Here is a 114,770-nt window from a genome sequence, read left to right as displayed (position 1 = left end):
GGCGGAGCTGCTCGAGCGCGACGTCAGCGTCGCGCACGTGTTCACGCCCGCGCTCGTCGCGGTCTACAAGGAGGTCTACGAGGATGCCGCGGGCCACTGGGATGTCTACGAGGCCTGCGAGGAGCTCGTGGACCTCGAGGACAACTTCCAGCTGTGGCGCTTCCGGCACCTCAAGACCGTCGCGCGGACCATCGGGTTCAAGACGGGGACGGGCGGCTCCTCCGGCGTCGGCTTCCTGCAGCGGGCCCTGGAGCTCACGTTCTTCCCCGAACTGTTCGCCGTCCGCACGGAGATCGGACGCTGATCCGCCGCGGGAACACGGCGCGCCGGACTGGTAACTTTGGACGGTGCTGATCTCCGACCGCGACATCCGAGCAGAACTGGCAGCCCAGCGGATCGTCCTCGAACCGCTCGATCCGGCCATGGTGCAGCCCTCCAGCGTGGACGTCCGTATCGACCGGTACTTCCGGCTCTTCGACAACCACAAGTACGCGCACATCGACCCCGCCGAGGACCAGCCGGAGCTCACGCGCCTGGTCGAGGTGGCGCCGGACGAGCCGTTCATCCTGCACCCCGGCGAGTTCGTCCTCGGCTCCACCTACGAGACGGTCACGCTGCCCGACGACATCGCCGCGCGCCTCGAGGGCAAGTCCTCGCTCGGCCGGCTGGGGCTGCTCACCCACTCCACCGCCGGGTTCATCGACCCCGGCTTCTCCGGTCACGTGACCCTCGAGCTGTCCAACATGGCCACGCTGCCGATCAAGCTGTGGCCGGGCTCGAAGATCGGCCAGCTGTGCTTCTTCCGGCTCACGTCCCCGGCCGAGCACCCCTACGGCTCGGGCGAGTACGGCAACCGCTACCAGGGACAGCGAGGCCCGACGGCGTCGCGCAGCCACCTGAACTTCCACCGCACCAGCATCTGACCGGCGGTATCAGGCCTCCGTGCTCAGGCCTCCGGCACGACGGCGCGCGTCACCTGCGCCGGCGGCCTGACCGGGAGCAGGAGCAGCAGCCCAGCGAGGAGGACCACGAGGATGCCGATCACGCCGTAGAGCTGTGAGCCGAAGAGTCCGATGCACAGGGCGAACAGCGCCGGCGCCAGGAAGCTGACGGCCCGCCCCGTCGTCGCGTAGAGGCCGAACAGTTCCCCCTCGTCGCCCACGGGTGCGAGGCGGGCGAGGTAGCCGCGGGAGGATGATTGCGCCGGGCCGACGAAGAGCGTCAGCAGCAGGCCGAACACCCAGAACGTCGTATCCGCGGTCCAGTTTATGCCGAAGAAGGAATACGATCCGGTGCCCAGGACGAGGATCGCCGTCCCGGCTACGAGCAGCCCGACCAGAGCGCCGATGATGACCCGCTTGGGCCCGATGCGGTCGTCGAGGAACCCGCCGAGAACCGCCCCGATCGCGGCGATGACGTTCGCGGCGATGGCGAAGACGATCACCATGCTCGTCGAGAACCCGAAGGTCCCCGCCGCGAGGATGCCGCCGAACGTGAACACCGCCGCGAGCCCGTCCCGGAAGACGGCGCTGGCGAGCAGGAAGTAGATGGTGTGCGGGCTCTGGCGGTAGATCGCCTTCACGCGGCGCACGAGCAGGCCGTAGGAGGCGAAGAAGGCCACCCGGGCCGCCGCGGCCTTCCGGGGGACCTCGGGCACGGTGAACATCACGGGCAGGGCGAACGCCGCGAACCACAGGGCGGAGAAGACGGCGACGAGGCGGATGTTCAGTCCGTTCTCGCTGGAGCCCCCCGGCCAGGGGACGATCGGCTCGATGAAGACCACGAGGACCACCACGAGGGCGACGATCCCGCCGACGTAGCCCATGGCCCAGCCGAACCCGCTGACGCGCCCGATCGTCGCCGGTGTGGAGACCTGGGTCAGCATGGCGTTGTAGTTGACGCCCGCGAACTCGAAGAAGATGTTCGCCGCCGCGATGAGGGCGACACCGAGGATCAGCATCTCCGGGCTGGGGAAGACGAAGAAGCACAGGGCTGTCAGGACGGCGACGATCGCGCTGTTCACCCCGAGCCACAGCTTCCGGCGGCCCCCGGAGTCCGACCGCTGCCCGATGACGGGGGCGAGCAGTGCGATGAGCAGTCCCGCCGCCGCGAGGCCCCAGCCGAGGACCTGGGACGCGCGCGCCTCGCCGCCGAACGCGTCCGACGTGAGGTACACCGTGAACACGAAGGTGGTCATCACGGCGTTGAAGGCGGCAGACCCCCAGTCCCACGACGCCCACGCCATCACGGGCCGGCTGAAGATGCGGCCGGAGCCGGCGCGGGCGGGAGCCGGCGCTTCCGCCGGGGAGGGAAGCGGCTCGTGGGTACTCATAGCGTGAATGCTAGCGCCGTATGATCCCTGTCACTCCGCGCCGCACGGACGCGGCGGCAGAAGGCGGGCCCCGGGTAACAGTGAAAGGTTGAAGCATCCGCGACGGTAGACTGGGAGGAGCCCGACCGTCCCCCCCAGCGGAAGATCGAGACTTCATGCTCCCCGTGCTCATCGCGATGTTCGCGCTGGCACTCGTGGCGCCCTTGCTCTTCTCCCGCTTCGGCCGATCGGCCTTCTTCGTCCTCGCTGCTGCGCCCGCCGCCGGCTTCGTCTGGCTCCTGACCGAGCTCCCGCGGGTCCTGGCATCCGACCAGGCCGCGCCGAACGGCAGCCCGGACGCCCCGCCGTCGCTGACCATCCCCTGGATCCCCAGCCTGCAGGTCGAGCTGACCTTCCGGCTCGATGCCCTCGCGGCGGTCCTGTGCGTCCTGATCCTCGGCGTCGGCGCCCTCGTCCTCTTCTACTGCGCCCGCTATTTCAAGAACGACGACCCCGACGTCGGCGCGTTCGGCGCCCAGCTGCTCGCCTTCGCCGCCGCGATGTTCGGGCTGGTCACTGCCGATGACCTGATCCTGATGTTCATCTTCTGGGAACTGACCACCATCCTGTCCTACCTGCTGATCGGGTACTCGCGGCAGCGGCTCTCCGCCCGGCGCTCCGCCCTGCAGGCGCTGATCGTGACGACGTTCGGCGGCTTGGCGATGCTGGTGGGCGTGGTCATCCTGGGGCAGGAGGCCGGGACCTACCGCATCTCCGAGATCCTGGCCGACGCCGGCACCCTCGCCGCCGGCGGCCTGCTGATCGACGTCGCGATCGGCCTCGTGCTGGTCGGTGCCATCACGAAGTCGGCGCTCGTCCCCTTCCACTTCTGGCTGCCCGGGGCCATGGCCGCGCCCACGCCCGTCAGCGCCTACCTGCATGCGGCGGCGATGGTGAAGGCCGGCGTCTTCCTGGTGGCGCGGTTCGCCCCTGGGTTCACGGAGACCGCGTTCTGGTACCCCGTGATCTTCGGCCTCGGGATGGCCACCATGCTGCTCGGCGGCTGGCGCGCGCTGCGCCAGTTCGATCTCAAGCTCGTGCTGGCCTACGGGACGGTGAGCCAGCTCGGCTTCCTGATCATGGTGGTGGGTCTCGGGGGGCGCGACGGTGCCCTCGCCGGCCTCGGGCTGCTGCTCGCACACGGGTTCTTCAAGGCCACGCTCTTCCTGGTGGTCGGCATCATCGACCACCAGTCCGGCACCCGGGACCTGCGGGTCCTGTCCGGGGTGGGCGCCACCTCGCCCGCCCTGTTCGCCGTCGCGCTCGTCGCCGCCGCGTCGATGGCCGGGGTGCCGCCGCTGCTGGGTTTCGTGGCGAAGGAATCGGTCCTCGAGGCGTTCGTCCACCGCGCGGAGGACGGAGCCGCCGGCATGCTCCTGCTCGGCGGGATCGTCCTCGGGTCCATCCTCACCTTCGCCTACAGCGCCCGCTTCGTGTGGGGCGCCTTCGCGCTGAAGCACGGCCGGCCCCAGACCCCGTTCACGCCGGTCCGCACGTCCTTCCTGCTGGCGCCCGCCGTGCTGGCCGTCGCCTCCGTGGTGTTCGGGCTCTGGCCCGCCCCGCTGGACGCCCTGATCCAGCCCTACCTGACCCTGTTCCCGGCCGACGGCGAGACGCCCTACCTGGCCCTGTGGCACGGCGTGAACCTCCCGCTGCTGCTCTCGATCGTCACGATCGCGGTCGGGACCGCGCTGTATCTGCTCCGCGCGCCGTTCGAACGGTTCCAGGGGCGCGTCCCGGCGGTCCGGGAGGCGGAGGTGGTCTATCGCGGGCTGATCGGCGTCCTCGACGACGTCGCCGTGTGGGTCACGGGGCGCACCCAGCGCGGCTCGCTGTCCTTCTACCTCTTCGTCATCCTGACGACCGCCGTCGTCACCCCCCTCGCCGCGCTCGTCCTGTTCGACGCGCCCCTGCCCACGGATGTCATCATCGCCGAATCACCCGCGCAGGTCGTCGCGGCGCTGGTCATCATCGTGGGCATCATCGCCGCGCTCCGGTCCACCAAGCGGTTCATGGCCGTCCTGATGGTCGGCATCACCGGGTACGGGATGGCGGCGATCTTCGCGCTGCAGGGCGCCCCCGATCTCGCCCTCACCCAGATGCTCGTCGAGACGATCGTGCTGGTCGCCTTCGTGCTCGCGCTGCGCTCCCTGCCGGCCCGGCTCTGGAACCGTGCAGGGAGCCGGCACCGTGCCCTGCGCGCCGGGCTCGGCCTGGCCTTCGGCGGCATCATGGCCGTGATCGCGATGTCCGCGATGGCCTCGCGCACTGCCGCGCCCATCTCCCTCGCCTACCCGGGGCTGGCCTACGAGGAGGGCGGCGGCGCCAACGCCGTCAACGTCCTCCTCGTCGACATCCGCGCCTGGGACACCTTCGGGGAGATCACGGTCCTCGCGATCGCCGCGACCGGGATCGCGAGCCTCATCTTCGTCCGCGGCCGCGGCGACACGCGGCGCAGGGCATCCGACGTCGAGGACGGCTCGGTGGACCGGGGCCAGGAGCCCCTCGGCGCGCGCGGACGCGCCGGGGCAGCCCGCGAGCTCGCGGCGCGGTTCACCGACGTCCCCCGCGACCCCTGGCTCGTGGCCGGGCGCACCCTCGCGCCCGAGCGCCGGTCGATCATCTTCGAGGTCATCACCCGGCTGCTCTTCCACACCATCATCGTGCTGTCCCTCTACCTGCTCGTCGCCGGTCACAACCTGCCCGGCGGGGGCTTCGCCGGCGGGCTCATGGCGGGGCTCGCCCTCGCCATCCGCTACCTGGCGGGCGGCCGGTTCGAACTGGCCGAAGCCAGCCCGGTCAGCGCCGGTGCGCTGCTCGGCATCGGGCTCGCGATCGTCTCCCTCACCGCGGCCGCCCCCCTGCTCGTGGGAGGCTCGGTCCTGGAGAGCTACATCCTCGAGTTCTGGCTGCCGGTCTTCGGCGACGTGAAGTTCGTGACCTCCACCATCTTCGACATCGGGGTCTACATCATCGTCGTCGGCCTCGTCCTGGATGTGCTGCGCAGCCTGGGCTCGGAGATCGACGAGCACAGCGATGGGGAGCGCCCCGTGGAGGAGGACCCCCGGTCCGATGCGCTCGTCCCGCCCGCCGTCGAAGGAGTCCAGCCGTGACCGTCAACCTCACGCTGATCGTCCTCTTGGCGGCGTTCTTCGCCGCCGGCATCTACCTGCTGCTCGAACGGAGCCTGACCCGCGTGCTGCTCGGCCTGATCCTCCTCGGCAACGGGGCGAACATCCTGATGCTCGCCATGAGCGGGGGCAGCGGGAGATCACCGCTCTACATTCCGGGCACCCCCGCGGAGGACTACGCGGACAGCCTGCCGCAGGCCCTGATCCTGACGGCGATCGTCATCACGTTCGCGGTCACGGCCTTCATGCTCGGCATCATCTACCGCTCATGGGTCCTCGGTCGCGAGGACGACGTCCAGGACGATCCCGAGGACCGTCGCGTCGCGGACCAGGACAGCTACGACTGGGAGGACGACGCCGACGTCGTCGCCGAGACCTCCGAGTTCTTCGACGAGGACGCCCCCGCCGAGCGCACCGGCGCGACCGCCTACGACGGCGCGGCCACGCGCGAGGTGCGGACCGCCCGAGGCGACGACGATGCCGCAGCCGGGTCCCGCAGGCAGGGGGACGCCCTGTGATCGCCGCCGACCTCGCCCCCCTCGCCATCGTCCTGCCGTTCCTCGGGGCGGCCGTCACGTTCCTGCTCATCCGCCATTCGCGGGCGCAGCGGGCCGTCAGCATCTCGACCCTCAGCGTGACCCTGATCATCGAGGTGGTGATGCTGCTCGCCGCCCCGTCCACCGGGACCCACGCCGTCAGGCTCGGCGGGTGGGAGCCACCGTTCGGGATCGTGCTCGTGGTGGACCAGTTCTCGGCCCTGATGCTCGTGGTGTCCTCCGCCATCAGCCTCGCCGTGCTGATCTACGCCGCCGGCCAGGGCATGGCCGACGGGGACGAGGACGGCCCCGTGTCGATCTTCCACCCCACCTACCTGATCCTCGTGGCCGGGGTGTCCAACGCCTTCCTGACGGGCGACCTGTTCAACCTGTACGTCGGCTTCGAGATCCTGCTGACCGCGAGCTACGTGCTCATGACGCTGGGCGGCACCGCGCCGCGCATCCGCGCCGGGGTGACGTACGTCGTCGTCAGCGTGGTGTCCTCCATGCTGTTCCTGATCAGCATCGCGATGATCTACGGAGCCACCGGCACGGTGAACATGGCGGACCTCGCGGTGAAGCTGGAGACGCTGGACCCGGCGACGCAGCTGGTGCTCCACCTCATGCTGCTCGTCGCCTTCGGGATCAAGGCCGCGGTCTTCCCCCTCTCCTTCTGGCTCCCGGACTCGTACCCCACCGCGCCCGCCCCGGTGACCGCGGTGTTCGCCGGCCTGCTGACCAAGGTGGGCGTCTATGCGATGGTCCGGGTCGAGACACTGCTCTTCCCCGGCGACCGCATCAACTCCCTCCTCATGGTCGTCGCCCTGCTCACCATGGTGGTGGGCATCCTCGGGGCGCTCGCGCAGTCCGACATCAAGCGGCTCCTGTCCTTCACCCTCGTCAGCCACATCGGGTACATGGTCTTCGGGCTGGCCATCTCCTCGCGGATCGGGCTCGGCGCCGCGGTCTACTACGTGGCCCACCACATCACCGTCCAGACGAGCCTGTTCCTCGTCACGGGGCTGATCGAGCGCCGGGGCGGGACGGCGAACGTCGACCGCCTCGGCGGACTGGCGAAGCTCTCACCGCTGCTCGGCGTCCTGTTCTTCGTGCCCGCCATGAACCTCGCCGGGATCCCCCCGTTCTCGGGCTTCCTCGGCAAGCTCGGACTCATCCAGGCGGGCGTGGAGCTCGGGACGCCGCTCGCGTTCGTGCTGGTCGCCGGGGGAGTGCTGACGAGCCTGCTGACGCTCCTGGTCATGGCCCGGGTCTGGAACCGCGCCTTCTGGCGCAGCCCCGCCGACGCCGAGGACCCGGACCCCATCCTCCTCGCGAGCAAGGCCGACGGCTCCAGCGTGGGCACCTCCCGGCACGTCACGGGCGAGGACTCCGGGCGCTTCGCCGGCAAGGACCCCGTGACGCTCCTGCCGCGCACCATGACGGGCCCGACGATCGGCCTCGTCGGCCTCGGACTCGCCCTCACGCTCCTCGCCGGGCCGCTGTTCGCGCTGAGCGACGACGCCGCGCAGGAGATGCTCGACCGCACCCCCTACATCGAGGCCGTCCTCGGGCCGGGGGCCGGCGCATGAGCCGCCAGCACATCCCCCTCGTCACCGAGCTGCCGCTCGTCATCTGGCTCGTCCTCGTCTGGGGTGCCCTGTGGCAGGACTTCAGCCCCGGCACCCTCGTGTTCGGGGCAGTCATCGCCTACGCCGTCGTGAACTTCTTCTACCTGCCGCCCCTCGAGCTGACCGGCCGGTTCAACGTGCTGTGGGTGATCCCCTTCGTGGGTCGGTTCCTCTACCAGCTGGTGATCGCCAGTGCCGAGGTGTTCTGGCTCGCCCTGTCGAAGGGTCCGTCCCTCCGGAGCGCCGTGGTGGCCGTACCGCTCCGCAGCTCCTCCGACTTCCTCGTCACGGCCACGGGCCACGCCATCTCGCTGATCCCGGGATCCCTCGTCCTGGAGGTGGACCGCTCCACCTCGACCCTGTACCTCCACTGCCTCCACATCGACTCCGAGGAGGACGCCGAGGCCATCCGGCGGGACGTCCGCGCCACGGAGGTCTGGCTGATCCGGATCATGGGCAGCCGGGCGGACCTCCGTACTCTGCAGACCCGGGAGGCCCGCCGATGATCGCCGTCGTATATGTCACAGGAGGAATACTTTCCGTCGCCGTCCTGCTGGCGCTCTACCGCGCCGTCCGCGGGCCCTCGATCCTCGACCGCGTCCTGGCACTCGACGTCGTCCTCGCCGTCATCGGCGCGGGACTGGTCCTCAACATGGTGCTGGGACGCCACCTCGACAACCTCGTGCTGCTCGTCGCGATCTCGCTCATCGGCTTCATCGGGTCCGTCACCGTCGCGCGCTTCGTCACGGACAGGAAGTAGCGCGATGATCAACGACGTGATCGTCTCGATCCTCCTCATCGGTGGTGCGCTCATGTCCCTCGCCGCGGGCATCGGCCTGGTGCGCTTCCCGGATCTGCTCTCCCGGATGCACGCCGCGACCAAGCCGCAGGTCCTCGGGCTGCTGCTGTTCCTGCTCGCGCTCGCCGTGGAGACCGGGAGCTGGGCGCTCGTCCCGCTGCTGGTGCTCTGCTGGATCTTCCAGCTGCTCACCAGCCCCGTGTCGGCGCACATGGTGGGCAGGGCCGGCTACCGCACACGACACCTCCGTCGGGACCTGCTCACCCTCGACGAGCTCGACGACGTCGTGGCGCGGGCCGCGGCGACGGACCCCGGACGTGCCGACCGGGCCGGGGAGACACGCCCGGAGGCGGGCGACGGCCCGACCTGACCGGCACCGCCGCGTTCCGCCCAGGGACGGGACCGGCCCGGCCTGTCAACCACCGAGCGGAGAGCACCCTCCCACCGGACCGCCACCGGAAACGGTAAGGTGACTGATGATCGTGGTGCACCGGGACGGAGGGAGGTCGGCAATGGAGACACTGCAGCGCAGCGCGGTGGTCATCGAGGACGACGCCGACATCCGCCGGTTGCTCGCCATCGTGCTGTCCGGGCGCGGGTTCGCCGTGCACGAGGCCGGCACCGGGGCGGAGGGGGAGCGCCTCGTCGACGCCGTCCGCCCCGAGCTCATCACCCTGGACCTCAACCTGCCGGACATGGACGGCCTCGAGCTCTGCCCGAGGCTGCGTGCCCATTCGGACGCGCACCTCCTCACGATCTCCGCGCGGCCGCCGGACCTCACCGCGGAGCAGTGCCTCGCGGCAGGCTCCGACCAGTTCATGGCGAAGCCCTTCAGCCCCCGCGCGCTCCGCGCCTATCTCGACGCCGTCCTCCCCGGGGACGTCCTCGACGCCGCATAGCAGTACACCTGGCACGCGGCCCGGCTCGGACGACTACCGGGCCTTGACCACCGGCAGTTCCGACCACTTCGTCGTGTAGTGGGGTGAGAGCATGTCCCGTTTCATGGTCCAGTCGGATCCCGACCTCAGCCCGGCGTGCCCGAGGCCGATGGCCGAGCGACCGAAGCGCCGCCCCACGTCCTGCAGGAGGGGCCCGGTGTCCTTGAATGCCGGGCCGTCGGCGGGCAGCAGGGTGTCCTGGGTGCCGGCGGGCCGGAGATCGGTGACGATGACGCCCGCGCGGATGTAGGGCACGCCCTCCTCGATGAGGGGGAGGAGGGTGTCCGCGGCACGCAAGAGTTCGAGGGGGTCCGCCGTGTGCGCGGGCAAGGGGACGCAGATCGTGGGTGAGCTCGTGCGTCCTGCGCTGAACGGCGAGGTGGCGGCGAAGGCCGTGAGGACCCGCCCCTGCAGGTGCTTCCGGGCGAGGCGGGACGCGGCGCCCTGCGCGTAGACGCTGAGGGCCTGGTGCATCGCCGCCCGGGTGGCCACCGGCGTCCCGAAGGACCGGGAGTAGAGGACCTGCTCGTTGCCGGTGGATTCGCGTCCCGCGATGCAGGGCGTGCCCTGCAGCTCCAGGACCGTGCGCATCAGCACCACCGAGAAGCGCTTGCGGATGGCCACGGGATCCGCGGCAGCGAGGTCCCAGGCGGAGTCGATCCCCATCGCGGCCAGCCGCTGGGCGTTCTTCGTCCCGACGCCCCAGACGTCCGAGGCCGCGAGCCGCCGGAGCAGGGACCGCCGGTTCGCCTCGGGGACGAGGCCCCAGTGGCACACGCCGTCGAACTCGGGATTCCCCTTGGCCCAGCGGTTGGCGAGCTTCGCGAGGGTCTTGGTCGGCGCGATCCCCACGCAGACGGGCAGCCCGACATTGCGGCGGACGGTGGCCCGGATCTCGGTGCCGGTGCGCCGCTGGGCGTCCAGGGGTCCGGAGAGGGTCAGGAAGGCCTCGTCGATGCTGTAGATCTCGAGGTTCCCGGTGTGCCGGCCGAGCAGCTCCATGACGCGGGCGCTCAGGTCGCCGTAGAGCTCGTAGTTGCTCGAGCGCACCTGCAGCCCCCAGCCGGACGCCTGGCCGGCGATCCTGAACCAGGGCGTGCCCATCGTGATCCCGAGGGCCTTCGCCTCCGGGCTCCGCGTGATGACGCAGCCGTCGTTGTTCGAGAGCACCACGAGGGGCCGGTCCTCGAGCGACGGGTCGAAGGCACGCTCCGCGGACACGTAGAAATTGTTGACGTCCACGAGCGCGATGCTGCTGCCGTGCTCAGACACGGTGCAGGCACCGGGTGGCGACGCCCCAGATCACCAGGGACCCGGATCGGGGACGGGGATGGGCGGGTGGTCCGCGCTCGCAGCGACGAGCGCCACCCCGGAGGACGCGATGCGGATCCTCCGGAGAACGAGTTCGCCGTCGAGCACGGCGATGACGACCGAGCCGTCCCGCGGGCGCAGGGCGCGGTCGACGATCAGCTCGTCGCCGTCGGAGATGCCGGCGCCGTCCATGGCGTGCCCGGAGACGCGGACGATGTACGTGCTCGTGATGTCCCGGATGAGGTGGCGGTTGAGGTCGATCCGGTCCTCGAACCAGTCCTGGGCGGGCGAGGCGTACCCCGATGGCATCAGCGAGCCGTCCTCGGCGGCCCCGACCGGTCGGCCCAGCGCCATCCCGGGTGCACCGGAAGCATCCATCGGTCTGCTCCTTCCCGGCCCCGCCCGGCATCGGCCCGCGCGTCATCGGCCGGTCGTGATCGTGCCGGCCTTCGAAGCCTAGACGCTGCCACCGACGCCGCTGCTCCGGAGCATGTGGAGGTGCCGCACGGCCCATGCGAACACGACGACGACGAGCAGATTGCGGACCGTGAGCAGGAGTGCGACGCCGGGGTGCAGCGCTTCGTGCAGCTGGGTGTAGAGAATCGGGTAGACGAGCGTGGTGAGGACGGCGATCACGACCATCAGGGCGCTCGGCACGATCCACCGGCGTCCGTTCAGGGCGGCGCCCACCGGGATCACGGCGCCCAGCCAGATCATGAACTGGGGAGAGCCCACCTTGTTGAAGACGATCAGCGCCCCGACGAGAGCCAGGGTCCCGGTGACGAGGAGCTGGGTGCGGTCGGCATCGTTCCGCAGCGCAGCCACCATGAGCAGGGCGATCAACGCCACGGCGACGCACAGGAGCGTGTTCATCGCCGCGGCCAGGGGGGCCGTGAAGGAGCCGCGGAGTTCCATGGTGTGGAGCTCGGCGTCGAACTCGACGGTGGTCGCGCCCCCGAGAACGGCCTGCCACAGGCCGGGCGTCGCGAGCGGTGCCTCGAGTTGCATCCCACGGCGGTCCTGCGCCGACAGGAAGCCGAGGACGTTCGCGAGCCCGCCCCTGGCTGCTGCGACGCCGACGATCACCCCGGACACCAGGAGGCCCGCCAGGACAACCCGCACCCGTGCCCTGGCCGCGATGAGCAACGCCAGCACGGCGGCCGCCGGCCAGACCTTGATCCAGGTCGCGAGCGACAGGACGGAGGACGCGAGCATCGGGGACGCGGCAGCGACGACGAGTCCGACGACGACGAGAGGGCCCGTGATCCCGTCCACCCGGGAGAAGGCGACCGGCGCGAGGATCGCGGTGAAGGACAGCCAGAGACAGGCCGCCTGCCACCCGTAGCGCACGGCGCTGCTGTTCAGCAGGGCCAGGACGGCCGCGAGATCGAGCACCACGCACAGCAGGAACCACGCGAGCAGGTAGGCCGGCCGCCCGAAGAGGCCGGCCACGATCATCGGGAGCATCGCACCGGCCGGGTACACCCAGGTGTCGTCGACCCCCAGCCAGATGCCCCTGCTGAAACCGTGGAACGCCCAGTGGCGGTACAGGCCGACGTCGCCATAGGTCTCCCCGGCCATGATGCGGGGCAGCAGCAGGGCGAGGGAGAACGCATGGACGGCCGCGAACGCCACGAACACCGAGGACGTCCGGGCCAGCCGTCCGGTCGGTCCCGGGCGCGCGGTCATGAGGGGCTTCCCTCTGCCCGTCACCGGGCCGCCCGACGAGCGCCGCCGCACCGCCCGGCACCGGTCACGGTCGTCCCTCCGTCCCGCCGCGATGCCCGGCGGACGCGGGGTGCTGCGCGGCCCGGAAGGCCGCCACCGCGTCGGACGGCGGTGACGCGGCGGCCACGAAGCCGTCCGGCCGCACGAGGTAGAGGGTGCCGGGGCGCAGGGGTGTGGAGCCGGTGGAGGCGAAGGTGCGCAGCGGAAGCCCGAGCCCGACGGCGGCGGCCTCGGCGCTGCGCGCCGTCGCGGCGTCGGGGGCGTACAGGTGCAGCTGCCAGGACGCGGAGCGCAGCGCGTCGAAGTTCTCCCCGGTCCACGCCAGCCGGCGGCCGACCACGGCGTCACGGCGACCGCGCCGTCCCGACGGGGGACCGTCCATCCAGTAGTGGATCCGGAGCTGACCGAGGTAGCCGGCCGCCCTCCGCCCGATCGGCAGGTGGGACACGAGCGCGATCCCGACCGGCAGCACGACCCTGGGCGCATACCGGCGCACGAGGGTCGCGGCCCGCGAGCGCGACGTGACCGCGCGGAACACGCGGTCGGTGGACCGGATCAGACGCAGGGCCACGGGGCGGCGTTCCGCCTCATAGCGGTCCAGGTGGGTGTCGGGCACCCGTCCGGCGAGGACGTCGGCGAGCTTGAACGCGAGATTGTGGGCGTCCTGGAGGCCGGTGTTCATGCCCTGCGCGCCCACCGGTGAGTGGACGTGCGCGGCGTCGCCCGCGAGGAGGACCGACCGGTCACGGAACCGTGCGGCGACCCGGTGGTGCACGCGGTACGTGGAGAACCAGTGGGAGTGTTCGTACGTGACGCCGAAGACCTCCGCGAGGCGCTGCTGCGCGTAGCCCTCCGTCACCGCGGTGGCTCCGTCGTCGGCGATCCCGATGAGCCGCTGCCTCTGCCGCGCCGCGCCGTCGGGCTTCATGGGGAACGCGAGGAGGAACTCGGCGGTGCCCTGCCGGACGTTCACCGTGGCGGGTGCCAGCCCGCGCACGCCCACCGCGTCGACGAGGAAGAAGGTCTGCCGGTTCGTCGTGCCCTCGAACGGGATGCCGCACAGGGACCGCACCGTCGAGGAGGCGCCGTCGCACCCGACGGCGAAACGGGCCCTGATGATCTCCTGCCCGTCGGGCCCCTCCACCCGGGCCACGACGCCGTCGTCGTCCTGTTCCAGGCCGCTCAGGCGGTGCCGCCAGCGGACGCCACCACCGAGCTCGGCGAGGTGCCCGGCGAGGATCCTCTCGTTGGCGCTCTGCTCCAGTACGAAGATGCCGGGATAGGGGGTCAGGCCCCGTCCGAGCCCGGCCAGGCGGACGGGAGCGAACGCCTTCCGGCCGAATCCCTGCCGCACGGAATCCGCGTGCTCGGCCTCGGCCAGGACACGGTCGACGACGCCGAGCTGGTCGTAGATCTCCAGTGACCGCGACTGCACGCCGAGCGCCCGGGACTCGAGGGTGGGGCCGTCCCTGCCGTCCACCACGATGGTGTGGACCCCGAGCCTCGTCAGCCAGTTCGCCAGCATCAGGCCCGTGGGGCCCGCACCCACCACGAGGACCTCGATGTCCTCCTGTGCTGCGCTCTCGTGCGTCATGGTCCTCCCCGCAGTCCGTTCAGCGCTCCAGGATCGTGCAGACGCAGGCGCGGTTCCCCTCGGCGTCCGCGAGGACGGTGAACGACGGCGCCTGGGTGTCGTCGACCACCGTGCCGCCCGCGGCCACGGCGGCGGCGATCCGCGCCTCCGCGGCGTCGTGCGGCACCCACAGGTCGAGATGGAAGCGCTGCCGCGGGGTCTCGTGCGCGTCGGTGTGCTGGAACCACAGGAGGGGGACGCGCCCTCCCGGGTCCGCGACGTCGTCGCCGTCCACCGCCGTCGCGTCGCCCGTGAGGAGGGCGGCCCAGAACGGGCCGAGGGCGGCGACGTCGGCCGTGTCGAGGGCGAGCTCCACGACGGCGGGCGCCGCGGGATCCGCCGCGATGCCCCGCTCGCCCGCGACCGCGCTGATCCGGCGCGCGAGGTCGATGTCACGCTCCGTCACGCCTGAGGCATCATGGCTGAGGAGCGTGACGTCGACGTGCGGGTACGTCAACACGACGTCGGGGTGGTGGCCGGCCTGCTCCGCGAGCTCGCCGATCGCCGTCACGAGGGCGAGCCCCGTGGCGAAGTCGCCCGTCAGGAAGCGGGCGTGCAGCGCCCGGGCCAGTTTGCGCCAGTCAGCCAGGCCGGCGTCGAGGATCTGCTGCGTGGTGAGAAGGGTCATGCCGCCAGTATGCAAGGAGACGGCCCCCGGGAGAAGGACTCCAAGGTTCGGCTGCCATACTGCGGGGATGCCCACACTGAAGATCCACCCGGGCTTCGGCGTCCTCGCCGCCCGCTTCGACGGCGATCTCAGGGACCGGTTGCGGGCCGCGGTGATCAACCCGCAACTCCTCCTGGCGGCCAAGGCCGCCCTGGCCGCGGCGCTCGCCTGGACGATCGCCCTCGCCATCCCCGGGACGCCGTCCGAGTACCCGTACTACGCCCCGCTGGGCGCGCTGCTGGCCATCTACCCGACGGTGGCGGGCACCATCAAGCTCGGCCTCCAGACCGTCGTCGGGCTCACCATCGGCATCCTCCTGGCCTACATCGCGGTGTGGGCGGGGGACCCGGACTGGGTGACCATCGCGTTCGTCGTCGGGGTCGGCGTGCTCCTCGGCGGCGTGCTCAAGCGGACGGCCGGCGGCGGCTCGGGCATCGCGTCGGCCGGCCTGTTCGTGCTCGTCATCGGGAACGAGAACCTGGGCTACTCGCTGGGCTACCTGGTCCAGACCGTCGTGGGCGTCGGCGTGGGACTCGCGGTCAGCGCGCTGATCCTGCCCCCGCTCCACCTCAACGACGCGGTGGGCCGGATGAGCGGCCTCCGGCGGACGGCGGCGCGCCAGCTCCAGGAGATGGGCGAGGCGCTCGAGGAGGACTGGGCGGAGGACGACCCGCGCTGGACCGAGCGCCGCGACGCCCTGACGGCGTCGGTCCGGAACGCCCGGAGCGCCCTCCAGTACGCGGCCGAGAGCCGGAAGGGCAACGTCCGGCGGCGCTTCCACCCGCGGGACATCCGCCGCGACTACCGGCACGTCGAGGTCCTGGAGATCGTGGCCTCGCACACCCTGAACATCACCAACATGCTGCAGGACGGGCTCCACGGGACGGCGACCGAGCACCCCCTGCCCGAGGCGGTCCGCCCGCCCCTGCAGGAGGCGTTCACCGCCGTGGGGAACGTCCTGGACCTCTGGACGGTCGAGGAGGACAGCACCGAGATGGTGCGCGACGCCGAACGGGCCCTGAAGGTGCTCGAGACGGCGGCCTACGAGTCGACGTCCGTCACGGTGCCCTTCGGTTCGGCGGCGGCGATCGGCATGAACCTGCACCGGATCGTGCAGGCCGTCAAACCCGAGCTGGACGTCGAGGAGGAGTCCTGACCCACGGGACAGGGGCGCCCCGCGGGGCGCCCCTCGTCCGATCCGGCCGGCCTCAGGTGAGGTCGCGGCTCTTCGAGTAGCGGGCGATCGCCTTCTGCGTCGACCGGTTGGTCAGGACCTGGATGGTGGTGCTGACCGCACCCGAGATGATGGCGAACACGAGCGCGGAGCGCAGTGTGTTCTCCAGCCCGTCCTTGCTCTTGGGCGGCGCCTCGCCGGTGATCTTCTCCCACAGGAAGTCGACGAGCTTCGTCCCGACGAAGCCGGCACCTGCAGCCATCCCCACACCCAACAGCTTGAACACGACGTTCATGGTTTCTCCTTCTAATCCAGTGATCCTGCGCCTAGCCTAGCCGGGCTGCCCGCCCCACCGCAGGCCGAGGGCAGGTGTAGGATCGGGAGCGCTTCACCAATACACGACAGGGGAGCGCCGATCCGCAGCATGCTGCCGGAGCGAGCGCTGAGAGTGCGGACTGCCGCAGACCCTCGAACCTGATCCGGCTAGTACCGGCGAAGGGAGTCGAGTTCTCGGGGTGCGCACCCGTGCACCCTCCCCTCCTGCATCCCAGGAGGAATCAGCATGGCATCATCGACGGCCCTCGAGGGCCTCTCTCCCAGCACCCGCCAGTGGCGCGTCGTCGACATCGTGGTGGCCTCGGTCATCGCCGTCGCCGTCGGCGTCCTGTTCTTCGTCTGGTCCGCGGGCTACTCGGGCATCAGCGTGCTCACCGCCGGCTTCCCGCCGCTCGCGGGCCTGTACTCCGGCGGGTGGCTCGTCGCCGGGGTGCTCGGCGGGCTGATCATCCGGAAGCCGGGCGCCGCGATCTACTGCGAGGTCCTCGCGGCCGCGGTGTCCGCCCTGATCGGCACCCAGTGGGGCGTCAGCGTCCTCATCTCCGGAGCCATCCAGGGGGCGGGGGCCGAACTCGTGTTCCTGCTCTTCCTCTACCGGAAGTGGAACCTGCCGGTCGCCCTCCTCGCCGGCCTCGGCGCGGGCCTGGCACTGGCGATCAGTGAGAACATCCTCTACAACGCGCTGTGGAGCTTCGAGTACAAGCTCCTGTACACCGTGTTCGCCTCCCTCTCCGGCGTCGTCATCGCGGGCCTGCTCTCCTGGGTGGCGATGCGCGGACTCGCGAGGACGGGCGTGCTGTCCTCCTTCGCAGCCGGCCGCACGGCGGACGTGTGACACCAGTACCTGCGCCGTCCCCGGGAGCTGCGTCCGTCAGCGCCCGGGGATGGGGCTGGCGCCACGCCGGACGGCGGGCCTTCGCCGCCCGGCACCTCGACCTCGAGATCCGGCCCGGCGAGCGCGTCCTGCTCCTCGGGGCCTCCGGGGCGGGCAAGTCCACCGTGCTGCACGGGCTGGCGGGACTGCTCGGCAGCCAGGACGAAGGGGAGCAGGAGGGTGAGCTGCTGCTCGACGGCGTCCGCCCCGCCGACGCCCGCGGCCGCGCGGGCCTCGTGCTGCAGGACCCCGAGACGCAGGTGGTCCTCGCGCGCGTCGGCGACGAGGTGGCCTTCGCCGCCGAGAACCTCGCGGTCCCGCGGGAGCAGATCTGGCAGCGGGTGCACCGCGCGCTCGACGACGTCGGGCTCGACCTCCCGCTCGACCACCCCACCGGCGCGCTCTCGGGCGGCCAGAAGCAGCGCCTCGCCCTCGCCGCGGTGCTCGCCATGGAGCCGGGGCTGCTCCTGCTCGACGAGCCGACCGCGAATCTCGACCCCGACGGCGTGCTGGAGGTCCGCGACGCCGTCGTCCGCGTGCTCGACCGCACCGGGGCGACGCTCGTCGTCGTCGAACACCGCGTCGCCGTGTGGGCGGACGTCGTGGACCGCGTGATCGTCCTCGACGCCGCCGGCGGTGTCCTCGCCGACGGCGCCCCGGGGGTGGTCCTGGTCCAGGAGGGCACGCGCGCCCGGCTCGCGGACGCGGGAGTGTGGATCCCGGGCCGGCAGCCCTTCGTCGGAGGCCCCGTGCCCGACGGCGGCGGGGACGTGCTGCTGTCCGCGCAGGCCCTCGCGGTGGCCCGGACGAAGCGGGGTCCGGCCGCCGTCGAGGACCTCGCCGTCGACGTCCGCGCCGGGCAGGCGCTGAGCATCACCGGGCCCAACGGGGCCGGGAAGTCGACGGCCGCCCTCACGCTCGGCTGCCTGCTGCGCCCCCGGGCGGGACGGCTCGACGCGCTGCCGGGCCTTGCGGGCGCCGCGGGGTCGGACCCCTTCCGCTGGCGCTCCCCGCAACTCGTGCAGCGCATCGGCACCGTGTTCCAGGAACCCGAGCACCAGTTCCTCACCCCCAGCGTGGCCGAGGAGCTCGAGTTCGGGCCCCGGCGGGTCGGCGGCACCGCAGACCCCCGGCGCACCGGGGAGCTCGCCGAACGGCTGCGCCTCACCCACCTGCTGCGAGCCAACCCGTTCACGCTCTCGGGCGGGGAGAAGCGGCGCCTGTCCGTGGCGACGATGCTCGCCACGGCGCCGCGCATCCTCATCCTCGACGAGCCGACGTTCGGCCAGGACGCCCTGACCTGGGCGGAACTCGTGACCCTCCTGCGCGAACTGATCGACGCCGGCGTCGCCGTCGTCTCCGTGACCCATGACGCCGATTTCATCGCGGCGCTCGGCGGGGCGACCCTGCACGTCTCCGGCGGCGCCGGACGGCTGGTGGCCTCGTGAGCGGCGACTACCTGACGCCGGCCCTCACGGGGGCCACGCTGCTGCGGGCCAACCCGGTGTCCAAGCTCTTCGCCGCCGTCGTCATCACCCTCGCACTCCTGGCGAGCATCGACTGGGTCAGCGCCGCGGTGGTCCTCGCCTGCGAGCTCGTCCTCCTACCGCTGCTGGGCATCAGCGTGCTCGGGCTCGCCCGGCGGATCTGGCCCCTGCTGGTGGCCGCGCTGCTCGGCGCCTACGGGACCGCCCTGCTCGCGGAGAAGACGGGCGGCGTGCTGCTCGACGTCGGGCCGTTCCTGTTCACGGAGGGCTCCGTCGCGGCGGGGATCGCCGTCGGGCTGCGCGGCCTGGCCCTCGCCCTGCCGGGGATCTACATCCTGCTCACCACGGACCCCACGGATCTCGCCGACGCCCTCGCACAGAAGCTGCACCTCCCGCACCGCTTCGTCCTCGGCGCGCTGGCGTCGCTGCGGCTCGTGGGCCTGCTGGTGGAGCAGTGGGAGATGCTCGGACTCGCCCGCCACGCCCGCGGCATCGGCTCGGACGGCTCGCCCGTCGCCCGGGTGCGGAACCTGCTCGGGCAGTCGTTCGGCCTGATCGTGCAGGCCATCCGGCGTGCCACCCGGCTCGCCACGGCGATGGAGGCACGCGGTTTCGGCGGCGGGACGCGCACCTGGGCGAGGACGAGCACGTTCTCGGCGCTCGACGTCGGCGTGGCCGGCGTCGGACTGGTCATCGCGTCGGGCGCGACGACGGCGGCCGTCCTCGCCGGGACCTGGAACTTCATCCTGTCCTGACCCGCGACCCGGGGCTGGTCCCGGGACCCGGATGCGCGGGCCCCGGGACGGGCTAGAGCACGTCCGAGAGGAAGGACCTCAGGCGGGGGGTCTGGGCGTCGTCGAAGATCGCCGCCGGAGGCCCGGACTCCACGACGACGCCGCCGTCCATGAACGTCACGGTGTCGGAGACGTTGCGGGAGAAGCCCATCTCGTGGGTGACCACGACCATGGTCATGCCCGCCGCCGCGAGGTCCGCCATGAGCGCCAGGACGCCCTTGACGAGCTCCGGGTCCAGGGCGGAGGTGGCCTCGTCGAAGAACATCACCTCCGGGTCCATGGCCAGCGCGCGGGCGATCGCGACGCGCTGCTGCTGGCCGCCCGAGAGGTTGCCGGGACGGACGTCGGCCTTGTGCCTCAGGCCCACGAGGTCCAGCTGGGCGAGGGCCTTGCTCCGGGCCTCGTCCGCGGACATCTTCCGGAGCTTGCGCAGGGCCAGCGAGACGTTGTCCAGCACGGTCTTGTGCGGGAACAGGTTGAACTGCTGGAACACCATGCCGATGCGCCGGCGCAGCTCGTCCGGGTTGTCCTTCAGGACGGACCGGCCGTCCAGCAGGATGTCCCCCTGGTCCGGTTCGATCAGCCGGTTCAGGACGCGCAGGAGGGTGGACTTGCCGGACCCGGAGGGCCCGATGACCGACGCCGTCGTGCCCCGCTCCACATGCAGGTCGATACCGCGCAGCACGTGGTTGGACCCGAAGGACAGGTGCAGGTTCCGGCCCGTCAGGGTCCCTGAGTCGATCGTCTTCACGCCTTCGCTCCTTCGCCGATCGGTGCGGCCAGTTCGTCCGGTTCGGGCTTCTGCTGCCTGCCCACGCGGAGCCGGGTGTCGATGAAGTTGACCAGGTGCGTGAGCGGGATGGTCAGGCACAGGTAGAGCACGCCGGCGGCGATGAGCGGCGACAGGTTGCCGGTGTTGCTCGCGGCGTCGTTGCCCACCCGGAAGAGCTCGCGTTCACTGGCGACGAGGCCGATGAAGTAGATGAGCGAGGACTCCTTGATGAGCGAGATGAACTGGTTCACCAGGGCGGGCAGCACGCGCCGCACGCCCTGCGGGATCACGACCAGCTGCATCGACGCGTTGTAGCTGAAGCCCAGTGCGCGTGAGGCCTCCAGCTGGCCCTTCTCCACGCTCTGGATGCCGGAGCGGAAGATCTCCCCGATATAGGCCGAGGCGATCAGCGAGAGGGCGAGGATGCCGAGGGGGTACGGGCTGGTGCTGCCGGTGATCTCCCGGAGGATCGGGCCGAGCCCGAGGCCGATGAGCAGGATGATCACGACGGCCGGCAGCCCGCGGAAGATGTCCGTGTAGACGCGGGCGATCCACCGCAGCACGCGGTTGCGGGAGATCCCCATGACGGCGAGGATCATCCCGACAACTGTCCCGATGATCCCCGAGGCGAGGGCGAGCAGAAGCGTGTTCGGCAGTCCGACGGTCAGGAGGTCCGGCAGGACGGCCGCCATCGCCTCCCAGTCGAAGAAGGTCTTTCCGAGCTGTTCGAGGGCATCCATGCAGGGACCGCTACTTTACGTCCACGGCTTTGCTGCCGGGCTTCCAGTCGGAGGGCATCTCGCGCTCGGGGTACCACTCCTCGGTGAGCTCGGTCCACGTGCCGTCGGCGACGACGGCGTCGAGGCCCGCGTTCAGGGCGTCGATGAGCGGCTGGTTGTCGCTGTTCACGGCGTACGCGGTGAAGTTCTCGGTGTTGATGATGGTCTCGGCGATGGTGGTGCCGTCGCCCTCCTTCACCTGGCCGGTGGCCTGCTGCGACGGTGCCACCCAGGCGTCCACCTGGCCGTTCTTCACGTTCGCGTAGACGGTGTTGTAGTCGGGGAAGCGCACCGGCTGGAGGCCGAGGGTGTTGGAGACGTAGTCGTCCTGGACCGTGCCCTGGACCACGCCGATCCGGGTGCTCTCGGAGAGGGAGTCGAAGCCCGTGACGGACGAGCCGTCCTTCGTGACGACCGCCATGTAACCGAAGTCGTAGCCGTTGGTGAAGCCGACGTTCTCGCGGCGCTCGGCCGTGGTGGAGATCGAGGAGGATCCGACGTCGAACTGCTTGTTCTGCACCTGCGCGAGGAGCGCGGAGAAGTCCGTGGACGCGAACTCCACCTCGAGGCCCAGCTTGTCGCCGATGGCGCGCAGCAGTTCGTTGTCGTAGCCGGTGAAGACGCCGTCCTCGAGGAAGATGTTCGGCGGGGCGTCCGAGAGCGTGCCGACGCGCAGCGTGCCGTCGGTGATGAGGTCGAGTTCCGCGGTGTCGATCTCGTCGAGCGGCGTGGTGGTGTCGGTCGTGTACTGGTCGAGCGACTGCTGGTCGCTGCCGGCCAGGGCGTCGGTGGTCTCGGTGGGTTCGCTGCTGCCGCTGCCGCACGAGACGGTCAGGGCGAGGAAGGGGACGGCGAATGCCGCCAGGACCTTGCGGGAGATGTTCATGGTGTCCTTCGGGGTACCGGCCCGGAGCGGGGCACGGGAAACGGGGGTGGTGCGGGGGTGCCGGGTCGCGGCGGGGGACGGGCTGCTGGGTGACACGCTCACTGTTCTGGGGTGTGCGCGGGTGCGGGGGGGCAGGCCGCACGACGCCGTACTTGCCAACCGGGGGACTTGTCCCGGCGGCCGAATCTTCACCTGGAGCACCCCACTACGGGAGAGGGTTGCTGTCCAGCCGGCCAGGGCCGATGGCTGGAACTCTTGATTGCAGGCAAAACGCTAGGGCAGCACGGAGTGCCGGGTCAAAACGGGAAGGCCCGAAATCGACGCTTGACGTAGCAGAAGGCGGGTTTTGTGGCGGAGATTACACGAAGCGGTCCACGAGGTCGCTGAGTTCGGCCGTCAGGGCACTCGAGGTGCGGAGCTCCTGGCCGTCCAGGGAGAGTACCGGCGCGAGGAGCCGGATGCTGGAGATCAGCCACACGGCGTCGGCCTCGAGGAGGTCACGCGGTTCCAGCGGCCCGTAACCGAGCTCCCACCCCTGCTCCTTCGCCGCGGCGAACAGCGCGCTCTGCGAGGTCCCGGCCAGGATCCCGCTCTCGAGCTGCGGCGTGAGGAGGGTCTTCCGGCCGTCGCGGTCGTAGGCCAGGAGCACCGTCGACGTCGGGCCCTCCAGGACCTTGCCGTCGGAGGAGGTGAAGATGACGTCGTCGGCCCCGTGCGCCTTCGCGTACCGCACGGCGGCCATGTTCACGGCGTAGGAGAGTGTCTTGGCGCCCATGAGCAGCCAGGGCGCGCGCTGGGCGACCGTGCTGTCGTACCCGCGCTCGAGGAAGAGGACCTTCAGGCCGGTCTCGCGCTGCCGGAGGGTGGCGTCCGGGACGCGGGCTACCTGGACCCAGGCCGTGGCCCGCCCGGCGCCCTCCACGCCGCGCGTGGCGATCAGCTTCACGACGGCGTGTCCCTGGTCGGGTTCCGCCGCCGCGAACTCGCGCAGGCCCGTGCGGATCGCGCGGCTCCAGGCCGCGGCGTCCGGCACGGTGAGGTCCAGGGCGGCGGCGGACGACGCGAGGCGGTCCAGGTGCGCCCGTTCCTTCCGGGGCGCCCCGTCGACGGCGAGCAGGGATTCGAAGAGGCCGTCCCCGCGGGTGGCGCCGAGGTCGGTGGCCATCAACTGCGGCTGGGAGGCGTCGACGACCCTGCCGTCGTCGTGGGCCGGGTCCAGGAACACGAGAACAGTCATGGGGCCCAGCGTATCGGTCGGGGACACCGGCGGAGCGGCGCTCAGGCGTGCCGCGCCATCCGGTACCTGAGGTTGTCCCGCACCATCGGCCACTCGTGGGCGAGGACGGAGTAGACGACGGTGTCCCGCAGCTCGCCGTCCCGCGTGCGGCTGTGGCTGCGCAGCACGCCGTCCTGCTTCGCGCCGAGGCGCTCGATCGCCGCCCGCGACTGGTGGTTGATCCAGTGCGTCCGGAACTCGACCGCCGGGCAGCCGAGCTCCTCGAAGGCGTGGCGCAGCAGCAGGTACTTCGACTCCGTGTTGGTGCCGGTGCGCTGCGCGGAGGCGGCGTTCCACGTGGATCCGATCTCCACCCGTGGGGTGTCCCGGTCGATGTTCATGTAGGTGGTCATGCCGATGATCGGCCCGGCCTCGCCGGTGCCGGGATCGACGCGGCGCGTGGTGAACGGCAGCATCGAGCCGCTCTCCTGCAGGGCGAGGCGGCGGTCGATCTCCCGGCGCATCCCCTCCGGCGCGGGCACCGAGGTGTACCAGAGGGTCCACAGGGCGCCGTCGCGGGCGGCCGCCACGAGCCCGTCGTGGTGCTCCCGGGCGAGGGGCTCGAGGAGGACGCGCGTCCCGCGCAGGGTCGTGGGGTGGAGGGCCGTCATGCCCCGACCCTAACGCCTCCGGGAACAGTGCCGAGAAGGCAGGACCGCCCGCCGAAGGGCCTCCGGTATGGTCACGTCCGCCCTCTCGGGAGGAAAGGGTCGGCCGGGAAGTCGGAGCCCAGGGCGGAGAGGACCCCGCGCGTCTTCGTCCGCACCTCCGCCCATTCCTCGGCCGGGTCGGAGTCGGCGGTGATCGCCCCGCCGACGCCGAGGGTGAGGCGCGTGGCGTCGGCGTCCTCCTCCAGTACGAGGGTGCGGATGACGACGGCGAGATCCGTGGCGCCGGTCAGGCTGAAGTACCCGGCGGCGCCCGAGTAGGGGCCGCGCGGGGCCTGCTCAAGGCGGTCGAGGATGGCCATGGTGCTGATCTTCGGCGCGCCCGTCATCGAGCCGGCCGGGAACGCGGACCCGACCACCCCGGCGCGCGCGCTGCCCTGCTGCAGGCGGGCGTCGATGGTGCTGACCATCTGGTGCACGGTGGCGTAGGACTCGATGGCGCACAGCCGGCTGACGGTGACCGAGCCCGGCACCGCGTGGTGCGAGAGGTCGTTGCGGAGCAGGTCCACGATCATGATGTTCTCCGCGCGGTCCTTCGCCGAGCTCCGGAGGTCCTCGACCAGGGCGGCGTCCTCCGCCGGGTCCGCCGACCGTCCGCGGGTGCCCTTGATCGGTTCCGCGCGCATGCGGCCGTCCTGCGTGAGCCGCAGGAAGCGTTCGGGGGAGGTGCTGGCCACGGCGAAGCCGGGGAAGCGGAGGTAGTGCGCGAAGGGCGCCGGGCTCGCGGCGCGGAGGCGGAGATACGTCGTCAGCGGATCGAGGCGTTCCACCCGGGCCGAGAGCGACGTCGTCAGGCACACCTCGTACGTGGTGCCGTCGGCGATCTCCGCCTGCGCGCGCCGGACCTTCGTGAGGTACTCCTCGCGGGAGTCCCGGGCCGTGAACCGGGGCGCCCGGTGACGCGGGACACGGGACGGCGGGTCGGGCGGGGGCAGAGGGGCGGTGGCCGTGACGGCGCGGCGGGCGTCCGTCAGCCAGGCCTCGCGGTCCGGGTCGCGGCGCCCGTCCGTGAGCGTGAGCAGGAAGACGGACTGCTCGGCGTGGTCCACGACGACGGCGCGGCCCGCGAAGATCAGCGCGGCGTCCGGGAGGGCGTCGGCCGGCATGGGCACGGACGCGCCGCCGGTCTCCCGCTTGAGCTCGTAGCCGAGGTAGCCCAGCCAGCCCAGGCCGAACCCGCAGGCGAAGTCCTCCGGGGTGCGGACCGCCCGGCGCCCCCAGACGTCGTCGAGCCAGCGGAAGAAGGGCTCACGGATGCGCGTGGTCACCGGGCCCGCCGTGATCTCCGTGGTGCCGACCCGGTGCAGGGCCTGCTGCCCGAAGGCACCGGAGGCGTCGGCCAGGACGCTGAAGCGGTTGCGCCCCTCCGGCAGGGCCGCCGTGGTCCCGGCGTCGGAACTGTCCAGCCAGACGGCGGCGGGGGACGCCCCGTACAGGGCGGCGAACAGCGCGGCGGTGTCCGGTGTCGCGTCGATGCGCTCGCAGTCCAGCCGGAGCCCCCGGCGGCCCGCGCGCTCCGGCCCGAGCAGGGTGGCGCACGCCGGCAGCCCCGTGAGCGCCAGGCGGACGGCGTGCGGCGACGGGGGCCCGCGGTGGCCCTGCACGACGACATCGGCGGCCGCGCCGGGATCGTCGCCCGCCAGCCAGGCGTCCTCCTGGTCCGCCCAGCGGCGCCAGAAGGGCGCGTACGCCGCGCCGTCGCGCTCGATCGCTGTCCGGTGCCGCACCCCGGCGTCCGCCTCGATCCAGATCACCGCGTCGAGGTGGGGCCGCGCGACGGCCGCCGCGGCGCCCACCCCCTCGAGGAGCACGATCTCGGCCGCCGCCGTGGTCCGCTCGGGGCCGTCCTGCCCGCGGTCCCAGTCCCAGGCGTTCCAGTGCGCGGGGCGCCCGGCCCGCAGGGGGAGGAGGACGCGCTCCACGTAGCGGCCGATGCCGTCGTCGAGCCCGTCCCAGCCCGGGTAGAGGTCCTCGAGGTGGAAGAGGCTGACGCTGTGGTGTTCACGGAGGAGGGCGGCGAGTTCGACGGCGAGGGTGGTCTTGCCCGCCCCGGACCGGCCGTCGACGGCGATGAGCAGGGGTGCGTCGGAGGGCACGGGTCAGGCCACGGCGAGCAGGGCGCCGACGCCCACGAAGAGCGAACCGAAGACGCGGTTGAGGACGACCTGCCCGCGGTCGTCCTGCGTGAAGCGCCGGAACGAACGGGCGGCGCCGGCATAGAAGAACCACATGACGAGCACGTCGATGACCACGACGGTCACGGCCAGGACGGCGTACTGGCCGAGCAGCGGGCGGTCCGGGCGGATGAACTGCGGGATCAGGGCGAGGAAGAACACGATGGCCTTCGGGTTGAGCAGGTTCACCCAGAGGCCGCGGCGGACCATCGAGAGCGCGCCCTCGTCGGACTGTTGGGCGCGGACCTCGCTGTGCTCGGGCTGCTGGAGGAACTTCCGCACGCCCAGATAGACGAGGTACGCGGCACCGGTGTACCGGATGAGGTTGAACGCGAGCGGCGAATTGGCGACGAGCAGTCCAACGCCCGCCGCGGCGATGCCGATGTGCACGAGGAGGGCCGCCTGCTGGCCGAGGATGCCCCAGATGGAACGGCGGAACCCGACCGTCAGGGCGTTGCTCATGGTGTTCACGGCACCCGCCCCGGGCATGAAGCTGATCAGGATCTGGGCGCCGAGCAACGCCAGCCAGAGGGAGGGATTCACCCGTTCATGGTAAGCGTCACCGATCGCCGGGGAGGACCATCAGGCGTCGAGTTCGTGGCGGACGAACCGAACGACGCCCTCCACCGCCCCGTGGACCATCCGCCAGGTGGCCTCGAAATCGCTGGCGTCGCCGTACCACGGGTCGTAGATCCCGAGGTCCTCGAGGTCGGCGTCCGTCGTCGCCGGATCGAATTCGCGCAGGAGGTGGATGCGGTCCCGTGCCTCGCCGTCCGGTGCGTCCCGGCGCAGCTCACGGTAATGGTCCAGGTCCAGGGCGAGGATGAGGTCCCGCTCGCTGTACCAGGCGGCCTCGAAGCGTCGGGCGCGGTGCAGGTGGCTCGCGATGCCGAGGTCCGCCAGCTTCGCCGCCGCCCGCTCGTCGATGGGCTTCCCGACCTCCCAGTCGGTGGTCCCCGCGGAATCGACGGCGACGTACTGCTGCATCCCCGCCTGCGCGAAGGCGTGCGCGAGCATGAGCTCCGCCATGGGGGAGCGGCAGATGTTGCCCGTGCAGACGGTGACGATGCGGTACATCCCGCCAGCCTATCGGCGGCGGGCTCAGGCGCGGGCGAGAATCTCGACGCTCGGCATGAGGAACACGGCGTCCTCCGCGCGCCCCCACCGGCGCCACCCCTCGGCCAGCCGCTGCAGGGTCTGCCGGTCGGTGAGGCCCCGCTCGATGGTCTGCTCCGCGAAGGCCGAGTGCTGCACGCGCTCGGCCCAGGACTCCGCGTGCGCGCGCCGGTCCTCGGGGGTGGCGTACACCCACGTCGACGACGACACCTCGACCTCCGCGAAACCGGCCGCGGCGGCCCATCCCGGCAGGCGCCGGCCGGCGTCGGGCTCGCCGCCGTTCCCGCGCGCCAGCGCCCCGTAGAGCTCCCGCCATTCGTCGAGCTCACCGACCGCGGGGTACCAGGTCATCGCGCCGAAGTCCGCCTCGCGGACGGCGACGATCCCTCCCGGCCGCACCACGCGCCGCATCTCCCGGAGCGCGGCCACCGGGTCCGCGAGGTGCTGCAGCACCTGGTGGGCGTGCACGACGTCGAACGACTCGTCGGGCTCGTCGAGGTCGTACACGTTGCCCTCGCGGAACTCCACGTTGGCGACGTCCGCATAGGCGGCCGAGGCCTGCGCGACGACGTCGGCCGACCGGTCGACGCCGGTCACCGAGCCGGGGGCCACGAGATCCGCGAACCCGGCGGTGATGCTGCCCGGACCGCACCCGAGGTCCAGCAGGTCCATGCCGGTCTCGAGGAGGGGTTCGAGGTAGGCGGCCGAGGACGCGACGGTGCGCATCGCGTGGGCGGCCGTCACGCTCGGGTGGTGTCCATGGGAGTAGATCTCGTCGTTCATGCCCGACACGCTAACCGGCGGACGGCTCGTCGGCGGGATCGTCGCCGTCCCGCGCGTCGCCCTTCGCCGCGACCGTGGCGTCGGTGATCCTCTGCATCATGTCGCGCAGCAGCATCAGTTGCTCCTCCGTGTACTGGTCGAAGACGCCGTTGATGTGCCGGGCGAGCGGGGCGAACAGCATGGCGCCGGTGCTCCGGGCCTTCTCGGTCAGCTGGAGGTGGACCTGCCGCCGGTCCACCTCGCTGCGTCGCCGCGTCACATGGCCGGCGGAATCGAGGCGGTCCACCAGCGCCGTGGTGGCCGGCGAGCTCAGGTTGAGCTCCTCGCGCAGCATGCCGGGCGTCACGGTGAGGCCCGCCCGGGCAGCGCCCATCATGATGCTCAGGGCATGGAGATCCGTGCGGTACAGGCTGTCGCGCTCACTGGCGACCTCCACGTAGCGCTCGGTCTCGACCGTGAACTGCCGCATGAGTGCCATGAGTTCGTCCCTCGTGGACATCGTCCTCGCCTCCTGTCGGTCCCAGCTTAGGCCGCTTCGCATTATCTCCACCATAGATATACTTTGCTGCAGAGAGAATCCGAGAGAGGCGTGGAGTGCGATGAAGAACAAATGGCTGAGGGTGTTGCTGCCCGTCGTGGTGGTCCTGATCTGGCTGGTCGGCGCGGCGGTGGGTGGCCCCACCTTCGGGCGCCTCGAGGAGGTCTCGAGCAACGACCAGGCGTCCTTCCTGTCCGCCAGCGCCGAGTCGACGGAAGCCGGGGAACTGCAGCAGCAATTCAGTGACTCCGATGCCATCCCCGCGGTGATCGTCGCCGAGTCGGACACCGCGATCGACCCGCGGGACCTCGGCCCCTACGAGGAGCTCGCCGTGACGCTCGGGGAGGTCGAGGGGCTCGAGCCCCCGGCCGAGGGGGCGCCGGCGGTCGCCGGGCCCATCCCGTCGGAGGACGGCTTCGCCGTCCAGTACGTCGCCTTCGTCTCCTCCGACGCCGAACTGGCCGAGGTGGTCGGCGAGCTGCGCACCGTCCTGGACGAGGACCTGCCCGACGGCGTCACCGGCTACGTGACCGGCCCGGCCGGCTTCACCAACGACCTCGTCGAGGCCTTCGGCGGGATCGACGGCATCCTGCTCGCCGTCGCGCTCGGGGCGGTGTTCCTCATCCTCCTCGTCGTCTACCGGTCCATCGTGCTGCCGTTCCTCGTCCTGCTCACCTCGGTGTTCGCGCTGGCGACCTCGATCCTGCTGATCTTCGGCCTCGCGAAGCTCGACATCATCCAGCTCAGCGGCCAGAGCCAGGGCATCCTCTCCATCCTCGTGATCGGTGCGGCCACGGACTACGCGCTGCTGCTCGTCGCCCGGTTCCGGGAGGCGCTCGCGGAACACGAGACGAAGTGGGAGGCCATGCGGGTCGCCTACCGCGGCTCGTTCGAGCCGATCCTCGCCTCCGGCGCCACCGTGATCCTCGGCCTGCTGTGCCTGCTCTTCTCGGACCTCAACTCGAACCGGAGCCTCGGCCCGATCGCCGCCATCGGCATCGCGTTCTCCCTCGGCGCGGCGCTCACCCTCCTTCCCGCGTTCCTCCTCCTGTTCGGGCGGGCAGCCTTCTGGCCCCTGCTCCCGCGCTACAACCCTGCGGCAACCGCCGTCGTCTCCCCGCACCACGGCCGGCATGCCGCGGCGACCGGCGCCGGACCCGAGACCGGCCTCGAACGGCTGACGGGTCTCTGGCGGCGGGTGGCCCTGCTCGTCGGCCGCCGGCCGCGCGTGCTGTGGATCGCGTCGGTGCTGATCCTCGGTGCGGGCGCCCTCGGGCTCACCCAGCTGCAGGCGAACGGCGTCCCGCAGTCCGCCCTGATCCTGACGCCGTCCAACGCCGTCGACGGCCAGGAGGCCCTCGGCCGCCACTTCGACGCCGGCTCCGGGAGCCCCGTCTACGTCGTCGCCCCCGAGGCGGACCAGGAGGCCGCGCTCGATGCCGTCTCTGCGCAGGAGGGCATCTCCGACGCCGCCCTGACCGCGGACCGGAGCGGCGAGGCGGTCGTCCAGGACGGCCGGGTCCTCATCAGCGGGACGCTCGAGTACCAGGCCGATTCCGAGCAGGCCGAGGACGTGGTGCGTGAGTTGCGGACCGCGCTCGACGGCGTCGGCGGAGGAGACGCGCTGGTCGGCGGTGTCACGGCGGTCGCGATCGACACGAACGACACCGCGCTCGCGGACCTCGTCAAGATCATCCCGATCGTGCTGGGCGTCATCCTCGTCGTGCTGATCGTCCTGCTCCGGTCCGTGCTCGCACCGGTGCTCCTCGTCGCCAGCGTGGCGCTCTCCTACGCCACGGCCCTCGGTGTCTCGGCGGTCGTGTTCAACACCGTCCTCGGGTTCGAGGGGGCGGACGCCTCGGTGCCGCTGTTCGGCTTCGTGTTCCTCGTGGCCCTGGGCGTGGACTACAACATCTTCCTGATGACCCGGGTCCGGGAGGAGTCCCTCCGGATCGGCACCCGCCCCGGCATCCTGCGCGGCCTCGGCGTGACGGGCGGGGTCATCACCTCGGCCGGCGTGGTCCTGGCGGCGACCTTCGCCGCCCTGGGCGTGATCCCGATCCTGTTCCTCGCGCAGATCGCGTTCATCGTGGCCTTCGGCGTGCTCCTCGACACCATCCTGGTGCGCTCGCTGCTGATCCCGGCCCTGGCGTACGACATCGGCCCGAAGATCTGGTGGCCGTCCAAACTCGGTACGGTGCCCTCCCCGAGGTAGGCCCGGGCGCCGAGTGCGCACGCGGGGTCGGTGGTCCACGGAACAACCCACCCCACGTGCGCAACGGGCGGGGTGGAGGCTCCGCACAGCCGCGGCACAGGTCCGGGACAGCCCCGTGCAAGGTCCTTCCCGCAGGCTGGAGGAACACCGTGCGGGATACTGGACCGCAACGCTTGCCCGCGCCGTCCAGGCCGCGGCCGGGACCGAGGACCACACATGGCCGACGCCACGCACCACTCCATGACCGACAACCTCCCGCGCCTCGCGCACCCGGACGGCAGCCCCATCCGGGCCCTCGTGGTCGACGACGAGGCGAGCCTCGCGGACCTCGTCAGCATGGGTCTGCGGATGGTGGGCTGGAGCGTGACGACGGCGAACGACGGCCGCGCCGCGGTCGCCGCCGCGCGGGATTTCCGCCCCGACGTCCTCGTGCTGGACGTCATGATGCCCGGACTGGACGGCATCGAGGCGCTGCAGAAGATCCGCGCGTTCGCCCCCGGCGTCCCGGCGCTGTTCCTCACCGCGAAGGACGCCGTGCAGGACCGCATCTCCGGGCTCTCCGCGGGCGGCGACGACTACGTCACCAAGCCCTTCAGCATGGAGGAGCTCATGCTCCGCCTGCACCGGCTCGTGCAGCGCTCGGGCGTCGCGGCGTCGGACTCCGCCGAGTTGGTGGTCGGCGACCTCGTGATGAACGTCGACACCCGCGAGGTCACCCGCAACGGCGAGGACATCACGCTGACGTCCACGCAGTGGGAGCTCCTGCGGTATCTCATGGAGAATCCCCGCCGCGTGGTCAGCAAGGCCCAGATCCTCGACAACGTCTGGAAGTACGACTTCGGGGGCCAGGCGAACATCGTGGAGCTGTACATCTCCTACCTGCGCAAGAAGATCGACGCCGGCCGTCCGCCCATGATCCACACGGTGCGCGGCGCGGGGTACGTCCTGAAGCCCGCGGCCCCGTGACCGTTCGCCGTGATGGCCCCCGATCGGGGCCGGCCGGCCGCCCGCTGCACCTGCGGACGAAGCTGATCCTGGTGACCCTCGGCCTGCTCGCCGCCATCTGCGTGGGCATCGGCGTCCTCAGCCACCTCGCCATGAGCGACTATCTGACCGGCCAGCTCGACGACGCCCTCGAGCCCGCCGCCGGACGGGCGGGCTTCCCGGGGGGCCGGTCGCCCGGGGACGACGACCGGCCGTCGCGCGGCGTCGACCCGGGGAACGCGGCGGGCCAGCGGCCGGGCACGCTCAATGCCGTTTTCGACGACGGCGAGGCGCAGGTCTCCGCGCTCGTGCTGGACGACGGCAGCACGGAACCGCTCACGCCGGCGGACCTGGACCTGCTGGCCCGGCTCGATCCGGCCGACGGACCGGACGAGCTGGACCTCAGCACCGGCCAGTACCGCGTGGACGCGTTCGGGATCTCCCCGACGCCCGGCTCCGACGACGTCCTGGTCACCGGCCTGTCCACCGCCGAGCGCGACAGCACCCTCGCCTCCCTCGGCGTCACGGTCGCGGGCCTGTCGCTGGCGGGGCTGGCCCTGGCCGGTATCGCCGGGACGGCGGTGATCCGCCGGTCGCTCCGGCCCCTGGAAGAGCTGTCCGCCGTCGCGACGTCCGTCTCGCAGCTTCCGCTGTCCTCGGGCGAGGTCGCGATCCCCGTGCGCGTCCCACCCGCCGCGGCGCAGCCCGGCACGGAGGTCGGCACCGTGGGACTGGCGCTCAACGGGATGATCGACCACGTGACGGGTGCCCTCCAGGACCGGCAGGCGAGCGAGATGAAGGTCCGCCGGTTCGTGGCCGACGCCAGCCACGAACTGCGCACACCCCTGACGTCCATCCGCGGCTACACGGAGCTGGTCCTGATGAGCGAGGCGGTGAGCCCGTCCGCGCGCTCGGCGCTGGAGCGTGTGGACAGCGAGTCACGGCGCATGTCCTCCCTGGTGGAGGATCTCCTGCTGCTCGCCCGCCTGGACGAGGGCCAGCGCGCCGAGGCGTCCGACGTCGACCTCACCGAGCTCGTCATCGAGACGACGAGCGACGCACAGGCGTCCGCGCCCGGCTACACCTGGGAGCTCGCCCTGCCGGAGGAGCCCGTCGTGGTGCGGGCCGTGGAGGCCGAGATCCGCCAGGTGCTCATCAACCTGCTCTCCAACGCCCACAGGCACACCCCACTGGGAACCGTGGTGACCACCGCGGTCACGGTCGAGGCGGGCCGCGCCGGCGTCGCCGTGACGGACACCGGCCCCGGTATCGACCCCGCCTTCCTCGACACCATCTTCACGCGCTTCAGCAGGGCGGACACCGCACGGTCCGGGAACGCCGGCAGCACCGGGCTGGGGCTCGCGATCGTCCGGGCCCTCGTCGAGGCGAACGGCGGTACGATCAGCGTGAGCAGCGAGCCCGGGCGGACGTGCTTCCGCGTCGACCTGCCCGCCTCACAGCCCGGGCACATCCCGGATCGAGACCGTTCCGAGGATCCGTCCGTATAACGGAAGCATGACTCTCTCCGCGCTCCCCGCCAGCAGGTCCTCCAGCCGTCCGGCGCGTCGCATGGTCATCGCGCTGGTGGGCATCGACGGCGCGGGCAAGACGACGGCGGCCGCCGCGCTCGGTCGGCTCCTCGGAACGACGATCCCCACGATGGTCCTCGCGAACCCGGCGGGGCGGCGCACCATGACGGCGTGGACCGCGCAGCTCGGCGTCGCCGTCCCGCCACGGGTCCTGGATCTCATCGAATCGGTGGTCCGGGTCACCAACGTCCTCGCCAACCATGTGCGCGCCCGCCGGTTCGGCGGCGTCGTCATCCTGGACCGGCACCTGCACTGCCAGCAGGCGCTGCGTGCCGCCCGCGGCCTGCCGCACGGGAGGCTGCTCGCCGTGCTGGCCCGCATGCTGCCGGCCCCGGACGTCGTCGTGTTCCTCGATGTCAGCCCGGAGGAGGCTGTCCGCCGGATCACCGCGCGGGGCGTCGACTCCGAGCGCGTCGAGGACCTCAGGGCCTACCGCGACGGCTACCTCGGGCTTCCCGGCGTCGCCGGTTTCCGGCGGGTGGAGGCCGACGGGCCGCTGCTCGGAGTCCTCGACGAGCTCGAGGACATCGTCGCGGGATGGCGGGCGCGTCCCGTTCCTCCTCCGCGCGCAATCGGCCGGTTCCGCCAGCTCGCCGCGCAGCGGTGAAGCGCAGGGGTCGTACCGGGGAATGTCCTGCACCAGCGCAAGCTTTGCGCAAGAACTCCGTGTGCGTGCACGCTGCCCATCCGCCCTCGCTAGGCTTGGATCGTGCCCCTACCTTCAACGTCGTCAGGCCCCGAGCAGTATCAGGGCCGGTACCCGGTGGACGGCGCGGCACGCGTCCCGGACGATGCCGCGGCGCCCCTCGTCGATCCCGCGGTCCTCGCGGACATGACGCGCGACTTCTCCGACCCCGTCATCGTGCACCGGTTCGCCCAGGACTTCTCCGCGACGCTCGAGGGCAAGCTCGACCGGCTGGAGCTGAGGCTTGCAGCCGGCGACGCCACGGGCGCGGAGGATGCCGTCCTCAGTGTGACGACGTCGGCCAGGATGGTGGGCGCGATGCGTCTGGACCGGGCTGCGCGCGCGATCCACGGGATGATCACCGCCGACGACCTCCACGGCGCCCGGGGCGGACTGGTGATGCTCCGCGTCTGCGCGACGGACACCATCGGGGAGCTCCGGGCAGCTTATCCGGAGAACCCCGAACCGACGACGGTCCCGAGCTAGTCCGTGCTCCGGGGGACGACGCGGAACCCCACGCCGCGCACCGTGGTGATGAGATCCGGGGCGCCCTCGACGCGCGCCAGTTTCTGCCGGAGATTCGCGATGTGCACCTCGATGGCGCGCTCGTCCGTGCGGCTGACGAAGTTGTACCCCCGGTAGTCCGCGCCCCGGGACACCCGGACCAGTTCCTCCTTCGTCCGGACGGCGCCGTTGCCCCGCATCAGCTCGTACAGCAGGTTGAACTCGGTCTTCGTGAGCGGCAGTTCGACGCCGGCATGGCTGGCGATGCGCGCGTCACCGTCCACCGTGATCCCGCTGTTCCGCAGGACGTTCGCCGGCGTCACCGGGACGTCGACGGGCGGGGCGGGGGCAGCGGGCGCCGTGGGGGCTGCCGGCCGGGCCGGCGGATGCAGCGCGTTCTGCCCGATGCGGGGCCGGCGCAGCATCGCGTCGATGCGCGCGCGCAGTTCGCGGGGCCGGAACGGCTTCAGGATGTAGTCGTCGGCTCCCGCCTGCAGGGCGGAGAGGATGTCCAGCTCGTCGCTGTGGCCGCTGAGGACGATCACGTAGCAGTCGGTGGTGTTGCGGATCCGGCGCAGGACCTCGTAGCCGTCGATGTCGGGGAGCCCGATGTCCAGGGTCACCACCATCGGATGCTCCTGGCGGACCACATCGACGCCCTCGCGCCCGGTGGTGGCCCCGCTGACAGCGAAACCGCCCTGCTCGAGGACGGCGGACACCAGGTTGCGGATGTCGAGATCGTCCTCGATGACGACGGCGGCCCGGCGATCGGATGATGCTGCGCTACTCATGGGGCGCTGTCCCGGGACGGACCTGCAGCGCGGCCGGCGCCGGCCGGCAGGCGGGGGTGGGAACTGACGGGACGTGTCGTGTCCGAGGCATACTCCGTGGACCTGTTCTCTTCGGCGGCCCGGCTGACCTCGAGGGTCCCGTGGCTTTGCGTCCCCGGCTCGCACCGGGTTTGCCTTTGTCGACGAGCGGGTGCTCGCCCGATGATCGTAGCAACCCTCACCGACGCCTTCGTGAACGACTCGGGAACGAGATCCGACCGTAACGCCGGCGGCGCTCGTGCCGGGTGTCCGGCGTCGGTCAGTTCCTCCGCGCCGGTGGCCGGAGGAACTGTGCCGCGGCCTGCAGCACGGCCTCGCCGACAGCAGCAAGCGCCGCCGAACCGTGGCGCCATTGCTGCCAGTACAGCGGGACGTCCACGTGGCCCTCCGGGTCGAGCGCGACGAGATCCCGCGGGTCGGACTGCAGCTCCAGATCGGACACGAGGCCCCACCCCATACCGAGGCGGACGGCCCCCGCGAATTCCTGCGCGGCAGGTACGTAGTGGCGCGGCGGGTCGGGGGCCGCACCGGTACGCGAGCGCAGATATCGGTCCTGGAGGTCGTCCTTCCGGTCGAAGAGGACCACCGGGGCGAGGGAGAGCCGTTCCGGCGTCGCACCGGCCGGGAACCAGGTGTCGCGGTATCCCGGGGAGCAGACGGGCACGTAGCGCATGATGCCCAGTGGCTGCGAGGAACACCCCGGTACGGCGGAGGCCACGGAGGTGATCGCGGCCGACGCTGCCCCGCTGCGCAGTAGTTCGAGGGAGTACTCCTCGTCCTCCCGCAGGATCTCCAGCTGCAGGGTGTCCGCGACCCGCGCGAGGGCCGGCAACGCCCAGGTGTGCAGGGAGTCGCCGTTGACCACGATCGTGAGGCGCCGTCGCGGGCCGTCGCGGGTCGCGTCGAGCTCGGCGGCGAGGTCTGCTGCCAGCAGGTCGAACTGTCGCGCGAAGCGGATGATCGCCTGGCCCGCGTCCGTGGGGCGCAGGGGTCGGGTCCGGGTGACGACCGGACGGCCGACCGCCACCTCGAGGGCCCGGATCCGCTGGCTGATCGCGGAGGGTGAGACGGACAGTGCGGAAGCCGCGGCCTCGAAACTGCCCCGGTCGATGATCACCGCGAGAGCTTCGGCCTGGTCGGGATCGACAAACTTCATGAGCAATACTTACCATAGTGCACAATCATTAGCTGGCCTGAAGTTCACTGCCCGACCTACCGTGGATCATGATCTCCACTGCGACCACCGGCCTTGCCGCCGGCCTGACCCTGATCGTGGCCATCGGCTCGCAGAATGCCTTCGTCCTGCGCCAGGGGCTGCGGCGTTCCCATGTGGCGCTGGTCGTAACGGTGTGCGCCGTCTCGGATCTCGTGCTGATCGTCCTCGGCGTCGGCGGACTGGGGGCGGCGATCGAGCGGGCCCCCGTGGTCCTGGAGGTGGTGCGGTGGGCCGGGGCGGCCTTCCTCGCGGGGTACGCGGGGCTCGCGGCCTGGCGCGCAGTCCGGGGTGAGCGCCTCGACGTCGACGGCGGACCCGCCGCGATGTCCTGGCGTGCCGCGCTCGGAACCTGCCTCGCCCTGACCTGGCTCAATCCGCACGTGTACCTCGATACCGTGCTGCTGCTCGGCTCCCTCGCTAACACGCACGGCACACCGGGCCGGTGGTGGTTCGCGGCGGGCGCCGCCCTCGGCAGCGTACTGTGGTTCACGGCGCTCGGCGTGGGGGCCCGCTTCCTCGCACCCGTCTTCGCCCGTCCGTGGGCGTGGCGCATCCTGGACGCGGTGATCGCCGTCGTCATGCTCCTGCTGGCCGTGCTGCTCGTCCTCCGGTGACCCGGGCGCCGTCGATCACCGCGCCACCCGGAGCTACTCCTCGTTGGCGCGCTCCTCGATCCAGTCCGTCGCCGCATCGGAGAGGAAGAGGCCGTCGGGGCCGCGTTCGCCCATCCACCAGGAGTCGGAGGCCACCTGGCCGCCGGCAGCGCTGATCTCGGCGACCACCTCGGGCGGAAGGGCCTCGCCGTTGTGGGCGATCAGCCAGTCGCGTATCCGGGGCGTGACGTCGTTCCACCACTGTTCGAGATCCATGCCCGACAGTATGGCACCCGTGCGTGCTCCAATAGACTTGCCGGCACTGCTACACCGACCGGTCGGACCGCCTGCCGGAGGGGACCACAGGAGGCACCATGCCCAGCGTCGAATCGGCTCTTCTGAAGGCGCTCGACGAAGCGAGGGTCAGTGCCAAGGGGCGTTCGGCCGCGATCCTCGTCCATGACGGGCCCCTGCGTCAGACCGTCATCGGGCTCAGGTCCGGGCAGGTCCTCGCCGAACACAATTCCCCGCCTGCTGCGAGCCTGTACGTCCTGCGGGGCCGGGTACGGGTCACCGGGCAGGACCAGTCGGACGTGTCTGCCGGGGAGATCGTGGCGTTGACCCACGTGCGGCACGGTGTCGAGGCGCTGGAGGACTCCGTGTTCCTGCTGACGACCGTGACGAGCCAGGCCGGTGACAGCCACGGTGGCGGCCCTCAGGAACGACCCCACGAGTAGATCCCTGGTCGGTCCGCCGCCGTGCGAAGAGCATGGGCGGACCCGCCGGGCCTCCGGCGCTGGATCGTCGAGACCGAGGTATCCGTCTCTTCTAATACTGTGTGACGCACACTATAGTTCTTGATATGGCCGATGATGACGACCTGATTGCCGGGCACCTGCAGGAATTGCGGCGGGGGACGGTCGTCCTTGCCTGCCTGACCCGGCTGCGCATTCCCGACTACGGGTACGCGCTTCTCGAGGCCCTCGACGCTCTCGGCATCCAGGTCGATGCGAACACCCTGTACCCCCTGCTCCGGCGTCTCGAGAAGCAGGGCCTCCTGACGAGCGAGTGGAACACCGCCGAGTCCCGTCCGCGCAAGTTCTACCGGACGAGCCCGACCGGCGACGCCCTTGCCGCCACCCTCAGTGCCGACTGGGATCGGCTGACTGCATCGCTGCACCGCATCTCCGAAGGGGAACTGCCATGACCACACTGACCGACCGCTATGTCTGGGCCGCGGTGCGGACCGTCCCGGAGCCGCAGCGCTCCGGCCTCGAGCCCGAGATCCGGGAATTGATCGAGGAGAGCGTCCGTGCGCGGATCGACGCCGGCGACCCCGTACCGGCCGCCGAATCCCGGGCGCTCACCGAACTGGGCGATCCGGAGCGGCTCGCCGCGGCCTACGTCGACCGACCGCTGACCCTGATCGGGCCGCGCTACTACCTCGACTGGTGGCGGCTGCTCAGGACCGTCGCGCTGATCGTCGTGCCGATCTCCACCGCCGCGGTCCTGGTGGCGCAGCTACTGGTGAGCAATGATCTCGGGGGTGCCATCGCCGGAGCCGTCTCGACGGCGCTCGGCGTGACCGTGCACCTCGCCTTCTGGATCACGCTCGTGTTCGTCATCATCGAGCGCACCGGCACCCCGGGACCCGGTGCGGCATGGTCGCCCGACGCCCTGCCGGACGTGCCCGACCTCTCCCGCCGCAGCCGTCTGCCGGACCTGATCGCGTCCCTCGTCTTCCTCGTACTCCTCGCGGGCGTGCTTCTCTGGCAGCAGTTCGTTCCGGGCGTCCGGGATGCCGCAGGCGGTGCCGTCCCGGTCCTCGATCCAAAGCTGTGGTCCTTCTGGATCCCGTGGTTCCTCGGTCTGCTCGCCGCCGAAGCGGTGTTCGCCGTCGTGGTGTACCTGAGGGGGTGGTCCTGGTCGCTCGCGGTGATGAATCTCGGGCTGAATCTCGCCTTCGCCGTCCCGGCGGTGGTCCTGTGGATCGACGGCCGGCTGCTCAATCCAGGGTTCCCGGCCGCCGTCGGATGGGATCAGGGGGCGCCGGAGGCGGGAGGGGTGATCGGCGCGGGCATCGTGGCGACGGTCCTGGTCATCGTGACCTGGGATGTGGTGGACGGGTTCCTGAACGCGCGGCGTGCGTCGGGCGCCCCCGTCCGGCGGCCGGCGCTCCACAACCGTTGATCCTCGGCGATCCACAGGGAGCGCGCGTACCGTGGCGTCATGGCAGCCACCGAGTCCCGTCAGCAGCACATCGTCAGCACGCTCGTGGAGGCCCACCAGGATCTCATGGGTGTAGATCCCCTCGCCTTCCGCGCCCGGTTCCGGAAGATGGCGGCGGATCCGTATGCCTTCTACCGGGGGAGTGCGGCCCTGTTCTACACCGACATGGCAGGGCTCGACGACGCCTGGGCGGACGAGCGCACCAGCCGCGTGTGGATCCACGGCGACCTCCACGCGGAGAACTTCGGCACCTACATGAGCAACGAGGGCCGGCTCACCTTCGACGTCAACGACTTCGACGAGGCCTACGTGGGCCACTTCTCGTGGGACCTGCGCCGCTTCGTCGCGTCGCTGACTCTCCTGTGCTGGCAGAAGGCGCTGCCGTCGCAGGCGGTCCGCGACCTCTCGCGCACCTATCTGGAGGCCTACCTCGGCCGGGTCGGGGACTACGTGGACGACGAGCAGTCCACCTTCGCCTTCGGACTCGACAACACGGACGGACCCGTCTACCGGGTCCTGCAGCAGGCCCGGGCGGCGCGCCGGACGCGGCTCCTCGATGCCCTCACGCTCATCGAGGACTACGAGCGCCAGTTCCGCGACGACGGGTCCATCCGGGTGCTCGAGGACCACGAGCGGCAGGAGGTGGCGGAGGCGTTCGACCGCTACCTCGCCACCATCCCGGACAGCGAGCGGTCGCGGCGGCGGGTGTTCTATCGCGTGAAGGGCATCGTGGGCAAGAAGGGGTTCGGGATCGGCAGTGCCGGCCTGCCCACCTACAACGTGCTGATCGAGGGCTTCGACGAGGCCCAGGAGAACGACATCATCCTCACCATGAAGCAGTCGAACATCGCCGCGCCCAGCCGGATCGTCGACGACGAGCGGGTCCGCGGCTACTTCGAGGACGACGGGCACCGCGCCGTCATCAGCCAGCGGTCCCTGCAGACCCACACCGACCCGTTCCTCGGCTATACGACCATCCGCGGCGTCTCCTATGTGGTGTCGGAGCTCTCGCCGTACAAGCGGGATCTCTCCTGGGAGGACCTCACGGAGCCGGAGGACATGGTGCCGGTGCTCGAGGCCCTGGGACAGGCGACGGCGAAGATCCACTGCTCGACCGACGAGGACAGCGACCACGACCTCGTGCCCTTCCGGACGGAGACCGCCATCATGGCCGTCGTGGACCGCTCGCGTGAGGACTTCCTCGACGACATCGTCGGGTTCGGGGAGGCCTACGCCGCGACGGTGCGCGAGGACCACGCGCTGTTCGTCGACGCCTTCCGGGAAGGACTCATCACTGCCGTGCCGGCGACCTGAGCCGGGAAGTTGAGTCGATCGGACTCAACTCCATTTTGTTCTCCGATGGGACGCCCGTATAGTTGAGTGCAGAACGCTCAATCTACGCGCCCGGCGGATGAGCGCCTCGCAAATCCCGGGCAGTCGAAAGGAACTTGCATGTCACGTGCAGTAGGTATTGACCTCGGAACCACCAACTCGGTCGTCTCGGTTCTCGAAGGTGGCGAGCCCACCGTCATCGCGAACGCCGAGGGCGCCCGCACCACGCCGTCGATCGTCGCATTCTCCAAGTCCGGCGAGGTCCTGGTCGGCGAGATCGCCAAGCGCCAGGCCGTCAACAACATCGACCGCACCATCGCCTCGGTCAAGCGCCACATGGGCACCGACTGGAACGTCGCCATCGACGACAAGAAGTACACGCCGCAGGAGATCTCCGCGCGCATCCTCCAGAAGCTCAAGACCGACGCCGAGAGCTACCTCGGCGAGAAGGTCACCGACGCCGTGATCACCGTGCCGGCGTACTTCAACGACGCCGAGCGCCAGGCCACGAAGGAGGCCGGCGAGGTCGCGGGGCTGAAGGTGCTGCGCATCGTCAACGAGCCCACCGCCGCGGCGCTCGCGTACGGCCTCGACAAGGGCAAGGAGGACGAGCTGATCCTCGTGTTCGACCTCGGCGGCGGAACGTTCGACGTCTCCCTGCTGGAGGTCGGCAAGGACGAGGACGCCTTCTCCACCATCCAGGTCCGCTCCACCGCCGGCGACAACCGCCTCGGCGGCGACGACTGGGACCAGCGGGTCGTGGACTACCTGCTCTCGCAGGCCAAGGCCAAGGGCGCCGACCTGTCCAAGGACAAGATCGCGCTGCAGCGGCTGAAGGAGGCCGCCGAGCAGGCCAAGAAGGAGCTGTCCTCGGCGACGTCCACCAACATCTCCCTGCAGTACCTCTCGGTGACGCCGGACGGACCCGTCCACCTCGACGAGCACCTCTCCCGCGCCAAGTTCCAGGACCTCACCAAGGACCTGCTGGACCGCACGAAGAAGCCGTTCCACGACGTCATCACCGAGGCCGGCATCAAGGTGGCCGACATCGACCACATCGTCCTCGTCGGCGGGTCCACCCGGATGCCCGCGGTCAGCGAGCTCGTCAAGGAGCTCGCCGGCGGCAAGGAGCCCAACAAGGGCGTCAACCCGGACGAGGTCGTGGCCGTCGGTGCCGCACTGCAGGCCGGTGTCCTCAAGGGTGAGCGCAAGGACGTCCTCCTCATCGACGTCACCCCGCTGTCCCTGGGCATCGAGACCAAGGGCGGCATGATGACCAAGCTCATCGAGCGCAACACGGCCATCCCCACCAAGCGCAGCGAGACCTTCACCACGGCGGACGACAACCAGCCGTCCGTGGCCATCCAGGTGTTCCAGGGCGAGCGCGAGTTCACCCGCGACAACAAGCCGCTGGGCACGTTCGAGCTGACCGGCATCGCGCCGGCTCCGCGCGGCGTCCCGCAGGTCGAGGTCACCTTCGACATCGACGCCAACGGCATCGTGCACGTGTCCGCCAAGGACAAGGGCACCGGCACCGAGCAGTCGATGACCATCACCGGTGGTTCCTCCCTCTCCAAGGAGGACATCGACCGCATGGTGCGCGAGGCCGAGGAGCACGCCGCGGAGGACAAGAAGCGCCGCGAGGCCGCCGACGTCCGCAACGGCGCCGAGCAGCTCGCTTACTCGGTGGACAAGCTGATCGCCGACAACGCGGACAAGCTGCCGGAGGAGGTCAAGACGGAGGTCCAGGCCGACGTCGACGCCCTCAAGAAGGCGCTCGAGACGCAGGACAACGACGACGAGGTCAAGGCGGCCTACGAGAAGCTGCAGGCCTCGCAGTCCAAGCTGGGCGAAGCGATCTACGCCTCCGCCCAGCAGGACGCCGGTCAGCCCGGTGCTGCGCCCACCGACGACCAGCCGGCCTCCGGCGGCTCCGACGAGGACATCGTCGACGCCGAAGAAGTGGTCGACGAAGACACCAGCGAGAAGAAGTAGTCATGCCGCACCACGGAAATGAAGAAGAGCACCAGTCGGAGCCGGTGACCTCGTCCGACAGCCAGCAGGTCGATTCCGAGACGGGCGACGTCCGTGGGCAGCAGCAGGATGCCGGTGAGCCGGTCGCGGAGGATTCCGCGGCCGGAGCGCAGGCGCCCGCAGGCGACGCCTCCGAGGGGGACGCCCTGGCGCAGGCCGAGGCCATCCTGAACGAGGCGGGCGCCGAGGGCGGGTCCAACCCGGCGGTCGACGTCGTCGCGGAACTCCGCAACGATCTGCTCCGCCTCCAGGCGGAGTACGTCAACTACCGGCGCCGCGTCGAGCGCGACCGGGACGTCGCCCGTGACCAGGCGGTCATCGGCGTCCTGAACTCGCTGATGCCGGTTCTCGACGACATCGACGCCGCACGCCAGCACGGCGACCTCGCGGACGGCCCCTTCGCGGCGATCGCGGGGAAGCTCGAGAACGTCCTGAAGACGTACGAGCTGACCCGGATCGACGAGGTGGGTGTCGCGTTCGACCCGAACGTCCACGAGGCGCTCATGCAGCAGCCGAGTGCCGACGTCCAGGCCGACAGCGTCAGCCAGATCCTCCGCGCGGGCTACCGCAAGGGGGAGCGCGTCCTCCGGGCCGCCCAGGTGATCGTGGCAGTACCGGAGTAAGCGGTGCCCCGGGCGCCGGGGCAGCTTCCGAACGGCGGCAACGAAATTCCTGCGGGCCTTGGCGGCCCTTGGAATATTAAAGCCGCCTTCCTCGGAAACTGCCCCGGCGCACGCCCGTTCACTCACCTCACTGATTTGAAGTACAACGGAAGGAGACGCCAATTGGCCAGTCAGGATTGGGTCGACAAGGATTTCTACAAGATCCTGGGCGTCTCCAAGGATGCGTCCGGTGACGAGATCAAGAAGGCGTACCGGAAGCTCGCCCGCAAGCACCACCCCGACCAGAACCAGGGGGCTGCGGCGTCGGAGCGGACGTTCAAGGACGTCTCGGAGGCCTACTCCGTGCTGTCCGACCCCGAGGAGCGCCAGCAGTACGATGCCATCCGCGCGATGGGCGGCGGCGCCCGCTTCTCCGCGGGCGGAGCGGGCGGCGGCCCCGGGAGCAGCTCCGGCTTCGAGGACGTCTTCGGCAACCTCTTCGGCCAGGGCGCAGGCACCCGCCAGCGCACCGGTTTCTCCAACGGGAATCTGCCTCCCGAGTTCGCCGACCTGTTCGGCGGCGGCGGCATGGGTGGCGGCGGCTTCCCCGGCGGCTTCCAGTCCACCCGCCCGCAGAAGGGCGCGGACCGCACGGCGACCACGTCCATCTCCTTCGCCGGCGCCATCAACGGCACGACCATCGGGCTGCGCGAGCCTTCCGGGGAACAGATCGACGTCCGCATCCCGGCCGGCATCCGCGACGGCCAGAAGGTCCGGGTCAAGGGCAAGGGCCAGCCGGGACAGGCCGGCCCCGGCGACCTCATGGTCAGCGTCAGCGTGAAGGAGCACCCGCTCTTCAAGCGCGACGGCGACAACATCCGCGTCCACGTACCCGTCAGCTTCCCGGAGGCGGCGCTCGGCGCCGAGATCCAGGTGCCCACGCTCACCGGCGAGATGGTCACGATGCGCGTGCCCGCCGGGACGCCGTCGGGCAGGACGCTCCGGCTCAAGGGCCGGGGCGTGAAGACCTCGAAGGCCACCGGCGACCTGCTGGTGACGGTCGACGTCGTCGTCCCGCAGAATCTGTCCAAGGAGGCGCAGGCCGCCGTGGAGACGTTCCGCGCCGCCACGAAGGACGCCGATCCACGGGCGGGTCTGGCCGCCAAGGCGCGCCTGTAGGCGGCACGTCCGAGCGGCAGTCAGAGCAGTATCCGGGAGAATCGGCAACGGAAGGAGGCCCGTCATGGACCACACCTTGCCCATCTACGTCATCTCGGTGGCCGCTGAGCTCGCCGACATGCACCCGCAGACGCTCCGGCAGTACGACCGCCTCGGCCTCGTGACGCCGAGCCGTGCGCCGGGCCGGGCACGGCGGTACTCGCAGAAGGATGTCGGCACCCTGCGCGAGATCCAGCGGCTGTCCCAGGAGGGCGTGTCGCTGGAGGGTATCCGGCGGATCCTCGAACTGGAGAACCAGGTCGCGGCCCTGCAGTCACGCGTCGCGGAACTGTCTTCCGAGCTGGCGGCCCGCCGGGTCCACGCCGAATCGAGCAGGGTGTTCGCCGCAGGCCTGGCCGGGGACGTCGTCACGCTCGTCCGCGGCCAGCGTCCCCGCCCCCGCAGCCAGGCGCTCATGGTGTGGCGCCCTGAGCCCGCGCGCACCCCGAACCAGGCACGCCGCTAGGCATTCCCCGAGGCGTGGCGCGCACCCCGCTCCGACCCGGCCCCGCTAGGCCCCGGACGGCTCGGGGCCGGTCCGCACCGCAGGGCCGGCCCCCGTGGAGCCACGGACCACCAGGTCCGCCTGGAACAGGATCTCGGTCCGCGTCGCGCGCTCGCCGTCCAGTTCGGTGACCAGGGCGTGGACGGCCGCCGCGGCCATCGCCGCCACGTTCTGCCGCAGAGTGGTCAGCGGCGGATCGGTGAAGGCCATGAGCGGGGAGTCGTCGAACCCGACCACCGAGATGTCCTCCGGCACCCTCAGGCCCCGGGTCTGCGCTGCGCGGACGGCGCCGAGGGCCATGACGTCGGAGGCGCAGACGATCGCCGTGTGCCCCGAGTCGATGAGCTCGTTCGCGGCGCTCTGCCCGCCCTCGATGGTGAACATGCTCGTCGCGACGTGCGGCTCGGCGTCGTCCTCGCCGAGGAACTGGACGAGCCCGGCGCGGAATCCCTCGAGCTTGCGCCGGCTCGGGATGAACCGGTCGGGGCCGGTCGCGAAGCCGACGCGCTGATGGCCCTGCGCCACGAGGTGCCGGACGGCCGTGCGGATGGCGGTGGCGTCGTCGTTCGAGACGGACGGCGCGTCGATCTCGGGCCGGGCCCCGTTGACCAGGACGAACGGCACGCGCCCGCGCAGGCGCCGGTACCGCTCCATGCTCGCGCGGCCGTCGGAGTGCGCGGCGCAGACGAAGATGATCCCGCTGACGCCCTGGTCCAGCAGGAGGGCCACGTACTCGTCCTCGGTGATGCCTCCGCCGGGAAGCGTGCACAGGGCGGGGATGTAGTCGTTGGGCGCCAGCAGGGCCGCGATGGCCCCGGCGAAGGCCGGGAAGATCGGGTTCACGAGGTCCGGGACCACCACGCCGATCTGCCCCTTGGACCGCCCGGCCGCGCGGGAGGGCGGCTCGTAGCCCAGGCTGTCCATCGCGGCGAGGACGGCCTGCCGGGTTGTCGGCGACGCGCCGCCCTTGCCGTTCAGGACGCGCGACACGGTGGGGACGCTGACGCCGGCGGTCCGGGCGACGTCGTCGAGGCGCGGCCGCTCGGTCCGCTTGCCGGGAGTCATGGCCCCAATGTAGCGCAGGCCCCATACCCTACCGAAAGATTGCGTGAAACTTTTGCAAATCCCTGTCGCTTGCCGCTCTGCGTCCCTAGGATCGAGGTACCCACCCCCAGTCCGGCCCTGCAGCGACGCACGGTCGGGGAAGGACCACCATGACCCCGAACATCACGGCCACCGGCCCGACCAGCGGGAGGCCGGCCCTGCGGCGCAGGTCCCGGCTGGCCGCCGTCGTCCTGACCGCCCCGCTCCTCGCGACCCTCATGCCCGCACCCGCGCTGGCCGATCACACCACCCCGCCCGGAACGGTGGCCCTCGTGGGCTCCCTGCAGGCGGAACTCGGCTGCCCCGACGACTGGCAGCCGGAGTGCGCCGCCACCCGACTCGTCCCCGTGGACGGCTCGCCGGACACCTGGTCGGCGACCTTCGACGTCCCCGCCGGAGCCTACGAGTACAAGGTGGCGCTGAACGGGTCCTGGGGTGAGAACTACGGCGCCGACGGCGCGGCCGGTGGCGCGAACCTGGCACTGCAGGCTCCGGGCGGCCCCGTGACCTTCACCTACAACCACCGCACGCACGTCGTCACCAGCGATGCCCCCGGTGCGCCGACGGGCTCGACGGCGGCGCACTGGCTCACCGCCGACACCCTCGCCTGGGGTGCGGACGTGCCCGCCGACGCCCGCTTCCGCCTCTACTCAGCCCCGGAGGGCGGACTCGTCGCCGGCGACGACGCCGTCACCGGGGGTACCTACATCGACCTCGCGCGCGGCGCCGACGCCCTGCCCGCCGATCTCGCCGCCCGCTACCCCCATCTGGCCGACCTGCCCACCGTGACGCTCGGCAAGAAGGATGCGCGGAAGGCCGGGGACCTGCTGAAGGGGCAGCTGCTCCTCGCCGCCGTCTCACCGGAGGGAGAACTCCTGGCGACTACGGGCGTCCAGGTGCCCGGCGTCCTCGACGACCTGTACGCGGGGGCCGCACGCGAGGAGCTCGGCCTCAGCTGGAAGGGCAAGAAGCCCCACCTGCAGCTCTGGGCACCCACGGCGCGCAGCGTGTCCGTGCAGGTCTTCCGCGACGGTTCCGGCGGGGCTCCGATCGCCACGCGCCCGGCGCGCGCGGACAAGGACGGCGTCTGGAGCATCGACGGCGGGAAGGACTGGAACGGCGCGTACTACCTCTACGACGTCGAGGTCTTCGTCCCCGAGACCGGCGCCGTGGAACACAACCTCGTCACCGACCCCTACAGCGTCGGGCTGTCCACGAACTCGGAGCGGTCCCTCATCGTGGACCTCGCGGATCCCTCGCTCATGCCGTCGTCGTGGTCGCGCCTGCCCAAGCCGGCCCTCGAGCGGCCCGAGAAGCTGTCCGTCTACGAACTCCACGTCCGCGACTTCTCGATCACCGACACCACCGTGCCCGAGGCCGAACGCGGCACCTACGCCGCGTTCAGCAGGCCGGACAGCGCCGGCATGCAGCGGCTCTCGGAGCTGGCCGACAACGGGCTCAACGCCGTCCACCTCCTGCCCGTGAACGACATCGGCACCATCGAGGAGGACCGCGCCCGGCAGGCCGAACCCGCCTGCGATCTCGAGGCCTTCGCCCCCGACAGCACCGAACAGCAGCAGTGCGTCAGCGACGTCGCGGGCCGGGACGGCTTCAACTGGGGCTACGACCCGCTGCACTACACCACACCGGAGGGCTCCTACTCGACGAACCCCGCGGACGCCACGCGCATCCGCGAGTTCCGCGGCATGGTCGCCTCGCTCAACGAGTCCGGCCTGCGGGTCGTCCAGGACGTCGTCTACAACCACACCGCGGGCGCCGGCCAGTCCTCGGACAACAACCTCGACCGGATCGTCCCCGGCTACTACCACCGGCTCGACCCGGAGTCGGGCGCCGTCGAGACCTCGACCTGCTGCCCGAACACGGCCACCGAGCACACCATGATGGGCAAGCTGATGATCGACTCGATCGTGACGCTCGCCCGCACCTACAAGCTCGACGGCTTCCGGTTCGACCTCATGGGGCACCACTCCAGGCAGAACATCCTCGACGTCCGTGCCGCCCTCGACAAGCTGACGCTCGAGCGCGACGGCGTGGACGGCAAGTCCATCTACCTCTACGGCGAGGGCTGGAACTTCGGGGAGGTCGCGGACAACGCCCGGTTCGTCCAGGCCACGCAGGCGAACATGGCCGGCACCGGCATCGGCACGTTCAACGACCGCCTCCGCGACGCCGTCCGCGGCGGCGGCCCGTTCGACGACGACCCGCGGATCCAGGGCTTCGCCTCCGGGCTGCTGACCGACCCGAACGGGGTCGCGGGCAACGGCACCGAGGCCGACCAGCGCGCCGAGCTGCTCCTGTCGCAGGACCAGATCCGGGTGGGGCTGACCGGCAACCTGAAGGACTACATGTTCACGGACCGCACCGGCAACCAGGTCACGGGCGCCGACGTCGACTACAACGGCTCGCCCACCGGGTACACCGCGGACCCGCAGGAGAGCATCACCTACGTCGAGGCGCACGACAACGAGACCCTCTTCGACGCGCTCACGTTCAAGCTGCCCACCGACACCCCGATGGCCGACCGCATCAGGATGCAGACCCTCGCGCTCTCCACCACGGCCTTCGGCCAGGGCGTCTCCTTCTGGCACGCCGGCGGCGAGGCGCTGCGCAGCAAGTCGCTGGACCGCAACAGCTACGACTCCGGCGACTGGTTCAACATCCTCGACCACACGGGCACGGACAACGGCTTCGGCCGGGGCCTGCCCCCGCGGGCGGACAACGAGGGCAAGTACGCGTTCATGCAGCCGCTGCTCGCCGACCCGGCGCTCAAGCCGTCCCCGGCGGACATCGAGGCCGCGAGGGAGCAGGCGCAGGAACTGCTGCAGATCCGGCAGGGCAGCCCGCTGTTCAGCCTCGGCACGGCCGGGCTCGTCCAGCAGAAGCTCTCCTTCCCCGGTAGCGGCCCCGACCAGACGCCCGGCGTGATCGTGATGCACCTGGACGACACCGTCGGCCCCGACGTCGACTCCGCGCGGAAGGGCATCGTGGTGGTCTTCAACGCCTCCGACGAGCCCACCACCCAGCGCGTCCCGGCCGCCGGGGGCTTCGCGCTGCACGGCGTCCAGGCGACGGGCGGCGATGACGTCGTCCGCCGGGCCACGGCCGCCACGGACGGGACGTTCACGGTCCCGGCCCGCACCGTGGCGGTGTTCGAGGCACGGTAGCTGTACTGCTAGACCGCTGGTCCAAGGGCCCGGCATCCCCACGGGGTGCCGGGCCCTCCTGTGTTCCGGGCCGTGTGCGTTCCCGGCCGGGGGCTGAATGTTCCCGGGAGCTGTACGGGTCAGGCGGGAGCCTCCGGGAGCTGTACGGGTCGGGCGGGCGGCGCGGCGGTGCTCGAGCGGACGATCAGCGCGGTCCGGGCGGCGTGGTTCATGGGGCGGTAGGCGTCGGGGTCCTGCAGGATCTGCAGCAGGCGCTCGACGGCCCGCCGGCCCTGCTGCTGCGGGAACTGGGCCACCGTGGTCAGGCCGAGCGCCTCACCGAGTTCGTGCCCGTCGATGCCGATCACCGAGATGTCCTCGGGGACGCGGAAACCCAGCTCCCGGGCGGCGAGGATCGCGCCGATGGCCATCTCGTCCGAGGCGCAGAACACGGCGGTCGGGGTGTCCCGCGGGTAGCCGAGGAGCTGCTTGGCCTGGCTGCGCGCGCCCTGGATGGTGAAGTCTGCGTCCACCCGCCAGGAGTCGAGGATCTCCAGGCCGGCCGCGGCCATGGCCGCCTCGTAGCCCTGGCGTCGCGTGCCGGAGATCCGGAAGTCGTTCTCGAAGGCGTCCGACCCGCCGATGTGGGCGATGCGTCGGTGCCCGAGCGTTATGAGGTGCTCGGTGGCGAGTTCGGCGATCTCGCGGTCGTTGACGCTGTAGGTCTCCGCGCCGGGCAGCGGGCCGCCGATCCCGACCACGGGCTTGCCGACGGCGAGGAGCTGCCCCAGTTCGTCCCGGCTCAGTTCGAGGGAGACCGCGATGACGCCGTCGCAGCGCTGGCGCAGCAGGAACTCGGAGAGGACGCGGTCGCGGATCGCGGCGTCCTCGTTCAGGTTGTACAGCGTGAGGTCGTAACCGGCGGTGAGGAGCGACGCCGCGAGACTGTCGACGATCTGGGAGTAGTACCAGCGGGCCACGGACGGCACGACGACGCCGATGTTGCGGTGCCGCCCGGACGCCAGGGAGGAGGCCGTCGAGCTGACGACGAAGTCGAGCTCCCGCGCCGCCTGCAGGACACGGGCACGGGAACGCTCGGAGACCCGTCCGTTGCCGCTGAGGGCCCGGGAGACCGTGGCAGTGGACACCCCGGCCAGCTGGGCGACGTCCTTGATGCCGGCCATGATCCCCTTTCCTGCGACGTCGGCGCTGACTGCCGAGATGGCAGCGACGGGGACACCCCAGCAGTGTGTCCCCGTCCGATCATTGCCGATCCCGCGCGGATCTCCTACCCGGCGGCCAGCAGCCAGACGCAGGCGTCCGGGGCGAGCATGCCGCCGGCGGCCGAGCCGGGCGTGCTGACGGCGATCACGGTGCCCTCGGGCAGCGGAGCGGCGAACTCGCCCATGTTCAGCATCACCAGCACCTCGCCGTTGCGGAACGCGACGACGTCGGAACTCTCGAACTCCCTCGACCAGCTCAGGGACCCGGCGCCCAGGCGCAGGTCCCGGCGGAGCTGCAGGGCCGTCCGGTACAGGGAGAGGGTGGAGTCGGGATCGGTGGACTGCACGTCGCGGGCGTAGTCGTCCCAGCCCTCGGGCTGCGGCAGCCACGGTGCTACCGGGGCCTCGGCGTCCGCGAACCCGACCGACGGCGCCCCGGCCTCCCAGGGGAGGGGGACCCGGCAGCCGTCGCGGCCGATTCTCTCGCCGGCGGTGCGGACGAAGGTGGGGTCCTGCCGTGCGTCGTCGGGCATGGCCGTGTGGTCCGGCAGGCCGAGCTCCTCGCCCTGGTAGAGGTAGATCCCGCCCGGCAGCGCGAACATCGCGAGCGACGCGGCACGGGCGCGGGCGAGGCCGGTCGCGGTGTCGGGCTGCGCGTCCGCGCGGCCGATGCCGTCGCCGCCCCGCGGGGCGCCGTCCGTCAGTCCGAAGCGGCTGGCATGCCGGACGACGTCGTGGTTGCTGAGCACCCAGGTGGTGGGCGCGTCCACGGCGTCGAACGCGGTGAGGGAGGAGGAGATGACGTGCCGGAGACCGTGGGCGTCCCACGGCTGGTGGAGGTAGGCGAAGTTGAACGCCTGGTGCATCTGGTCGGAGCGGACCCAGTTCGTGAGCCGCGGCAGGGGATCGATGGAGGCCTCCGCGCAGAGGATGCGCTCGCCGTCGTACTCGGCGAGGATGGCCCGCCACTGACGGTAGATGTCGTGGATCTCCTTCTGGCCGAACATGGGTGCCTCGTGGCCGGGGAAGCCCTCGGAGGACCCGCCGTCGGCGCGTCCGCCCCAGTCCGGCAGTCCCTCGGCCTTGATGAGGGCGTGCGCCACGTCGACGCGGAAGCCGCCGACGCCGCGGTCGAGCCAGAAGCGCAGGACCCGCTCGAACTCTGCCCGCACGGCGGGGTTGTCCCAGTTGAAGTCGGGCTGGGAGGAGTCGAACAGGTGCAGGTACCACTGGTCCGGCGTGCCGTCCGCGTTGATGACGCGCGTCCAGGCCGGGCCGCCGAAGTGCGACTGCCAGTTGTTGGGCGGCTCGCTGCCGTCGGGGCCGCGGCCGTCGCGGAAGATGAACATCGCGCGCTCGGCGGAGCCCGCCGGTGCCTCGAGGGCGGCCCGGAAGAGGACGTGCTCGTCGGAGCAGTGGTTGGGTACGAGGTCCACGATCACGCGGATGTCCAGGCTGTCGGCGCGGGCCACGAGCGCGTCGAAGTCGGCGAGCGTGCCGAACAGGGGGTCGACGTCGCAGTAGTCGGCGACGTCGTAGCCGCCGTCGCGCTGGGGCGAGGTGAAGAACGGCGAGAGCCAGAGGGCGTCGATGCTGAGCTCGGCGAGGTGGGCCAGTTCGGCCGTGATGCCCGGGAGGTCGCCCATGCCGTCCCCGTTCGAATCACGGAACGAGCGCGGGTACACCTGGTAGATGACGGACGAGCGCCACCACTCGTCGCCCGCGGACGGGACGTGGAGCGGTGCATGGAAGGCATCGGGGGAGGACAGGTCCTCGCCGTGCAGGAGGGGGGCAATCTCAGACATGCGGATCATCCTAGACCGCTTCGGACGCGATTATGGAAGCGTGTTCAGTAGAAAGAGCCTTGTTTCTGCGTCTTTCCTCCGATACCGGCGCGCCGCATGTCCGATATTGGGTAAATGTGATGCAAGCGTTTACAGTTGTGACTCGGGTCACCGTCGCCTCCGAGAAGGGAGCGGCTGAGACACCTCCATCTCCCGGCCCGCGGAGCCCCGTGCTCCGGGAGATCGACAGAAGCCGCTCATGAAAGGTTCACCAATGAAGGTGCGATCCCCCCAGCCGACCCGTCGGCACGCTCTGCTCACCGGCGTCATGTCGGTGGCCGTCCTGGCCCTCACGGCCTGCGGCGGAGGAGCCTCCGATTCCTCCTCGGCCAGCTCCAGCTCCGCCGCCCCGAATCTCGCCGACGGCGGCGCCACCACCCTCACCATGTGGGTCGACGCCGAGCGCGCCCCGGCCCTCGAGGAGATCACCAAGTCCTTCAAGGAGGACACCGGCATCGAGGTCAAGCTCGCGGTCAAGGACTTCGCCGCGGTCCGCGACGACTTCATCACCCAGGTGCCCACCGGCAAGGGACCCGACCTGATCGTGGGCCCCCACGACTGGCTGGGGACGTTCGTGCAGAACGGCGTCGTCGCCCCCGTGGAGCTCGGCGACAAGGCCTCCGAGTTCCAGGAGTCCGCCATCCAGGCCATGACCTATGACGGCAGCGTCTACGGCGTCCCCTACGCGCTGGAGAACATCGCCCTGCTGCGCAACACGGAGCTCGTCCCCGAGGCAGCCGCCACGTTCGACGAGGTCATCGCCAACGGCGAGGCCGCCGTCGCCGACGGGAAGGCGACCTACCCGTTCCTGGTGGGCATGGACCCCAAGCAGGGTGACCCCTACCACCTGTACCCGCTGCAGACCTCGATGGGCGTGCCGGTGTTCGGCCAGAACGAGGACGGCAGCTACAACGCCGACGAACTGCTGCTCGGCGAGCCGAACGGCGTGGAATTCGCCAAGAAGCTCGTGGAGTGGGGCGACACCGGCTCGAAGGTCATCAACTCGAACATCACCGGTGACATCGCCAAGGAGAAGTTCAACGCGGGCGAGTCGCCCTACTTCCTGACCGGCCCGTGGAACGTCCCCGACGCGCAGAAAGCCGGCCTGGAGCTGGCCGTCGACAAGCTCCCCACCGTCGGCGACGAGGATGCCCAGCCCTTCATCGGCGTCAACGGCTTCTTCATCTCCTCGAAGAGCGCCAACGCCCTCGCAGCGAACGAGTTCGCCGTGAACTACCTGAGCACCGAAGCCGCCCAGGATGCCATGTACGACGTCGGAGGACGCCCGCCCGCCCTGAAGGCCAGCTTCGACAAGGCAGCGTCCGACCCCATCGTCGCCGCGTTCGGTGAGATCGGCGCCAACGGCGTCCCGATGCCCGCGCTGCCCGAGATGCAGGCCGTCTGGGCCGACTGGGGAGGCACCGAGCTCGCGCTGATCAAGGGCGACGGCGACCCCGCCGAAGCCTGGACCACCATGGTGAGCAACATCGAGGCGAAGATCGCCGCCCAGTAGTACAGCACCACCCGCGTCACCCGCAGTACCCTGGCGCCCGTCGCTCCGGCGACGGGCGCCACCCTTCTCATCGCCACCCCTTCGAGGTGGCGGCACCACAGCAGCGGCCTTCCGCGCCGAACACCGAAAGCCTCCGCCATGCTCACAACGGCCCCTCCCGGCCCGGCCGCCACGCGCCCTCCCAAGAAGACAGCCGTCCGCTCCGACTCGACCCTCGGCCTGCTCGCGAAGATCGTGCTGCTCGGCCTGGTGGACGCCTTCGCGGTCTACGTCCTCATCACGCTCTTCCTGCAGGAGAAGTGGGTGATCCTCCTCGTCGGCGCGGCCGTGACGGTCCTCGTCAACTGGATCTACCTGCGCAGGGGCGGCCTGCCGGCGAAGTACCTGGCACCCGGCATCTTCTTCCTGGTGATCTTCCAGGTGTTCGTCATGCTCTACAGCGGCTACGTCGCCTTCACCAACTACGGTGACGGCCACAACAGCACCAAGGACGACGCCGTGAACGCCATCCAGCTCTCCGCGCAGCAGCGGGTCCCGGATTCCCCCGCCTACCGGGTCTCCGTCCTCGAGGCCGACGGCGAGTTCTCCCTCCTCGCCACCGACCCCGACGGCGGCGTGTCCGTGGGCACCACCGGGGTCCCGCTCGAGGAGGCCGACGACGCCGTCCTGGACGGCACCGGCAAGGCAGTGGAACTCGAGGGCTACCGCACACTGCAGTTCGGGGAGGTCCTCGCGAACCAGGAGGACATCCTGGCGATCACCGTCCCGTTCTCCGACGACCCCGAGGACGGCAGCCTCAAGACCAGCGACGGCTCGAACGCCTACGTCTACCGCCCGTCCCTGAGTTACGACGAGACCACGAGCACCTTCACCGACCTCGAGACCGGGACCACCTACTCCGACACGGGGGAGGGCTCCTTCCGGTCCGCGGACGGCGAGCAGCTCAGCACCGGCTGGAAGATCAACGTCGGTTTCGACAACTTCGTGAAGGCGTTCTCCGATCCGAACATCCGCGGCCCGCTGCTGCAGGTGGTCCTGTGGACCTTCACCTTCGCGATCGTCTCCGTCCTGTCCACGTTCGCGCTCGGCCTGTTCCTCGCGAACGCCTTCAACCTCCCGGACCTGCGTGGCAAGCGGATCTACCGCATCCTGATGATCCTGCCCTACGCCTTCCCGGCCTTCCTCGCCGGCCTCGTGTGGTCCGGCCTGCTGAACCCCGAGTTCGGCTTCATCAACAACACCTTCTTCGGGGGTGCCGACATCCCGTGGCTGACGGACCCGCTGCTCGCGAAGATCAGCGTCCTCGTCGTGAATCTGTGGCTGGGCTTCCCCTACATGTTCCTCGTCTGCACGGGGGCCCTGCAGTCCCTGCCGGAGGAGGTCGACGAGGCCGCCCGCATGGACGGCGCCACCGGCTGGCGCATTTTCACGGCCATCAAGCTGCCCCTGCTGCTGGTCTCGGTCGCGCCGCTGCTGATCGCGAGCTTCGCGTTCAACTTCAACAACTTCAACGTCATCTACATGCTGACCGACGGAGGCCCCCGCTTCTCGGGCACGACGGCGAACATCGGCCACACCGACATCCTGATCACGATGGTCTACGAGATCGCGTTCGGCACCGGTGTGGGCCGCGACTACGGCCTGGCCAGCGCCCTGTCCATCATCATCTTCATCATCGTCGCCGTGATCTCCGCCATCAGCTTCCGGCAGACCAAGGCTCTGGAGGACATCAACTGATGACCACGTTCACCGATCCCCAGGCAGCAGCCCCCGCCGAGGCCCCGACGGGGTCCCACCGGGTCCCGGAGCAGCGCCGGCGCACGTTCGGCCAGTGGTTCAGGCACAAGGGCTGGCGCCACGTCGTCGGCGTGGTGACCACGCTCTTCGCCGTTTTCCCGCTGCTCTACGTGCTCTCCGCCGCCCTGAACTCCAACGGCACCATGGCCGGCTCCAACGTCCTGTTCAGCAGGTTCGACACCGGCAACTTCGAGGCCCTGTTCACCAACCCGAGCCGGCCCTTCGGGAAGTGGTTCGTGAACACCATGATCATCGGCGTGGTGACCTCCGCGGCCACCGTGTTCCTCGGCGCCCTCGCGGCCTACGCGTTCAGCCGCATGCGCTTCAAGGGCCGCCGGGTCAGCCTGCTCTCGCTGCTGATCCTGCAGATGTTCCCGCAGCTGCTCGCCGTCGTCGCCATCTTCCTGCTCCTGAACGCCATCACCGACGTGGTCCCGTGGCTGGGCCTCGGCAGCCAGCTCGGCCTGATCATGGTGTACCTGGGCGGGGCGCTGGGCGTGAACACGTACCTCATGTACGGGTTCTTCAACACGGTCCCGAAGTCCCTCGACGAGGCCGCGCGGATCGACGGCGCCAGCCACGTGCAGGTGTTCTTCACGATCATCCTGCCGCTCGTCACGCCCATCCTCGCGGTCGTGGGGCTCCTCGCGTTCATCGGCCTGAGCAGCGAGTTCGTGATCGCCAGCGTGGTGCTGACGGACCCCGACTCGCAGACCCTCGCCGTCGGCCTGTACTCCTACGTGGCGCAGCAGCGGTCCGAGAACTGGGGCGTCTTCGCCGCCGGCGCCGTCCTCGCGGCCGTGCCGGTCATGGCCCTGTTCCTCTTCCTGCAGAAGTACATCACCACCGGCCTCGTCTCCGGTTCCGTCAAGGGCTGACCCGTGCAGGAGGCGTTCCTCGCACCCCACCACGACGGCTCGCCCCTGTACGTGCCCGGGCAGTCGCCGGGCGTGGGGGACACCCTGGCGGTGCGGGTGCGGGTCCCCGCCCGGTGGGGGACGCCCGGCCGGGTGTTCGTCCGGTCCCTCCGCGACGGCGAGGGGCACTACGACGAGGCGCGGCTCCTCCCCGGGGAGGAGCACGACGGCGGATGGGCGTGCTGGGAGGCGCACGTCACCGCCGTCAACCCGACGCTGCGCTACCGGTTCCTGTTCGAGCTCCCGGGCACCTCCGGGCCGGACCTCCGCTGGCTCAACGCCGTCGGCACGTCCCGCCGGGACACCGCCGACCGCGACGACTTCCGGATCGACTGCCGTCCGGCGCCCGCACCGTGGGCGCGCGACGCCGTGATCTACCAGGTCTTCCCCGACCGGTACGCGCGGTCGTCCGCCGCAGCGCCCCTCGACACCCTCCCGGACTGGGCCGTCGGCTGCACCTGGGACGACCCGGTGCAGCCGCGGGGCGAGCTGACGCCCCGGCAGGTGTACGGGGGAGACCTCGACGGCATCACCGCGCGCCTCGACCACATCCAGGCGCTGGGCGCGACGGTCCTGTACCTGACGCCCTTCTTCCCCGCACGGTCCAACCACCGGTACGACGCCTCGACGTTCGACGAGGTGGATCCGCTCCTGGGCGGGAACGCCGCCCTCGTCCGGCTCGTCGAGGCCGCCCACGCCCGCGGCATCGCCGTCCTCGGGGACCTCACCGTCAACCACACCGGCGACGCCCACGACTGGTTCCGGAAGGCGTGCGCCGATCCGACCTGCGAGGAGGCCGGCTTCTACTACTTCAGCGAGGACGGCACGGAGTACGCCAGCTGGTTCGGCGTCCCGAGCCTGCCGAAGCTCGACTGGTCCTCCGCGGAACTGCGCCGGCGCTTCGTCGAGGGCCCGGAGTCGGTGGTGGCCACCTGGCTGCTCCCGCCCTACAACCTCGACGGCTGGCGGATCGACGTCGCGAACATGACCGGGCGGCACGGGCCGGTGGACCTCAACCGGGACGTGGCGGCCCTCGTCCGCGCGACCATGGACGCCGTCCGGCCCGGACTGATGCTGCTCGCCGAATCCACGGGCGACGCCACCGGGGACCTGTCCGGGCGGACCTGGGACGGCGGCATGACCTACTCGAACTTCACCCGCCCGCTCTGGCAGTGGCTGGCGCGCGAGGACCAGGCGACCGCGGGCATCAACTTCTTCGGCACGCCCGCGCCCGGCGTGCCCAGGATCGACGGCGCCGACCTCGTCGCCACGCACATCGCGCTGTCCTCCGGGTTCTCCTGGCGGGTCCGCTCGCAGAACATGACGGCACTGAACACCCACGACACCGCCCGCGCGGCGACGGTGATGGTCGACGGCGGCGCCGCCCTGGGGCTCGCCCTCGCCTTCCTGCTGCCCGGGCTGCCCACACTCTTCGCCGGCGACGAGTTCGGACTGCGGGGTACGAACGGCGAGGACTCGCGCACGCCCATGCCGTGGGACCGCCCCGAGCGCCGGCCGGCCGATACCCGCGCGCTGATCGCGGGCCTCGCGGCACTCCGCCGCGCCTCGCCGTCGCTGCGGGACGGCGCGGTGCGCTGGCTGGCCGCGACGCCCGACGTCGTCGTGTTCATCCGGGAGCACGCGGAGGAATGCCTCCTGGTCGCGGCCGCCCGGAGCGACTACGACGGCGTCCGGGTGCCGCTCGACCTGCTGCCCGTCCCGTGGGCCGACGCCCGGCCGATCGACCTCGGGCTGCAGGGGGCCTCGGCCGAGGAGTCCAGGGACGCGCTCGTCCTCTCGGGGCGTGGCCCGGGAGTCCAGGCGTGGCGTCTTCCAGGCATCCCTGACCCCGCCCGCAACGGATGGCGGGGCCGCTGATGGGTGGAATTTGTCAGGGGAGGCGGGCAGACTGGATGGATGAACCACATCCCGGGAGACCGTCATGCTTGAGGAGCTCGTCGAAGCGTTCGCCGTCGGGCTGGGGGTACTCCTCGCCATCGGCGCCGGGACCGGCGTCGCCGGCTGGTTCACGGTCCGGAAGGTCAGGAGTTCGCGCATCATCGAGCGGGCCAGGGATCGCAGCATGCTCGCCGCCCGCGCCTATTCCCCGGATCCGCTGACCCGCGAACCGGCACGGCTCATCGGCAACCTCGCGCGGTCCTCGCGCGCCACGCACCTCGCCCTGTCCGAGGCGAAGGACCAGGGCCGTCCGGTCGGCGACCTGCCGCGTGCCGCCGCGGAGATCGACCAGGCGGCCGCCTCCCTCGAGAATCTGCTCCGGGCCGCGGACCGGGAACCGAATCGTGCGCTGAAGCAGGAGTGGACCAGGGACCTCTCCGCCCAGGCGCAGGCCCTCGACGAACTCTCCGCCGACCTGCGCCGCAGCCTCCTGCAGACCTCGCGGTCCATCGACACGCTCCAGCTCGAGCGCGCCACCACCCGCCTGCGCACCGAGATCTCGGCCATGGGGGCCTGGCGGGACACCTACGGGAACCGGCAGACGTGGTGAGAGGTTTCAGAAGGTAGCCACACCACAACCAGCCGGGGGTCCGAGCAATGTCGATCAAACGCCGCATCACGCGCATCGTGCAGGCCAACCGGAACGCGGCCGTGGAAGCGAAGCAGGACCCCAGGGTCCAGGCGCAGAACGCCCAGGTCTCGCAGTACTCGCTGCTGGACCAGGCACGGCGCGGGGCCGCCGACGTCGCGGCGCACCATCACCGGGTGGGCCTGGCCGCCAATGAGGCCGCCGCCTACCTGAACCGGGTCGAGGCCGCAGCCTCCGCGGCCGTCCGGCGCGGGGACGACGACGCCGCCCGCGCGGCGATCCGGGAGTCGATGACGGCGCGGCGCCGCCTCGAGACACTCACCCGGCAGCTCCGCGAGGCGGAGGAGCAGTCCCGCCGGCTGCAGCAGGACGTCCGGCGGCTCGAACAGCGCGTGCAGCAGAACGCCATGGAGTACGACGCCATGCTCGCGCGGCGCGCTGCGGCGCAGGCCGCCATCGGCGTGCACGACGCCCTCGCCTCGTCCTCGCGGGAGGCGGCGGCGATCGACGCCGCCCGCCGCAACGCCGAACTCGAGGTGCGGCGCTTCGAGGCCCAGGCGCAGGCGCGCGAGGAACTCTCGTGGACGGACCCGTCCTCCCTCCGCCTGCAGCAGGCCTTCGAGGAACTCGAGGCCGAGGTCGCCACCCAGCAGGAGCTCGAGGACCTCAAACGGAGGAATGCCCGACGCTACCCTCCGGCCGGGCCCTGACCCCGTGGGCGGAGAGCCGGCGTTGCTAGACTCTGGCCATGACTGAGCTGAGCGGTTCCCACGTCCTCGTCGTCGGCGCCACCGGAGTCCTCGGGGCGGAACTGTCCCGGCAGCTCGCAGCCCAGGGCGCCACGCTGACGCTGTCGGGCCGCTCCGGGGAGAAGCTCGCAACCCTCGCCGCCGAGCTCGGGGACGCCGTCGTCGGGACCGTCGCTGCGGATCTCGGCAGGCCCTCGGGACCCGCCGACATCGCCGCCGAGGTCTACGGCCGGGAGCTCGACGGCGTCGTGTTCGCCGCCGGCGTCGTCGCCTTCGGCCCGGCCCTGGAGGTCGACGACGACACCCTCGACGAACTCGTGCTCGTGAACCTCCTCGGCTGGATGCGGCTCATGCGCGACGTGGGCCCGAGGCTCGGCAGGAACTCCTTCGTGGCGCAGATCAGCGCCGTCGTCGCCGAGAGCCCGACGGCGGGCATGGCCGCGTACTCGGCGACGAAGGCCGGCCTCAGCGCCTACGGGAAGGCCCTGACCCTGGAGCTGCGCCGCCAGGGCGTCCGCGTCCTGGACGCGCGCCCGCCGCACACCGAGACCGGCCTGGCCACGCGGCCGATCGCCGGCGAGGCACCGAAACTGCCGCAGGGCAAGGACCCGGTGGCCGTCGCCGGGCGCATCGTCACGGCGATCCGCGAGGGCGAGCGGGACCTGGCCTCGTCCGCGTTCTGAGGCCGGCAGCCCCGCGTTGATCGCCCTGACCTAGCGCACCCGTGCGGTGCCGGCCGTCGTCGGGACGGCGACGACGGCGCTGGCGGCGCACGCGAGAGCCGCCACCAGGAAGGCGACGGCGGCGGTGCCTTCCTCGAGCAGGAGTCCCGTGAGCGAAGCCCCGGCCGCCTGCCCGAGCACGAGGGCGATGAACAGGACCGAGGTCCCGGCCGCGCTGTCGGTTGCCACGGCGGAGGCCCACAGGATGAGCACGGACGTCGCTGCCATGTAGGCGAGGCCGAAGGCGGCGGCGGCGGCGTAGGCCAGGAGGAGGGAACCGGGCACCGTGCCGACGAGCGCGGTCGCCAGTGCCGTCATGAGGGTCGACAGCGGCCACGTCACGCGGATCGGCTGCCCCGCGAGCCAGCGGGACACCGCGGCGGCTCCGGCGCCACCCAGCCCCAGGGCCATCCAGGCGCCGGCGGACAGGCCGACGCTCATACCGCCCGCCTGCTCGAACGTCGCCCTGCCGTAGACCCACACGGCGGCGGACCCGGCCCCGAACACGAGGGCCCCGCCGAGCGGCCTCGCCAGTCCGTGGAAGGCCGACGGCGCGACGAGCGAGGGCTCGGCTTGTCGCCCGGCAGGACGGGCCCCGGGCCGGCCGCTGTCCCGATCCAGCCGCAGGACGGCGAGCGTCGATGCCGCGGCGAGGGCCGCCACCAGCACCCAGGCCACGCGCCACGCCTCGCCGAGCACGAGGGACAGGGCTCCCGCGAGGACCACGCCGAATCCCGTCCCCGCATTGACCACCGACTGGAGCCGCCCCCGGGCCGAGGGGTCGGCGTTGCGGCGGACCAGCTCCACCATGGCGGGAGACGCGAACCCCGAACCCATCCCGGCGAGCAGGACTCCTCCCACGAACACCGGGGTGCTCGAGGCGGCGGCGATGCCCAGGCTGCCCAGGGCCGCCGAGAGCCCTGCCAGTCCGGCCACCCCGCGGGGTCGGAGGGAGGCGTGGCGGAAACCGACGCCGGCGGACACGCAGTAGAGGATCGAGGCGCCCGATGCCAGCAGTCCGCTCACCGCCGGTGTCAGGGGGAACGCCGCGGAGAACGCCGGCAGGAACAGGCCGTAGCCGAGGCGGGCCAGACCGTAGGTGACGGCGATGAGTGCCACGCCGGACGTGGCGAACAGCAGGGGATGGGGCTGGACCGGTGACTGTAACGAACGTTTCATTGAAACGGACGTTATACCCTTGTCCCATGACATCACAACCGACGGCACGCGACCGGCTGCTCGACGCGGCGGAGGACCTCGCCGCGATGCAGGGGGTGAGCGTCACCCCCGTCGACGCGATCCTCGAACGCGCCCGGGTCTCGCCGGCCACGCTCTACGCGCATTTCGGCACCAAGGAAGGCCTGATCACGCAGGCCCTGCGCCGGCGCCTGGCGCGATGGGACACCACCTGGCAGGAGTGCATCGAGGAGGCGCCCACCCCCGAGGAGAAGCTGCTCGCGGTCTTCACCGCGCTCTCCCGGCACCGGCACGCCCTCACACCCTCGCGGTGGTGCGTGTTCCTCGGCGTCGCCGCGGAGACCCCGCACCCCGGACGGGACCTCGAGGACACGCTCGCCGCAGACACCCGGCTGCTCCTGCACAGGCTGGAGGAACTGGCGGCCACCCTCGTCGACACGCAGCAGGCACCGCTGCTGGCGCGCCGGCTCGTCCTGATCTACACCGGTGTCCTCGGGATGATCCTGCGCGGGACGGACGTCGACACCGCCACCGCCGAGGGCCGGCATATCGCCGGCATGACTCTGCATGCCGCCGCCGGATCGACGTCCTCCGCGCCCTGAACGGATGCTTCGACCAGTGCCGGCACGCGGGTCAGGCGAAGTCCCGGACCTTCTTCCAGCCGGGGTCGAGCGTGTGCTTCGCGGTGACACCCCGCTCCTCGCGGGCCGCGGCGTCGAGGACGTCCCGCCCGTTCTGGTCCTCCGAGTCGGAGTAGAAGTGGAGGGTCCGCACGCCCCGCGACGTCTCCGCGGCCACCAGCATCCCCCGGATCCCGAAGCCCGCCACGAGCGAGTCCTCGCGGGCGGTCAGGACGTCGAGCGCGGCCGGGAGGGGGAGACCCTGCGCGTCGGCGTCGAACGGGACCCGCAGCGCCGTGTGGAGGTCGAAGCGCGGATGGTCGATCCAGCGCAGGGGACGCAGGACCCGCACGAGGATCGGGTCGCCCGCCCCGAGCGTCCCCTGCATCAGCAGCCAGGCGGGTGCGGGGAAGGTGCGGGCGAGGTCCGCCACCCGGGCCGGGAGGTCCGCGGCGGGGATGCTGTCCACCACGTCGTGGACGATGCAGTCGACGCGCTGCACCCAGCGTTCGACGTCGTCCTCGCCGAGGAGCCATTCGAGCAGCAGGACGCTCAGCCCGTACTCGTCGTCCCACTGCCCGGTGAAGGCGGGGTTGTACACGGAGACGATCAGGCCGTCACCCGCGAGGGTCACCGCGGCGTGCACGCGGGTCTCGCGGAGGTCGAAGGTCCGGCCCCGGTAGGTGATGGTCGAGTCCAGCATGTCCGGTTTGGCGCTGCGGGCGGGCACGAAGTCCCAGCGGGGGCCCGGCGGCGGGGACGCCCGGTACCAGCGTTCGGCCACGGGACGCAGGGACGCGTCGCCGCCGCTGGAGACGCACAGCGTGTGCTCGGCAACGGTGCCCGTCCGGGTCTCCCACTCCAGGCCGCGGGCGATCGCGTGCACGCGCCGGGTCATGACGTCCACGTAGGCGCCGAAGTCCCCGGCCCGCGTGGCGGCGGTCAGGAGTTCCTCGCCGTCGTCGGCCCACCAGCGCCAGAAGGCCTCGATCGGATCCGTCCCCGACCTGCGGCCGGACGTCCTGCGGCGGCTGAACATTCCCATCCCTGCTGCATCCCCCGTGCTGGTGGCCGCTCAGCGGCGGCGGTAGGTGAGGTCGAAGACCGTGCGTCCGGCCTGGATCGCCTTGTTCTCGAAGCTGGTGAGGGGGCGCCCCTCGAAGCGGGGGGCCCAGCCGCCGAGCGTGTCCGTGCCCTCGTTGACGCCCGTGTTCCCGGTGCTCACAGGGTCCCGTCCCTCCCGCACGGGTGCACCGCCGACCACCGACTCCACGCCGCTCTCCCACACCTGGGTGAGCGGGCTGTCCGCGCCGCGGCGCTCGCCGTCGTGCAGGTTCTCGAAGTCCGGGGAGGCATCGAGGACGGCGCGCATCTGCACGGCGTAGCTCGACCAGTCGGTCGCGAGGCGGAACAGTCCGCCGGGGGCGAGGATGCGGGCGGCGAGCTCGACGTAGTCCTCCTTCACGAGCCGGCGCTTGTGGTGGCGGGCCTTGTGCCAGGGGTCGGGGAAGAAGGTCCAGAGTTCGGCGACGGACGACGCCGGGATCATCCCCGCGAAGGCCTCCGCCGCGTCGACCTGCGCGGTCCGCACGTTCGTGAGGTCCTTCTGGCTGATGCGCAGCATGGTCTGCGCGAGCCCGGGACGGTACACCTCGAGGGCCAGGTGGTCGCGGTCAGGGTCGAGCTCGGCGGCGTGCGTGATCGCCTCGCCGAGTCCCGACCCCACCTCGATGACGAGCGGCGCGGACCGACCGAAGGCGGCCTCGACGTCGAGCACGAAGCCGGGGGCCACGGAGGTGTCGGCGCCGTGGACGCGCGGGACGTCCAGGAGGAAGGCCTCGGCCAGTTCGTCCCAGGCCTCGCGGCGCCGGCCCTGGAGGCGCGAACCCCGCCGGACGAAGGAGACCGGCTGGGTTCGGTGCGGCTGATCGGGGGTCTGTACGTGAGGATCCATCACTGCCAAGGCTACCGGCAGCACGTCGCCGCAGCGGTGCCCGCACGGTGCCTGCGCCGGGCGCGATGCGGGCTTCCGGTGCTCCGGCTGATAAAGTCGGGGTACTGGCCGCGCACGGCTGACCACGTCAGCCAGCACAGCGCGCAGCCTGCGTCGATAGAACGCATTCTTTTGTCCCGCATCCAGCTCGCACGATCGTGAGCGCGGTGGACACTGTCTGACTTTTCTTCGGCGAACCCCCGTGCCAACCGGTGCCGGGGAAGATGAGAAGAAAGCTCGTGTATTTCACATGACTACTTTTGCTGCCCTCGGTGTGCCCAAAGCGCTGGTCGAGAACCTCGCCGCGCAGGGAATCGCCGAACCTTTCCCCATCCAGGTCAAGTCGCTCCCCGACTCCCTCGCCGGGCGCGACGTCCTCGGACGCGGCCGCACCGGCTCGGGCAAGACCCTCGCCTTCGCCCTCCCCATGGTGGCGCGCCTCGCCGAGCAGGAAGCGGCCTACCGCCGCAAGCCCGGACGCCCGCTGGCCCTGGTCCTCGCCCCCACCCGTGAGCTCGCCACGCAGATCAACGCCACGGTCGAGCCGCTGGCCAAGGAACTGGGCCTGAACACCACCGTCATCTACGGCGGCGTCTCCCAGCAGCGCCAGGAGAAGGCGCTGCGCGCCGGCGTCGACATCGTCATCGCCTGCCCCGGCCGCCTCGAGGACCTGATGCGGCAGAAGCTGATCACCCTCGAGTCCGTGGAGATCACCATCCTCGACGAGGCCGACCACATGGCGGACCTCGGCTTCCTCCCCGTCGTGAAGAAGCTGCTCGACACCACCCCGAAGGACGGGCAGCGCCTGCTGTTCTCGGCGACCCTGGACAACGGTGTGGACAAGGTGGTCAACCGCTACATGACCAACCCCGTCACCCACTCGGTCGACGACCCCCAGGCCGCGGTCACCACGATGGAGCACCACGTGCTGCTGATCGGCGACCAGACGCAGAAGAAGCAGCTGATCGTCCAGCTCGCCTCCGGTTCCGGCCGCCGCCTGCTCTTCATGCGCACCAAGCACCACGCGCGGAAGCTCGCCAAGACCCTCACGGACGCCGGGATCCCCGCCGTCGACCTGCACGGCAACCTGTCGCAGAACGCCCGCGACCGCAACCTCGCGGAGTTCTCCTCGGGTGACGTCCGCGTGCTCGTCGCCACCGACGTCGCCGCGCGCGGCGTGCACGTCGACGACGTCGAACTGGTGGTCCACGTGGACCCGCCCACCGAGCACAAGGCGTACCTCCACCGCTCCGGCCGTACGGCCCGCGCGGGGTCGTCGGGCACCGTGGTCACGATCACGCTGCCCGAGCAGAAGTCCGAGGTGCAGAAGCTCATGAAGGCCGCGGGCGTGGACGTCGCGTTCGAGAACGTGAAGGCCAGCTCACCGCTCGTCCTGTCCCTGACCGGCGACCTCGCGGAGAAGATCGATCCCCGCACCCGTGCGGCGCTCCTCGTCTCCCGGGAGGCCGCCCGCGGTCAGGGCACGTCGACCGGCGCGAACGCGGAGCGCAAGCGCGCCGCCCGTCGCGGTGCAGCAGCACCGACCGCCGGTGGCCGTGGTGGCCGCGGCGGCCGGGGACGCGTCTCCGCCGACCCGCAGGCGGCGCAGGGCAACCGCGCCGAGCGCCGCAAGGACCAGCCGCAGGCACCCCGCTTCGGCGCCGACACCGCGTCCGGCGGGTCCCGCCGTCGCACCGAGGAGCCACGCACCGCCTCGGAGACGACGTCGCGCAGCCGCCGTCCGTCGTCGGGCCAGCGCGTCGGCGACGCCGTCCGCCGGACGGCCGCCGGTGCTCCCGCGGCCGGGGGCCAGCGCAGCTCCGCGCCGTCATCCCCACGCTCCGACGGTGCACGTTCCGAGGGCGCCCGCCGCGCCGGCGGCTCCCGCCGGGCGAGCGCTCCGGCATCGAACGACCGCCGCCCGCGCTAGCACCCTTCGCACACGTGAGGCCCCCTGCCCGTCCGGGAAGGGGGCCTCACGTGTGCCGGGTGGTGCGCCGGTGCGCCCGGTGGGGAACAATGGCCCGATGAACGCAATCCTGAACGTCATCTGGCTCCTGTTCGGCGGCATCTGGCTCGCCCTCGGCTATTTCGTCGCCGGCGTGATCTGCTGCCTGCTGATCGTGACCATCCCCTTCGGTATCGCCTCGTTCCGGATCGGCGTGTACGCGCTGTGGCCGTTCGGCCAGACCATCGTGAACCGGGGCGGGCAGATGGGCGCGTGGTCCGCAATCGGCAACGTCATCTGGCTGCTCGTCGCCGGTATCTGGATCGCCATCGGCCACGTGCTCACAGCCATCCCGATGTTCGTGAGCATCATCGGCATCCCGCTGGGCATCGCGAACCTCAAGCTGATCCCGGTGTCCCTGGCGCCGCTCGGCAAGGTCATCGTCCCGTCCCAGGGGACCTCCCTGCAGACGTACCGCTGATCACCCCGTGAATCCGCCGCCGGCCTGCCACTGACGGGGCCGCCGCCGGATCACCGGCGGCGGCCCCGTCAGCGGTCGCTAGTCGGCCGTGGAGCTGTGGACCGCAGCCCCGTTCTGCCCGGGCTTGTCCGCGTTCTTCAGCAGATCGCCGAGCAGGGCGATGATGTCGAGGCCGGTGGTGTCCTTGACCATCTGCGTGGTCTGGTGGACACCGCTCGTGACGTTCTTGCTGAGCTGGCTCGCGCCGTCGTTCGAGACCACGGTCATGGTGTCGATCGCCGACATCGGCGCCGCGATCTCGCGGGCCATGGCCGGCAGGACCTCGAGGACCTTGGACAGGATGGCGGCCTGGTTGAACTTCTCGTAGGCCTCGGCCTGCGCGGCGATGCCCGCAGCCTCGGCCTTGCCGCGGGCTTCCGTGGACCCGGCCTCCGCGTCACCGCGGGAGGCGATGACGGCGGCATCCGCGCGGCCCCTGGCCTCGCTGATGGACGCCTCGGCGGTGCCGCGCGCGGTGTTCGCGGCGGCGTCGGCCTCGGCGGCCACGCGGTCACCCTCGGCGACGAGCTTGCGGCGTGCGAGGTCCACGCGGGCCTCGATCTCGGTGGCCTCGGACGCACGACGGCGTTCCTCGAGCTTCGCGTCGGCCTGCTGGATGAGGCGGTACTTCTCGGCGTCCGCGGGCTTGCGCACCTCGGTGTCGAGCTCGCGCTCGCGCAGCTCGGCGCGCCGCTGCGCCACCTGCTGCTCGCGCATGATGACCTGCTCCTGCTGTTCCGCCTGGGCGAGCGGGCCCGAGGCGTCGGCCCGCGCCTGGCGGGCGTCGGCCTCCTCCTTGAGCTCCGCCCGGCGGATGATCAGCTGCTGCTGCGCGAGGGCCACCTGCTCGTCGGACAGGGCCCGGGCCTGCTCGGACTCCTGCATGGACCGCGCCTCGGCGATCTTCGCGTTGCGCTCGGCGAGGGCGGCCTCGGGCCGGCCGAGGTTCTTCAGGTACCCGGAGTCGTCGTCCACGGACTGGATCTGGAAGGTGTCGATCTCCAGTCCCTGATTGTGCATCGAGTGCTCCGCCTCCTCCTTGACGCTCTTGGCGAAGGTGGCGCGGTCCCGGATGATCGATTCGACCGTCAGGGTGCCCACGATGGAGCGCAGCGAACCGGACAGCGTCTCCTGCGTGTAGTGGTCGATGGCCTCCTGCTGGTTGAGGAAGCGCTGGGCGGCCTTGCGGACGGCGTCGGCGTCGCCGCCCACCTTGACCTGCGCGACGCCGGTCAGGTGGAGCTTGATGCCGTTCTTGGAGATGCCCTCGATGCGCAGGGACACCTGCCGGGAGGCCAGGGACAGCGGGTAGGCCCGCTGGGAGAACGGGTTGATGAAGATGCGGCCGAAGACGACGCGCTGGCTGTCCGGATCGGGCTGGCCCTTGCTGTCCTTGGACGAGATGATGAGCGCCTGGTCCGGGCTGGCGATGTGCAGCGCCATCCGGGCGAGGACGACGCCGACGATGACGACGAGGAGGAGTACCACCGCGCCGATGATGAGCGGGAACGTGAGATCCACTTGCGACCCTTTCACTGGTCTTCGAAGAAGCCCCGGCGGCGCGGCTGCGCGCCGAAGCATGATCAAGCTGTTGCGTGCACCGTGCTGGTCTGACCCCCAAGTCGTCGACGTGGCCGGCCCGCGCGCTGCGGGCACGTGGTTCCTAGGCGGCGGCCCCGGTGAGGAACGCCTGCATGAGGGGCCCGCCGGAGGTGGAGCCCAGCTCGCCCTCCTCGACGAAGACGGCGACGGCGAGGTCTCCCTGCAGCGCGACGACCCAGGCGTGCGTGCGCGGGGGAGTCTCGCTGCCGAACTCGGCGGTGCCGGTCTTGGCCAGGACGGGCGCCCCGGGAACGTCCTGCAGCAGCTGCGCACCGCCCTGGGTGACGACGGCGCCCATGAGCTTCTTCAGCGTCGCGGACTCCGCGGCCGTGAACGCGCTCGGCGAGGGTGCCTCGGAGGAGGAGGAGGAGGAGGAGGAGGCGGCGCCGTCGGAGGGTGCGGCGGACGACGCAGCGGCTGTGGAGGGAGCGCCGGACGGGACCGCGCCGTCGTCCTCGGAGCCGGGTGTGAGGAGGGTGGGGGTGACCCGGGCGCCGGCGCCCACGGAGGCCGCCATGGTGGCGAGGTTCAGCGGCGAGACGAGGACCTCGCCCTGGCCGATCATGGCGGCGGCGTGCGCGGTCCCCTCCGCCTCGCCGGGGACGGAACCGAAGAACGCGGGCGTCCCGATGCTCGCCTCGACGCCGATGCCGAGGTCCCGGGCGGCACTCTCGAGCTCGGCCTGGCTGACCCTGTCCCGGGCCGAGATGAATCCGGTGTTGCAGGACTGCGCGAAGGTCTCGAGGAGGGGGATGGTGCCGAGGGAGTCGGCGGGGAAGGTGCCGGCGTTGTTGAACTTCCGGCCGTCCACCACGACCTCCTCGCTGCACTCGGTCGGCGTCTCCGGGGTGAAACCCTTGCGGAGCAGCGCGAGGCTCGTGGCGACCTTGAACGTGGATCCCGGCGGGTACTGGCCGAGCAGGGCCGTCTGCAGGCCCTCGCTGCCCGGCCCGTTGGCGGCCGCGAGGATCTCGCCCGTGCTGGGGCGGATCGCCACGATCGACGACGCCGACGGCTCGTCGGCGAGCACCTCCTCCCCGAGGCTCTGCAGCCGCGGGTCGAGGGTGGTGGCGAGGTCCTCGCCGTTCACGGGGGCGGTGGTGAAGAGGGTCCGCGGGGTCGTCTGCGCGTCACCCGTCGGCGCGGCGGCGACCAGCAGGCCCGGCGTGCCCGCGAGCCGGGCGTTGTGCTGCAGCTGCAGTCCGGACAGGCCGGTGACGTCCCCGGCCCGGAGGGCGCCGTCGGACTGCTCCACGAGCTCGGCGGTCGCCTCGCCGACGCCGCCGAGGAGCTCCCGGGCGAAGGTGCGGGTGGGAGCGAGCTCGAGGGTGGCCCCCTGGCGGAGCGCTCCCGGGATGGCCTCGATCTGCGCGTCGGTCACGGTCCGGTCGGCGTCGTCGCGCAGTACGAGGGCCACCACGAAGGCTTCCGCGCCCGCCGTGGACACCTGCTCCTCGTAGCCGGCGGGGTCGAGATCGAGGAGTTTCGCGAGTTCGCGGGCGGAAGCGGCCTGCTCCGCCTCGGGGAGCTGGGTCTTGTCGATGCCCACGCGGACCACGGGCCGCTCGGTGACGATGACCGAGCCGCCCGCGCCGGTGATGTCGCCGCGGTCCGCGGGGACACGCGTCAGGGCGAGTTTCTCGTCCGGCAGGAGGTCGGGGACGAACACGCCGGGGTCCCACTCGGTCTGCCAGGTGTCCTCGACGCGCGTGAGTTCCGCCGTCGTGCTGTAGGTCCAGTCGGAGTCGGTCGCGTCGAGGTCCCAGGCGTACTCCAGCGTCGCGGTCGCCGTGTCCTCGCCGGTCTCCTCGACGCCGGCCACCGTGACCTGCGGCGGTTCCGGGGCGAAACCCTCCGTGATCGCGGCGAGCTGCGCGGTCACCTCGGCGGGTTCCGCGGAGGTGAAGGCCGACGTTCCGACGTCGAGCCGGGCCAGGCCCGCGGCGAGCGTGCCGGCGGCGTCCTCGGCCGTCGGGCGGTCGTCCGAGCAGGCGGCCAGGGTGAGGGCCAGGGCGACGGTGGTCAGGACGGACGTGGCACGCTGAAGTTTCCCCATGCGGCCCATTATGTCCGAGATCACCCCGACACCCCCGCCGCGGGTGCCGGGCGGGGTGTCGGGGACCGGTGGGCCGGGAGGTATCAGGCGGTCGCGGACGCCCCGGCGCTCCCCGCGGAGACCCGCGCCTGCTTCACGAGGTCGGCGCAGCGTTCACCGATCATCATGGTGGTGATGTTCGGGTTGACGGTGGTGAGCTCGGGCATGACCGAGGCGTCGGCGACCCGCAGGTTCCGGACGCCCTTCACCCGCAGGTCGGGATCCAGGGGGGACATCGGATCGTCGGCCGGCCCCATGCGGACCGACCCCGCCGGGTGGTAGACGGTGTTGTGCGTCTTCGTGATGTAGTCGCGGAGCTGCTCGTCGGTCTGCACCTCGGCCCCGGGATACAGTTCCCGTCCTGCCCATTCGGCCATCGCCGGCTGCGCCACGATCTCGCGGGCCTTGCGGATGCCGGCGATCATGACGCGCATGTCGTGCGGGTCGGTGAAGTAGCGGGGATCCACCATCGGCTTGTCGCGGAAGTCCCGGCTCCGCAGCCGGACAGTGCCACGCGAGCGGGCGTGGGTGACGTTCGGCGTGAGGCAGAAGCCGTTCTCCGTGGTCGGGTAACCCTGCCGCAGTGTGTGCATGTCGAACGGCACCGTTCCGTAGTGGAACATGAGATCCGGCCGGTCGAGCCCGTCCTCCGTGGTGGTGAAGATGCCGATCTCCCACCACTGCGTGGAGGTCTGCGGCAGGGGCTTGTTCGCCTCCCACTGGATCACGCCCTCGGGGTGGTCCTGCAGGTTCTGGCCCACGCCGGGGGAGTCGACGCGCACGCGGACGCCGTGCTCCTCGAGGTGGGCGGCCGGCCCGATCCCCGAGAGCATCAGCAGTTTCGGCGTGTCGATGGCGCCGGTGGACACTATGACCTCGTGCCGGGCCGTCAGCGCATGCGTGCGTCCGACGACGCTGTCCACGACGTCGACGCCGGTGCACACGTCATCCGCGTCGATCCGGAGCTCCCGCGCCCGGAAGTCCGTGAGGAGCGTGAAGTTGGGGCGGTCCAGGATCGGGTGGATGTAGGACACCGACGAGGACGCGCGGGTGCCGTCGGCCTGCCGGTTGATCTGGAAGAGGCCGGCGCCGTTGATGACCGTCTCGCCCGTGTTGAACCGTGTCCGGGGGATGCCGGCCTGCTCGCAGGCGTCGAGCAGCGCCTGCCCGGAGGGGTCCTCCGGCGGGATGTTCATCAGGTGGACGGGGCCGCTGTCGCCGTGGTGGGGGGCGTCGGGCCCGGCATCCTCGTTCTGCTCGAGCCGCCTGTACAGCGCGTAGGCCGTCTCCGCGTTCCAGCCGGTGGCACCGAAGCGCTGCTCCCACTCGTCGATGTCCTCGCGCGGCGCCCAGAACGCGATGCACGAGTTATGGCTCGAGCACCCGCCCATGACCTTGGCGCGCGCGTGGCGCATGAAGGAGTTGCCGTTCTCCTGCGGTTCGATCGGGTAGTCCCAGTCGTACCCCGACTCCAGCAGCTCCATCCAGCGGTCGAGGCGGAGGATGACGTCCTGGCCGCGGTCGTCCGGCCCGGCCTCGACGAGGGCCACCTCGACGTCGGGATCCTCGCTCAGGCGGGCGGCGACGGCCGCACCGGCGGACCCGCCGCCCACGACGACGTAGTCGAACTCGGTCTTCTGCAGCAGCTCTTCGGGGGTGCTCATGCGGATTCCTCCTCGGTCCGGGCGGCGAACCAGCCCGTGACCGCCGGGTCGATGTTGTGGTAGATGTGCTTGGCCTCCTGGTATTCCGCGAAGCCGGTCGGCCCGAGCTCGCGGCCGGTGCCGGAGTGCTTGAAGCCACCCCACTCCGCCTGCGGCAGGTAGGGGTGGAAGTCGTTGATCCAGATGGTGCCGTGGCGCAGGCGGGCCGCGACGCGCTGGCCCCTGCCCGCGTCCTGGCTCCACACCGCGCCGGCGAGCCCGTAGTGGGTGTCGTTGCCGAGCTCCACGGCCTCGTCCTCGCCGTTGAACGTCTCCACGGTCACGACCGGCCCGAAGGCCTCCTCCACGAGAACGGACGAACCGCGCGTGACCTGGTCGAGCACCGTCGGCGTGTAGTAGAAGCCCGACACCAGGTCACCCTCACCCCACGTGCCGCCGCAGCGCAGCCGCGCACCCTCCGCGACACCCTTCTCCACATAGGCCGTGACCTTGTCGCGGTGGGCGGCGGAGATCAGGGGGCCGGTCTCGGCCGCCTCGTCGAAGGGGCCGCCGAGCCGGATCTGCCGGGCGCGGCGCACGAATTCGTCGACGAAGCGTTCGGCGATGGGCTCCTCGACGAGGAGCCTGGCACCGGCGGAGCAGACCTGGCCGGAATGGACGAACGCGGCGTTGAGCGCGTTGTCGAGGGCGGCGTCGAAGTCAGCGTCCGCGAAGACGATGTTCGGGTTCTTACCGCCGAGTTCCAGGGCCACCTTCTTGACAGTCCCGGCCGCGGCCGCGGCGATGGTGCGCCCCGTCTCCAGACCGCCGGTGAAGGACACCATGTCCACGTCAGGGCTCTCGGAGAGCGGGGCACCGACGACGGCGCCGGGACCGAGGACGAGGTTCGCGACGCCCTTCGGGAGCCCGAGCGTGTCGAGGACGTCCATCATGAGGATGGCGGTCGACGGCGTGAGCTCGCTGGGCTTGAGCACGATCGAGCACCCGGCGCCGAGCGCGGGGGCGATCTTCCAGGCCGCCTGCAGCAGGGGGTAGTTCCACGGCGAGATGAGACCGCAGACCCCGATGGGCTCGTACACGATCCTGCTGACCACGCTGTTGTTGCCGGCGTCGACGATGCGGCCGGCATCCTGCCCGGCGAGCTTGCCGAAGTACGCGAAGCAGTCGGCGATGTCGTCCATGTCCACCTCGCTCTCCACGAGGCGCTTGCCGGTGTCGAGGGTCTCGGCCCGGGCGAACTCGTCCTTCCGGGCGCGCAGCTCCGCGGCCACCTCGAGGAGGAAGTCGCCGCGCTGCGGGGCGGGCACGGACGCCCATGCGCCGCCGTCGAACGCCCGCCGGGCGGCCGCGATGGCCCGTGCGGTGTCCTCCCGGGTGCCCTCGGACACCTCGGCGACGAACGAGCCGTCCGCCGGGCAGCTGATGGTGCGGGTGCCGCCGTCGGACGCGGGGACCCAGGCGCCGTCGATGAACAGGGTGGCGGGCGTTGCCGCGGATGGTGCTTCGGTCACTTCGTGTCCTCCTGGTGTGCGAAATCGGATTCCCAGTTGTCCCTGGCCGCCTGGTCCTCGGTGAGGGCCGTGTTGCCCGGCACTGCCCGGTTCAGGTGCAGGAATTCGAGGTGGGTCTCGTAGTGGTCCAGGACATCGGTGATGACCTGGTCCCTGCTGTAGCCCGCGAGGTCGTAGCTGTGGCTGCCCTCGAGGGAGAAGACCTCCATGCGGTAGTACTTGGCGTCGGTCGAGGCCTCGCCCCGGGCGTAGGACGGTACGTCGTACTGGACGGGGTAGATCTGGTACTTGAACGGGCGCTCGTCGCCGAGTTCCACCTGGAGATCCACGTGGCGGATCCCGCAGGGCTCGACGACGTCGGTCGTCAGGCCTGCGTCCGCGCCCTGCGCGCGCAGTTCGTCGTGCACCTCCTGCAGGGCCGGCAGCGCGACGGTGTCCACGAAGTGGTTGGCCTGGCGCGGTCCCGGATAGCTCATGGCGCGGCTGAGCCGCTGCCGCCAGGTGCGCGCCGACGGCCCGCCCGTGCTCCGCCCCGAGATGATGCCGGGCAGGCTCGCCCGGTAGCTGTCCGCCAGCGAGATCTCCACGCGCAGGGCCCGGTACAGGCCGAGCATGATGAACAGCAGCAGGATGGACAGGGGCAGTCCCATGATGATCGTCGCGTTCTGTAGGGCCGTCACGCCGCCCACGCTCAGCATCGCCAGGGTCAGCAGGCCGGTCACGAGGGCCCAGAACACGCGCAGCCACTTGGGCCCATCCGCTTCGGCGTCCTTGAGGTGGCTGGTGAAGTTGGCCATGACCAGCGCCCCCGAGTCGGCGGAGGTCACATAGAAGAGCAGGCCCGTGAAGGTCGCGACGCCGATGATGAGCGGCGCGGCGGGGTACTGCTCGAGCAGGCCGTAGAAGGCCCGCTCCGGCTGCGCCATCGCTGTCTCCCCGAAGGCGGCGTTGCCGTTCATCACGATGTCGAGGGCGCTGTTCCCGAAGATCGAGATGAACAGCACGATGAACGTGAAGGGCACCAGGAGGGTCCCCAGGACGAACTGGCGGATGGTGCGGCCGCGCGAGATGCGGGCGAGGAAGAGCCCCACGAAGGGCGCCCAGGCGATCCACCACGCCCAGAAGAAGAGCGTCCAGCCCTGCAGCCAGTCGCCGGGGCGGTCGTAGGCGAAGGTGTCCAGTGTCATGCCGGGGAACCGGCTGAGGACGTCGCCGGTGTTCTGGATGATGCCGTCGAGCAGGAAGCTCGTCTTCCCGGTGGCAAGGATGAACACCATCAGCGCCAGGGCGAGGAGGACGTTCAGCTCCGCGAGCCTGCGGATGCCCTTCTCCACGCCCGAGAGGACCGAGGCCGTCGCCATGACGACGGCGACGGCGATCAGCCCGATCTGCACGGAGACGTCCTCGGGCAGGCCGAACATGAGGCTCAGCCCGTAGTTCAGCTGCACCACCCCGATGCCGAGCGACGTCGCGATGCCGAAGATGGTGCCGAGGAGGGCGGCGATGTCCACCCCGTGGCCCAACGGGCCCTCGACCTTCCGGCCGAAGATGGGGTAGAGCGCGCTGCGGATGCTCAGGGGCAGGTTGTGCCGGTAGGCGAAGTAGCCGAGGGCGAGTCCCATGAGCGCGTACAGCGCCCAGCCGGTGATCCCGTAGTGGAAGAGCGTGAGGACCATGGCGTGCCGGGCGGCCTCGACGGTGCCGCCGTCGCCCTGCGGGGGAGCCAGGTACTGGGTCACGGGCTCGGACACCGAGAAGAACATCAGGTCGATGCCGATACCCGCGGCGAAGAGCATCGACGCCCACGTGAACATGCTGAACTGGGGCTTCGAGTGGTCCGGGCCCAGCTTGGTCTTGCCCACCCGGGTCAGGGCGAGGACCAGGACGAAGACCACCACCAGGGTGACGATCAGGAAGTAGTACCAGCCCATGTTCGTCGACACCCAGGCGACCAGTGATCCGATGACCGCTTCGGCGCCCGCTGCGTCGGCGATGGCCCAGACGGTGATGGCAAGGATCCCGGCGGCCGATCCGATCAGGACGGTCCAGTTGATGCGGGTCCTGGGGGACTCGGGGGCGATCGGCGGATCCTCGCCTCCCGCTCCGGTCCCGGGTGGAGCATCGGCGATCTGACTCATGTCGTCCCTTTCGTCGGCGCCACTTCTTGACGCTGTTCGTGGGGGCGGAATGGTACGAGCGACGCGCGCCCGGACCCGGGCAGGCGGCGCCCATGGACATTCCTCGTGGGCCATCAACGCTACAAGAGGCACACTTCGGGTCGGGAAAAACTTGATCCCGATCACAGGTGGCACGCTGCTCCGCCATGCCCTACACGGCCGCGCGCCCGCGTCGGAATAACAGGGCGACGCCGAAAGTTGAGTCGATTACACTCAAGGCGTCACGAGCATCGTCACCCAGGTCAGGAAGGAACCGCGCGTGGATACCAACTTCACCACCAAGAGCCGTGAGGTGTTGTCAGCAGCTGCGATGAACGCATCCACGGCGGGCAACCCCCAGATCGAGGCGCCGCATTTCCTGAAGGCGCTGCTCGACCAGCGGGACGGCATCGCCGTCGCCCTGCTCCGTGCGGCGGGTGCGGACCCCGACTCCGTGAGTGTCCGGGCGAGCTCGGCGATCAAGGCCCTGCCGTCGTCGTCCGGTTCGTCCGTGGCCCAGCCCCAGTTCTCGCGCGGCGCCCTGCAGATGGTCAGCGCCGCGCAGCAGGAAGCGGAGACCCTCGGGGACCAGTTCGTGTCCACCGAGCACCTCCTGCTGGCCCTGGCCGCCGACAGCGGAGCGGCCGGCGACATCCTGCGATCCGTCGGGCTCACCCGGGAGGCGCTCGCCGCGGAGCTGCCCGGTGTGCGGGGCGAGAAGCGCGTGACGACGCCGGACCCCGAGAACACCTTCCAGGCGCTCGAGAAGTTCGGCGTGGACCTGACCGAGGTGGCGCGCAGCGGGAGGCTCGACCCGGTGATCGGCCGTGATGCCGAGATCCGCCGCGTGGTGCAGGTGCTCAGCCGCCGCACGAAGAACAACCCCGTCCTCATCGGCGAGCCCGGCGTCGGCAAGACCGCCGTCGTCGAGGGGCTGGCGCAGCGCATGGTCGCCGGGGACGTCCCGGAGTCCCTCCGCGGCAAGCGGCTCATCAGCCTGGACCTCGGGTCGATGATCGCGGGCGCCAAGTACCGCGGCGAGTTCGAGGAACGGCTGAAGGCCGTGCTCGAGGAGATCAAGGGCTCCAACGGCCAGGTGGTGACGTTCATCGACGAGCTCCACACCGTGGTGGGGGCCGGCGCGGCCGAGGGGTCGATGGACGCCGGCAACATGCTCAAGCCCATGCTGGCGCGCGGCGAGCTCCGGCTGATCGGCGCGACGACGCTGGACGAGTACCGCGAGAACGTCGAGAAGGACCCGGCGCTGGAGCGCCGGTTCCAGCAGGTCTACGTCGGCGAGCCGTCCGTGGCGGACACCATCGGCATCCTCCGCGGGCTGAAGCAGCGCTACGAGGCACACCACAAGGTCTCCATCGCGGACTCCGCCCTCGTGGCCGCCGCCACGCTCTCCCACCGCTACATCCCGGGACGTCAGCTCCCGGACAAGGCGATCGACCTCGTGGACGAGGCCGCTTCCCGCCTGCGCATGGAGATCGATTCTGCGCCCGTGGAGATCGACGAACTGCGCCGCTCCCTCGAGCGCATGCACATGGAGGAGATGGCGCTCTCCCGCGAGAAGGACGAGGCGTCCGTGGAACGGCTGCAGGCCCTGCGGTCCGGGATGGCCGACCGCCAGGAGGAGCTCAACGCCCTGAACGCGCGGTGGGAGGCCGAGAAGGCGGGCCTGAACCGTGTGGGTGACCTGAAGGCCTCCCTCGACGAACTGCGCTCGCAGGCCGACCGCGCCCAGCGCGAAGGCGACCTCGAGACGGCGTCGCGCATCCTCTACGGCGAGATCCCGCGCGTCGAGCGCGAGCTGCGCGAGGCGCAGGCCGCCGAGGAGCAGACCGCGAACGCGCCCGAGCTGATGGTCGCCGAGGAGGTCACGGCGAACGACATCGCCGAGGTCATCTCCGCCTGGACGGGCATCCCGGCCGGGCGCATGCTGCAGGGCGAGAGCGAGAAGCTGCTCGCCATGGAGGAGGTCATCGGTGCGCGGCTGATCGGCCAGCAGCGGGCGGTGTCCACGGTGTCCGACGCCGTCCGGCGCGCCCGGGCCGGTGTCTCCGACCCGAACCGCCCCACCGGCTCGTTCCTGTTCCTCGGGCCCACGGGCGTGGGCAAGACGGAGCTCGCCAAGGCCCTCGCGGACTTCCTGTTCGACGACGAGCGCGCGATGATCCGCATCGACATGTCCGAGTACTCGGAGAAGCACTCGGTGGCGCGCCTCGTCGGCGCCCCTCCGGGCTACGTGGGCTACGAGGAGGGCGGCCAGCTCACCGAGGCCGTGCGGCGCCGCCCCTACAGCGTGGTGCTGCTGGACGAGGTCGAGAAGGCGCACCCCGAGGTCTTCGACCTGCTGCTGCAGGTGCTCGACGACGGGCGGCTGACCGACGGTCAGGGCCGGACCGTGGACTTCCGGAACACCATCCTCGTGCTGACGTCCAACCTCGGCTCGCAGTTCCTCGTGGACCCGTCCCTAGACGACGCCGCGAAGCGCGCCGCCGTGATGTCCGCGGTGAACGTGAACTTCCGGCCCGAGTTCCTCAACCGGCTCGACGACGTCGTGATCTTCGATCCGCTGAGCCTCGACGAGCTCTCGCGGATCGTCGACCTCCAGGTCAGGGCCCTCGGTGACCGACTGCACGATCGCCGGCTCGAGCTCGACGTCACGGCGGCGGCCAGCGAATGGCTGGCCCTGACCGGGTTCGACCCCGCGTACGGCGCCCGCCCGCTCCGCCGGCTCGTGCAGCGCGAGATCGGCGACCGGCTGGCGAAGGGCATCCTCGCCGGGGAGATCCTCGACGGCGACACCGTCCTCGTGGACCGTCCCGAGCCGGACCCGGACGACCTCGGCGAGGCCGGACCCGAGGCCGGCGGGCTGCTGGTGCACGCCGCCCGCTGACCGGTTCGGCGGACGAGGGGCGGCCGGCGGGCCGTCCCTCGTCCGTCCTGCTGGTGTCCGGCCGCTCTCCGTCAGGGGCCCGGCAGGCTCTGGCTGACGGCCTTCTCCCTGATGTCCGTGAACTCCGCCAGGCATTCCCCGGCCACCAGGGGCGACGGACCCGTGCGGGCCTCGTCCTCCGATCCGCCGAGCAGCGCGACGAGCAGCCAGATGAGGAGCCCGATCAGCACGACGGCGGCGCCGACCAGCAGCAGGAGCGGGACGATGCTGCTCCCCGACCGGCTGCGCTCACGCGGAGAATGTGTCTTTGCCTCAGGGTCACGGGCCGCAGGCGGCAGGGCCGAACCCCCAGGGCCCCCAGGGTCCGCGGAGTCTCCGGGCAGGTCCTCGTCCGGCGCTCCGGCGATCCCCGAGGCCGAGGATCCGGAGCGCCTCCGGCCCAGGCCGGGATCGAGACCGGGGTCGAAGCCGGGATGCCCCGCGCCGGGCTTGCCGCCCGCTGGAGGGACGGCATAGGCCCCGCCGATCGGATCCCCCGCCGCGGCGTCCGCTGCCTCCGGACCGCGCGCCGTGCCGTGCTCCGAGGGGGCCTGCCTGCTGTTCTGGGAGGGGCCCTTGCCGTCCTTCGAGGAGGCCGCTGTACTGTCCCGCGCGGAGTCCGCCGGATCGCCCGCCGGATCGCCCGCCGGCCCTCCCGCGGGCGCCGTGCCGACCGGGGCGGCCTCGATGGACGGGGCGTCGGGCGGCAACGGCCCGCCCGCGAGGGTCCCCGCCACCTCTGCTTCGGCGGCAACGGCGCGGGCCTCGGCGGCGGCGGCGTCGAGCGATGCCGCTTCCGCGACCTCCGGGCTGATCTGCGCGGGTTCGAGGGCGGGTTCCTCGAGGCGGAGGGTGTCCGGGGACACCGTCAGCTCGGGTTCCAGCGTCTCGCTGGAGACGTCCGGGGTCTCGAGGACCACGGTGTCGGGGTCGAGCACGTCGATGCTCTCGGGTTCCTCGGTGTCGTCCGGTCCGGGCCCGCGACGGGGCTCCTCCGGCGCCTGCTCCTCGTTGCTCATGGCGGGTGCTGTCTCCTCGCGATCCTGGTGCCGGGTTGTCGATACCATGGCCGGCGCTCCGACGTCGAGTCGACTCTATCCAAGATCGCCCGCGCGGAGACGGTCCGGGGGGAAATTCCTGACCCGCGGGCACCGCGTCTCCCCCGACGTGCGGGCAGGCGCACTCGGGTCCCTTCGAAAACATGTAACCTATACTTACGACAAATCGACCAAATAATCCGGGGCCTCGCTGCAGCCTTGGGCCTCGTGCCCCAGTGACCACCTCGGATCGACGCACAAAGGGGGTCACGCCATGGGGCGCGGCCGTCAAAAGGCAAAAGCTACCAAGCAGGCCAGGGACATGAAGTATTTCAGCCCGGCCACTGATTATTCGGCACTGCAGCGAGAGCTCACAGGCCCGGGTAGTCGTGCATCCACCCGACGTACCGAACCCCTCGAGCCGGTCGAGCCTGACTACTCGGAATATGCGGACAAGTACGCCGACGAGTTCGACGACGACGGCGAGGAGAGCGGCTCACGCCGCACCGGCTGATCCGACCGGCTCCCGTGGGCCGACGGGCGAATCGTGAACCGCACGGCGCATCACCCCTTCGGGGAGGGTGCGCCGTTCTGCGTGCCCGGACAGCGGCGCGTGTCCGCCCGGAACGTCCCCCCGTGACAGGTGTTCCGGGCGGGAAGGTCCCAGCGCGGTAAACGTCAGGCCGGTGAGGCGAGGAGGGGCTGGAAGGCCAGTTCCGCGGCGCCGACGAGCAGGAGTTCCGGTCCCAGCGCCGCGCGCCGCACGATCACCCGGCCGGCCAGCGAACCCGCGTTGACAGTCGTGGCGAGCCGGTCGCCCCGGAAGTCGACGAGCGGCCCGAGGAACCCGCCGAGGACGATCAGCTCCGGGTCGAAGATGTTCACGACGTTCGTGAGTGCGACCGCGAGCAGCTCCAACTGCCGGTCGGCCTCGGCCCGCACGGCCTCCGGCGGGCCGTCCGACAGCACCCGCTCGAGGGCCTCGATGCCTCCGCCGTCCAGACCCGCCGCCCCGAGGAGCCGTTCCAGGCGGACCTCGGCGTCGAGGCAGCCCGCCCGCCCGCAGTGGCATGCCCGTCCGCCCGGGCTGACGAGCGTGTGGCCCAGTTCGCCGCCGTAGCCCCGACTACCGACCAGCTGCGCGCCCCCGGTGACGATGCCACCGCCGATGCCGCTCGCGCTGCCGTTGAGGTAGACGGCGTCGTCGACGCCGAGCGCCGCGCCGAAGATGCTCTCGGCGAGCGAGCCGAGGGAGGCGTCGTTGGCGGCCACGACCGGGAGCCCGAGGGCGTCGGCGAAGGGGCCCGTGAGGCCGACGTCGCGCCAGCCCAGGTGCGGTGCGACGAGCACCCGCCCTGTCACCGCCGTGACGAGCCCGGGCAGCGCGATGCCGGCGCCGAGCACCCGGTCGAGTCCGGCCAGCGTGGGCTGGAGGCCGGCCACGATCTGGCGCGTGAGGCCGACCGCGTCCTCGAGCGAGGGGACGCCCTGGGTCTCGCGGCGGACCCGCGCGTGGACGTGGCCGCCCAGTCCGACGACGCCGACGGTCAGGGCGTCGATGTCGGGGTTGACCGCGATCACGGCGACGCCGGCATTGGCCTGCACGATGGGGCTCGGCCGGCCCACGCGTCCGTCGACGGCCGGTTCCGTCTCGCGGACGAGGTTCCTCTCGGTGAGCGCCGAGACCAGGGCGCCCACGGTGGAGCGGTTGAGCCCGCTGCGCCGGGTGAGTTCGGCGCGGGACAGCGGGCCGTTCCGGTGGACCATCGTGAGGATCTGCGACAGGTTCTGCGCGCGCAGGCCCTCGGTGCCGTTCGTCCCGCCGGGTAGTGACCGCACAGTCTCGGGTTCTCCTTCGTCCTGCAGGAGCCTCCTGCGCCTCGCCCTATCGTATCCAGAGCCCTTCCCGGGTGCCGTCGGTCAGGCGCGCTGCTGCGCCGCCCCGGCTGCACGCGCAGGGGGTGCGGGTGGCGCCGCGGTGCTCTGGCGCACCACGAGACTCGTGGCGAGGTCGAGCCGGAGGTTGTTCGGCCGCTCCCCGTCGCGCAGGCGCAGGATCATCCGCGTGGCCTCCTCGGCCATCTGGATGAGCGGCTGATGCACCGTGGTCAGCGCGGGGCTGGACCACTGCGCCAACTGCAGGTCGTCGTAGCCCACGATCGACAGTTCCTCGGGGACGCGGAGCCCGATCTGCCGGGCGGCGTCGAGCACCCCCAGCGCCTGCAGGTCGCTGCCGGCGAAGATCGCCGTCGGCGGGTGGGGGGCGCGCAGCAGGGAGAACGCATGGTCGCGTCCGCCGTCGACATGGAAGTTCCCGTACCGGATCAACTCGGGGTCGATCGGGAGGGAGGCCATGCCCATCGCCGACCGGTAGCCGTCGATGCGGGCGAGGGAGCACATCATGTCCTCCGGTCCGCTGATCGCGGCGATCCTCGTATGCCCGAGGTCGATCAGGTGGCGGGTGGCCATCATGCCGCCGGCCCAGTTGGCGGAGCCGACCGACGGGACGTCCGGTGCGGGGTCGCCCGCGGGGTCGATGATGACGAAGGGGATGGAGCGGGCGTCCAGTTTGGCGCGGAAGTCCTGCGGCAGGTCGGAGAACACCAGGACCACGCCGGCGGGCCGCCGCGACATCACGCCCTCGATCCACTCCGGTCCCGGCGCGTGCCGCGAGCCCGTCTCGGTCAGCACGACGCTCATGCCGTGCTCGCGGGCCACGTTCTCCACCCCGCGGATGAGTTCGAGCGCCCAGGCGCTCTCGAGCTCGTGGAACACGAGCTCGACGAGGCATGCCTTCGCCGCCGAGGCCTTGCGACGCCGGTAGCCGTGCTCCTCGAGGAGTTCCTCAACTTTCGCCCGGGTTGTCGGCGACACGTCCGTGCGGCCGTTGAGCACCTTGGAGATCGTCGACAGGGAGACACCGGCTGCCGCCGCGAGCTGGGCGAGGGTGACACGCGGTTCTGGGGGCGGAAGCGACATGCCCCACAGCATACCGCCGCGTACTTCCGGGCTCAGCGGTGACCGCTCGTCGCAGAGCGTGGCCGGCCGCACACAGCCTCCTGCGCTGTCGCAGGGGCGCTGCGCACGCTCAACCCATCAGGCAATTGTTGAATATTCGGTCGAAAGTTTCGAGAGTCATTCGATGATGAACACCGAACCTGGTTGTCTCCGAAGCTGCGCGACGTCACCGAGGCGCTGATCGTCCGGGCCGCGGGGAGGAGTGCGAGCACCCACTTCGCCGATTGACCACCGGTGCGTCGGCCGGGGACCGCCGGTTGCATGCGAGGGACGGCGTCCCCCACGATAGTAAGTAGACTGATCATGTTGTTCCGCAGTGATGCGCCGCGGTCCGCATGATCCCACTATCGAGGAGGACCAGCATCATGGCGGCAGAGAACACAGCAGGCGCAAGTACCCCGAGGAGCCGTCGCAACGACGTCGTGGCCGCGGAGAAGGAACAGTTCGGCGGCATCAAGTTCGGCTCCGCGTTCTTCGGCTGGCTGAGCGCGATCGGCCTGACCGTCATCCTCAGTGCCCTCGCGACGGCGATCGGCGTCGGCATCGGGGCCTCCAGTTCGAGCACGGCGAGCGATGCCGCGAACCAGGCCACCGAGAACGCCGGGACCATCGGCATCGTGAGCGGGATCGTCCTGGCGGTCATCCTGTTCGTCGCCTACTACTGCGGCGGCTACGTCGCAGGCCGCATGGCACGCTTCGACGGCGCCAGGCAGGGCCTCGCCGTCTGGCTCTGGGGCATCATCATCGCGATCGTCCTGGCGATCCTCGCCGTCTTCGCCGGTGACCAGTTCAACGTCCTCTCCAGCCTGAACGGCGCGCCGAGCATCCCCGTGGACGGTAGCGCGCTGACCACGAGCGGACTGGTCGGCCTCGCCATCGCCGTCCTCATCCCGCTGATCGCCGCGATCCTCGGCGGGAAGGCCGGCATGCACTTCCACCGCAAGGTGGACCAGGCCGGCATCGACCACCGCGCCCGCGTCTAGCAGGCCCGGCACCACCGCGAACCACGAGAGGCACCACCCGGACGGGTGGTGCCTCTCGCTATGCCCGGCCACCTCAGAACCGGAGGGACCCCACCGCTGCCCGGTACTGCTCACGGATGACCGGCCGGTGGTCGGCGGCGCGGTCCTCGACGGCGTCGGGCGTCCAGGAGGGCCGTGAGCCGGCCAGGACCCACGCGGCCTGCACCGCAGCGCCCCGCGCCACGTATTCGCCGGGTGCAGGGATCCGCACGGGCAGGTCGAACACCTGCGCCGTCACCTCCTGCACGGCGGCGTTCTGCGCCGCACCGCCGATCAGCAGCAGGTGACGCGGCCGCACGCCCGTGGCACGGACGGCGTCCAGCGCATCGGCCAGCCCGCACAGCATGCCCTCGATCGCCGCCCGGGCCAGATTCGGCCGCGTGGCGGACGCGATGCTGAGGTTGTGGACGCTGGCCTTCGCCGTCGGGAGGTTGGGCGTGCGCTCTCCCTCGAAGTACGGCACGAGGACCACGCCGTCCGAGCCGGGCCCGGCGCTCAGGGCCAGCTCGGCGAGGCCGTCGTGGTCCACGTCCAGGAGCCCCGCCACCGAGGACAGGACGCGCGCCGCGTTGAGGGTCGCCACGAGCGGCAGGAACAGCCCACTGGCATCGGCGAACCCTGCGACGGTCCCGCCCGGGTCCGCGACGGCGTCGGCGGCGACGGCGAAGACCGTGCCGCTCGTCCCGAGGGACACGACGACGTCGCCCTCCTCCGCCCCGAGCCCGAGCGCCGCCCCCGCGTTGTCACCCGCGCCCGCGCCGACGACGATCTCCCGGTCGCCCGAGGCGGTGAAGGAGGCATGGACCGTCCCGGCGGCCTGATCCGCGCGGAGCACCCGGGGGAGGACCACGGCGTCCGGATCGGTCCCCTGCAGGTCCCCGGCCCCACGCTTCTCCTGGGTCCCGCGCGCCTCGCGGGCCGGACGCCCGAGCATGTGCTCGAACAGCGGGAGGTCGTAGCCCTCCGCCGCCGGACTCCAGTACCCGGTGCCGCTCGCGTCCGAGCGGTCGGTCACCAGCTCGTCGAGCACCGGGCCGAGCGGCGACTCGCCCGCCGGACCGAATCCGCGCAGCCGCCAGGTCAGCCAGTCGTGGGGGAGCGCCACGGCAGCGATGACCGGGACGACGTCGGGTTCGGCGTCGCGCACCCAGCGCACCTTGCTGCCGGTGAAGGAGGCCACGGGCGCGGACCCGGTGCGGACGACGATCTCCCCGAGTCCGAGCTCGCCGATCAGGTCCCGGGCCGCGTCCGCGGAGCGCGTGTCGTTCCACAGCAGGGCGTCCCGGAGGACCCTCCCGTCCTGGCCGATCAGCACCATCCCGTGCTGCTGGCCCGCGATGGCGACGGCGTCGACGTCGGCCCCGAGGCCGTCCGCAGCCTCCAGTGCGGCGCGCAGCGCCTGCCACCATGCCTCGGGGTCCACCTCCGTGCCCTCCGGATGGAGGGCGCGGCCGGAGCGGACCTCGGACCCGGTCACGGCGTCGAGCACGACGACCTTGCAGCTCTGCGTCGAGGAGTCGACGCCGGCAACGAGGGCCATGGGTCAGCGGGCCCCGAGCAGGTGCTCGATGAAGAGCTGCTGCAGCTTCACGAACCCGAAGCCCTTGCCGTTGAAGTAGGCGTCGGCGTCGAAGTCCTCATAGGAGGCACGGTCCGCGCGGAGGGCCTCGTAGCCCTCGCCCTCGTCGAGCGTGGGCTCGTTGATCTCCGACACCCGTGATGCCGTGAGGGCCGCCTGGACCTCGGGGTCGGCACGGAACGCGGCGGCGCGCTCCTTGAGCAGCAGGTAGGTCTGCATGTTCGCAGCCGCCGAGTCCCACACGCCGTCCATGTCCTCGGTGCGGCTCGGCTTGTAGTCGAAGTGCCGGGGGCCGTCGTACGAGGGGCCGCCGGCGGGTCCGCCGAATTCGAGCAGGTCCACCAGCGAGAAGGCGTTCTGGAGGTCGCCGTGGCCGAAGACGAGGTCCTGGTCGAACTTGATGCTGCGCTGGCCGTTCAGGTCGATGTGGAACAGCTTGCCCTGGTAGAGGGCCTGAGCGATGCCGTGGGTGAAGTTCAGGCCGGCCATCTGCTCGTGGCCGGTCTCCGGGTTGATGCCGACGAGCTCGGGGCGCTCGAGTGTCTCGATGAACGCCATGGCGTGGCCGAGCGTGGGCAGCAGGATGTCGCCGCGCGGTTCGTTCGGCTTGGGCTCGATCGCGAAGCGGATGTCGTAGCCCTTGTCCGTCACGTAGTCGCCGAGCAGGTTGACGGCCTCGCGGTAGCGCTCCAGGGCTCCGCGGATGTCCTTGGCGGAGTCGTATTCGCTGCCTTCGCGACCGCCCCACATGACGAAGGTCTTGGCGCCGAGTTCGGCGGCGAGGTCGATGTTGTCCAGGACCTTGCGCAGGGCGAAGCGCCGCACGCCGCGGTCGTTGCTCGTGAAGCCGCCGTCCTTGAAGACCGGGTGGCTGAACAGGTTCGTGGTCACCATCGGCACGATCAGGCCTGTCGACTTCAGCACGCCGGTCAGGCGGTCGATCTCCCGCTGACGGTCGGCCGCGGAGCAGCCGAAGGGGAAGAGGTCGTTGTCGTGGAAGGTGATGCCGTACGCGCCGAGGTCGCTCAGGCGGTTGACCGCCTCGACGACGTCGAGGGGTGCGCGGGTTGCGGAACCGAACTGGTCCTGGGCTTCCCAGCCCACCGTCCAGAGGCCGAAGGAGAATTTGTCATCGCGGGTGGGCTCGATCGTCATTGAGTGCTCCAGGGTGTGCGGGGTTAATATGTTGCCGTTACAAACATATTCGCTCTGAGCCCAGAGTCAAGCGGGTTGCCGCACTTGCCGCGAATCTCCTACGGGTGCAGTGCGCGGACGCTGGCCCGCTGGACGAGCCTGGTGGAGAGCTCGATCCGCGGGCTCTCCACCGCCTCGCCCCGGATGAGTCGGACCAGGGTGCGGGCGGCAAGGCTTCCCATCTCGGACAGGGGCTGGCGGACCGTCGTCAGGGGAGGGGAGGCCCAGCCTGCCTCGGGAAGATCGTCGAATCCGACGACGCTGAGATCATCGGGGATCCGCAGCCCTTGCTGGCGCGCTGCCTCGTACACCCCGAGGGCCATCTGGTCGCTCGCCGCGAAGATCGCCGTCGGTCGGTCGGGCAGGGTGAGCAGTTCGATGCCGGCCGCGAACCCTGACGCGTAGTCGAAGTCCCCGCCGACGACGAGCGCCGCATCGAAGGCGATGCCGGCGGCGTCGAGCCCGGCCCGGTAGCCGTCGAGGCGCGCCCTGCTGCACCACAGCCCCGGGCGGCCCGCCACGTATCCGATCCGGCGGTGGTTGTGCTGGAGGAGGTGCTCGGTCGCGGTGACGGCGCCCGTCCAGTTGGTCGCTCCGACGGTCGGTACCTCGAGGTCGGGTACTCCGGCGGGGTCGACGACGACGAGGGGCAGGTTGAGGCGCTGCAGTTCCGCATGCAGGAAGGAGTCCAGGTCGGTGGTTACCAGGATGGCGCCGTCGCTCGGGCGTGCTCCCAGGGTGTCGAGCCACTTGCGGGTCGACCCGCTGCCGCCGCGGCGGTGGATCGCGGAGACCACCATGGACAGTCCCTCGGTGTTCAGCAACTCCTCGACGCCCCGGATGATCTCGACCGCCCAGGGGCTGTCGAGATCGTTGAACACGAGGTCCACCAGTCCTGACGACGTCGGGCGCCCCGCTCCGCGCCGCCGGTAGCCGTACTCCCGCAGCAGGACCTCGACGCGCTCGCGGGTCGCAGGTGCGACGTCGGACCGTCCATTGAGGACGCGGGACACCGTGGGGATCGAGACACCGGCCGCGGAGGCAATGGCGGAGATCGTCACCGCGGGCTGGGCATTGTCCTGCATGGTGTCCTCCTCGGGAAGCCCGGAGGCCGCAGCAGGGCGTTCCCCGGGTCGAAATCTCCCGCACCCTTGACCTGCCGGACGCGATGTTCCTAACCTACAGCAGCGGTGTTTCCGGAAACTTCCGGAAATATGCCGATCACCGGGTCGGCCACCGTACCTCAGGTACCTCAAAGGAGAGCTCATGCAGGTTCGTTCATCCATCGCCGCAGCAGTCCTGGCCTCGGCCATGATCCTTCCCGCGGCAGCGCCCGCCCTCGCGGCGCAGCACCAGCCGCCCCGCCCGCACGGCATCGAGAAGAAGGACACCCTCCGCTGGGTGGCCCCGCAGGACCTCAAGATCGGCACGGCCGTCGCCGGTGGCGGCCACCATGAGACCCAGCCCTACCCGGATCCCTTCACCTTCGACCAGGAGTACCGGAAGCACCTCGCTGCCGAATTCAGTTCGGTCTCACCCGAGAACCAGTCGAAGTGGGAGTTCATCCACCCCGAGCAGGGCACCTACCGGTTCGCCGAGATGGACGCGATCGTGGAGTTCGCCCAGGAGAACAAGCAGGTGGTCCGCGGCCACACCCTGTTCTGGCACAGCCAGAACCCGGCCTGGCTCGAGGAGGGCGACTTCACGAAGGACGAGCTCCGTGCCATCCTCAAGGACCACATCCAGACCGTCGTCGGCCGGTACGCCGGCAAGATCCAGCAGTGGGATGTCGCGAACGAGATCTTCAACGGTGACGGCACGCTGCGCACCACGGACAACATCTGGATCCGCGAGCTGGGCCCGGAGATCATCGCCGACGCGTTCCGTTGGGCGCACGAGGCGGACCCCAAGGCCAAGCTGTTCTTCAACGACTACGGCGTAGAGGGCATCAACGCGAAGAGCAACGCCTACCTCGAACTCATCCCGCGTCTGCAGGCGCAGGGCGTTCCGATCGACGGCTTCGCCATCCAGGGCCACCTCAGCACACGCTACGGATTCCCGGGCGACCTGCAGGCCAACCTGCAGCGCTTCGACGACCTCGGGCTGGAGACGGCGATCACCGAGATCGACGTGCGCATGGACGTCGCCGCAGGGACCGCACCCACCGCGGCGCAGCTCGAGAAGCAGTCCGGCTACTACCAGCGCGCCCTCGAGGCCTGCGTCGCGGTGGACGAGTGCAATTCGTTCACCATCTGGGGTTTCACCGACAAGTACTCCTGGGTCCCGGTGTTCTTCGCCGGTGAGGGAGAGGCAACGGTCATGTGGAACGACTTCACCCGCAAGCCCGCCTACTACGCGCTGCAGGACACGCTCGAGCAGGCATCCCCGGGACGCGGCAACCGCTAGGCGTCACCGCCCGGCACCCCGCTCCTCCCACCAACCCAGCAGGCACTGGCCCGCCCCGAAGCGTATGGGCCACCACACCAAGGAGAACCATGAGACGACGACGTCTGATTGCGGGCGCCACGGCGTTCGGCCTGATCACGGGGGCCGGCGTGCTGACGCTGCCGGCGGCCTCCGCCGACGAACCGGCAGTACTGCTGAACGAGGACTTCGAGAACGGCAGCTTCGGCCCGCTGACGCAGAACGGCGGGCCCACGCTGTCGGTCGTCGACGCGGACGGCGACAGGGCCCTGCTGGTCAAGGGCAGGACCACCGACTACGACGGGATCAGGACGCCGGCGAACCTCCTGCAGGCGGGAGGTGCCTACACCTTCTCCGCGCAGGTGAAACTGGCAGCGGCAGCAGGCACGACGACATCGGCCCGCTTCGTCGTCGAACCCGCCTACAGCTGGGTGGGCAACACCACGGTGACCGCGGACGCCTGGACCACTGTGACGGGGACCTTCACCGCCCCGGCCGGCGCCGACCCGGCGACGCTGCGGGCCTATCTCGGAACAGGAGACCTCGGTGCACCCTACGACTACCTCATCGACGACGTCGTGATCACCGGCACCGCAGCGCCCGGTGACGGCGGCGCCTGGCAGCCCACACCCGACCCCTCCTTCGTCCCGGGGGGCGCGGTGAACCCCACCACGACACCCCTCGCCTCGGCACGTGCGACCGGCAACGCCGTCGCCCTGACGTTCGACGACGGACCGAACCCGGGCGAGACCGCTGCCCTCCTCGACCTGCTGAAGGCGAAGGGTGTCACCGCGACCTTCTGCGTCATCGGACAGAACATCGAGGCGCCCGGCGGCGCCGACCTGCTGCGGCGCATAGTCGCCGAGGGGCACACGCTCTGCAACCACGGCACGTCCTACGCCGACATGGGCTCGTGGACCCGGGCGCAGGTCGAGGCCGACCTCAAGGAGAACCTGCGCATCATCCGCGAAGCGGCGGGAGACCCGTCCCTGCCGGTGCCCTACTTCCGGGCACCGAACGGCAGCTGGGGCGCCACCGGGGAGGTTGCGGCGGCCCTCGGCATGCAGCCCCTGGGCCTCGGCAACGTGATCTCCGACTGGGACGGCAACGACCTCAGCGAAGCGACGCTGACCGCGAACCTCCGCAGGGCCTTCACGCCGGGTGCGGTGGTGCTCGCACACGACGGCGGCGGCGACCGGTCGAACACCGTCCGGGCCGTCACCACGGTCGTGACCGAGAAGCTCGCCGACGGCTGGACCTTCACCCTCCCGCGCGGCGGAGCGGCCGACGGCGCAACGGTCGGCATCACGAGCGGATTCGAGACCGGCACCGACGGCTGGACGGCCCGCGGCGATGGCGTCTCCGCCACGACGAGCAGTGATGCCCGTACCGGCGCCGGCAGCCTGCTCGTGACGAACCGGACCCAGCCGTGGCACGGAGCGGCCCTCGACGTCACGGCCGGCCTGCCGGTCGGGACCGCCGTGGAGGTGTCCGTGTGGGCGAAGCTCGCACCGGGCCAGGCACCGGCATCGCTCAAGGTGTCCGTGCAGCGGGACAACGGCGGCGGAAGCGCATACGACGGCGTCGCCGGTGCCGGCGCGTCGGTCACGGCCGACGGCTGGACGCAGCTCAAGGGCACCTACACGCTCGGAGCCGCCGCGGACAAGGCGCAGGTGTACATCGAAGGTGCGGTGGGAGTGGACTTCCTGCTGGACGACTTCAGCCTCGCACCGTTCGCCGAGGAGTCCATCCAGACGGAGGTGCCCGGGCTGAAGGACGTCCTCGGCGCCGACGGGATCGAGCACGTCGGCGTGGCGATCGATGCGCGGGAGACCGTGGGAACGGCCGCCGACCTCGTCCGGAAGCATTTCAACGCCTTCACCCCGGAGAACGCGGGCAAGCCGGAGAGCGTGCAGCCGGTCGAGGGACAGTTCACCTTCACCCAGCTGGACCAGCTCCTGGACTTCGCGGACTCCAACAATGTGCAGGTCTACGGTCATGTGCTCGCCTGGCACTCGCAGACCCCGGCATGGTTCTTCAAGGACGGCACCCGCGACCTCACCGACAGCCCGGCCGACCAGGCACTGCTGAAGGCCCGCATGGAAGCCCACATCAAGGGCATCGCGGACCACATCGACGCCCGCTACCCGGACGGCGACAGCCCCATCTGGGCGTGGGACGTGGTCAACGAGGTCATCGCGGACGGTGACACGGCCAACCCGCACGACATGCGCGACAGCCGCTGGTTCCAGGTCCTGGGTGAGGGCTTCGTCGACGAGGCCTTCCGCCTGGCCGACCGCTACTTCCCCGAGGCGGCCCTGTTCATCAACGACTACAACACGGAGATGCCGGAGAAGCGGGCCGACTACCTCTCGCTGATCGGCGCGCTCGAGGCACGCAACGCTCCGATCGACGGCGTGGGACATCAGGCCCATGTGGACGTCGCCCGCCCGGTGGAATGGCTCGAGGACTCCATCGAGGCCGTCGAGGCGCTGGATCCGGAGCTCCTGCAGGCCATCACGGAACTCGATGTCAACGCGTCCACGGAGAACCAGGGCGCCGATGTCAGCGGCACCCCCGTGGATCCGTACAGCCCGGCGTTCGAGGACGACGCCGACGCGGCCGCCGAGGTGGGCTACTACTACCGGGACCTGTTCACGATGCTCCGGGAGCACAACGAGTCCGTGGACTCCGTGACGTTCTGGGGCATCAGCAACGCCCGCACCTGGCTGCGGACGTGGCCGATGGCCCGTCCCTGGGAACAGCCGCTGCCCTTCGACGACGACCTCCAGGTCACGCCCGCCTACTGGGGCATCGTCGATCCGGCCAGGCTCCCCGCCCGACCGGCCGATGTGCTCCCGCCGCGGATCGCCGGCCAGTCGGATGTCCGGGCCGTCTCCAACGGGGCCAGCGGCACCAAGGTGAAGTACACCCTGCCGTCGGCCATCGACACGCTCGACGGCGAAGTGCCGCTGATCTGCGACCCGGCGTCGGGCTCGCGCTTCGTCATCGGCACGACGACGGTCACCTGCACCGCCACGGACGAGGCGGGCAATACCCGCACCAGCTCGTTCGACGTCGTCGTGACCCGCAAGCAGCCCGGGAAGCCCTGACGCAGCCCCGCGGACACCCCTAGGGCGGCGAAGCCCCTGTCCTCTCCGGAGGGCGGGGGCTTCGTCACGTCGGTGTCAGCATCGACCGGCCACATTTGCCCACCGACCCACCCAACTCATGGGGCATCGTCAGACATGCCCAGCGACGTGGGGGAGTCGGTGGGCAGAAGCGGCGGATCGGGCAGGTGGGTCGGGACGATGGATCGGGCAGGATCGGGCAAGGAGCCCGGAGGTCAGGAGGCGTACGCGCCGAGGAGCCGCACGGAGCCGCCGTCCACGCCCTTGGCGCCCTGGACGTAGTCCGGCCCGTCGGTGCTGCCGCCACTCGCGGCCTGCACGCTGCCCATGACCCAGGACGGGACACCGGCCGCGTTCAGCTGCGCCAGGGCGGCGTCGGCACCCTCCGGCCCCACGATCGCGACCATGCCGACGCCCAGGTTGAGGGTGCGCTCGAGGTCCGGCAACGGGACGGCGCCGAGCTGCGAGACGATGCCGAAGATCGGGGGGAGTCCCCAGGTGGAGCGGTCCACGGTGGCTTCGAGGCCGCGGGGCAGCACGCGGGCGAGATTCGCCGCGAGCCCGCCGCCGGTGACGTGGCTGAACCCGTGCACCTGCGCGGCGTCGTTCCGGGCGAGGGCGAGGCAGTCGGCGGCGTAGACGCGCGTGGGCTCGAGCAGTTCCTCGCCGAGCGTCCGCCCGAGGTCGTCGACCTGCCGGTCCAGCGTCCACCCGGCCGCACTGATGACGCGGCGGACGAGGGAGTAGCCGTTGGAGTGCAGGCCGGAGGAGGCCATGCCGATCACGACGTCGCCCGCCCGGACGCGCTCGGGGCCGAGGACGCGGTCCGCCTCGACCACGCCGGTCGCCGCGCCCGCGACGTCGTACTCGTGCTCGCCGAGCAGGCCCGGGTGCTCCGCGGTCTCCCCGCCCACCAGGGCGGTGCCGGCCACCGAGCAGCCGGCCGCGATGCCGCGGACGATGTCCGCGATGCGCTCGGGGACCACCTTCCCGCACGCGATGTAGTCCGTCATGAACAGCGGCTCCGCGCCGACCACCACGATGTCGTCCACGACCATGCCCACGAGGTCGAAGCCGATGGTGTCGTGGATGTCCATCGCCTGGGCGATCGCGACCTTCGTGCCCACGCCGTCGGTCGACGTCGCGAGCAGCGGCCGCGTGTAGGTGAGGAGGCGGGAGACGTCGAAGAGCCCCGCGAAACCACCCACCCCACCGAGGACCTGCTCGCCGTGCGTGGCCCGCACGGCGTCCTTCATGAGCTCGACGGCGCGGTCACCCGCCTCGACGTCCACTCCGGCGCTGGCATACGTGATGGGGTTCGGGGAGCTCATACCCGCTCTTTCTTGTCGTCGTCGGTCAGTACGGCTTCGAGGTCGGCGTCCGGCCCCGGGTCGCAGCCCACGGCGCCGGAGCGGTCGGCCGGGTCGAGGCGCTCGAGCAGGTTCTTGCCCAGGCGGTCGTCGTCGGGCAGTTCGATGGGGTACGTCCCGGTGAAGCAGGCCGTGCAGAGGCGCTCGCGGGGCTGCTGCGTGGCGTCGATCATGCCGTCCTCGGAGATGTAGGCGAGGCTGTCGGCGCCGACGGACTTGCTGATCTCCTCGACCGCCGCGCCGTTCGCGATGAGCTCCGCGCGGGAGGCGAAGTCGATGCCGTAGAAGCAGGGCCAGCGCACCGGCGGCGAGGAGATCTTGACGTGGACCTCGGCGGCGCCGGCCTCGCGCAGCATCCTGACGACGGCGCGCTGGGTGTTGCCGCGGACGATGGAGTCGTCCACGACGATGATGCGCTTGCCGCGGATGACGGATTCCAGGGCGTTGAGCTTGAGCCGGATGCCGAGCTGGCGGAGCGTCTGGCTGGGCTGGATGAATGTCCGCCCCACGTAGGCGTTCTTCACGAACCCGTGGGCGAAGGGGATGCCGGATTCCTCGGCGAAGCCGACGGCCGCGGGCGTCCCGGACTCGGGGACGGGGATCACGATGTCCGCCTCCGCGGTGTTCTCGCGGGCCAGCTGGCGGCCCATCTCCACGCGGGCCTCGTACACGGACCGGCCGGCGATCGAGGCGTCGGGCCGGGCCAGGTACACGTACTCGAAGACGCAACCGGCAGGGGTGGGGGAGCCGAAGCGGCTGCTGCGCACGCCGTCCTCGTCGATCGCGATGAACTCGCCGGGCTCGATCTCCCGGATGAAGCTCGCCCCGACGGTGGCGAGGGCCGCCTGCTCGGAGGCGACCACCCAGCCGCGCTCGAGCCGGCCGAGGACGAGGGGCCGGACACCGGAGGTGTCGCGGGCCGCGTACAGCGTCCCCTCGTCCATGAAGACGAAGCAGAACGCGCCGCGGATGCTCGGCAGCAACGCGAGGGCGGTCTGCTCGAGCGAGCGGTCGTCGTCGCCGTCGAGGAGCGCGGTGACGAGGGCGGTGTCCGTGGTGTTGCCCTGCGCCATCTCCCCGGCGCGCGGCTTGCCGTGACGGGCGAGGACCATCTGGTACAGCTCGGCCGAGTTGGTGAGATTGCCGTTGTGGGCCAGGGCCACGGTGCCCGCCGCGGTGGCGCCGAGGGTGGGCTGGGCGTTGGCCCAGTGGGAGGACCCGGTGGTGGAGTAGCGGCAGTGCCCGACGGCGATGTGCCCGGCCAGGGTGTTCAGCGTGGCCTCGTCGAAGACCTGGGACACGAGGCCCATGTCCTTGTAGACGTTGATCCTCCGGCCGTCGCTCGTGGCGATGCCCGCGGACTCCTGGCCCCGGTGCTGCAGCGCGTAGAGGCCGTAGTAGGCGAGCTTGGCCACCTCCTCGCCGGGAGCCCAGACGCCGAAGACGCCGCAGGCGTCCTGGGGTCCTCTCTCGCCGGGAAGAAGGTCATGGGAGAGGTGTCCGTCGCCGCGCAGCATGCGGCCATTCTCTCACGGTACGGTCCGCCGCCCCGCTTCCTCGGCGCCTATTTCCTGGTGGCCAGCTTCCCGATGAGCCGCTCCATCCGGGCGATCCCGACGAACCGCCCCGCGTTGTCCGTCACGAGCAGGGGGGCGAAGCGGGAACCCGCCTCCCGGGTGACGGCGCGTGTGAGGGCCTCGTCCACCGGGGTGTCCACGTTCACGACCAGGCCGGGGGTGACGACCCCCAGGTGTGCCACCTCCGCGGTGAGGACCGCCCGCGGGCGCCGCCCGTCGAGGAGCACGACGTCGGTGAGGTGCGGGTTCCCCGCGAAGAGGGCCGCCGCCGCGCCCGGGGTGGCGGCGGTGGGGGCCGGCTCGACGACGCCGCGGACCGTCGACGCCGCGGCGTCGCGCGACCGGGCGGACAGGCGGAGGGCCAGGTCCAGGTCGAGGCCCTGCCAGGGCGGCGCGGGCCGGCCCAGCAGGTACCCCTGCACGAGGGGGACCCCGAGGGCGGCGAGGGTGTCGAGCTCCTCGACCCGCTCGATCCCCTCGGCGAGGATCCAGGCGTCGACCCGGCCGGCGAAGAGCCCGATCATCTCCATGAGGGCCCGTTTGGCCTCGTCCGCGTCGATGTCGCGCACCAGTTCCCGGTCCATCTTGATGATGGACGGCCGGAGTGCGAGCAGGTGCTGCAGGCCCGCGTAGCCGGATCCGGCGTCGTCGACCGCGATCATGGCGCCCGCGGCGCGCAGGGCGTCCAGGTGCGGTTCCAGGTCGAGGTAGGACTCGATGGGCGTCTGCTCCGTGAGTTCCACGACGACGCCCCCGAGCCCGCCCTGCTCGGCCCACACCTGCTGCACCCGGGGCGAGGCGAGCAGGGCGGGGGAGACGTTCACCGTGAGGAAGCAGTTTGCCGGGAGGGACCCCCGGTGCGCGAAGGCGCTGCGGAGCGCGGCGGCCTCGAGTTCCGCCGCGCGCCCCTCGCGTCGCGCCCGGGCGAACCACACCTCGGGATTCTTCTCCCCGTACCCCGGGAAGCGGACGAGGGCCTCGTAGCCCACCACGGTGCCGCGGGCGGTGTCGATGATGGGCTGATAGGCGGAGGTGATCCCCTCACCGAGGCATGCGGCGGCGAGCTCGTGCGCGTCCGTGGCCTGGTGCAGGGCCTCCACCGGGCGCGGGTCAGGCGGCGACGATGCTGCCGCGCACCGCGCCGACCAGCTCGGGCGAGATCTCGGTCAGACCGTGTGCCGACGACGCATGCGCGCCCACCCGTGCGAGGATCTCGTCCTCCGTACTGCAGACCCAGCGGGCTTCGCAGCCCGGTACGACGTCTCCACATGCGAATGCCTTCATGGCACGTTCCTCTTCTCCGATTCGATGGTTCCCCCCATCGAGCCCTACTGTCGTCAACGCGGCCCCCGATGTAAGCGGGCCGGAGGCAGGGTGCCGTGCGCCTGCACCTGCGCCTGCACCTGCGCCTGCGACGGCGGCGGACGTCAGGCGTCGTCGTCCGTGCGTTCCGCCCGCGCCCGCTCGGCGCGCCTGACGCTGCGGCGGTCGATGACGAGGACCAGCAGGGCGGCGAGGAGCATCCCGGGCAGGGCGAAGGCGACCGTGAAGAACCCGAGGACGGATTCGCGCGTGAGTGTCGGATCGTCCGGGCCGGTATAGGCGAGGACCAGGGCGGCGAGGAAGCCGAGGATCGCGCCGACCGCCATGAAGGGCACGAACTTCGGCGCCCGGCGGACGGTCACCTCGCGCACGTCCGGTGTGGCCGGTGCGGGCACTTCCTGATGGTCTGCGTCGTGGACCGGGGCGTCCGGGCGGCCGGTCGCGGCGTCGGGGGCGGACCCGCCGGCCGCCGGCGCCTGCCCGTCGCCCCGCGGATCCGGCTGATCGGAGGAGGGGCGCGGCGACGGCTGCTCGGAGGTCATGCTTTAAGGCTACCGGGCGTCAGCGCTCCAGCCGGACGAGCTGGTAGCCCGCCTCGTCGAACACCGGCGTGTAGTCCGTGCCGGGGAACCGCTGCTCGGCGTGGGCCTCGGCGTCGGCCGGGCGGGTGGGTCCCCAGCTCCAGTCGTCGGCGTCGACGACGAGGTAGTCGGGGGCCGGGTTGGTGTTGCCGAGCCAGTACACGCGGGTCTCCGGCACGAGGTACGCCATGAGGACCACGCCGCTCTCCACCGTGGCACCCTCGGGGACGAGGCCCATCATGCGGTGGGCGGCGTCCCAGCGCGCGGATTGCCGGTACGTCTCCGGCTCGGCGAGTGCGGCGAACTTCTGGCCCGGCAGCAGGACCAGGCAGGCGGCGACGGCGGCGGGGACCCCCAGCAGCGCGGCGGACCGCACCCAGCGGCGGGGGCTCGCCCGGAGGGACCGGACGCCGTCCACCAGGCCGAGGAAGAGGACGGGCATGAGGACCGCGCTGTAATGCCACTCGGGGCCCCAGTACACCTCCTGACCGGAGGCGAACCGCCACAGCAGGGTGGGCAGGAGGATCAGGCTGAGCGGCGAGCGGAGGAAGAGAATGCCGCCGGCGAGCAGGAGCAGCAGGAGGGTCTCGTGTTTCGCGGTGCCGGTGAGGAGGTCGACGACGGCGCCGGCGGGGTCCGCGAGCATCGCGCCGGCATCGATCCGGTCCGCGTAGTCGTACTGGCCGGCGGTGTTGAGCGCCGGGAGGATCACGCGCACGGACAGGACCAGCCACAGCGCCCCCCAGGCGGCGAGCCACAGGCCGGCGACCGTCCGGAGCCGCCACGCGAGGACCAGCCCGAGGGCCATCACGGTGAGCCCGAGGTCCTCCTTCACGAAGACGAGGAGGCCGCCCCAGAGGACGGCGGGCAGCACGCGCCGTGCCAGGACGGCCTCGAGGGAGAGGGCCAGCAGCGGCACGGCGAACGCGATCTCGTGGAACTGCGCGGCGACGGCGGACTGCAGTCCCCAGGACAGCGCGTACGCGATCCCGACGGCGAGGCCGGCGGCGGAGCCGAGGAGCCGCATGCCGGTGCGTGCGACGACCGCCACCGACAGCCCGAAGAGCAGGTTCTGCACGACCAGCAGGGTCAGGCCCGACGGCGCGAGAGCGTACGCGGGGCCCAGCAGCACGAGCAGCGGGTGGAAGTGGTCGCCCAGGAGGTTGAAGTCCTCGCCCTTGATGGGCACGATCGGCGCACCGACGCCCGCGTAGGCCTTCGCGAGCTGCGTGAAGATCCCGAGGTCCCACGACGGCGTGTCCAGCCGGTTCCATTGGGCGACGGAGAAGACGGTGTAGAGGAGGGCGGCTGCGACGCCGGTCAGCCACGCCCCGGCCGGCTGGCGGCGGATCGCCGCGGCCGTGCGGCGTCGGAGGGCCGGGACAGTCGACGGACGGGTGTCGGGGCGGCCCGCCGGGATGCCGTGCGGGGAGGGCTCGCGTCGGCGGCGGGTCGTCGTCGACCCCGCGGCGGCGGGCGCTGGGCCCGACGGTGTGAGGTCGCCCGGGGCGTCACCGCTCACGGGTGGCGCCCGACGAGGGGCAGCCAGGCGCCGAGGTCGGCGCGCTGGCCGGAAGCGGCCACCCTGCCCGCGGCGACGGCGTCCGGCCAGGTAGTGGTCCCGGTGACGAGTGCGAGCCAGGTGGCGGCGTCGGTCTCGACGACGTTCGGCGGCGTGCCGCGGGTATGGCGGGGCCCCTCGACGCACTGGGTGACGCCGAACGGGGGGACCCGCACCTCGACGCTGTTGCCGGGCGCGAGCTCCGCGAGCTCCTCGAGGGTGAACCGGACCGCCATCGCGAGTTCCGGCCGGCCGGCGGACCCGTCGGCGACCTGCGCCAGGGCGCGGTGGCCGTCCTCGGCGGCGATGCGTCGTCGTGCCATGGGCTGCCGCTCCTAGTCGAGCAGGGACAGGACCGGTGCGGCCAGACGCAGGCTGCCCACGGAGCGGCCCCCGCCGAGGATCGGGGAGACGACCTTCTCGAGGGTCACTCCGACCTTCTCGGCGTCGATCGCACCGGACGCCGCGAGGAGCGTGAGGCCCACGAGCGTCGCCGCGCGGGCGTTGCCGTCGAGGACCTTCAGGGCGAGGGTCGCGCCGGTCGGCGCGGCGAGGACGAGCACGCCCTCGGCGCCGCTCTTGGCGAGCACGCCGAGGTCCTCCATGACCACCGAGTTCTCCATGCCGTGGCCGTGGACGGCCCAGGGGTAGTCCAGCATCGCGGTGGCGATCGTCGCGGCGCGGGCGTCGGCGTGCTTGTCCGAGGGGGCCTTCGCGATCTTCCCGATCCCGCGGGCGAGCCCCGTCAGGGACACGGCGGCCACCGGGGCGCCGCAGCCGTCCACGCCCCACGCCGCCACGGACTCCTCGGTGTACTCCTCGATGACGGAGGCCACGGAGCGCTGCAGCGGGTGGGTGGGGTCGAGGTACGTGGCGGTGTCCCAGCCGTTCTCCGTGCAGGCCCACAGGAACGCCGCGTGCTTGCCGGAGCAGTTGAAGGCGATGCGCTGCTTGCCCTTGCCGCCGCGGACGAGCTCGTGGCGGGCCTCCTCGTCCTGCGGCCAGTCCTCCGGGCACTGCAGGTGGTCCTCGGTGACGCCGGCGGCGTCGAGCATGGTCCGCACCACGTCCATGTGCTCCCGGCTGGCCACGTGGCTGGCCGCCGCGAGGGCCACCTGCGGGCCGCGCAGCGGGACCCCCGCCTTCATGCTCGCCAGGGCCTGGAACGGCTTGAGGGTGGAGCGCGGGAAGATCGGGCTCGTGATGTCCCCGAGTCCGGTCACCATGGAGCCGTCGGCCGCGAGGACGACGGCGGCCCCCACGTGGCGGGACTCGATGAAGCCGTTTCGTTCCAGGACGGCGAGGTCCACGGCGTCGGCCGTAGTGAAGGTGGAGGGCATGAACCCAGTATTCCCTATCCGCTGCGGCGCCCGAGGGGCCCCGTTGACACGGCTGCGCCCACCGGAGAGGACGGTCATCCGGTGGGCGCAGGTCTGGGGGCCGCGGGCGGCGGCTACGTCACGGTGAACTGCACCGACTGCCAGCCGGATGCGCCGTCCGGCACGGTGTCCGCGCGCTCCTCGGTCTGGAGGCCGTCGACGGCGTCCGTGGCCCTCGCCCTGACCGTGTGGAGTCCGGAGTCGAGGTTCACCTCATGGGACCACTGGCGCCAGGTGTCCACGGACGCCTCGGCGGCAAGGCTCACCGATTCCCAGTCGCCGCCGTCGACCGAGACCTCGACCGCGGTGATACCGCGCTGCTGGGACCAGGCGACACCGCCGAGCTGCACGGGTCCGCCGTCGACCTGCGCGAAGGACTTCGGGACCTCCACACGCGCCATGGTCTTGATGGGGCCCTTCTCGGACCAGCCGCGGTCCGTCCAGTACGCCGTGCGGTCGGCGAAGCGCGTGACCTCGAGGTCCACCACCCACTTGGTCGCCGAGACGTACCCGTAGAGGCCGGGGACCACCATGCGGACCGGGAAGCCGTGCTCCACGGGCAACGGCTCGTCGTTCATGGCGACGGCGAGGATGGCGTCGCGCCCGTCCTGCAGCACGGGCAGGGGAGTGGAGGCGCTGAAGCCGTCCGAACTCGTGGACAGGACCATGTCCGCGCCGTCCAGGGGCCGGGCCCGCGCGAGGACCTCGCGCAGCGGGTAGCCGAGCCACTTCGCCGTCCCGGCGAGGTCGCCGCCCACCGGGTTGGAGACGCAGGTGAGGGTGATGTGGCGCTCGACGAGGTCGGCGTCCAGGAGGTCCTGGAAGGTCAGCTCGAACTCCTCCTCCACCATGCCGTGCACGCGGAGCACCCAGTCGTCGGTGGTGAGCTGCGGGACGCTGAGCGCCGTGTCGATCCGGTAGAAGTCGCCGTTCGGGGTGACGAAGGGTGTCACGCCCGCGACGGGCGACTGCACGCCGACAGGCAGCGCCGGTGCAGGACTGGCCGGGGTGGGGAACCGCAGGCTGCCCCGGAGCGCGGCGACCTCGTTCCGCGCACCCGCCAGCAGCCGGCCCCCACCCGCGGCCGCGGCGGCGACGACGGCGGTGACCCCCGCGGCGGCGAAGAACCCGCGCCGCGACGTCGTGCCGGCCGGCCGCGTGGCGGAGGCTCGCACGCTGGAGCGCGACGGTGCCGTCGTGACGGACCCGGTGCGGGCGGCGTCGCCCCCGGCGGTGCTCCCCAGGCCGGCTGCTTCTCCCGTGTCGACCGCCGACCGTCCTGCGGTGTCCCCCGGAGCGGGACCGGCGGCCGGCGCCCCGGCGGCCGCGTGCCGGAGGCGGGCGGTCAGCACGCGCAGTGCCAGCAGCCCCGCGGCGGTGCCGACGACGGTCGGGACTGCGTCGGGCAGGGAGGCACCGGCCCGGGTGAGGACGCAGGCCAGGATCACCGATCCCATGACCAGCACGCCGGCGACGCCGAGCGCCCACCGCCGGAACGCCACGACGCCGAGGACCGCCGCCAGCAGCGCGATCGTGATGCCCATGCCGACGAGCAGTGCCAGCTTGTCGCTGGTCCCGAACGTCGCGATGGCGAAGTCCTTCAGCCAGGGCGGCGTGAAATCGATGAAGGTGGAGCCCATGGCGATGACCGGGGTGGCGCTCGCCCGGAAGAAGGCCCCGGCGAGTTCGGCGACGCCGAGTACCACGCCGGCGGCGATGATGCCGGCGAGCGCCGCCAGGAGGGGAAGGCCGCGGCGGGACGTCGGGAGGTTGCTCATGGAAAGTATTCGGAGAGGCCTGTGGACGGTATGGGTGGGACGAACCGTCGTAACAGGCGCTTTTTCTGCGCCGGGGTGGTACCCCCTCCAGTACGCTGGTGGACTGTGAAGGTTCTTGTACTGGGCCCCGGAGGCCGCGAACACGCCATCGTCCGGGCCCTGGTGGCCGACCCGTTCGTCCGGGAGGTGCATGCGGCCCCCGGCAACGCCGGCATCGCCCAGGACGTCCCCACCCACGCCATCGACGCGAACGATCCCGCCGCCGTCGTCGGGTTGGCCCGCCGGCTGGGCTCCACCCTCGTGGTGATCGGACCCGAGGCTCCGCTCGCCGCCGGTGTCGCGGACGCCCTGCTCGAGGCCGACATCCCCGTCTTCGGCCCCACCCGCGCCGCCGCGCAGCTCGAGGCCTCCAAGGCCTTCGCCAAGCAGGTCATGGCCGCAGCCGGCGTGCCGACCGCCATGGCCCGCGTCGCCGCCACGGACGAGGAGGCGAACGAGGCGCTCTGCACGTTCGGCGCCCCCTATGTGGTGAAGGACGACGGCCTCGCCGCCGGCAAGGGTGTGGTGGTCACCGAGGATCTCGCCGAGGCCCGCGCCCACGCCTCCGCGTGCTTCGCGGCGGGAGGCACCGTGGTCATCGAGGAGTACCTCGACGGACCCGAGGTGTCCCTGTTCGTCCTCTCCGACGGCCGCACGGTGGTCCCGCTCGCACCGGCCCAGGACTTCAAGCGCATCCACGACGCCGACGAGGGCCCCAACACGGGCGGCATGGGCGCCTACTCGCCGCTCGAATGGGTGCCCGCCGGCCTCGTCGACGAGGTTCTCACGCGCGTGGCGCAGCCCGTGATCGACGAGATGGCGCACCGCGGCACCCCCTTCGCGGGCGTCCTCTACGTGGGCCTCGCGCTCACGGCGCGCGGCCTGCGCGTCATCGAGTTCAACGCCCGCTTCGGGGACCCGGAGACACAGGCCGTCCTCGCACGCCTGACCACGCCCCTCGGCGGGGTGCTGCTCGCCGCCGCGCGGGGCGCCCTCGACCAGATCGACCCGCTGAACTGGTCGCCCGAGACGGCCGTCGCCGTCGTTCTCGCGTCCGAGAACTACCCCGACACCCCGGTCACGGGCCGGCGCGTCCGTGGGCTGAAGAAGGCCGCACAGGTGGAGCGCGCGCACGTCCTCCATGCCGGCACCGCCCTGCGGGACGGCAAGGTGGTGAGCTCCGGCGGTCGGGTGCTGGCCGTCGTCGGGCTCGGGGACTCCCTGGCCGACGCGCGGGCCACCGCCTACGAGAGCCTGGGCCGGATCGACCTCGAGGGCGGACAGTTCCGCACGGACATCGCCCTCACGGCCTCGCGCTCGGAAATCACGGTCGCCGGTCCTGCGGTGGCCAGGGCATGAGCGCCTTCGCGCCCGAGCATCCGGACCTGCCCGGCTGGCGGCACGTCTACTCCGGCAAGGTCCGCGACCTGTACGAGCCGGAGGACGGGCGCGACGACGTCGTGCTCGTCGTGGCCAGCGACCGCATCAGCGCCTACGACCACGTCCTGGCCACGGAGATCCCCGACAAGGGGCGGGTGCTCACGCAGCTGAGCCTGTGGTGGTTCGAGCAGCTCGCGGGGATCCCGAACCACGTGATCGCGTCGGACGCCGCCGGGGGTGTGCCCGCCGCCGTCGAGGGCCGGGCGATGATCTGCCGCCGCCTCGTCATGTACCCGATCGAGTGCATCGCGCGCGGCTACCTGACCGGGAGCGGGCTGCTGGAGTACCGGGAGTCCCGCACCGTCTGCTCCCTGCCGCTGCCCGAGGGCCTCGTGGACGGCTCCCGGCTCGACCCGGCGCTCTTCACCCCCTCGGCGAAGGCGGAGGTGGGCGAGCACGACGAGAACATCACCTACGACGCCGTCGTCATGACCGTCGGCGACGACACCGCGGCCCGGCTGCGCTCCCTCACCCTCGAGATCTATGCCGCAGCGGAGGCGATCGCCCGGGACCGCGGAATCCTCCTCGCCGACACGAAGGTGGAGTTCGGCCTCGACCCGGCCACCGGCCGCGTCACCCTCGGCGACGAGGTGCTCACGCCGGACTCCTCACGCTTCTGGGACGCCGCCCTGTACGCGCCCGGGCAGGCGCAGCCCTCGTTCGACAAGCAGTTCGTCCGGGACTGGCTGGCCTCCTCCGGCTGGGACCGGCAGTCGGAGCCCCCGGCGCTGCCCGCCGACGTCGTCGACCGCACGCGCGCCCGCTACATCGAGGCGTACGAGCGCCTGACCGGCCGCACCTTCGCCTGAGGCCCTGCTCCGGCCGCGCCGTCGTGAGGTGGCCCGGCCGGCACCACGCCGGGTCCCGGGGACGAAGCCTGTGTGCGGATCGTTGTCGTTCCGGTCCGGTGTCGAGGCACCCAGTGTCATCCGGCCCAGCTCTCGTCCGACCCAGCTTTGTTCGCCCCAGCGCCGTGCGGATCCTGAAGGCCGCGACCGGCGCCGAATCCTCCAGGAGCACCGTGAACAGCACCCAGCAAACCCCGCGCCGCCCGACGGCAACCCGACGCGCGACCCGAGCGGCCGTCGCCCTCGCGGCGACCGCCCTGCTGTTGCCGGCAGCGGGCGCCGTGGCCGCACCGTCGACGTCCCTCCCGGCTTCGGTTGCATCCCACCGGCACCAGGACACCAGCATCCCGCTGCCAGGAGCATCATCAGCCGAAGGCATCGCCAAGGGCGAGGGCTCCACATTCTATGCGGGGGACCTCGGTCTCGGTGACATCTTCCGCGGCGACATCCGGAAGGGGACAGCCGAACTGTTCATCGACGCACCCGACGGCAGGGCCGCCGTCGGCCTCAAGGCCGATGTGCGGAACGACCTCCTGTTCGTCTCGGGCGGAGGGACGGGCCAGGCGTACGTCTACGACACCGAGACCGGAGCGGCGGTGGCCGACTTCCAGCTCGCCACGGGCGATGCCTTCATCAACGACGTCACGCTCACGAGGGACGGCGCCTACTTCACCGATTCGCGGAGTGCGGAACTGTACTTCGTCCCCGTGGGCGACCACGGGGAGCTCGGGGAGCCCGAGACGATTGCTCTGTCCGGACCGGCCGCTGTGGTGACGCCGGGCTTCAATCTCAACGGGATCACGTCGGTGGGCCGCGGCAGGACGCTCATCGTGGCGCACTCGGCCAACCATGCCATCTACACCGTCGACCCGGAGACGGGCGTCAGCGCGGACATCGCGACGGGCGCGCTCCCCAACGTGGATGGCATCCTCGCCAAGGGGGACACCGTGTACGCCGTGCAGAACAGGATCAACCAGGTCAGCCGGATCGATCTGTCGAAGGACCTGACGCGCGGAGAGGTCGAGGACGTCATCACGAGCCCGCTGTTCAACGTGCCGACGACGGTGGCGCTGTTCGGCAACACGCTGGCACTCGTCAACGCGAAGTTCGGTGTCGTCGATCCCGGCGGGTACGAGGTGGTGACCGTCTCCGCGCGTTGACTCGACCTCCGGAGGCGGGTCTCACCCTCCGCAGGGGATGCCCGGTGCGCGGCGGGCCGTGATCATGGGCGGATCGGCCTCCGGGCCGGGCCACCCACGAGCGCACGGGACGACCCCGCAGGGAGCGTTCCCGCCGCGAGGATCGGAGAGTTCCATGAGTGACACCCAGATGCTGATCGTCGCGGGCTACGCGGACGTCGACGTCGCCGAGGCCGAGTTCAGGGCGCTGGCCGCCCGGGTCGAGGCGAAGGAGCTGAGGAGCCAGGGCATGATCCTGGTCGGCAAGGACGCCGACGGCGACGCGCGGCTCCTGGACACCGGGAACCACGTGGGCCGCTGCGGGGCCGGATGGGGCGGCGGCGCGGGCGTGCTCGTCGGCATGTTCGCCCCGCCCATGCTCGGAGCGGTCGCTGTGGGCGCCGCCGCAGGCTCCGTCGTCGGCCACTTCGCGGGCCACAAGCTGACCCACGCCGTGCAGGAGCAGGTCGGTGCAGCGCTGAAGGCCGGCACGGCCGTCACCATCGGGGTGTTCCCTGCCGGGGACCGGCTGGCCGTCGAGCGCGCCCTTCCCGGCGCCCCGCTGAAGTCCGTCGTCGAGAGCGACGAGAAGGGCATCGACGAGCTCAAGGCGAAGCTGGCCCAGGCCATGGGCAAGTTCTCCCCCGACCGCTCGCGACTCCCGCTGCCGAACAAGCCCTTCAGCGGAGTGGCCGGCCACACCATCGACGAGTCGATCGGGGACTGGACCATCGTGGCCGGCGCCACGCCGCCGGACGACGCCCCGAACGTCCTCATCGTCCTCGTCGACGACGCCGGCTTCGGCGGACCCGACACGTTCGGCGGCGGGATCCGCACCCCGAACCTCGCCCGCGTCCAGCAGCAGGGCGTCACCTACAACCGGTTCCACGTCACGGCGGTCTGCTCACCCACCCGCGCCGCCCTGCTCACGGGCCGCAACCACCACCGCGTCGGCATGGGTGGCATCGCGGAGTTCCCCGGCCCGTTCCCCGGGTACACCGGGGTCCGGCCGCAGGCCTGCACCGCCCTCCCGCGCATCCTGCACGAGAACGGCTACATCACCGGTGGGTTCGGGAAGTGGCACATGACGCCCGGTCGCGACATGGGGGCCGCAGGATCCTTCGACCACTGGCCCACGGGCTGGGGCTTCGACCACTGGTGGGGGTTCCTGACCGGGGCCGCCGGGCAGTACGACCCGATCATCACGCAGGACAACTCCACCCTCGGCGTCCCCGAGGGGAAGGACGGCGCGCTGTACTACTTCCCCGACGACATCACCGACAAGACTGTCGAGTGGCTGCATGCCGTCCGGGCACAGGACGCCGAGAAGCCATGGTTCGTCTACTACTCGACCGGGGCCACCCATGCACCGCACCACGTCGCCCAGGAATGGGCGGACCGGTACAAGGGCCGGTTCGACGACGGCTGGGACACCTATCGCGCACGGACCCTCGAGCGGCAGAAGAAGCTCGGCATCGTCCCTGCGGACACCGACCTCGCCCCGTGCCCCGACGCCTTCCCCGCCTGGGACAGCCTCCCCGAGGCCGACCGCAGGCTCTACGCACGCCAGATGGAGGTCTTCGCCGGCTTCTCGGAGAACGCCGACTGGAACGTCGGCCGCCTGCTGGACGAGGTCGAGGCGATGGGTGAACTCGACAACACGCTCGTCATCTACATCTGGGGCGACAACGGTGCGTCGATGGAGGGTACCGTCACCGGGTCGTTCAACGAGACGACGTTCTTCAACGGGGTGGTCCTCGACCCGGAGGAGCAGCTCGCGCTCATCGACAGGTACGGCGGCATCGGCGAGCTCGGCGGCTTCCACACCGCGCCGCACTTCGCCGCGGCCTGGGCGCACGCGAACAACACCCCGTTCCCGTGGGGCAAGCAGATGGCCTCCCACCTGGGTGGCACCCGCAACCCGATGGTGATCTCCTGGCCGCACCGCATCGCCGCCGACAGCGAGCTGCGGACGCAGTTCACCCACTGCATCGACGTGGTACCCACGGTGCTCGAGGCCGTCGGCCTTCCCGAGCCCGCCGTCGTCGACGGCGTCGACCAGGAGCCGATGGACGGGACCAGCTTCGCGTACACGTTCGATGACCCGGCCGCGCCCGAACAGCACACGGTGCAGTACTTCGAGATGTACGGCAGCCGCGCCATCTACAAGGACGGCTGGTGGGCCTGCGCGAAACTCGACAAGCTGCCCTGGGACTTCTCGCCCGAGACGCTCGCCCGGTTCGGCCCCGGCGGGACGTGGGACCCCGAGAACGACGTCTGGGAGCTCTACTATCTGCCCGACGACTTCTCCCAGGCCCACGACCTCGCCGCCGACAACCCGGACAAGGTCGCCGAGCTGGTGGAGCTCTTCTGGGCCGAGGCCGAGCGGAACCGCGTCCTGCCGCTGCTCGGCGGGTTCGCGGCCTTCTTCGGGATCCTCCCCCCGCTGCCCACCCGGACGCGGTTCGCCTTCGCCGGGGACGTGCAGAACATCCAGACGACGATGATCCCCCGCATCTACGGCCGGTCCTACGCCATCGAGGCGCACGTGCACGTGCCCGACGACGGCGCGCAGGGCGTGCTCGTGGCCTTCGCCGACTTCATCGGCGGCTTCGCCCTCTGGGTCGACGAGAGGGGCCTGCTCAACCACACCTACCAGTTCCTGGGCATCGACACGTACCGGCAGACGTCCACCGAACCGATCCCCACGGGCGACGTCACCCTCACGATGCTGTTCGAGGCGGACGAGGCCGTTCCAGGCAGCGGGGGACGCGTCACGTTACTGGCGAACGACCGAACCATCGGCGAGGGCGTGATCCCACGCAGCATCTCCCTCATCTTCACCACTTACGCCGGCATGGACATCGGCCGCGACAACGGGGGCGTCGTCGACCTCGACTACGAGGACCGGGCCCCCTACGCGTTCACCGGCGAGGTCCGCGAGGTCGTCTTCGACCTCGCCCCGACCCCGCCCGTCCATGCCGTGGACGTCGCCCTGCACGCGGCGACCATCCAGGCCGCCGTCGCCCACGGGGCGGCCGGCTGACCGTACCGGTCCTGACGCGGACCACAGGAGAGGCCCGTCGGCCGGCGGGCACCTTCTGTGGGTCCTACTAGGATGGGGCTGCCGCTTCCGGCCCGGCCGGGCGCGGTGCGTCGGCGCGCTCGGGCGACGACGCCCGGGGGAGGAGCGTCGTGCAGCAGTCCGAGGAAACCATCATCACCCGTGCCACGCCGCTGGCGTCCTGGCGCTTCGCCGGCCGGTTGCGCACCTATCAGGCCGACGTCCTCGAGCGGGTGCCGGTCGTCGCCGGGGAACCCCTGCACATCGTGGCACCGCCGGGCTCGGGCAAGACCCTGCTCGGCCTGCTGCTCGCCGCCCGGCGGGGCACCCGTGCGCTCGTGCTGGCCCCCACGGCGACCATCCGCTCCCAGTGGGCCCGCGCGGCGGACGAGCTCGAGGGCGGCGCCGGGGGCGTGTCGGAGGATCCGCACGAGCCCGGTGACCTGACCGCCCTGACCTACCAGATGCTGAGCGTGGTCGAGGGCGGGAACCCCCTCACCGACCTCGCCGTCGCCGAGTGGAGCCGCGAACTCGAGGCGGGCGGCCGGACGGCGACGGCGGCCGGGGAGTGGATCGAGTCCCTCCGGATGGCCAATCCGGCAGCCTTCCGCGAGGGCGTCACGCGCCGTTCCCGCACCCGGCGGCGGCAGTTCGCCCAGCAGGACGCGGAGCTCCTGGCCCGCGTCCTCCATCCCAACGCGCGCGCCCTCGTGGACCGTCTCGTCGAGCATGGAGTCGAGACCGTCATCCTGGACGAGTGCCACCACCTGCTCGACCACTGGGCGCTGGTCGTCGCGTATCTCGCCTCGCGTATCCGGGACGCCGGTGGGACGCCCCTGCTGATCGGGCTGACGGCCACGCTGCCGTCCGTCGAGGACACGCGGTCCCACGACAACTACGCCGCGCTGCTCGGGGACGTGGATTACGAGGTGCCGACCCCCGCCGTCGTGAAGGAGGGCAACCTCGCGCCCTACCGCGACCACATCTGGTTCGTGGAACCGGTCGAGGAGGAACTCGTGTTCCTGCGCGAGCACGAACGCCGCCTGGCGGACCTCGTCCGGGACCTGCTGGCCGGGGACGACGGCGTCGCCTACCTGGCAGCGCTCCTGCAGCCCGCGTCCGACGGCGGGGACGAGCAGCGCCTCGCGCGGGCGTTCGCCGCCGATTTCGCCCTCGCCGAATCGGCCGCACGGATGCTGCTCGATCTCGCGCCGGATCATCCGCTGCGGGCCCTGCTGCCCGCCGACGTCCGGACCCCGCCCGACACCGGGCAGAGCGTCCGCCTGCTCGCCCGCTACGCACTGGACCGCGTGCTGCCGGACCCGGCACGCGCCGACCAGTGGCAACGGATCAAGGGGACGGTCGCCGACTTCGGCTACACGCTGACGGACCGCGGCGTCCGGCGCGGCCGGGACCCCATCGACACGCTGCTCGCCTCGTCGGCGGCGAAGGATGCCGCCGTCGGTGACATCCTGCGCCTCGAGCTCGGCCAGCCGACCGGACACCTCGTGCGGGCCGCCGTGATCGCCGACTTCGCGGTCCACGGGAACAAGCGCGGCACGGCCGGCCGGCGGGCGGGGGCGCTCCGGGTGTTCGACGCCCTCGTCGGCGACGTGACACTCGCGGCGCTGCGCCCGGTGCTCGTCACCGCCCGGCACCTCAGGATCGCCGCACGCGATGCGGGCGTCCTCGTCCCGGCGCTGTCCGCAGCCCTCGACGCGGACCTCACACCCACTCCGGTGGACGGTTCGCCGGACGTCCTCGACCTCGGGACGGCGGGTCGCGGTTCCGCGGCCGTCGTCGCGGCGCTGTCCGCCCTGCTCACCCGCGGGGAGGTGCGCGTGGTGGTCGGCACCCGCGGGCTGCTCGGCGAGGGGTGGGACTGCCCGGCGGTGAACACGCTGATCGACCTCACCGCCGTCGCGACGTCGTCGTCCACCCAGCAGCTCCGCGGCCGCACGCTGCGTCTCGACCCCGCGTGGCCGCAGAAAGTGGCTCACAACTGGGTGGTGACCGCCGTGATCCCGGCGCGGGTCGCCCTCGCGTCCGCGCCCGACCTCCGCAGGATGAAACGCAAGCACGACCGCATCTGGGGCCTGCTGCGGGAGGACTCCACCCAGGTGGTCCGCGGGCTGCCGATCGCGCTCACCGGGGAGCAGTCCGGTCGGCTGCGCGCCCTCGAGGGCAAGGACCGACGGCAGACGGTGGACGGCCTCAACGAGAGCACGGCGACGGCGCTGCCCCCGCGTGCCGTCAGCTACCGGTCGTGGCGGATCGGTGAGCCCTACGCGGACCGCGAGGGGGCGTCGGCCGTCGTGAGCCGCACCGGCACGAGGGCCTTCCGGACCGGGTGGACGCTCCAGTTCATCCTCGTCGGCATCCTCTGCGTCCTGTGCGCGGTCCTCGTGCAGTTCCGCCGGCCGCTGGGAGCCCTCTGGCAGGTCCATCCCGGCGCGGGGCTCGCCGGCACAGCCCTCGCGCTCGGCCTCGCCGGCTGGCTCGCCTGGCCGCTGTGCCGGCAGGTCGGTCTCGCGGCCCGGCAGGCGTTCACCACGACAGCCGCGTACCGCCGGGTGGTGCGGGCGGTCGCCGAAGCGCTGCACGACGCCGGCCATGTGCCGGCCTTCGGTGACGGGGACATCCGGGTGGCGGCCATGGGGAGCGGGGACCTCGTCGCGCGGTTCGAGCTCGAGGTGCTCGGTGGCTCAGCCGTGGAGCGCCGCGCCGTCGCCACGGCGCTCGCCGAGCTGTTCGGTCCTGTGCGCAGTCCGCGGTTCCTCCTGCGGATCGACCGCGGCGAACCCGCGTCCGTCCACCGCCAGCCCCTCCTGCAGCTCGTCCTGTGGCTCGCCCGTCTGCTCACGCGACGCGATCGTCTTCTGCCTGTGCCGGCGCTCCTCGGTCGACGGCGCGCGGACGCGGAGGCCTTCGCACGGACCTGGCAGCGGACCGTCGGTCCGTGCGCACTGCTGGAGATCGATGCCGCGGAGGACTTCGTGCAGCTGACCCGGGCCCGGCGTGACGCGGCGGGCGCCGCCGAGGCGCCTTCCGTGCGGGAGCACTGGTCCTGATCGGGAACGCGAGAGACCCGCCGGCTGCTGCCGGCGGGCCTCTCGCTTCTGGTGGTCGGGGTGACAGGATTTGAACCTGCGGCCTCGTCGTCCCGAACGACGCGCGCTACCAAGCTGCGCCACACCCCGGTGTCGCTTCCGGCAGGCGGACCTCCCGAACAGCAACTGTCCAAGGATAGCGGAGGATCAGCGGCGAGGAAAACCGGCGCCATTCCGCCCGGCGTCAGACCAGTGAGTCCTTCCACGCCGCGTGCAGCGTGGCGAAGCGCCCCGTGCCGCCGATGAGGTCGGCGGGCGTTCCGTCCTCGACGACCCGGCCGTCGTGCACCACGAGGACGCGGTCGGCGATGGCCACGGTGGAGAGCCGGTGCGCGATGATCAGGGCCGTCCGGTTCCCGAGGAGCTTCTGCAGGCCCTCCTGCACCAGGCGCTCGCTCGGGATGTCCAGGGACGACGTCGCCTCGTCGAGGATGAGGACCGCCGGATCGGCGAGGAACGCGCGGGCGAAGCTGATGAGCTGCCGCTGCCCCGCAGAGACGCGCCCGCCGCGCTTGTTGACGTCCGTGTCGAAGCCCTCGGGCAGCTCCAGGACGAACTGCTCGGCGCCCACCGCGCGGGCGGCCGCGACGATCTCGTCCCGGCTCGCCTCGGGCCTGCCGAGGGCGATGTTGTCCGCCACGGAGCCGCTGAAGAGGAACGCCTCCTGCGTGACCATGACGACGGCGCGCCGGAGGTCGGCCGGCGCGAGGTCGCGGAGGTCGACGTCGTCGAGCGTGAGCCGGCCCGCGGACACGTCGTAGAACCGCGCGATGAGCTTGGCGAGCGTGGACTTGCCGGCGCCCGTCTGGCCCACGAGGGCCACCGTCTGGCCGGCGTGGATGGTCAGGTCCAGGCGCGGCAGCACTACGGGTCCGGTGCCGTAGCGGAACTCGACGTCGCGGAACTCGACGGCGCCGCGGGGGTCGGGGAGGGAGACCGGGTGCTTCGGGGGTCGGACGGTGGGGACCTCCTCGAGCAGGCCGGAGACCTTCTCCAGCGCCGCGGCGGCGGACTGGAACGAGTTGTAGAACATGGCCATCTGGTCCACGGGCTGGAAGAACCGCTTGCTGTAGAGCAGCAGGGCCAGCAGCGCCCCGACCTCGAGCGTGCCCCCGAGGACCCGGAAGCCGCCGACGACGAGGACGACGGCGACGGTCACGTTGCCGATCAGCACCAGGCCGGGCTGGAAGACGCCGTTGAGGTTGATGGAACGGACGGTGACCCGGCGGTAGTCCTCCGCGAGTTCGTCGTAGCGGTCGGCGTTGACCTTCTCGCGGCGGAACGCCTTGACGGCGCGGATGCCGGTCATCGTCTCGATGAAGTGGACGATCAGCTTCGCGGACACCACGCGGGACTCCCGGTAGGCGATCTGCGAGTGCCGCTGGTACCAGCGGGCGAGGAGGAACATGGGCACCGCCGCGGCCAGGATCAGCAGGCCCGTCCGCCAGTCGAGGACGAAGATCGTGGTGGCGGTGAACAGCATGAAGATGGCACCGGAGGCCAGGGAGCTGACGCCGGAGTCGAGCAGCTCCCGGAGCGCTTCCAGGTCCGAGGTCTGCCGGGAGATGATGCGCCCCGAGGTGTATTTCTCGTGGAACTCCAGGCTGAGGCGCTGCGTATGCCGGAAGACCCGCACGCGCAGGTCCAGCAGCATGGCCTGGCTGAGCTGCGCCGTCGCCCGCACATATCCGGCCGTCAGGATCGCCGCGAGAACGGCCGCCAGGAGGTAGGTGCCGCCGGCGAACCACAGCAGGCGGGGGTCTCCCGCCTGAAGGGCGGGCAGGGCGCGGTCGATGCCGAACGCGATGATCGCCGGCCCTGCCACGCGGGCGGCCTGCGAGATGACGACCAGCAGGACGGTCCACAGGAACTGCCGGCGGTTGGGCCGGATCAGTGAGCCGAGGAGGCGGAAGGACCGCGAGCGGACGGACTTGCTCTGCGCGCGGTCGAGGAGGACGTCGTCCTCGTTGAGGACACCCGCCGACGTGGCGCCCTGCCCGTCCCTGTCCTTGGGCGCCTCGCCGGGCACCGCCGTGGTGCGGCTCATGCGAGTGCCTCCTCGTCGTCGTGGGTGGGGCCGGTGGTGCGCCCGAGCTGGGCGATCTCCTCGTCGTCGAGGCTGGCGATGACGTAGCGGTAGTGGTCGTTGCGGGCGAGCAGCTCGGAGTGCGTGCCGACGTCGGCGATCCGCCCGTCCTGCATCAGGGCCACCCGGTCCGCGAGGGCGACGGTGGACGGCCGGTGCGCGACGATGAGCGTCGTCGTGGCGCGGAGCACGGCGCGGAGCCCCACCTCGACGCGCTCCTCGGTGGCGACGTCGAGCGCGGACAGGGGGTCGTCGAGGACGAGGACGGTCGGCTGCGCGGCGATCGCACGGGCCAGGGCGAGGCGCTGGCGCTGGCCCCCGGACAGGCTCAAACCCTCCTCGCCGATGAGGGTCTCGAGGCCCTCGGGCAGGTCGTAGGCGAACCGCGCCTGTGCGACCTCGAGGGCCTCGGCGAGGATCCGATCGGCCTCCGCGCCCGTGGCGTCGGAACCCATGAGGACGTTGTCGCGGACGGAGGTCGAGAACAGCGTGGTGTCCTCGAAGGCCACCGCGACGAGGGTGCGCAGTTCGCCGAGTGTGAGGTCCCGGACGTCCACGCCGTCGACCGTGATGCTGCCGGAGGTGACGTCGTGCAGGCGGGGGACGAGCTGCAGGAGCGTGCTCTTGCCGCACCCCGTCACCCCCACCAGGGCCATGGTCTCGCCGGCGCGCAGGGTGAGGTCGACGCCGTCGACCACGTCGCCGGTGCCCTCCTGCGCGTCGGGGTAGCGGAAGTGGACGGCGTCGAATACGACGTCGCCCCGGGGTGCCGCGAGGTGCACCGGCGCGGCGGGGTCGGTGATGGTGTTCTCCGATTCCATGACCTCGTAGTGCCGGTCGATCGCGGTCTTCGCCGTGAAGGTCATGGCGAGCAGCGGGCCGATGAACTCGACGGGCCCTGCCACGGCGGCGGCAGTCGCGAAGAAGGCGACGAGCGCGCCGATGCTGACGTCGCCGCTCGCGGCCAGCATCACCCCGACGATCAGCGATGCGCCGAGGGCGAGTTCGGGCAGCAGCGTGACGATCATGGAGAAGGTCGCGAGGGACTTCGCCTTGTGGATCTCGGTCTGGCGGAGCTCCTCGGCCTGCACCTCGAAGCCTTCCAGGGCCTCCCGGCTGCGGCCGAACGCCTTCAGGACGCGGATGCCGTGCACGGACTCCTCGACCGTCGTCGCGAGGTCGCCGGCCTGGTCCTGGCTCCTGCGGGACACCCGGCTGTAGGAGGTGCGGAAGCGGTAGCCGTAGACCATCAGCGGCACGGCGGC

The 114,770-nt window shown here is 71.3% G+C and carries 95 protein-coding genes, 1 tRNA gene, 1 pseudogene and 3 riboswitches (2 of these 100 only partly in view); of the genes and pseudogenes, 48 read left to right on the top strand and 49 right to left on the bottom strand.

The window, feature by feature from the left end:
* Positions 1-304, top strand: the final stretch of a protein-coding gene (gene kynA, locus C4K88_RS11070) for a tryptophan 2,3-dioxygenase (protein WP_104121669.1). Its footprint begins 551 nt before the window's first position; 304 of the gene's 855 nt are visible here — the last part of the coding sequence; its start codon lies off the left edge, out of view; it ends in the stop codon at positions 302-304.
* Between the two features lie 43 nt (positions 305-347).
* A complete protein-coding gene (gene dcd / locus C4K88_RS11065; RefSeq protein WP_043441600.1) occupies positions 348-923 on the top strand; it encodes a dCTP deaminase in 576 nt (191 codons plus the stop codon).
* A 23-nt stretch (positions 924-946) separates the two neighbouring features.
* On the opposite strand, the gene C4K88_RS11060 is transcribed toward dcd, so the two are convergent.
* Positions 947-2,332 carry an MFS transporter gene (locus tag C4K88_RS11060; RefSeq protein ID WP_104121668.1) on the bottom strand — a complete coding sequence of 462 codons (1,386 nt, stop codon included), beginning with the start codon at positions 2,330-2,332 and terminating at the stop codon, positions 947-949.
* 155 nt (positions 2,333-2,487) lie between these two features.
* Between C4K88_RS11060 and C4K88_RS11055 the strand changes: the two genes are divergently transcribed.
* The 7 genes from C4K88_RS11055 to C4K88_RS11025 all read left to right on the top strand — a co-directional run bounded on the left by C4K88_RS11055 (position 2,488) and on the right by C4K88_RS11025 (position 9,364).
* Positions 2,488-5,484 carry a Na+/H+ antiporter subunit A gene (locus C4K88_RS11055; protein ID WP_104121667.1) on the top strand — a complete coding sequence of 999 codons (2,997 nt, stop codon included), beginning with the start codon at positions 2,488-2,490 and terminating at the stop codon, positions 5,482-5,484.
* On the top strand, positions 5,481-6,020 hold the full coding sequence (locus C4K88_RS11050) for a Na(+)/H(+) antiporter subunit C (RefSeq protein ID WP_104121666.1): 540 nt from the start codon (positions 5,481-5,483) through the stop codon (positions 6,018-6,020). Before C4K88_RS11055 ends, C4K88_RS11050 begins: the two co-directional genes overlap by 4 nt.
* The gene (locus C4K88_RS11045) at positions 6,017-7,627 is read left to right on the top strand and encodes a Na+/H+ antiporter subunit D (protein WP_104121665.1); all 1,611 of its coding nucleotides are present in this window, start codon (positions 6,017-6,019) and stop codon (positions 7,625-7,627) included. Before C4K88_RS11050 ends, C4K88_RS11045 begins: the two co-directional genes overlap by 4 nt.
* Positions 7,624-8,172 (top strand): Na+/H+ antiporter subunit E, encoded by a 549-nt coding sequence (locus tag C4K88_RS11040; RefSeq protein WP_104121664.1) that lies wholly within the window; start codon positions 7,624-7,626, stop codon positions 8,170-8,172. The genes C4K88_RS11045 and C4K88_RS11040 overlap by 4 nt, the downstream gene beginning before the upstream one ends.
* Complete coding sequence (locus C4K88_RS11035) at positions 8,169-8,426, top strand: MrpF/PhaF family protein (protein ID WP_104121663.1); 258 nt, start codon at positions 8,169-8,171, stop codon at positions 8,424-8,426. Before C4K88_RS11040 ends, C4K88_RS11035 begins: the two co-directional genes overlap by 4 nt.
* A gap of 4 nt (positions 8,427-8,430) precedes the next feature.
* Entirely contained in the window at positions 8,431-8,835 is a 405-nt protein-coding gene (mnhG, locus tag C4K88_RS11030) for a monovalent cation/H(+) antiporter subunit G (RefSeq protein ID WP_104121662.1), read from the top strand.
* A 142-nt stretch (positions 8,836-8,977) separates the two neighbouring features.
* Entirely contained in the window at positions 8,978-9,364 is a 387-nt protein-coding gene (locus C4K88_RS11025; RefSeq protein ID WP_167399023.1) for a response regulator transcription factor, read from the top strand.
* A 33-nt stretch (positions 9,365-9,397) separates the two neighbouring features.
* Here the strand turns inward: C4K88_RS11025 and C4K88_RS11020 are convergent, their stop codons facing one another.
* The 5 genes and pseudogenes from C4K88_RS11020 to C4K88_RS11000 all read right to left on the bottom strand — a co-directional run bounded on the left by C4K88_RS11020 (position 9,398) and on the right by C4K88_RS11000 (position 14,703).
* A complete protein-coding gene (locus C4K88_RS11020) occupies positions 9,398-10,675 on the bottom strand; it encodes a Y-family DNA polymerase (RefSeq protein ID WP_241521840.1) in 1,278 nt (425 codons plus the stop codon).
* Positions 10,668-11,068, bottom strand: a pseudogene (locus tag C4K88_RS11015) (LexA family protein). The gene C4K88_RS11020 and the pseudogene C4K88_RS11015 overlap by 8 nt, the downstream one beginning before the upstream one ends.
* Positions 11,069-11,170: 102 nt before the next feature.
* Entirely contained in the window at positions 11,171-12,403 is a 1,233-nt protein-coding gene (locus tag C4K88_RS11010; RefSeq protein WP_104121660.1) for a glycosyltransferase 87 family protein, read from the bottom strand.
* A 64-nt stretch (positions 12,404-12,467) separates the two neighbouring features.
* Complete coding sequence (locus C4K88_RS11005) at positions 12,468-14,036, bottom strand: FAD-dependent monooxygenase (protein ID WP_104121659.1); 1,569 nt, start codon at positions 14,034-14,036, stop codon at positions 12,468-12,470.
* A 19-nt stretch (positions 14,037-14,055) separates the two neighbouring features.
* A complete protein-coding gene (locus C4K88_RS11000; RefSeq protein ID WP_104121658.1) occupies positions 14,056-14,703 on the bottom strand; it encodes a 4a-hydroxytetrahydrobiopterin dehydratase in 648 nt (215 codons plus the stop codon).
* Positions 14,704-14,770: 67 nt separating this feature from the next.
* On the opposite strand from C4K88_RS11000, the gene C4K88_RS10995 reads away from it, so the two are divergent.
* Positions 14,771-15,898, top strand: a complete 1,128-nt coding sequence (locus C4K88_RS10995; protein ID WP_104121657.1) for an FUSC family protein — start codon at positions 14,771-14,773, stop codon at positions 15,896-15,898.
* 52 nt (positions 15,899-15,950) lie between these two features.
* Here C4K88_RS10995 and C4K88_RS10990 read toward each other — a convergent pair whose 3' ends face one another.
* Complete coding sequence (locus C4K88_RS10990) at positions 15,951-16,211, bottom strand: DUF4235 domain-containing protein (protein ID WP_104121656.1); 261 nt, start codon at positions 16,209-16,211, stop codon at positions 15,951-15,953.
* Between the two features lie 98 nt (positions 16,212-16,309).
* Positions 16,310-16,434: riboswitch (TPP riboswitch) on the top strand.
* Positions 16,435-16,478: 44 nt separating this feature from the next.
* On the opposite strand from C4K88_RS10990, the gene C4K88_RS10985 reads away from it, so the two are divergent.
* Genes C4K88_RS10985 through C4K88_RS10975 form a run of 3 tightly spaced genes read left to right on the top strand, consistent with a single transcriptional unit; the run spans position 16,479 to position 19,368 of the window.
* Positions 16,479-17,087 carry an ECF transporter S component gene (locus C4K88_RS10985; protein ID WP_104121655.1) on the top strand — a complete coding sequence of 203 codons (609 nt, stop codon included), beginning with the start codon at positions 16,479-16,481 and terminating at the stop codon, positions 17,085-17,087.
* Positions 17,084-18,574, top strand: coding sequence for an ABC transporter ATP-binding protein (locus C4K88_RS10980; RefSeq protein WP_104121654.1), 1,491 nt, complete (start codon positions 17,084-17,086; stop codon positions 18,572-18,574). Before C4K88_RS10985 ends, C4K88_RS10980 begins: the two co-directional genes overlap by 4 nt.
* The gene (locus C4K88_RS10975; protein ID WP_104121653.1) at positions 18,571-19,368 is read left to right on the top strand and encodes an energy-coupling factor transporter transmembrane component T family protein; all 798 of its coding nucleotides are present in this window, start codon (positions 18,571-18,573) and stop codon (positions 19,366-19,368) included. Before C4K88_RS10980 ends, C4K88_RS10975 begins: the two co-directional genes overlap by 4 nt.
* Before the next feature lie 52 nt (positions 19,369-19,420).
* On the opposite strand, the gene C4K88_RS10970 is transcribed toward C4K88_RS10975, so the two are convergent.
* The 10 genes from C4K88_RS10970 to C4K88_RS10925 form a co-directional block, all read right to left on the bottom strand.
* On the bottom strand, positions 19,421-20,158 hold the full coding sequence (locus C4K88_RS10970) for an amino acid ABC transporter ATP-binding protein (protein ID WP_104121652.1): 738 nt from the start codon (positions 20,156-20,158) through the stop codon (positions 19,421-19,423).
* Positions 20,155-20,919 (bottom strand): amino acid ABC transporter permease, encoded by a 765-nt coding sequence (locus C4K88_RS10965; protein ID WP_104121651.1) that lies wholly within the window; start codon positions 20,917-20,919, stop codon positions 20,155-20,157. The genes C4K88_RS10970 and C4K88_RS10965 overlap by 4 nt, the downstream gene beginning before the upstream one ends.
* Positions 20,920-20,929: 10 nt before the next feature.
* Positions 20,930-21,844, bottom strand: a complete 915-nt coding sequence (locus C4K88_RS10960; protein WP_104121650.1) for an ABC transporter substrate-binding protein — start codon at positions 21,842-21,844, stop codon at positions 20,930-20,932.
* Positions 21,845-21,987: 143 nt separating this feature from the next.
* Positions 21,988-22,105, bottom strand: a riboswitch (SAM riboswitch).
* A gap of 97 nt (positions 22,106-22,202) precedes the next feature.
* A complete protein-coding gene (locus tag C4K88_RS10955; protein ID WP_104121649.1) occupies positions 22,203-23,081 on the bottom strand; it encodes an aminodeoxychorismate lyase in 879 nt (292 codons plus the stop codon).
* A gap of 41 nt (positions 23,082-23,122) precedes the next feature.
* A complete protein-coding gene (locus tag C4K88_RS10950; RefSeq protein ID WP_104121648.1) occupies positions 23,123-23,731 on the bottom strand; it encodes a GNAT family N-acetyltransferase in 609 nt (202 codons plus the stop codon).
* Between the two features lie 71 nt (positions 23,732-23,802).
* Positions 23,803-25,884, bottom strand: a complete 2,082-nt coding sequence (pabB, locus tag C4K88_RS10945) for an aminodeoxychorismate synthase component I (RefSeq protein WP_104121647.1) — start codon at positions 25,882-25,884, stop codon at positions 23,803-23,805.
* 3 nt (positions 25,885-25,887) lie between these two features.
* Positions 25,888-26,505: a LysE family transporter gene (locus C4K88_RS10940; RefSeq protein ID WP_104121646.1), complete on the bottom strand. Its 618-nt coding sequence runs from the start codon at positions 26,503-26,505 to the stop codon at positions 25,888-25,890.
* 39 nt (positions 26,506-26,544) lie between these two features.
* Positions 26,545-27,039 (bottom strand): low molecular weight protein-tyrosine-phosphatase, encoded by a 495-nt coding sequence (locus C4K88_RS10935; RefSeq protein WP_104121645.1) that lies wholly within the window; start codon positions 27,037-27,039, stop codon positions 26,545-26,547.
* A 24-nt stretch (positions 27,040-27,063) separates the two neighbouring features.
* Complete coding sequence (locus tag C4K88_RS10930) at positions 27,064-27,861, bottom strand: methyltransferase domain-containing protein (RefSeq protein ID WP_104121761.1); 798 nt, start codon at positions 27,859-27,861, stop codon at positions 27,064-27,066.
* A 10-nt stretch (positions 27,862-27,871) separates the two neighbouring features.
* Positions 27,872-28,360 (bottom strand): MarR family winged helix-turn-helix transcriptional regulator, encoded by a 489-nt coding sequence (locus tag C4K88_RS10925; RefSeq protein WP_104121644.1) that lies wholly within the window; start codon positions 28,358-28,360, stop codon positions 27,872-27,874.
* Between the two features lie 100 nt (positions 28,361-28,460).
* Between C4K88_RS10925 and C4K88_RS10920 the strand changes: the two genes are divergently transcribed.
* The 5 genes from C4K88_RS10920 (at position 28,461) to C4K88_RS10900 (ending at position 34,358) form a co-directional block, all read left to right on the top strand.
* A complete protein-coding gene (locus C4K88_RS10920) occupies positions 28,461-30,614 on the top strand; it encodes an MMPL family transporter (protein WP_104121643.1) in 2,154 nt (717 codons plus the stop codon).
* Between the two features lie 216 nt (positions 30,615-30,830).
* Positions 30,831-31,580, top strand: a complete 750-nt coding sequence (locus tag C4K88_RS10915; protein ID WP_104121642.1) for a response regulator transcription factor — start codon at positions 30,831-30,833, stop codon at positions 31,578-31,580.
* Positions 31,577-33,106: a sensor histidine kinase gene (locus tag C4K88_RS10910; RefSeq protein ID WP_241521839.1), complete on the top strand. Its 1,530-nt coding sequence runs from the start codon at positions 31,577-31,579 to the stop codon at positions 33,104-33,106. Before C4K88_RS10915 ends, C4K88_RS10910 begins: the two co-directional genes overlap by 4 nt.
* A gap of 7 nt (positions 33,107-33,113) precedes the next feature.
* Positions 33,114-33,794, top strand: a complete 681-nt coding sequence (locus C4K88_RS10905; protein WP_104121641.1) for a dTMP kinase — start codon at positions 33,114-33,116, stop codon at positions 33,792-33,794.
* A 102-nt stretch (positions 33,795-33,896) separates the two neighbouring features.
* Complete coding sequence (locus C4K88_RS10900; protein ID WP_146065672.1) at positions 33,897-34,358, top strand: hypothetical protein; 462 nt, start codon at positions 33,897-33,899, stop codon at positions 34,356-34,358.
* Here the strand turns inward: C4K88_RS10900 and C4K88_RS10895 are convergent.
* Both C4K88_RS10895 and C4K88_RS10890 read right to left on the bottom strand, forming a co-directional pair.
* Entirely contained in the window at positions 34,355-35,167 is an 813-nt protein-coding gene (locus tag C4K88_RS10895; protein WP_104121639.1) for a response regulator transcription factor, read from the bottom strand. The genes C4K88_RS10900 and C4K88_RS10895 overlap by 4 nt on opposite strands.
* Positions 35,168-35,277: 110 nt before the next feature.
* Positions 35,278-35,352, bottom strand: a riboswitch (cyclic di-GMP riboswitch).
* 113 nt (positions 35,353-35,465) lie between these two features.
* Positions 35,466-36,362, bottom strand: a complete 897-nt coding sequence (locus C4K88_RS10890) for a LysR family transcriptional regulator ArgP (protein WP_104121638.1) — start codon at positions 36,360-36,362, stop codon at positions 35,466-35,468.
* A gap of 68 nt (positions 36,363-36,430) precedes the next feature.
* Between C4K88_RS10890 and C4K88_RS10885 the strand changes: the two genes are divergently transcribed.
* On the top strand, positions 36,431-37,036 hold the full coding sequence (locus C4K88_RS10885; protein WP_104121637.1) for a LysE/ArgO family amino acid transporter: 606 nt from the start codon (positions 36,431-36,433) through the stop codon (positions 37,034-37,036).
* Between the two features lie 33 nt (positions 37,037-37,069).
* Here C4K88_RS10885 and C4K88_RS10880 read toward each other — a convergent pair whose 3' ends face one another.
* Positions 37,070-37,291, bottom strand: a complete 222-nt coding sequence (locus C4K88_RS10880) for a hypothetical protein (protein WP_104121636.1) — start codon at positions 37,289-37,291, stop codon at positions 37,070-37,072.
* Between the two features lie 98 nt (positions 37,292-37,389).
* Between C4K88_RS10880 and C4K88_RS10875 the strand changes: the two genes are divergently transcribed.
* The 8 genes from C4K88_RS10875 to C4K88_RS10840 all read left to right on the top strand — a co-directional run bounded on the left by C4K88_RS10875 (position 37,390) and on the right by C4K88_RS10840 (position 44,896).
* Positions 37,390-37,752 (top strand): cupin domain-containing protein, encoded by a 363-nt coding sequence (locus C4K88_RS10875; RefSeq protein ID WP_104121635.1) that lies wholly within the window; start codon positions 37,390-37,392, stop codon positions 37,750-37,752.
* Positions 37,753-37,877: 125 nt separating this feature from the next.
* Entirely contained in the window at positions 37,878-38,222 is a 345-nt protein-coding gene (locus C4K88_RS10870; RefSeq protein WP_104121634.1) for a PadR family transcriptional regulator, read from the top strand.
* Positions 38,219-39,205 carry a hypothetical protein gene (locus C4K88_RS10865; RefSeq protein WP_104121633.1) on the top strand — a complete coding sequence of 329 codons (987 nt, stop codon included), beginning with the start codon at positions 38,219-38,221 and terminating at the stop codon, positions 39,203-39,205. Before C4K88_RS10870 ends, C4K88_RS10865 begins: the two co-directional genes overlap by 4 nt.
* A 39-nt stretch (positions 39,206-39,244) precedes the next feature.
* On the top strand, positions 39,245-40,558 hold the full coding sequence (locus C4K88_RS10860) for a DUF2252 domain-containing protein (RefSeq protein ID WP_104121632.1): 1,314 nt from the start codon (positions 39,245-39,247) through the stop codon (positions 40,556-40,558).
* Positions 40,559-40,696: 138 nt separating this feature from the next.
* Complete coding sequence (gene dnaK / locus C4K88_RS10855) at positions 40,697-42,571, top strand: molecular chaperone DnaK (RefSeq protein WP_104121631.1); 1,875 nt, start codon at positions 40,697-40,699, stop codon at positions 42,569-42,571.
* A gap of 2 nt (positions 42,572-42,573) precedes the next feature.
* A complete protein-coding gene (locus C4K88_RS10850; RefSeq protein ID WP_104121630.1) occupies positions 42,574-43,233 on the top strand; it encodes a nucleotide exchange factor GrpE in 660 nt (219 codons plus the stop codon).
* A 162-nt stretch (positions 43,234-43,395) separates the two neighbouring features.
* Entirely contained in the window at positions 43,396-44,391 is a 996-nt protein-coding gene (locus C4K88_RS10845) for a DnaJ C-terminal domain-containing protein (protein ID WP_104121629.1), read from the top strand.
* Positions 44,392-44,455: 64 nt separating this feature from the next.
* Entirely contained in the window at positions 44,456-44,896 is a 441-nt protein-coding gene (locus tag C4K88_RS10840; protein ID WP_104121628.1) for a heat shock protein transcriptional repressor HspR, read from the top strand.
* Between the two features lie 45 nt (positions 44,897-44,941).
* On the opposite strand, the gene C4K88_RS10835 is transcribed toward C4K88_RS10840, so the two are convergent.
* Positions 44,942-46,000 (bottom strand): LacI family DNA-binding transcriptional regulator, encoded by a 1,059-nt coding sequence (locus C4K88_RS10835; RefSeq protein WP_104121627.1) that lies wholly within the window; start codon positions 45,998-46,000, stop codon positions 44,942-44,944.
* Positions 46,001-46,149: 149 nt separating this feature from the next.
* On the opposite strand from C4K88_RS10835, the gene pulA reads away from it, so the two are divergent.
* Positions 46,150-49,224: a pullulanase-type alpha-1,6-glucosidase gene (gene pulA / locus C4K88_RS10830; protein ID WP_104121626.1), complete on the top strand. Its 3,075-nt coding sequence runs from the start codon at positions 46,150-46,152 to the stop codon at positions 49,222-49,224.
* A 119-nt stretch (positions 49,225-49,343) separates the two neighbouring features.
* Here pulA and C4K88_RS10825 read toward each other — a convergent pair whose 3' ends face one another.
* Both C4K88_RS10825 and C4K88_RS10820 read right to left on the bottom strand, forming a co-directional pair.
* Entirely contained in the window at positions 49,344-50,387 is a 1,044-nt protein-coding gene (locus C4K88_RS10825) for a LacI family DNA-binding transcriptional regulator (protein ID WP_104121625.1), read from the bottom strand.
* A gap of 104 nt (positions 50,388-50,491) precedes the next feature.
* The gene (locus C4K88_RS10820; protein WP_104121624.1) at positions 50,492-52,231 is read right to left on the bottom strand and encodes a glycoside hydrolase family 13 protein; all 1,740 of its coding nucleotides are present in this window, start codon (positions 52,229-52,231) and stop codon (positions 50,492-50,494) included.
* Between the two features lie 253 nt (positions 52,232-52,484).
* Between C4K88_RS10820 and C4K88_RS10815 the strand changes: the two genes are divergently transcribed.
* The 7 genes from C4K88_RS10815 to C4K88_RS10785 all read left to right on the top strand — a co-directional run bounded on the left by C4K88_RS10815 (position 52,485) and on the right by C4K88_RS10785 (position 60,477).
* The gene (locus tag C4K88_RS10815) at positions 52,485-53,783 is read left to right on the top strand and encodes a sugar ABC transporter substrate-binding protein (RefSeq protein ID WP_104121623.1); all 1,299 of its coding nucleotides are present in this window, start codon (positions 52,485-52,487) and stop codon (positions 53,781-53,783) included.
* A 138-nt stretch (positions 53,784-53,921) separates the two neighbouring features.
* Positions 53,922-55,520 carry an ABC transporter permease subunit gene (locus tag C4K88_RS10810; protein ID WP_104121622.1) on the top strand — a complete coding sequence of 533 codons (1,599 nt, stop codon included), beginning with the start codon at positions 53,922-53,924 and terminating at the stop codon, positions 55,518-55,520.
* Positions 55,520-56,458 (top strand): sugar ABC transporter permease, encoded by a 939-nt coding sequence (locus C4K88_RS10805; protein ID WP_104121621.1) that lies wholly within the window; start codon positions 55,520-55,522, stop codon positions 56,456-56,458. Before C4K88_RS10810 ends, C4K88_RS10805 begins: the two co-directional genes overlap by 1 nt.
* A 3-nt stretch (positions 56,459-56,461) precedes the next feature.
* Positions 56,462-58,375, top strand: coding sequence for an alpha-amylase family glycosyl hydrolase (locus C4K88_RS10800; RefSeq protein ID WP_146065671.1), 1,914 nt, complete (start codon positions 56,462-56,464; stop codon positions 58,373-58,375).
* Positions 58,376-58,439: 64 nt separating this feature from the next.
* Positions 58,440-59,006 (top strand): hypothetical protein, encoded by a 567-nt coding sequence (locus tag C4K88_RS10795; protein WP_104121620.1) that lies wholly within the window; start codon positions 58,440-58,442, stop codon positions 59,004-59,006.
* A 47-nt stretch (positions 59,007-59,053) separates the two neighbouring features.
* Positions 59,054-59,755, top strand: a complete 702-nt coding sequence (locus C4K88_RS10790; protein ID WP_104121619.1) for a PspA/IM30 family protein — start codon at positions 59,054-59,056, stop codon at positions 59,753-59,755.
* A 38-nt stretch (positions 59,756-59,793) separates the two neighbouring features.
* Positions 59,794-60,477 carry an SDR family NAD(P)-dependent oxidoreductase gene (locus tag C4K88_RS10785; RefSeq protein ID WP_104121618.1) on the top strand — a complete coding sequence of 228 codons (684 nt, stop codon included), beginning with the start codon at positions 59,794-59,796 and terminating at the stop codon, positions 60,475-60,477.
* Between the two features lie 30 nt (positions 60,478-60,507).
* On the opposite strand, the gene C4K88_RS10780 is transcribed toward C4K88_RS10785, so the two are convergent.
* Positions 60,508-61,695, bottom strand: coding sequence for an MFS transporter (locus tag C4K88_RS10780; RefSeq protein ID WP_167399022.1), 1,188 nt, complete (start codon positions 61,693-61,695; stop codon positions 60,508-60,510).
* Positions 61,696-61,721: 26 nt separating this feature from the next.
* On the opposite strand from C4K88_RS10780, the gene C4K88_RS10775 reads away from it, so the two are divergent.
* Positions 61,722-62,315 (top strand): TetR/AcrR family transcriptional regulator, encoded by a 594-nt coding sequence (locus C4K88_RS10775; protein WP_104121616.1) that lies wholly within the window; start codon positions 61,722-61,724, stop codon positions 62,313-62,315.
* Between the two features lie 31 nt (positions 62,316-62,346).
* On the opposite strand, the gene C4K88_RS10770 is transcribed toward C4K88_RS10775, so the two are convergent.
* Positions 62,347-63,378, bottom strand: a complete 1,032-nt coding sequence (locus C4K88_RS10770) for a DUF695 domain-containing protein (protein ID WP_104121615.1) — start codon at positions 63,376-63,378, stop codon at positions 62,347-62,349.
* A gap of 30 nt (positions 63,379-63,408) precedes the next feature.
* Positions 63,409-64,287, bottom strand: a complete 879-nt coding sequence (gene trmB / locus C4K88_RS10765; RefSeq protein WP_104121614.1) for a tRNA (guanosine(46)-N7)-methyltransferase TrmB — start codon at positions 64,285-64,287, stop codon at positions 63,409-63,411.
* 289 nt (positions 64,288-64,576) lie between these two features.
* Here trmB and C4K88_RS10760 point away from each other — a divergent pair, with 289 nt between their 5' ends.
* Complete coding sequence (locus C4K88_RS10760; protein ID WP_104121613.1) at positions 64,577-66,256, top strand: DEAD/DEAH box helicase; 1,680 nt, start codon at positions 64,577-64,579, stop codon at positions 66,254-66,256.
* Between the two features lie 97 nt (positions 66,257-66,353).
* Positions 66,354-66,755, top strand: a complete 402-nt coding sequence (locus C4K88_RS10755) for a YccF domain-containing protein (RefSeq protein WP_104121612.1) — start codon at positions 66,354-66,356, stop codon at positions 66,753-66,755.
* A 78-nt stretch (positions 66,756-66,833) separates the two neighbouring features.
* Here C4K88_RS10755 and C4K88_RS10750 read toward each other — a convergent pair whose 3' ends face one another.
* The 5 genes from C4K88_RS10750 to betT form a co-directional block, all read right to left on the bottom strand.
* On the bottom strand, positions 66,834-68,315 hold the full coding sequence (locus tag C4K88_RS10750) for a flotillin family protein (RefSeq protein ID WP_104121611.1): 1,482 nt from the start codon (positions 68,313-68,315) through the stop codon (positions 66,834-66,836).
* A 142-nt stretch (positions 68,316-68,457) separates the two neighbouring features.
* Positions 68,458-70,452, bottom strand: a complete 1,995-nt coding sequence (locus C4K88_RS10745; RefSeq protein ID WP_104121610.1) for a penicillin-binding transpeptidase domain-containing protein — start codon at positions 70,450-70,452, stop codon at positions 68,458-68,460.
* Between the two features lie 83 nt (positions 70,453-70,535).
* Positions 70,536-72,155, bottom strand: a complete 1,620-nt coding sequence (locus C4K88_RS10740) for a GMC family oxidoreductase (protein WP_104121609.1) — start codon at positions 72,153-72,155, stop codon at positions 70,536-70,538.
* Positions 72,152-73,666: an aldehyde dehydrogenase family protein gene (locus tag C4K88_RS10735; protein ID WP_104121608.1), complete on the bottom strand. Its 1,515-nt coding sequence runs from the start codon at positions 73,664-73,666 to the stop codon at positions 72,152-72,154. Before C4K88_RS10735 ends, C4K88_RS10740 begins: the two co-directional genes overlap by 4 nt.
* Positions 73,663-75,804 carry a choline BCCT transporter BetT gene (gene betT / locus C4K88_RS10730; RefSeq protein ID WP_104121607.1) on the bottom strand — a complete coding sequence of 714 codons (2,142 nt, stop codon included), beginning with the start codon at positions 75,802-75,804 and terminating at the stop codon, positions 73,663-73,665. The genes C4K88_RS10735 and betT overlap by 4 nt, the downstream gene beginning before the upstream one ends.
* A gap of 298 nt (positions 75,805-76,102) precedes the next feature.
* On the opposite strand from betT, the gene clpB reads away from it, so the two are divergent.
* Positions 76,103-78,727, top strand: coding sequence for an ATP-dependent chaperone ClpB (gene clpB / locus C4K88_RS10725; RefSeq protein WP_104121606.1), 2,625 nt, complete (start codon positions 76,103-76,105; stop codon positions 78,725-78,727).
* 71 nt (positions 78,728-78,798) lie between these two features.
* On the opposite strand, the gene C4K88_RS10720 is transcribed toward clpB, so the two are convergent.
* Positions 78,799-79,833, bottom strand: coding sequence for a hypothetical protein (locus C4K88_RS10720; RefSeq protein ID WP_146065670.1), 1,035 nt, complete (start codon positions 79,831-79,833; stop codon positions 78,799-78,801).
* A gap of 244 nt (positions 79,834-80,077) precedes the next feature.
* Here C4K88_RS10720 and C4K88_RS10715 point away from each other — a divergent pair, with 244 nt between their 5' ends.
* Complete coding sequence (locus C4K88_RS10715) at positions 80,078-80,317, top strand: DUF3073 domain-containing protein (RefSeq protein ID WP_104121604.1); 240 nt, start codon at positions 80,078-80,080, stop codon at positions 80,315-80,317.
* 164 nt (positions 80,318-80,481) lie between these two features.
* Here the strand turns inward: C4K88_RS10715 and C4K88_RS10710 are convergent, their stop codons facing one another.
* Both C4K88_RS10710 and C4K88_RS10705 read right to left on the bottom strand, forming a co-directional pair.
* Entirely contained in the window at positions 80,482-81,642 is a 1,161-nt protein-coding gene (locus tag C4K88_RS10710; protein WP_241521838.1) for an ROK family transcriptional regulator, read from the bottom strand.
* An 81-nt stretch (positions 81,643-81,723) separates the two neighbouring features.
* Complete coding sequence (locus C4K88_RS10705; RefSeq protein ID WP_241521837.1) at positions 81,724-82,782, bottom strand: LacI family DNA-binding transcriptional regulator; 1,059 nt, start codon at positions 82,780-82,782, stop codon at positions 81,724-81,726.
* A 404-nt stretch (positions 82,783-83,186) separates the two neighbouring features.
* Between C4K88_RS10705 and C4K88_RS10700 the strand changes: the two genes are divergently transcribed.
* Positions 83,187-83,804, top strand: a complete 618-nt coding sequence (locus C4K88_RS10700; RefSeq protein ID WP_104121602.1) for a hypothetical protein — start codon at positions 83,187-83,189, stop codon at positions 83,802-83,804.
* 73 nt (positions 83,805-83,877) lie between these two features.
* Here the strand turns inward: C4K88_RS10700 and C4K88_RS10695 are convergent, their stop codons facing one another.
* The 3 genes from C4K88_RS10695 to C4K88_RS10685 all read right to left on the bottom strand — a co-directional run bounded on the left by C4K88_RS10695 (position 83,878) and on the right by C4K88_RS10685 (position 87,701).
* A complete protein-coding gene (locus C4K88_RS10695) occupies positions 83,878-85,383 on the bottom strand; it encodes an FGGY family carbohydrate kinase (RefSeq protein ID WP_104121601.1) in 1,506 nt (501 codons plus the stop codon).
* A gap of 3 nt (positions 85,384-85,386) precedes the next feature.
* Positions 85,387-86,577 carry a xylose isomerase gene (gene xylA / locus C4K88_RS10690; RefSeq protein WP_104121600.1) on the bottom strand — a complete coding sequence of 397 codons (1,191 nt, stop codon included), beginning with the start codon at positions 86,575-86,577 and terminating at the stop codon, positions 85,387-85,389.
* A 98-nt stretch (positions 86,578-86,675) separates the two neighbouring features.
* On the bottom strand, positions 86,676-87,701 hold the full coding sequence (locus C4K88_RS10685) for a LacI family DNA-binding transcriptional regulator (protein ID WP_104121599.1): 1,026 nt from the start codon (positions 87,699-87,701) through the stop codon (positions 86,676-86,678).
* A 181-nt stretch (positions 87,702-87,882) separates the two neighbouring features.
* On the opposite strand from C4K88_RS10685, the gene C4K88_RS10680 reads away from it, so the two are divergent.
* Together C4K88_RS10680 and C4K88_RS10675 are read left to right on the top strand one after the other, a co-directional pair.
* On the top strand, positions 87,883-89,022 hold the full coding sequence (locus C4K88_RS10680) for an endo-1,4-beta-xylanase (RefSeq protein WP_104121598.1): 1,140 nt from the start codon (positions 87,883-87,885) through the stop codon (positions 89,020-89,022).
* Positions 89,023-89,111: 89 nt separating this feature from the next.
* Complete coding sequence (locus tag C4K88_RS10675) at positions 89,112-92,153, top strand: endo-1,4-beta-xylanase (protein ID WP_104121597.1); 3,042 nt, start codon at positions 89,112-89,114, stop codon at positions 92,151-92,153.
* A 233-nt stretch (positions 92,154-92,386) separates the two neighbouring features.
* On the opposite strand, the gene purM is transcribed toward C4K88_RS10675, so the two are convergent.
* From purM to C4K88_RS10630, 9 genes are all read right to left on the bottom strand, one after another.
* Positions 92,387-93,502 (bottom strand): phosphoribosylformylglycinamidine cyclo-ligase, encoded by a 1,116-nt coding sequence (purM, locus tag C4K88_RS10670; protein WP_104121596.1) that lies wholly within the window; start codon positions 93,500-93,502, stop codon positions 92,387-92,389.
* Positions 93,499-95,058, bottom strand: a complete 1,560-nt coding sequence (purF, locus tag C4K88_RS10665) for an amidophosphoribosyltransferase (protein ID WP_104121595.1) — start codon at positions 95,056-95,058, stop codon at positions 93,499-93,501. Before purF ends, purM begins: the two co-directional genes overlap by 4 nt.
* Positions 95,059-95,105: 47 nt before the next feature.
* Positions 95,106-96,218, bottom strand: coding sequence for an EAL domain-containing protein (locus tag C4K88_RS10660; protein ID WP_104121594.1), 1,113 nt, complete (start codon positions 96,216-96,218; stop codon positions 95,106-95,108).
* Between the two features lie 10 nt (positions 96,219-96,228).
* Positions 96,229-96,402 carry a DUF1059 domain-containing protein gene (locus C4K88_RS10655; RefSeq protein WP_104121593.1) on the bottom strand — a complete coding sequence of 58 codons (174 nt, stop codon included), beginning with the start codon at positions 96,400-96,402 and terminating at the stop codon, positions 96,229-96,231.
* Positions 96,403-96,545: 143 nt separating this feature from the next.
* Entirely contained in the window at positions 96,546-96,983 is a 438-nt protein-coding gene (locus tag C4K88_RS10650) for a hypothetical protein (protein WP_241521836.1), read from the bottom strand.
* Positions 96,984-97,002: 19 nt separating this feature from the next.
* Positions 97,003-98,544 (bottom strand): DUF2079 domain-containing protein, encoded by a 1,542-nt coding sequence (locus tag C4K88_RS10645; RefSeq protein WP_104121592.1) that lies wholly within the window; start codon positions 98,542-98,544, stop codon positions 97,003-97,005.
* On the bottom strand, positions 98,541-98,906 hold the full coding sequence (locus C4K88_RS10640; RefSeq protein WP_104121591.1) for a sterol carrier family protein: 366 nt from the start codon (positions 98,904-98,906) through the stop codon (positions 98,541-98,543). Before C4K88_RS10640 ends, C4K88_RS10645 begins: the two co-directional genes overlap by 4 nt.
* A 12-nt stretch (positions 98,907-98,918) precedes the next feature.
* Positions 98,919-99,923: an asparaginase gene (locus tag C4K88_RS10635; protein ID WP_104121590.1), complete on the bottom strand. Its 1,005-nt coding sequence runs from the start codon at positions 99,921-99,923 to the stop codon at positions 98,919-98,921.
* A gap of 113 nt (positions 99,924-100,036) precedes the next feature.
* Complete coding sequence (locus C4K88_RS10630) at positions 100,037-101,740, bottom strand: molybdopterin-dependent oxidoreductase (RefSeq protein WP_104121589.1); 1,704 nt, start codon at positions 101,738-101,740, stop codon at positions 100,037-100,039.
* Between the two features lie 105 nt (positions 101,741-101,845).
* On the opposite strand from C4K88_RS10630, the gene purD reads away from it, so the two are divergent.
* The 5 genes from purD to C4K88_RS10605 all read left to right on the top strand — a co-directional run bounded on the left by purD (position 101,846) and on the right by C4K88_RS10605 (position 111,380).
* The gene (gene purD / locus C4K88_RS10625; protein WP_104121588.1) at positions 101,846-103,138 is read left to right on the top strand and encodes a phosphoribosylamine--glycine ligase; all 1,293 of its coding nucleotides are present in this window, start codon (positions 101,846-101,848) and stop codon (positions 103,136-103,138) included.
* The gene (locus tag C4K88_RS10620) at positions 103,135-104,028 is read left to right on the top strand and encodes a phosphoribosylaminoimidazolesuccinocarboxamide synthase (protein ID WP_104121587.1); all 894 of its coding nucleotides are present in this window, start codon (positions 103,135-103,137) and stop codon (positions 104,026-104,028) included. Before purD ends, C4K88_RS10620 begins: the two co-directional genes overlap by 4 nt.
* 212 nt (positions 104,029-104,240) lie before the next feature.
* On the top strand, positions 104,241-105,227 hold the full coding sequence (locus C4K88_RS10615) for an SMP-30/gluconolactonase/LRE family protein (protein WP_241521835.1): 987 nt from the start codon (positions 104,241-104,243) through the stop codon (positions 105,225-105,227).
* A gap of 154 nt (positions 105,228-105,381) precedes the next feature.
* On the top strand, positions 105,382-108,291 hold the full coding sequence (locus tag C4K88_RS10610) for an arylsulfatase (protein ID WP_104121586.1): 2,910 nt from the start codon (positions 105,382-105,384) through the stop codon (positions 108,289-108,291).
* 149 nt (positions 108,292-108,440) lie between these two features.
* On the top strand, positions 108,441-111,380 hold the full coding sequence (locus C4K88_RS10605; protein WP_104121585.1) for a DEAD/DEAH box helicase family protein: 2,940 nt from the start codon (positions 108,441-108,443) through the stop codon (positions 111,378-111,380).
* Between the two features lie 52 nt (positions 111,381-111,432).
* Here the strand turns inward: C4K88_RS10605 and C4K88_RS10600 are convergent.
* From C4K88_RS10600 to C4K88_RS10590, 3 genes are all read right to left on the bottom strand, one after another.
* Positions 111,433-111,509, bottom strand: a tRNA-Pro gene (locus tag C4K88_RS10600).
* Positions 111,510-111,603: 94 nt separating this feature from the next.
* The gene (locus C4K88_RS10595; RefSeq protein WP_104121584.1) at positions 111,604-113,466 is read right to left on the bottom strand and encodes an ABC transporter ATP-binding protein; all 1,863 of its coding nucleotides are present in this window, start codon (positions 113,464-113,466) and stop codon (positions 111,604-111,606) included.
* A protein-coding gene (locus tag C4K88_RS10590) for an ABC transporter ATP-binding protein (protein WP_104121583.1) crosses the window boundary here: on the bottom strand, positions 113,463-114,770 show its 3' portion. It continues 516 nt past the right edge of the window; the window shows 1,308 of its 1,824 coding nt (coding positions 517-1,824); the start codon falls outside the window, past its right edge — the gene reads right to left on this strand; its stop codon occupies positions 113,463-113,465. Before C4K88_RS10590 ends, C4K88_RS10595 begins: the two co-directional genes overlap by 4 nt.

Source organism: Arthrobacter pityocampae, from assembly GCF_002927275.1.
Lineage (GTDB): Bacteria > Actinomycetota > Actinomycetes > Actinomycetales > Micrococcaceae > Arthrobacter_D > Arthrobacter_D pityocampae.
Note: the sequence above shows the minus strand (reverse complement) of the source record. Positions and strands in the feature narration are given on the sequence as shown.

Excerpts from the sequence above, each read along its gene's own strand:
- C4K88_RS10920 (WP_104121643.1), top strand. The coding sequence starts at position 28,461 with ATGAAGAACAAATGGCTGAGGGTGTTGCTGCCCGTCGTGGTGGTCCTG.
- C4K88_RS10865 (WP_104121633.1), top strand. The coding sequence starts at position 38,219 with ATGACCACACTGACCGACCGCTATGTCTGGGCCGCGGTGCGGACCGTC.
- C4K88_RS10930 (WP_104121761.1), bottom strand. The coding sequence starts at position 27,861 with ATGAACGACGAGATCTACTCCCATGGACACCACCCGAGCGTGACGGCC.
- C4K88_RS10820 (WP_104121624.1), bottom strand. The coding sequence starts at position 52,231 with ATGTCTGAGATTGCCCCCCTCCTGCACGGCGAGGACCTGTCCTCCCCC.
- C4K88_RS10955 (WP_104121649.1), bottom strand. The coding sequence starts at position 23,081 with ATGACTGTTCTCGTGTTCCTGGACCCGGCCCACGACGACGGCAGGGTC.
- C4K88_RS10880 (WP_104121636.1), bottom strand. The coding sequence starts at position 37,291 with ATGGATCTCGAACAGTGGTGGAACGACGTCACGCCCCGGATACGCGAC.
- C4K88_RS11025 (WP_167399023.1), top strand. The coding sequence starts at position 8,978 with ATGGAGACACTGCAGCGCAGCGCGGTGGTCATCGAGGACGACGCCGAC.
- C4K88_RS10835 (WP_104121627.1), bottom strand. The coding sequence starts at position 46,000 with ATGACTCCCGGCAAGCGGACCGAGCGGCCGCGCCTCGACGACGTCGCC.
- C4K88_RS10885 (WP_104121637.1), top strand. The coding sequence starts at position 36,431 with ATGATCTCCACTGCGACCACCGGCCTTGCCGCCGGCCTGACCCTGATC.
- betT (WP_104121607.1), bottom strand. The coding sequence starts at position 75,804 with ATGAGTCAGATCGCCGATGCTCCACCCGGGACCGGAGCGGGAGGCGAG.
- mnhG (WP_104121662.1), top strand. The coding sequence starts at position 8,431 with ATGATCAACGACGTGATCGTCTCGATCCTCCTCATCGGTGGTGCGCTC.
- dnaK (WP_104121631.1), top strand. The coding sequence starts at position 40,697 with ATGTCACGTGCAGTAGGTATTGACCTCGGAACCACCAACTCGGTCGTC.
- C4K88_RS10860 (WP_104121632.1), top strand. The coding sequence starts at position 39,245 with ATGGCAGCCACCGAGTCCCGTCAGCAGCACATCGTCAGCACGCTCGTG.
- C4K88_RS10610 (WP_104121586.1), top strand. The coding sequence starts at position 105,382 with ATGAGTGACACCCAGATGCTGATCGTCGCGGGCTACGCGGACGTCGAC.
- purF (WP_104121595.1), bottom strand. The coding sequence starts at position 95,058 with ATGCTGCGCGGCGACGGACACCTCTCCCATGACCTTCTTCCCGGCGAG.
- C4K88_RS10760 (WP_104121613.1), top strand. The coding sequence starts at position 64,577 with ATGACTACTTTTGCTGCCCTCGGTGTGCCCAAAGCGCTGGTCGAGAAC.
- C4K88_RS10655 (WP_104121593.1), bottom strand. The coding sequence starts at position 96,402 with ATGAAGGCATTCGCATGTGGAGACGTCGTACCGGGCTGCGAAGCCCGC.
- C4K88_RS10805 (WP_104121621.1), top strand. The coding sequence starts at position 55,520 with ATGACCACGTTCACCGATCCCCAGGCAGCAGCCCCCGCCGAGGCCCCG.
- C4K88_RS10680 (WP_104121598.1), top strand. The coding sequence starts at position 87,883 with ATGCAGGTTCGTTCATCCATCGCCGCAGCAGTCCTGGCCTCGGCCATG.
- C4K88_RS10815 (WP_104121623.1), top strand. The coding sequence starts at position 52,485 with ATGAAGGTGCGATCCCCCCAGCCGACCCGTCGGCACGCTCTGCTCACC.
- C4K88_RS10780 (WP_167399022.1), bottom strand. The coding sequence starts at position 61,695 with ATGAAACGTTCGTTACAGTCACCGGTCCAGCCCCATCCCCTGCTGTTC.
- C4K88_RS10810 (WP_104121622.1), top strand. The coding sequence starts at position 53,922 with ATGCTCACAACGGCCCCTCCCGGCCCGGCCGCCACGCGCCCTCCCAAG.
- C4K88_RS10740 (WP_104121609.1), bottom strand. The coding sequence starts at position 72,155 with ATGAGCACCCCCGAAGAGCTGCTGCAGAAGACCGAGTTCGACTACGTC.
- C4K88_RS10935 (WP_104121645.1), bottom strand. The coding sequence starts at position 27,039 with ATGTACCGCATCGTCACCGTCTGCACGGGCAACATCTGCCGCTCCCCC.
- C4K88_RS11000 (WP_104121658.1), bottom strand. The coding sequence starts at position 14,703 with ATGACCCTTCTCACCACGCAGCAGATCCTCGACGCCGGCCTGGCTGAC.
- C4K88_RS10745 (WP_104121610.1), bottom strand. The coding sequence starts at position 70,452 with ATGGGGAAACTTCAGCGTGCCACGTCCGTCCTGACCACCGTCGCCCTG.
- C4K88_RS10995 (WP_104121657.1), top strand. The coding sequence starts at position 14,771 with ATGCCCACACTGAAGATCCACCCGGGCTTCGGCGTCCTCGCCGCCCGC.
- C4K88_RS10915 (WP_104121642.1), top strand. The coding sequence starts at position 30,831 with ATGGCCGACGCCACGCACCACTCCATGACCGACAACCTCCCGCGCCTC.
- C4K88_RS10785 (WP_104121618.1), top strand. The coding sequence starts at position 59,794 with ATGACTGAGCTGAGCGGTTCCCACGTCCTCGTCGTCGGCGCCACCGGA.
- C4K88_RS10695 (WP_104121601.1), bottom strand. The coding sequence starts at position 85,383 with ATGGCCCTCGTTGCCGGCGTCGACTCCTCGACGCAGAGCTGCAAGGTC.
- C4K88_RS10595 (WP_104121584.1), bottom strand. The coding sequence starts at position 113,466 with ATGAGCCGCACCACGGCGGTGCCCGGCGAGGCGCCCAAGGACAGGGAC.
- C4K88_RS11010 (WP_104121660.1), bottom strand. The coding sequence starts at position 12,403 with ATGACCGCGCGCCCGGGACCGACCGGACGGCTGGCCCGGACGTCCTCG.
- C4K88_RS10840 (WP_104121628.1), top strand. The coding sequence starts at position 44,456 with ATGGACCACACCTTGCCCATCTACGTCATCTCGGTGGCCGCTGAGCTC.
- C4K88_RS10635 (WP_104121590.1), bottom strand. The coding sequence starts at position 99,923 with ATGCCCTCCACCTTCACTACGGCCGACGCCGTGGACCTCGCCGTCCTG.
- C4K88_RS10775 (WP_104121616.1), top strand. The coding sequence starts at position 61,722 with ATGACATCACAACCGACGGCACGCGACCGGCTGCTCGACGCGGCGGAG.
- C4K88_RS10985 (WP_104121655.1), top strand. The coding sequence starts at position 16,479 with ATGGCATCATCGACGGCCCTCGAGGGCCTCTCTCCCAGCACCCGCCAG.
- C4K88_RS10640 (WP_104121591.1), bottom strand. The coding sequence starts at position 98,906 with ATGGCACGACGACGCATCGCCGCCGAGGACGGCCACCGCGCCCTGGCG.
- C4K88_RS10870 (WP_104121634.1), top strand. The coding sequence starts at position 37,878 with ATGGCCGATGATGACGACCTGATTGCCGGGCACCTGCAGGAATTGCGG.
- trmB (WP_104121614.1), bottom strand. The coding sequence starts at position 64,287 with ATGGATCCTCACGTACAGACCCCCGATCAGCCGCACCGAACCCAGCCG.
- C4K88_RS10685 (WP_104121599.1), bottom strand. The coding sequence starts at position 87,701 with ATGCAGGACAATGCCCAGCCCGCGGTGACGATCTCCGCCATTGCCTCC.
- C4K88_RS10755 (WP_104121612.1), top strand. The coding sequence starts at position 66,354 with ATGAACGCAATCCTGAACGTCATCTGGCTCCTGTTCGGCGGCATCTGG.
- C4K88_RS10960 (WP_104121650.1), bottom strand. The coding sequence starts at position 21,844 with ATGAACATCTCCCGCAAGGTCCTGGCGGCATTCGCCGTCCCCTTCCTC.
- C4K88_RS11035 (WP_104121663.1), top strand. The coding sequence starts at position 8,169 with ATGATCGCCGTCGTATATGTCACAGGAGGAATACTTTCCGTCGCCGTC.
- xylA (WP_104121600.1), bottom strand. The coding sequence starts at position 86,577 with ATGACGATCGAGCCCACCCGCGATGACAAATTCTCCTTCGGCCTCTGG.
- C4K88_RS10895 (WP_104121639.1), bottom strand. The coding sequence starts at position 35,167 with ATGAGTAGCGCAGCATCATCCGATCGCCGGGCCGCCGTCGTCATCGAG.
- pulA (WP_104121626.1), top strand. The coding sequence starts at position 46,150 with ATGACCCCGAACATCACGGCCACCGGCCCGACCAGCGGGAGGCCGGCC.
- C4K88_RS10905 (WP_104121641.1), top strand. The coding sequence starts at position 33,114 with ATGACTCTCTCCGCGCTCCCCGCCAGCAGGTCCTCCAGCCGTCCGGCG.
- C4K88_RS10630 (WP_104121589.1), bottom strand. The coding sequence starts at position 101,740 with ATGAGCAACCTCCCGACGTCCCGCCGCGGCCTTCCCCTCCTGGCGGCG.
- C4K88_RS10715 (WP_104121604.1), top strand. The coding sequence starts at position 80,078 with ATGGGGCGCGGCCGTCAAAAGGCAAAAGCTACCAAGCAGGCCAGGGAC.
- C4K88_RS10675 (WP_104121597.1), top strand. The coding sequence starts at position 89,112 with ATGAGACGACGACGTCTGATTGCGGGCGCCACGGCGTTCGGCCTGATC.
- C4K88_RS10650 (WP_241521836.1), bottom strand. The coding sequence starts at position 96,983 with ATGACCTCCGAGCAGCCGTCGCCGCGCCCCTCCTCCGATCAGCCGGAT.
- C4K88_RS10990 (WP_104121656.1), bottom strand. The coding sequence starts at position 16,211 with ATGAACGTCGTGTTCAAGCTGTTGGGTGTGGGGATGGCTGCAGGTGCC.
- C4K88_RS11055 (WP_104121667.1), top strand. The coding sequence starts at position 2,488 with ATGCTCCCCGTGCTCATCGCGATGTTCGCGCTGGCACTCGTGGCGCCC.
- C4K88_RS10875 (WP_104121635.1), top strand. The coding sequence starts at position 37,390 with ATGCCCAGCGTCGAATCGGCTCTTCTGAAGGCGCTCGACGAAGCGAGG.
- C4K88_RS10965 (WP_104121651.1), bottom strand. The coding sequence starts at position 20,919 with ATGGATGCCCTCGAACAGCTCGGAAAGACCTTCTTCGACTGGGAGGCG.
- C4K88_RS10770 (WP_104121615.1), bottom strand. The coding sequence starts at position 63,378 with ATGGGAATGTTCAGCCGCCGCAGGACGTCCGGCCGCAGGTCGGGGACG.
- C4K88_RS11005 (WP_104121659.1), bottom strand. The coding sequence starts at position 14,036 with ATGACGCACGAGAGCGCAGCACAGGAGGACATCGAGGTCCTCGTGGTG.
- C4K88_RS10620 (WP_104121587.1), top strand. The coding sequence starts at position 103,135 with ATGAGCGCCTTCGCGCCCGAGCATCCGGACCTGCCCGGCTGGCGGCAC.
- C4K88_RS10950 (WP_104121648.1), bottom strand. The coding sequence starts at position 23,731 with ATGACGGCCCTCCACCCCACGACCCTGCGCGGGACGCGCGTCCTCCTC.
- C4K88_RS10700 (WP_104121602.1), top strand. The coding sequence starts at position 83,187 with ATGGCGGCAGAGAACACAGCAGGCGCAAGTACCCCGAGGAGCCGTCGC.
- C4K88_RS10720 (WP_146065670.1), bottom strand. The coding sequence starts at position 79,833 with ATGGTATCGACAACCCGGCACCAGGATCGCGAGGAGACAGCACCCGCC.
- C4K88_RS10705 (WP_241521837.1), bottom strand. The coding sequence starts at position 82,782 with ATGTCGCTTCCGCCCCCAGAACCGCGTGTCACCCTCGCCCAGCTCGCG.
- C4K88_RS11040 (WP_104121664.1), top strand. The coding sequence starts at position 7,624 with ATGAGCCGCCAGCACATCCCCCTCGTCACCGAGCTGCCGCTCGTCATC.
- C4K88_RS10890 (WP_104121638.1), bottom strand. The coding sequence starts at position 36,362 with ATGAAGTTTGTCGATCCCGACCAGGCCGAAGCTCTCGCGGTGATCATC.
- C4K88_RS10790 (WP_104121619.1), top strand. The coding sequence starts at position 59,054 with ATGTCGATCAAACGCCGCATCACGCGCATCGTGCAGGCCAACCGGAAC.
- purM (WP_104121596.1), bottom strand. The coding sequence starts at position 93,502 with ATGAGCTCCCCGAACCCCATCACGTATGCCAGCGCCGGAGTGGACGTC.
- C4K88_RS10795 (WP_104121620.1), top strand. The coding sequence starts at position 58,440 with ATGCTTGAGGAGCTCGTCGAAGCGTTCGCCGTCGGGCTGGGGGTACTC.
- C4K88_RS10850 (WP_104121630.1), top strand. The coding sequence starts at position 42,574 with ATGCCGCACCACGGAAATGAAGAAGAGCACCAGTCGGAGCCGGTGACC.
- C4K88_RS11060 (WP_104121668.1), bottom strand. The coding sequence starts at position 2,332 with ATGAGTACCCACGAGCCGCTTCCCTCCCCGGCGGAAGCGCCGGCTCCC.
- C4K88_RS10825 (WP_104121625.1), bottom strand. The coding sequence starts at position 50,387 with ATGGCCGGCATCAAGGACGTCGCCCAGCTGGCCGGGGTGTCCACTGCC.
- C4K88_RS10925 (WP_104121644.1), bottom strand. The coding sequence starts at position 28,360 with ATGTCCACGAGGGACGAACTCATGGCACTCATGCGGCAGTTCACGGTC.